General features: G+C 71.0%; 106 protein-coding genes (2 of these 106 running past the window's edge). 49 read left to right on the forward strand and 57 right to left on the reverse strand.

What is annotated here, in order from left to right:
• The 3 genes in view from BJ982_RS02070 to BJ982_RS02080 are tightly spaced (at most 33 nt apart) and all read right to left on the reverse strand, a layout consistent with a single transcriptional unit that may run on beyond the window.
• On the reverse strand, positions 1-63 hold the start of the coding sequence (locus BJ982_RS02070) for an NADH-quinone oxidoreductase subunit C (protein WP_184876014.1). 585 nt of this gene lie to the left of the window's left edge; 63 of the gene's 648 nt are visible here — the first part of the coding sequence; its start codon is at positions 61-63; the stop codon falls past the left edge of the window.
• Positions 60-611: an NADH-quinone oxidoreductase subunit B gene (locus tag BJ982_RS02075; RefSeq protein WP_184876016.1), complete on the reverse strand. Its 552-nt coding sequence runs from the start codon at positions 609-611 to the stop codon at positions 60-62. The genes BJ982_RS02070 and BJ982_RS02075 overlap by 4 nt, the downstream gene beginning before the upstream one ends.
• 33 nt (positions 612-644) lie before the next feature.
• Positions 645-1,016, reverse strand: a complete 372-nt coding sequence (locus BJ982_RS02080) for an NADH-quinone oxidoreductase subunit A (protein WP_184876017.1) — start codon at positions 1,014-1,016, stop codon at positions 645-647.
• Between the two features lie 496 nt (positions 1,017-1,512).
• Between BJ982_RS02080 and BJ982_RS40215 the strand changes: the two genes are divergently transcribed.
• From BJ982_RS40215 to BJ982_RS02100, 5 genes are all read left to right on the forward strand, one after another.
• Entirely contained in the window at positions 1,513-1,602 is a 90-nt protein-coding gene (locus BJ982_RS40215) for a putative leader peptide (protein WP_311745338.1), read from the forward strand.
• A gap of 343 nt (positions 1,603-1,945) precedes the next feature.
• On the forward strand, positions 1,946-3,799 hold the full coding sequence (locus tag BJ982_RS02085) for a 2-oxoacid:acceptor oxidoreductase subunit alpha (protein WP_184876019.1): 1,854 nt from the start codon (positions 1,946-1,948) through the stop codon (positions 3,797-3,799).
• Positions 3,792-4,865, forward strand: coding sequence for a 2-oxoacid:ferredoxin oxidoreductase subunit beta (locus BJ982_RS02090; RefSeq protein WP_184876021.1), 1,074 nt, complete (start codon positions 3,792-3,794; stop codon positions 4,863-4,865). Before BJ982_RS02085 ends, BJ982_RS02090 begins: the two co-directional genes overlap by 8 nt.
• A 109-nt stretch (positions 4,866-4,974) precedes the next feature.
• The gene (locus BJ982_RS02095) at positions 4,975-5,418 is read left to right on the forward strand and encodes an RrF2 family transcriptional regulator (protein WP_184876023.1); all 444 of its coding nucleotides are present in this window, start codon (positions 4,975-4,977) and stop codon (positions 5,416-5,418) included.
• Between the two features lie 75 nt (positions 5,419-5,493).
• Positions 5,494-6,711, forward strand: coding sequence for a globin domain-containing protein (locus BJ982_RS02100; protein WP_184876024.1), 1,218 nt, complete (start codon positions 5,494-5,496; stop codon positions 6,709-6,711).
• A 108-nt stretch (positions 6,712-6,819) separates the two neighbouring features.
• On the opposite strand, the gene BJ982_RS02105 is transcribed toward BJ982_RS02100, so the two are convergent.
• Positions 6,820-7,881 (reverse strand): substrate-binding domain-containing protein, encoded by a 1,062-nt coding sequence (locus tag BJ982_RS02105; protein WP_239123716.1) that lies wholly within the window; start codon positions 7,879-7,881, stop codon positions 6,820-6,822.
• Between the two features lie 90 nt (positions 7,882-7,971).
• On the opposite strand from BJ982_RS02105, the gene BJ982_RS02110 reads away from it, so the two are divergent.
• The 3 genes from BJ982_RS02110 to BJ982_RS02120 all read left to right on the forward strand — a co-directional run bounded on the left by BJ982_RS02110 (position 7,972) and on the right by BJ982_RS02120 (position 10,503).
• Positions 7,972-8,403, forward strand: coding sequence for a MarR family winged helix-turn-helix transcriptional regulator (locus BJ982_RS02110; RefSeq protein ID WP_184876028.1), 432 nt, complete (start codon positions 7,972-7,974; stop codon positions 8,401-8,403).
• A gap of 149 nt (positions 8,404-8,552) precedes the next feature.
• A complete protein-coding gene (locus BJ982_RS02115; protein ID WP_239123717.1) occupies positions 8,553-9,743 on the forward strand; it encodes an acetamidase/formamidase family protein in 1,191 nt (396 codons plus the stop codon).
• A 154-nt stretch (positions 9,744-9,897) separates the two neighbouring features.
• Complete coding sequence (locus BJ982_RS02120) at positions 9,898-10,503, forward strand: AmiS/UreI family transporter (RefSeq protein ID WP_184876032.1); 606 nt, start codon at positions 9,898-9,900, stop codon at positions 10,501-10,503.
• Positions 10,504-10,577: 74 nt separating this feature from the next.
• Here BJ982_RS02120 and BJ982_RS02125 read toward each other — a convergent pair whose 3' ends face one another.
• Positions 10,578-12,293: a DUF4082 domain-containing protein gene (locus BJ982_RS02125; protein ID WP_184876033.1), complete on the reverse strand. Its 1,716-nt coding sequence runs from the start codon at positions 12,291-12,293 to the stop codon at positions 10,578-10,580.
• A gap of 390 nt (positions 12,294-12,683) precedes the next feature.
• Positions 12,684-13,292, reverse strand: coding sequence for a dTDP-4-dehydrorhamnose 3,5-epimerase (gene rfbC, locus BJ982_RS02130; RefSeq protein WP_184876036.1), 609 nt, complete (start codon positions 13,290-13,292; stop codon positions 12,684-12,686).
• Between the two features lie 214 nt (positions 13,293-13,506).
• Here rfbC and BJ982_RS02135 point away from each other — a divergent pair, with 214 nt between their 5' ends.
• The 12 genes from BJ982_RS02135 (at position 13,507) to BJ982_RS02190 (ending at position 29,086) form a co-directional block, all read left to right on the forward strand.
• Complete coding sequence (locus tag BJ982_RS02135; RefSeq protein WP_184876038.1) at positions 13,507-14,166, forward strand: class I SAM-dependent methyltransferase; 660 nt, start codon at positions 13,507-13,509, stop codon at positions 14,164-14,166.
• Positions 14,167-14,381: 215 nt separating this feature from the next.
• On the forward strand, positions 14,382-18,365 hold the full coding sequence (locus tag BJ982_RS02140) for a DUF4082 domain-containing protein (RefSeq protein WP_184876041.1): 3,984 nt from the start codon (positions 14,382-14,384) through the stop codon (positions 18,363-18,365).
• A gap of 79 nt (positions 18,366-18,444) precedes the next feature.
• The gene (locus tag BJ982_RS02145; RefSeq protein ID WP_184876043.1) at positions 18,445-19,482 is read left to right on the forward strand and encodes a Gfo/Idh/MocA family protein; all 1,038 of its coding nucleotides are present in this window, start codon (positions 18,445-18,447) and stop codon (positions 19,480-19,482) included.
• Positions 19,479-20,447: an NAD-dependent epimerase/dehydratase family protein gene (locus BJ982_RS02150; RefSeq protein WP_184876045.1), complete on the forward strand. Its 969-nt coding sequence runs from the start codon at positions 19,479-19,481 to the stop codon at positions 20,445-20,447. The genes BJ982_RS02145 and BJ982_RS02150 overlap by 4 nt, the downstream gene beginning before the upstream one ends.
• A complete protein-coding gene (locus tag BJ982_RS40220) occupies positions 20,444-21,604 on the forward strand; it encodes a glycosyltransferase (RefSeq protein ID WP_184876047.1) in 1,161 nt (386 codons plus the stop codon). Before BJ982_RS02150 ends, BJ982_RS40220 begins: the two co-directional genes overlap by 4 nt.
• Positions 21,601-22,725: a DegT/DnrJ/EryC1/StrS family aminotransferase gene (locus tag BJ982_RS02160; protein ID WP_184876049.1), complete on the forward strand. Its 1,125-nt coding sequence runs from the start codon at positions 21,601-21,603 to the stop codon at positions 22,723-22,725. The genes BJ982_RS40220 and BJ982_RS02160 overlap by 4 nt, the downstream gene beginning before the upstream one ends.
• A gap of 2 nt (positions 22,726-22,727) precedes the next feature.
• Positions 22,728-23,939 (forward strand): glycosyltransferase, encoded by a 1,212-nt coding sequence (locus tag BJ982_RS02165; RefSeq protein ID WP_184876051.1) that lies wholly within the window; start codon positions 22,728-22,730, stop codon positions 23,937-23,939.
• Between the two features lie 43 nt (positions 23,940-23,982).
• A complete protein-coding gene (locus BJ982_RS02170; protein WP_184876053.1) occupies positions 23,983-25,455 on the forward strand; it encodes an oligosaccharide flippase family protein in 1,473 nt (490 codons plus the stop codon).
• A 79-nt stretch (positions 25,456-25,534) separates the two neighbouring features.
• On the forward strand, positions 25,535-26,200 hold the full coding sequence (locus BJ982_RS02175) for an acetyltransferase (protein ID WP_184876055.1): 666 nt from the start codon (positions 25,535-25,537) through the stop codon (positions 26,198-26,200).
• Position 26,201: 1 nt separating this feature from the next.
• Positions 26,202-27,299: a DegT/DnrJ/EryC1/StrS family aminotransferase gene (locus BJ982_RS02180; RefSeq protein ID WP_184876057.1), complete on the forward strand. Its 1,098-nt coding sequence runs from the start codon at positions 26,202-26,204 to the stop codon at positions 27,297-27,299.
• Between the two features lie 184 nt (positions 27,300-27,483).
• Positions 27,484-28,326 (forward strand): GNAT family N-acetyltransferase, encoded by an 843-nt coding sequence (locus tag BJ982_RS02185; protein ID WP_239123718.1) that lies wholly within the window; start codon positions 27,484-27,486, stop codon positions 28,324-28,326.
• Between the two features lie 238 nt (positions 28,327-28,564).
• Positions 28,565-29,086 carry a TrmH family RNA methyltransferase gene (locus BJ982_RS02190; RefSeq protein WP_184876062.1) on the forward strand — a complete coding sequence of 174 codons (522 nt, stop codon included), beginning with the start codon at positions 28,565-28,567 and terminating at the stop codon, positions 29,084-29,086.
• Positions 29,087-29,221: 135 nt separating this feature from the next.
• Here BJ982_RS02190 and BJ982_RS02195 read toward each other — a convergent pair whose 3' ends face one another.
• The 3 genes from BJ982_RS02195 to BJ982_RS02205 form a co-directional block, all read right to left on the reverse strand.
• On the reverse strand, positions 29,222-30,076 hold the full coding sequence (locus BJ982_RS02195; RefSeq protein ID WP_184876064.1) for an SAM-dependent methyltransferase: 855 nt from the start codon (positions 30,074-30,076) through the stop codon (positions 29,222-29,224).
• Between the two features lie 161 nt (positions 30,077-30,237).
• Complete coding sequence (locus BJ982_RS38400; protein ID WP_203959451.1) at positions 30,238-30,459, reverse strand: hypothetical protein; 222 nt, start codon at positions 30,457-30,459, stop codon at positions 30,238-30,240.
• Between the two features lie 122 nt (positions 30,460-30,581).
• Positions 30,582-31,046: a hypothetical protein gene (locus tag BJ982_RS02205; protein WP_184876068.1), complete on the reverse strand. Its 465-nt coding sequence runs from the start codon at positions 31,044-31,046 to the stop codon at positions 30,582-30,584.
• Positions 31,047-31,621: 575 nt separating this feature from the next.
• Here BJ982_RS02205 and BJ982_RS02210 point away from each other — a divergent pair.
• Positions 31,622-31,774, forward strand: coding sequence for a hypothetical protein (locus BJ982_RS02210; protein ID WP_184889961.1), 153 nt, complete (start codon positions 31,622-31,624; stop codon positions 31,772-31,774).
• A 23-nt stretch (positions 31,775-31,797) separates the two neighbouring features.
• Here BJ982_RS02210 and BJ982_RS40225 read toward each other — a convergent pair whose 3' ends face one another.
• The gene (locus tag BJ982_RS40225) at positions 31,798-33,144 is read right to left on the reverse strand and encodes an O-antigen ligase family protein (protein WP_184876070.1); all 1,347 of its coding nucleotides are present in this window, start codon (positions 33,142-33,144) and stop codon (positions 31,798-31,800) included.
• Positions 33,141-34,325 (reverse strand): YveK family protein, encoded by a 1,185-nt coding sequence (locus BJ982_RS02220; RefSeq protein ID WP_184876072.1) that lies wholly within the window; start codon positions 34,323-34,325, stop codon positions 33,141-33,143. The genes BJ982_RS40225 and BJ982_RS02220 overlap by 4 nt, the downstream gene beginning before the upstream one ends.
• A gap of 178 nt (positions 34,326-34,503) precedes the next feature.
• Between BJ982_RS02220 and BJ982_RS02225 the strand changes: the two genes are divergently transcribed.
• Both BJ982_RS02225 and BJ982_RS02230 read left to right on the forward strand, forming a co-directional pair.
• Positions 34,504-35,184 carry a hypothetical protein gene (locus BJ982_RS02225; RefSeq protein WP_184876074.1) on the forward strand — a complete coding sequence of 227 codons (681 nt, stop codon included), beginning with the start codon at positions 34,504-34,506 and terminating at the stop codon, positions 35,182-35,184.
• Between the two features lie 76 nt (positions 35,185-35,260).
• Positions 35,261-36,211, forward strand: coding sequence for a right-handed parallel beta-helix repeat-containing protein (locus BJ982_RS02230; RefSeq protein ID WP_184876076.1), 951 nt, complete (start codon positions 35,261-35,263; stop codon positions 36,209-36,211).
• A gap of 33 nt (positions 36,212-36,244) precedes the next feature.
• On the opposite strand, the gene BJ982_RS02235 is transcribed toward BJ982_RS02230, so the two are convergent.
• Positions 36,245-37,261, reverse strand: coding sequence for a TolB-like translocation protein (locus tag BJ982_RS02235; RefSeq protein WP_203959453.1), 1,017 nt, complete (start codon positions 37,259-37,261; stop codon positions 36,245-36,247).
• 76 nt (positions 37,262-37,337) lie between these two features.
• Complete coding sequence (locus BJ982_RS02240; protein ID WP_184876078.1) at positions 37,338-37,988, reverse strand: acyltransferase; 651 nt, start codon at positions 37,986-37,988, stop codon at positions 37,338-37,340.
• Positions 37,989-38,023: 35 nt separating this feature from the next.
• Between BJ982_RS02240 and BJ982_RS02245 the strand changes: the two genes are divergently transcribed.
• Positions 38,024-38,863, forward strand: coding sequence for a glycosyltransferase (locus tag BJ982_RS02245; RefSeq protein ID WP_184876080.1), 840 nt, complete (start codon positions 38,024-38,026; stop codon positions 38,861-38,863).
• A 16-nt stretch (positions 38,864-38,879) separates the two neighbouring features.
• On the opposite strand, the gene BJ982_RS02250 is transcribed toward BJ982_RS02245, so the two are convergent.
• From BJ982_RS02250 to BJ982_RS02285, 8 genes are all read right to left on the reverse strand, one after another.
• The gene (locus BJ982_RS02250; protein ID WP_203959454.1) at positions 38,880-39,650 is read right to left on the reverse strand and encodes a WecB/TagA/CpsF family glycosyltransferase; all 771 of its coding nucleotides are present in this window, start codon (positions 39,648-39,650) and stop codon (positions 38,880-38,882) included.
• On the reverse strand, positions 39,647-40,825 hold the full coding sequence (locus BJ982_RS02255; protein ID WP_184876082.1) for a hypothetical protein: 1,179 nt from the start codon (positions 40,823-40,825) through the stop codon (positions 39,647-39,649). The genes BJ982_RS02250 and BJ982_RS02255 overlap by 4 nt, the downstream gene beginning before the upstream one ends.
• 63 nt (positions 40,826-40,888) lie before the next feature.
• Positions 40,889-41,842 (reverse strand): glycosyltransferase family 2 protein, encoded by a 954-nt coding sequence (locus BJ982_RS02260; protein ID WP_184876084.1) that lies wholly within the window; start codon positions 41,840-41,842, stop codon positions 40,889-40,891.
• A complete protein-coding gene (locus BJ982_RS02265) occupies positions 41,839-43,080 on the reverse strand; it encodes an MFS transporter (protein WP_184876086.1) in 1,242 nt (413 codons plus the stop codon). Before BJ982_RS02265 ends, BJ982_RS02260 begins: the two co-directional genes overlap by 4 nt.
• Complete coding sequence (gene rfbD / locus BJ982_RS02270) at positions 43,080-43,970, reverse strand: dTDP-4-dehydrorhamnose reductase (RefSeq protein ID WP_184876088.1); 891 nt, start codon at positions 43,968-43,970, stop codon at positions 43,080-43,082. The genes BJ982_RS02265 and rfbD overlap by 1 nt, the downstream gene beginning before the upstream one ends.
• Positions 43,967-44,935, reverse strand: a complete 969-nt coding sequence (gene rfbB, locus BJ982_RS02275) for a dTDP-glucose 4,6-dehydratase (RefSeq protein ID WP_184876090.1) — start codon at positions 44,933-44,935, stop codon at positions 43,967-43,969. The genes rfbD and rfbB overlap by 4 nt, the downstream gene beginning before the upstream one ends.
• Complete coding sequence (locus tag BJ982_RS02280) at positions 44,932-45,999, reverse strand: glucose-1-phosphate thymidylyltransferase (RefSeq protein WP_184876092.1); 1,068 nt, start codon at positions 45,997-45,999, stop codon at positions 44,932-44,934. The genes rfbB and BJ982_RS02280 overlap by 4 nt, the downstream gene beginning before the upstream one ends.
• On the reverse strand, positions 45,999-47,462 hold the full coding sequence (locus tag BJ982_RS02285; protein ID WP_184876094.1) for a sugar transferase: 1,464 nt from the start codon (positions 47,460-47,462) through the stop codon (positions 45,999-46,001). Before BJ982_RS02285 ends, BJ982_RS02280 begins: the two co-directional genes overlap by 1 nt.
• Before the next feature lie 445 nt (positions 47,463-47,907).
• On the opposite strand from BJ982_RS02285, the gene BJ982_RS02290 reads away from it, so the two are divergent.
• Positions 47,908-48,807: an IS5 family transposase gene (locus BJ982_RS02290; RefSeq protein WP_311772216.1), complete on the forward strand. Its 900-nt coding sequence runs from the start codon at positions 47,908-47,910 to the stop codon at positions 48,805-48,807.
• Here the strand turns inward: BJ982_RS02290 and BJ982_RS02295 are convergent.
• From BJ982_RS02295 to BJ982_RS02305, 3 genes are read right to left on the reverse strand one after another with little or no spacing between them, the layout of a single operon-like run.
• Complete coding sequence (locus tag BJ982_RS02295; protein ID WP_184876098.1) at positions 48,804-49,172, reverse strand: hypothetical protein; 369 nt, start codon at positions 49,170-49,172, stop codon at positions 48,804-48,806. The genes BJ982_RS02290 and BJ982_RS02295 overlap by 4 nt on opposite strands.
• Before the next feature lie 46 nt (positions 49,173-49,218).
• Positions 49,219-49,836, reverse strand: a complete 618-nt coding sequence (locus tag BJ982_RS02300; RefSeq protein WP_239123600.1) for a GntR family transcriptional regulator — start codon at positions 49,834-49,836, stop codon at positions 49,219-49,221.
• Positions 49,833-50,747, reverse strand: coding sequence for a DMT family transporter (locus BJ982_RS02305; protein WP_184876100.1), 915 nt, complete (start codon positions 50,745-50,747; stop codon positions 49,833-49,835). The genes BJ982_RS02300 and BJ982_RS02305 overlap by 4 nt, the downstream gene beginning before the upstream one ends.
• Before the next feature lie 166 nt (positions 50,748-50,913).
• On the opposite strand from BJ982_RS02305, the gene BJ982_RS02310 reads away from it, so the two are divergent.
• From BJ982_RS02310 to BJ982_RS02330, 5 genes are all read left to right on the forward strand, one after another.
• Positions 50,914-53,187 (forward strand): nitrate- and nitrite sensing domain-containing protein, encoded by a 2,274-nt coding sequence (locus BJ982_RS02310; protein ID WP_184876102.1) that lies wholly within the window; start codon positions 50,914-50,916, stop codon positions 53,185-53,187.
• The gene (locus BJ982_RS02315) at positions 53,184-53,555 is read left to right on the forward strand and encodes a DUF742 domain-containing protein (protein WP_184876104.1); all 372 of its coding nucleotides are present in this window, start codon (positions 53,184-53,186) and stop codon (positions 53,553-53,555) included. Before BJ982_RS02310 ends, BJ982_RS02315 begins: the two co-directional genes overlap by 4 nt.
• A 329-nt stretch (positions 53,556-53,884) precedes the next feature.
• Positions 53,885-54,094 (forward strand): DUF5999 family protein, encoded by a 210-nt coding sequence (locus tag BJ982_RS02320; protein WP_184876106.1) that lies wholly within the window; start codon positions 53,885-53,887, stop codon positions 54,092-54,094.
• On the forward strand, positions 54,091-54,570 hold the full coding sequence (locus BJ982_RS02325) for an ATP-binding protein (protein ID WP_184876108.1): 480 nt from the start codon (positions 54,091-54,093) through the stop codon (positions 54,568-54,570). The genes BJ982_RS02320 and BJ982_RS02325 overlap by 4 nt, the downstream gene beginning before the upstream one ends.
• Positions 54,571-54,658: 88 nt before the next feature.
• Positions 54,659-54,817 (forward strand): hypothetical protein, encoded by a 159-nt coding sequence (locus tag BJ982_RS02330; protein WP_184889963.1) that lies wholly within the window; start codon positions 54,659-54,661, stop codon positions 54,815-54,817.
• Between the two features lie 212 nt (positions 54,818-55,029).
• On the opposite strand, the gene BJ982_RS02335 is transcribed toward BJ982_RS02330, so the two are convergent.
• Positions 55,030-57,348, reverse strand: a complete 2,319-nt coding sequence (locus BJ982_RS02335; protein ID WP_239123599.1) for an ATP-binding protein — start codon at positions 57,346-57,348, stop codon at positions 55,030-55,032.
• A gap of 258 nt (positions 57,349-57,606) precedes the next feature.
• On the opposite strand from BJ982_RS02335, the gene BJ982_RS41075 reads away from it, so the two are divergent.
• Positions 57,607-57,816, forward strand: coding sequence for a hypothetical protein (locus tag BJ982_RS41075; RefSeq protein WP_239123597.1), 210 nt, complete (start codon positions 57,607-57,609; stop codon positions 57,814-57,816).
• Here BJ982_RS41075 and BJ982_RS02350 read toward each other — a convergent pair.
• Positions 57,807-58,814, reverse strand: a complete 1,008-nt coding sequence (locus tag BJ982_RS02350; RefSeq protein ID WP_184876112.1) for a helix-turn-helix transcriptional regulator — start codon at positions 58,812-58,814, stop codon at positions 57,807-57,809. The two genes, BJ982_RS41075 and BJ982_RS02350, sit on opposite strands and share 10 nt — an antisense overlap.
• 774 nt (positions 58,815-59,588) lie before the next feature.
• Between BJ982_RS02350 and BJ982_RS02355 the strand changes: the two genes are divergently transcribed.
• Both BJ982_RS02355 and BJ982_RS02360 read left to right on the forward strand, forming a co-directional pair.
• A complete protein-coding gene (locus BJ982_RS02355) occupies positions 59,589-60,974 on the forward strand; it encodes an aspartate aminotransferase family protein (protein WP_184876114.1) in 1,386 nt (461 codons plus the stop codon).
• A 38-nt stretch (positions 60,975-61,012) separates the two neighbouring features.
• On the forward strand, positions 61,013-65,092 hold the full coding sequence (locus BJ982_RS02360; protein ID WP_203959409.1) for a Pls/PosA family non-ribosomal peptide synthetase: 4,080 nt from the start codon (positions 61,013-61,015) through the stop codon (positions 65,090-65,092).
• On the opposite strand, the gene BJ982_RS02365 is transcribed toward BJ982_RS02360, so the two are convergent.
• Positions 65,089-66,216: a TIGR03364 family FAD-dependent oxidoreductase gene (locus BJ982_RS02365; RefSeq protein WP_184876116.1), complete on the reverse strand. Its 1,128-nt coding sequence runs from the start codon at positions 66,214-66,216 to the stop codon at positions 65,089-65,091. The two genes, BJ982_RS02360 and BJ982_RS02365, sit on opposite strands and share 4 nt — an antisense overlap.
• A 133-nt stretch (positions 66,217-66,349) precedes the next feature.
• Here BJ982_RS02365 and BJ982_RS02370 point away from each other — a divergent pair, with 133 nt between their 5' ends.
• Both BJ982_RS02370 and BJ982_RS02375 read left to right on the forward strand, forming a co-directional pair.
• Positions 66,350-67,129: a GntR family transcriptional regulator gene (locus BJ982_RS02370; protein WP_184876118.1), complete on the forward strand. Its 780-nt coding sequence runs from the start codon at positions 66,350-66,352 to the stop codon at positions 67,127-67,129.
• Entirely contained in the window at positions 67,126-67,791 is a 666-nt protein-coding gene (locus tag BJ982_RS02375) for a phosphonatase-like hydrolase (protein ID WP_184876120.1), read from the forward strand. The genes BJ982_RS02370 and BJ982_RS02375 overlap by 4 nt, the downstream gene beginning before the upstream one ends.
• Positions 67,792-67,800: 9 nt before the next feature.
• Here BJ982_RS02375 and nhaA read toward each other — a convergent pair whose 3' ends face one another.
• From nhaA to BJ982_RS02390, 3 genes are all read right to left on the reverse strand, one after another.
• Positions 67,801-69,693 carry a Na+/H+ antiporter NhaA gene (nhaA, locus tag BJ982_RS02380; RefSeq protein WP_184876122.1) on the reverse strand — a complete coding sequence of 631 codons (1,893 nt, stop codon included), beginning with the start codon at positions 69,691-69,693 and terminating at the stop codon, positions 67,801-67,803.
• 141 nt (positions 69,694-69,834) lie between these two features.
• Entirely contained in the window at positions 69,835-70,113 is a 279-nt protein-coding gene (locus BJ982_RS02385; RefSeq protein WP_184876124.1) for a DUF6295 family protein, read from the reverse strand.
• A 12-nt stretch (positions 70,114-70,125) separates the two neighbouring features.
• On the reverse strand, positions 70,126-70,869 hold the full coding sequence (locus BJ982_RS02390; RefSeq protein ID WP_184876126.1) for a dienelactone hydrolase family protein: 744 nt from the start codon (positions 70,867-70,869) through the stop codon (positions 70,126-70,128).
• 146 nt (positions 70,870-71,015) lie between these two features.
• Between BJ982_RS02390 and BJ982_RS02395 the strand changes: the two genes are divergently transcribed.
• Entirely contained in the window at positions 71,016-71,402 is a 387-nt protein-coding gene (locus tag BJ982_RS02395) for a VOC family protein (protein ID WP_184876128.1), read from the forward strand.
• Positions 71,403-71,466: 64 nt separating this feature from the next.
• Here BJ982_RS02395 and BJ982_RS02400 read toward each other — a convergent pair whose 3' ends face one another.
• Complete coding sequence (locus tag BJ982_RS02400; protein WP_184876130.1) at positions 71,467-72,375, reverse strand: LysR family transcriptional regulator; 909 nt, start codon at positions 72,373-72,375, stop codon at positions 71,467-71,469.
• 130 nt (positions 72,376-72,505) lie between these two features.
• Here BJ982_RS02400 and BJ982_RS02405 point away from each other — a divergent pair, with 130 nt between their 5' ends.
• From BJ982_RS02405 to BJ982_RS02420, 4 genes are all read left to right on the forward strand, one after another.
• A complete protein-coding gene (locus BJ982_RS02405; RefSeq protein ID WP_275411767.1) occupies positions 72,506-73,357 on the forward strand; it encodes an aldo/keto reductase in 852 nt (283 codons plus the stop codon).
• Between the two features lie 147 nt (positions 73,358-73,504).
• Positions 73,505-73,984, forward strand: a complete 480-nt coding sequence (locus BJ982_RS02410) for a hypothetical protein (protein ID WP_184876134.1) — start codon at positions 73,505-73,507, stop codon at positions 73,982-73,984.
• 84 nt (positions 73,985-74,068) lie between these two features.
• The gene (locus BJ982_RS02415; RefSeq protein ID WP_184888355.1) at positions 74,069-74,446 is read left to right on the forward strand and encodes a TraR/DksA family transcriptional regulator; all 378 of its coding nucleotides are present in this window, start codon (positions 74,069-74,071) and stop codon (positions 74,444-74,446) included.
• A 251-nt stretch (positions 74,447-74,697) separates the two neighbouring features.
• The gene (locus BJ982_RS02420; protein WP_184876136.1) at positions 74,698-76,950 is read left to right on the forward strand and encodes a PxKF domain-containing protein; all 2,253 of its coding nucleotides are present in this window, start codon (positions 74,698-74,700) and stop codon (positions 76,948-76,950) included.
• A gap of 104 nt (positions 76,951-77,054) precedes the next feature.
• Here the strand turns inward: BJ982_RS02420 and BJ982_RS02425 are convergent, their stop codons facing one another.
• The 3 genes from BJ982_RS02425 to BJ982_RS02435 form a co-directional block, all read right to left on the reverse strand.
• The gene (locus tag BJ982_RS02425; protein WP_184876138.1) at positions 77,055-77,933 is read right to left on the reverse strand and encodes a hypothetical protein; all 879 of its coding nucleotides are present in this window, start codon (positions 77,931-77,933) and stop codon (positions 77,055-77,057) included.
• A 65-nt stretch (positions 77,934-77,998) separates the two neighbouring features.
• Positions 77,999-78,655 (reverse strand): response regulator, encoded by a 657-nt coding sequence (locus BJ982_RS02430; RefSeq protein ID WP_184876140.1) that lies wholly within the window; start codon positions 78,653-78,655, stop codon positions 77,999-78,001.
• On the reverse strand, positions 78,652-79,803 hold the full coding sequence (locus tag BJ982_RS02435) for a sensor histidine kinase (protein ID WP_184876142.1): 1,152 nt from the start codon (positions 79,801-79,803) through the stop codon (positions 78,652-78,654). Before BJ982_RS02435 ends, BJ982_RS02430 begins: the two co-directional genes overlap by 4 nt.
• Before the next feature lie 224 nt (positions 79,804-80,027).
• Between BJ982_RS02435 and BJ982_RS02440 the strand changes: the two genes are divergently transcribed.
• Both BJ982_RS02440 and BJ982_RS02445 read left to right on the forward strand, forming a co-directional pair.
• On the forward strand, positions 80,028-80,714 hold the full coding sequence (locus BJ982_RS02440) for a hypothetical protein (RefSeq protein ID WP_184876144.1): 687 nt from the start codon (positions 80,028-80,030) through the stop codon (positions 80,712-80,714).
• A 93-nt stretch (positions 80,715-80,807) separates the two neighbouring features.
• The gene (locus tag BJ982_RS02445) at positions 80,808-81,782 is read left to right on the forward strand and encodes a hypothetical protein (RefSeq protein WP_184876146.1); all 975 of its coding nucleotides are present in this window, start codon (positions 80,808-80,810) and stop codon (positions 81,780-81,782) included.
• A gap of 34 nt (positions 81,783-81,816) precedes the next feature.
• Here BJ982_RS02445 and BJ982_RS02450 read toward each other — a convergent pair whose 3' ends face one another.
• Together BJ982_RS02450 and BJ982_RS02455 are read right to left on the reverse strand one after the other, a co-directional pair.
• Entirely contained in the window at positions 81,817-82,431 is a 615-nt protein-coding gene (locus BJ982_RS02450; protein ID WP_184876148.1) for a histidine phosphatase family protein, read from the reverse strand.
• 117 nt (positions 82,432-82,548) lie between these two features.
• Positions 82,549-83,787, reverse strand: coding sequence for a PEP/pyruvate-binding domain-containing protein (locus BJ982_RS02455; RefSeq protein WP_184876150.1), 1,239 nt, complete (start codon positions 83,785-83,787; stop codon positions 82,549-82,551).
• Between the two features lie 89 nt (positions 83,788-83,876).
• On the opposite strand from BJ982_RS02455, the gene BJ982_RS02460 reads away from it, so the two are divergent.
• The 4 genes from BJ982_RS02460 (at position 83,877) to BJ982_RS02475 (ending at position 88,665) form a co-directional block, all read left to right on the forward strand.
• Positions 83,877-84,242: a DNA-binding protein gene (locus BJ982_RS02460; RefSeq protein ID WP_184876152.1), complete on the forward strand. Its 366-nt coding sequence runs from the start codon at positions 83,877-83,879 to the stop codon at positions 84,240-84,242.
• Positions 84,239-84,874: a helix-turn-helix domain-containing protein gene (locus tag BJ982_RS02465; RefSeq protein ID WP_184876154.1), complete on the forward strand. Its 636-nt coding sequence runs from the start codon at positions 84,239-84,241 to the stop codon at positions 84,872-84,874. The genes BJ982_RS02460 and BJ982_RS02465 overlap by 4 nt, the downstream gene beginning before the upstream one ends.
• Before the next feature lie 169 nt (positions 84,875-85,043).
• A complete protein-coding gene (locus BJ982_RS02470; RefSeq protein ID WP_184876156.1) occupies positions 85,044-87,380 on the forward strand; it encodes a hypothetical protein in 2,337 nt (778 codons plus the stop codon).
• A gap of 187 nt (positions 87,381-87,567) precedes the next feature.
• Positions 87,568-88,665, forward strand: a complete 1,098-nt coding sequence (locus tag BJ982_RS02475; RefSeq protein ID WP_184876158.1) for a serine hydrolase domain-containing protein — start codon at positions 87,568-87,570, stop codon at positions 88,663-88,665.
• A gap of 83 nt (positions 88,666-88,748) precedes the next feature.
• On the opposite strand, the gene BJ982_RS02480 is transcribed toward BJ982_RS02475, so the two are convergent.
• Positions 88,749-89,561 carry a DUF1206 domain-containing protein gene (locus BJ982_RS02480; RefSeq protein WP_184876160.1) on the reverse strand — a complete coding sequence of 271 codons (813 nt, stop codon included), beginning with the start codon at positions 89,559-89,561 and terminating at the stop codon, positions 88,749-88,751.
• A 744-nt stretch (positions 89,562-90,305) separates the two neighbouring features.
• On the opposite strand from BJ982_RS02480, the gene BJ982_RS38880 reads away from it, so the two are divergent.
• Positions 90,306-92,477 carry a carbohydrate-binding protein gene (locus tag BJ982_RS38880; protein WP_239123595.1) on the forward strand — a complete coding sequence of 724 codons (2,172 nt, stop codon included), beginning with the start codon at positions 90,306-90,308 and terminating at the stop codon, positions 92,475-92,477.
• Positions 92,478-93,378: 901 nt separating this feature from the next.
• Here BJ982_RS38880 and BJ982_RS02490 read toward each other — a convergent pair.
• The 5 genes from BJ982_RS02490 to msrA form a co-directional block, all read right to left on the reverse strand.
• Entirely contained in the window at positions 93,379-93,795 is a 417-nt protein-coding gene (locus tag BJ982_RS02490; RefSeq protein WP_184876162.1) for a type II toxin-antitoxin system VapC family toxin, read from the reverse strand.
• Positions 93,792-93,998 carry a hypothetical protein gene (locus BJ982_RS02495; RefSeq protein WP_184876164.1) on the reverse strand — a complete coding sequence of 69 codons (207 nt, stop codon included), beginning with the start codon at positions 93,996-93,998 and terminating at the stop codon, positions 93,792-93,794. Before BJ982_RS02495 ends, BJ982_RS02490 begins: the two co-directional genes overlap by 4 nt.
• Positions 93,999-94,280: 282 nt before the next feature.
• Positions 94,281-94,835 (reverse strand): PIN domain-containing protein, encoded by a 555-nt coding sequence (locus BJ982_RS02500; RefSeq protein ID WP_184876166.1) that lies wholly within the window; start codon positions 94,833-94,835, stop codon positions 94,281-94,283.
• Positions 94,836-94,837: 2 nt separating this feature from the next.
• The gene (locus BJ982_RS02505; RefSeq protein ID WP_184876168.1) at positions 94,838-95,293 is read right to left on the reverse strand and encodes a helix-turn-helix domain-containing protein; all 456 of its coding nucleotides are present in this window, start codon (positions 95,291-95,293) and stop codon (positions 94,838-94,840) included.
• A 115-nt stretch (positions 95,294-95,408) separates the two neighbouring features.
• On the reverse strand, positions 95,409-96,098 hold the full coding sequence (msrA, locus tag BJ982_RS02510; RefSeq protein WP_184876170.1) for a peptide-methionine (S)-S-oxide reductase MsrA: 690 nt from the start codon (positions 96,096-96,098) through the stop codon (positions 95,409-95,411).
• A 140-nt stretch (positions 96,099-96,238) separates the two neighbouring features.
• On the opposite strand from msrA, the gene rarD reads away from it, so the two are divergent.
• Positions 96,239-97,156 (forward strand): EamA family transporter RarD, encoded by a 918-nt coding sequence (gene rarD / locus BJ982_RS02515; protein WP_184876172.1) that lies wholly within the window; start codon positions 96,239-96,241, stop codon positions 97,154-97,156.
• Positions 97,157-97,299: 143 nt separating this feature from the next.
• Positions 97,300-98,127: an LLM class flavin-dependent oxidoreductase gene (locus BJ982_RS02520; protein ID WP_184876175.1), complete on the forward strand. Its 828-nt coding sequence runs from the start codon at positions 97,300-97,302 to the stop codon at positions 98,125-98,127.
• A gap of 3 nt (positions 98,128-98,130) precedes the next feature.
• Here BJ982_RS02520 and BJ982_RS02525 read toward each other — a convergent pair whose 3' ends face one another.
• From BJ982_RS02525 to BJ982_RS02595, 15 genes are all read right to left on the reverse strand, one after another.
• A complete protein-coding gene (locus BJ982_RS02525) occupies positions 98,131-99,126 on the reverse strand; it encodes a polyprenyl synthetase family protein (protein WP_184876177.1) in 996 nt (331 codons plus the stop codon).
• Positions 99,127-99,139: 13 nt separating this feature from the next.
• Positions 99,140-100,699, reverse strand: a complete 1,560-nt coding sequence (gene nuoN, locus BJ982_RS02530; protein WP_184876179.1) for an NADH-quinone oxidoreductase subunit NuoN — start codon at positions 100,697-100,699, stop codon at positions 99,140-99,142.
• Positions 100,696-102,225 (reverse strand): NADH-quinone oxidoreductase subunit M, encoded by a 1,530-nt coding sequence (locus BJ982_RS02535; RefSeq protein WP_184876181.1) that lies wholly within the window; start codon positions 102,223-102,225, stop codon positions 100,696-100,698. Before BJ982_RS02535 ends, nuoN begins: the two co-directional genes overlap by 4 nt.
• Positions 102,225-104,078, reverse strand: coding sequence for an NADH-quinone oxidoreductase subunit L (nuoL, locus tag BJ982_RS02540; protein ID WP_184888357.1), 1,854 nt, complete (start codon positions 104,076-104,078; stop codon positions 102,225-102,227). The genes BJ982_RS02535 and nuoL overlap by 1 nt, the downstream gene beginning before the upstream one ends.
• Positions 104,079-104,147: 69 nt before the next feature.
• Positions 104,148-104,444, reverse strand: coding sequence for an NADH-quinone oxidoreductase subunit NuoK (nuoK, locus tag BJ982_RS02545; protein ID WP_114029756.1), 297 nt, complete (start codon positions 104,442-104,444; stop codon positions 104,148-104,150).
• A complete protein-coding gene (locus BJ982_RS02550) occupies positions 104,441-105,274 on the reverse strand; it encodes an NADH-quinone oxidoreductase subunit J (protein ID WP_184876183.1) in 834 nt (277 codons plus the stop codon). Before BJ982_RS02550 ends, nuoK begins: the two co-directional genes overlap by 4 nt.
• On the reverse strand, positions 105,267-105,782 hold the full coding sequence (nuoI, locus tag BJ982_RS02555) for an NADH-quinone oxidoreductase subunit NuoI (protein WP_184608782.1): 516 nt from the start codon (positions 105,780-105,782) through the stop codon (positions 105,267-105,269). The genes BJ982_RS02550 and nuoI overlap by 8 nt, the downstream gene beginning before the upstream one ends.
• Positions 105,769-107,121, reverse strand: a complete 1,353-nt coding sequence (gene nuoH / locus BJ982_RS02560; RefSeq protein WP_184876185.1) for an NADH-quinone oxidoreductase subunit NuoH — start codon at positions 107,119-107,121, stop codon at positions 105,769-105,771. Before nuoH ends, nuoI begins: the two co-directional genes overlap by 14 nt.
• Positions 107,118-109,547, reverse strand: coding sequence for an NADH-quinone oxidoreductase subunit G (locus tag BJ982_RS02565; RefSeq protein WP_184876187.1), 2,430 nt, complete (start codon positions 109,545-109,547; stop codon positions 107,118-107,120). The genes nuoH and BJ982_RS02565 overlap by 4 nt, the downstream gene beginning before the upstream one ends.
• A complete protein-coding gene (gene nuoF / locus BJ982_RS02570; protein ID WP_184876189.1) occupies positions 109,544-110,833 on the reverse strand; it encodes an NADH-quinone oxidoreductase subunit NuoF in 1,290 nt (429 codons plus the stop codon). The genes BJ982_RS02565 and nuoF overlap by 4 nt, the downstream gene beginning before the upstream one ends.
• Entirely contained in the window at positions 110,830-111,507 is a 678-nt protein-coding gene (nuoE, locus tag BJ982_RS02575; RefSeq protein ID WP_203959408.1) for an NADH-quinone oxidoreductase subunit NuoE, read from the reverse strand. The genes nuoF and nuoE overlap by 4 nt, the downstream gene beginning before the upstream one ends.
• Positions 111,504-112,844: an NADH-quinone oxidoreductase subunit D gene (locus BJ982_RS02580; RefSeq protein ID WP_184876191.1), complete on the reverse strand. Its 1,341-nt coding sequence runs from the start codon at positions 112,842-112,844 to the stop codon at positions 111,504-111,506. Before BJ982_RS02580 ends, nuoE begins: the two co-directional genes overlap by 4 nt.
• Entirely contained in the window at positions 112,841-113,533 is a 693-nt protein-coding gene (locus BJ982_RS02585) for an NADH-quinone oxidoreductase subunit C (RefSeq protein WP_184876193.1), read from the reverse strand. The genes BJ982_RS02580 and BJ982_RS02585 overlap by 4 nt, the downstream gene beginning before the upstream one ends.
• The gene (locus BJ982_RS02590; RefSeq protein ID WP_114029748.1) at positions 113,530-114,081 is read right to left on the reverse strand and encodes a NuoB/complex I 20 kDa subunit family protein; all 552 of its coding nucleotides are present in this window, start codon (positions 114,079-114,081) and stop codon (positions 113,530-113,532) included. The genes BJ982_RS02585 and BJ982_RS02590 overlap by 4 nt, the downstream gene beginning before the upstream one ends.
• A 39-nt stretch (positions 114,082-114,120) precedes the next feature.
• Positions 114,121-114,425: the 3' portion of an NADH-quinone oxidoreductase subunit A gene (locus BJ982_RS02595; protein WP_036325316.1), read on the reverse strand. Its footprint extends 55 nt past the window's final position; 305 of the gene's 360 nt are visible here — the last part of the coding sequence; its start codon lies off the right edge, out of view — the gene reads right to left on this strand; it ends in the stop codon at positions 114,121-114,123.

Below are 114,425 nucleotides of genomic sequence, written 5' to 3' on the forward strand. Positions count from 1 at the left end.
CTCGCCGAAGGACTCCGAGACCTGCGCGCGGTCGCCGTACCGCTCCTCGACGGCGGCCCTCATGAGCGCACGTCCCCCTCGGCCGGAGCGCCGTGCGCCGCCTGGTCGCCGGCGTAACGCTCGCCGAGCGACTCGGCCGCGATGCGCTCCTGCAGCTTCATGATCCCGTACAGCAGGGCCTCGGGACGCGGCGGGCAGCCGGGGACGTAGACGTCGACCGGGATGATCTGGTCCACCCCCTTGGTGACGCAGTAGGAGTCCCAGTAGGGGCCGCCGCAGTTGGAGCAGGCGCCGAAGGAGATGACGTACTTGGGGTCGGGCATCTGCTCGTAGAGGCGCTTGACGGCGGGGGCCATCTTGTCGGTGACGGTGCCCGACACGATCATGAGGTCGGCCTGCCGGGGGCCGTTGGCGAACGGGATGACGCCGAAACGGATGAAGTCGTGGCGGCTCATCGAGGTGGCGATGAACTCGATGGCACAGCAGGCGAGCCCGAAGTTGAACACCCACAGCGAGTAGCGCCTGCCCCAGTTCAGGATGAAGCGCATGGGCTTGGGCGCGAGCCGGGACACCGGCCCGACCGTCGGCATCGGGAGATCTCGGGCGGCCATGTCAGGCATTCTCCCCTCTGTCTCGGGTGCGGGTCACGTCCAGGCGAGGACGCGCTTGCGCCAGGCGTACAGGATGCCGAGGGCGATGAACGCCAGGAAGACGAACATCTCGACCAGCGTGGTCATGCCGAAGCCGGGCGCGGCGAAGACGGTCGCCCAGGGGAACAGGAACACCGCGTCCACGGCGAAGACGACGTAGAGGTAGGTGAAGACGTAGTAGCGGATCTGCGACTGCGCCCACCCCTCGCCGACCGGGTCGACGCCGCACTCGTAGGTGAGCAGTTTCTCGGCGGTGGGGCGGCTCGGGCTCAGGAGGCGGTTGGCGAGCAGCGCCCCGGCGAAGACGGCGGCGCCGATCGCGAACAGGACCGCGACGAGCGCGTAGGAACCGAAATATCCGTCCACACGGCCTCCTACCTGGCGGCCTCGGCGGCACGTGCCTCGTGGCGTGGCCGGCGGCCTCGGGTTGATCGTAGCCCGGCGGCGGACGGCCGTCTGCGGGTGATCCCGCGCGGGCGCGAAGGCGGGGGCACGCGTCGCTTTCCGTCACCTCGACGTTACCCGTCGCGGTCAAAGGCCGATCCCCGTTCGGACAAAACGCCGGTAAATCCCTACTTCGCGTGATCCTCGGCGCGCTCGTGGCCCGTGGCCACACTTTCGTGACGGTCCCGGAGATGTACAGGCCGGGGGCGATCGTCCCGGGCCGGGTCCACGACGCCGGGCCGGAATCGCACGCCTCGCAGGGACGACGTGCGGCGCGACGATCGCACGAAGTGCCGGTGAACGACCGACGAAGTCCGCCCCGATTCCCCCTGGAGCGACCCCGCAAGGCCCCGGCGTGACCCAGCACACTCCGACCACTCTCGGAGCGACCATGGACGGGGACATATAGTTAGTGACCGTGACCCGAAACGCGCTCTACTCCCGGCTGCACGTCGACCTGTGCCGGCTCGCGGCAGGGCTGTGTACCGAGGGCGGTTTCCGGTCGTGACCGTGCTTTCCAGGCTTCCCGGGCTTTCCGGGGGATCCTTGCTCTCGTGGCCACCGGGGCTCTCCGGCTTTCCGGACCCCCCGGCGGTGGTCACCCGCCGCGTACCGACCTGAGCCGCTTCCGGTAAGGCGCGCGCCCCGCGCCACCGGCTCTACCACCGTTCCACCAGGGCGGGCCCCCCGGCCCGGCCTACACCGGCGCGTCGCAGGGACGGCACGGACACGGGCCGACCGCTGTCCGACGCGCATGCGTAAAGAAGCCCGCGCAGCCCCAAGGGATCTAGCATGGAAATGTATACGTGCCACGAGCGACGGCGCCCAGACGCGTCGAGGAGGACCGAGCTGTGACCAAGCAGGTTCAGCAACTCGACCGCGTGATCATCCGCTTCGCGGGCGACTCCGGCGACGGCATGCAGCTGACCGGTGATCGTTTCACGGCGGAGACCGCGCAGTTCGGGAACGACCTGTCCACCCTTCCCAACTTCCCCGCCGAGATCCGCGCCCCCGCCGGCACGCTCCCCGGGGTGTCGAGCTTCCAGCTCCACTTCGCCGACCACGACATCCTCACGCCCGGCGACGCCCCCAACGTCCTGGTCGCGATGAACCCGGCCGCGTTGAAGGCCAACCTCGGCGACCTGCCCCGGGGCGCCGACGTCATCGTCAACACCGACGAGTTCACCAAGCGCAACCTGCAGAAGGTCGGCTACGCCGCCAGCCCCGTCGAGGACGGGTCGCTCGGCGAGTGGCGCGTGCACGCCGTGCCGCTGACCTCGCTGACGGTCAAGGCCCTCGAAGGCTTCGACATCTCCAAGAAGGACGCCGAGCGGGCGAAGAACATGTTCGCGCTCGGCCTGTTGTCCTGGCTGTACCACCGGCCGACCGAGGCGACGGTCAAGTTCCTCGAAGCCAAGTTCGCCAAGAAGCCCGAGATCGCCAAGGCCAACATCGCCGCCTTCCAGGCCGGCTGGAACTACGGCGAGACCACCGAGTCGTTCTCGGTGTCCTACGAGGTCAAGCCCGCCCGCCTGACCCCGGGCCTGTACCGCAACATCTCGGGCAACCAGGCACTGGCGTACGGCCTCATCGCCGCCTCCGTGCAGGCCAAGCTGCCGCTGTTCCTCGGGTCCTACCCGATCACGCCGGCGTCGGACATCCTGCACGAGCTGTCCAAGCACAAGCGGTTCGGCATCCGCACCTTCCAGGCGGAGGACGAGATCGCGGGCGTGGGCGCCGCGCTCGGCGCGGCCTTCGGCGGCGCGCTCGGCGTGACCACCACCTCGGGGCCCGGCGTGGCCCTGAAGGCCGAGACGGTGGGCCTGGCCGTGGCCACCGAGCTGCCGCTCCTGGTGGTGGACGTCCAGCGCGCCGGCCCGTCCACGGGCATGCCGACCAAGACCGAGCAGACCGACCTGCTCATGGCCATGTTCGGCCGCAACGGCGAGTCGCCCCTGCCGATCGTCGCGCCGGCCACGCCCTCGGACTGCTTCCACGCGGCGGTCGAGGCGGCCCGCCTCGCGGTGAAGTACCGCACGCCGGTCATGCTGCTGTCCGACGGTTACCTGGCCAACGGCTCCGAGCCGTGGCGGCTGCCCGAGATCGACGAGCTGCCGGACATCTCGGTCGAGTTCACCACGACGCCGAACGGCGACGACGGCGAGACCTACCTGCCCTTCCGCCGCGACCCGGAGACCCTGGCCCGCCCGTGGGCGGTCCCGGGCACGCCCGGCCTCGAACACCGCATCGGCGGCATCGAGAAGGCCGACGGCACGGGCAACATCTCCTACGACCCCAACAACCACGACCGCATGGTCCGGCTCCGTCAGGCCAAGATCGAGGGCATCGCGCAGGACATCCCGCCGCTGGAGGTCGACGACCCCGACGGCGACGCCCGGGTGCTCGTCCTCGGCTGGGGCTCCACCTACGGGCCGATCGCCGCGGCGGTGCGGCGGGTGCGCAAGGCCGGCGGCAAGGTCGCCCAGACCCACATCCGCCACCTCAACCCGCTGCCGTCCAACACCGGCGAGGTGCTGCGCTCGTACGACAAGGTGCTGCTGCCCGAGATCAACCTCGGCCAGCTCGCGCTGCTGCTGCGGGCGAAATTCCTGGTGGACGTCATCAGTTACAACCGTGTACGTGGTCTTCCCTTCAAGGCCGAGGAGCTGGCCGGAGTGATCCAGGACGTGATCGACAGTGAGTGATATCGCGACCAACGGGCACATCAAGGTCCCCGAGGGGCGCACCGGGCTCGCGCTCATCCCGAGGACGACCGAGAAGCAGACGCTGAAGGACTTCAAGAGCGACCAGGAGGTCCGCTGGTGCCCGGGATGCGGTGACTACGCCATCCTGGCCGCCGTGCAGTCCTTCCTGCCGGAGCTCGGGCTGCGGCGCGAGAACATCGTCTTCATCTCCGGCATCGGCTGCTCCTCGCGCTTCCCGTACTACCTCAACACCTACGGCTTCCACTCGATCCACGGCAGGGCCCCGGCCATCGCCACCGGCCTGGCCGCCTCCCGCCCCGACCTGTCGGTCTGGGTGATCACCGGGGACGGCGACGCCCTGTCGATCGGCGGCAACCACCTGATCCACGCGCTGCGCCGCAATGTCAACCTGAACATCCTGCTGTTCAACAACAGGATCTACGGGCTGACCAAGGGCCAGTACTCCCCGACCTCCGAGGTCGGCAAGATCACCAAGTCGACGCCGATGGGGTCGCTGGACAAGCCGTTCAACCCGATCTCGCTGGCGCTCGGCGCGGAGGCGAGCTTCGTGGCCCGCACGATCGACTCCGACCGCAAGCACCTGCAGTCGGTGCTGCGCGAGGCGGCCTCCCACCGGGGCGCGAGCCTGGTCGAGATCTACCAGAACTGCAACATCTACAACGATGGCGCGTTCGACCAGCTCAAGGACCCGGGGCTGCGTGACGACATCACGCTGCGGCTGGAGCACGGGCAGCCGATCGTCTCGGCGTCCAAGGCCGTGCGCCGCGGGCCCGGCGGCGGCATCGAGGTCGTGGACCGCGCCTCGGTCCCCGAGGGCGAGATCCTGGTGCACGACGCGCACGCGCCCGACCCGTCGGTGGCGTTCGCGCTGTCCCGGCTGGACGAGCCGGCGTTCGAGCACGTGCCGATCGGCGTCTTCCGCTCGGTCGACCGCCCGGCGTACGACACGTTGATGTCCGAGCAGCTTGAGCACGCGACCGAGCAGCGCGGCCCTGGCGACCTGGCGGACCTGCTGCGCGGCGGCGACACCTGGCTCGTGAGCTGACGCGCGCCTGACAGGCGAGGACGCCCTCCACGGATCGCTCCGTGGAGGGCGTCGTGCTTTCCGCACCCCCAAATAAGCATCTGAGATTCGCATTTGATAGCGTCGTGGCATGCGGTTGACGAAGTTCACCGACCTGGCGCTGCGCGTGACGATGCGGCTGGCGGTCGTCGACACGACGGTCGCGCCCACGTCGCGCGAGGTCGCCGAGTCGGTGGCCGCCTCCTACACCCACGTCGCGAAGGTGGTGAGCAGGCTCCAGCATCTGGGGGTGGTGGAGGCGAGGCGCGGGCGAGGCGGCGGCCTCGAGATCACGGGCACCGGCCGGCGGGCCTCCGTCGGGTGGCTGGTCCGCGAGCTGGAAGGGTCCGGGGACGTGGTCGGGTGCGAGGACTCGCCGCCCTGCCCCCTGCGGGGGGCGTGCCGCCTGCGTGCGGCGCTGCGCGACGCGCAGGAGGCGTTCTACGCCAGCCTGGACCGGTTGACCGTGGAGGACCTCGTGGGCGTCCCCGCCCACCCGGGACTGGTGGAGCTGCTCATGCCGATCCGCAGATAACAGGACGCCGGACGACCCGTACGGGGGAGCTCCGGCCCGTAAATACGAATCTTAGATTCATATTGAGGAGTCGCGATGTTGTCAGAGAAGTCCGCCGCCGTCGTCCGCGCCACCCTGCCGGTCGTGGGCGGGAAGATCGAGGAGATCACGCCCGTCTTCTACCGGAAGATGTTCGCCGAGCACCCCGAGTTCCTGCGGAACCTGTTCAACCGCGGCAACCAGGCCAACACCGCCCAGAGCCGCGCGCTGGCGCGCTCCATCGCCACCTTCGCCTCGATGCTGGTCGAGCACCCCGACCAGCGCCCCGACGAGATGCTCGCCCGCATCGCCCACAAGCACGCCTCCCTGGGCATCACCCCCGACCAGTACCCGATCGTCCACCGGCACCTGTTCGCCGCCATCGCCGAGGTGCTCGGCGACGCCGTCACCCCGGAGGTCGCCGCCGCGTGGGACGAGGTGTACTGGCTGATGGCCGGCGCCCTGATCGCCCTCGAAGCGCGCCTTTACGCGCGGGCGGGAGTGGCGGAAGGGGACGTCTGGCGGCCCTGGCGGGTGGTCGGCCGGACCGAGGAGACCCCCGACGTGGCGACCTTCGCGCTGCGACCCGCCGACGACGGCCCGCTCCCGCCGTTCCGTCCGGGCCAGTACGTCTCGGTGCAGGTGGAACTGCCGGACGGGGCGCGTCAGATCCGGCAGTACAGCCTGTCGTGCGCGCCCGACGGCGCCGACCGGTGGATCTCGGTGAAGCGCGTGGCCGGCGACCCCGCCGGCGAGGTGTCGAACTGGCTGCACGCCAACGTCGGCGAGAACGACGTGCTCACGGTGAGCCTCCCGTTCGGGGACGTGGTGCTCGACGACTCCGACGGCCCCCTGCTGCTCGCCTCGGCGGGCATCGGCTGCACGCCGATGATCAGCATGCTCGCCCACCTGGCGTCCTCCGGCGCCACGCGCCCGGTCACGGTGGTGCACGCCGACCGCTCCGAGCGCACCCACCCGTTCCGCTCGGAGTTCGGCGAGCTGACCGAGAAGATCCCGCAGGCGGTCGCCCACGTGTGGTACGAGCACCCCGAGGGGCCGTGGCCCGCCGAGCGCATCGGCTTCGCCGACCTGTCGGACATCGAGATCCCGCGCGACACGCGGGCCTACCTCTGCGGGCCGGTGCCGTTCATGCGCTCGGTGCGGACGCAGCTGCTCCGGCGCGGCGTCCCCGCCTCCCGGGTGCACTACGAGGTCTTCGGCCCCGACCTGGGGCTCGAATCCGCCGTGCCGGGGACGGGAGCCAGGACGGAGTAGCCGCGACGGATCGGAACCCGGACGCGCGCCCCGATGGCGGCCTCGTCCGCCTCCGCGTCACCGTGGAGGTAGCGGACTCTCCGGTGCGCGTGGTCGGGCGGCGGGAGGTCAGACCATCGGTTCGAGCGCGCCGATGACGTCGAACTCGTAGCCGCCCGCCGCGGCCAGGTAGACCGTCTGGCGAGCGTGCCCGCCGGAGATGGTCATCGTGCCGCGCGGCCCCTCGTAGCCGACGCCCGCCGAGTGCCGGACGATGTCTCCGAGCTCCGCCGACCGGGCCCGCTCGCTCAGCGCGGCCAGGGTCATGACGCCCTCGTAACAGGACTCCGCCGCGTTGTTCAGCGGCGGGGCGCCGGATCCGAAGCGCCGCACGTAGGCCGACATGAGGTCGAGCGCGTCGGCGGTGGCGAGGGATTTGAAGTAGCCGGCCGCGACGAAAAGGTTGTCGGTAGCGGCCGCCCCGCTGGCGAGGAGCATGTTCTCCTCCATGAGGGGAGCGAAGCGCACCATGCGCTCGTGCAGGCCGCGCCGGGCGAAGGCCCGGTTGAACTTCACCGCGTCACTGCCGACCATGAGCATGAGGATGCCCTCGGCACCGCTGTTCTCCAGTCGCGGCAGCGTGGACGCGAAGCTCGGGGTGCCGTACGGAACGTAGATCTCCTCGACGAGGTCGAATCCCAGCGGCAGACAGTAGTCGCGCACCACGCGTGCCGTGCGCCTGGGCCAGACGTAGTCGGAGCCGATGATCGCCCAGCGCCTCAGCCCCAAGTTCTGTCGCAGCCAGCGCAGCGCCGGACCCACCTGAAGTCCGGGGGTCTCTCCGGAGCAGTAGATGCCGCGGCGTGATTCGCCCCCCTCGTACAGGGATGTGTAGACGTAGGGAACCCGGTCGGCGACGACGGAGGACAGGTGCTCCCGGACAGGCGAGATGTGCCACCCGGTGACCGCGTCGATGCGTCCCGCGTCGAGCAGCCGGGCGATGTTCCCGCAGAGCTCTTTCGGCGGTCCGCTCGCGTCGACGACCTCGATCGTGACCTCCCTGCCGAGGATGCCGCCGCCGTCGTTGAGGGAGGCCGCCGCGAGATCGGCCACCGCTTCACAGGACGGGCCGAAGATGCCGCCCGGCCCCCGCAGCGGAATGACCAGGCCGATCCGGTACCGCCTCGCCACGACACCACCTCCATGTGGCTGTCGAGACAATGAAATCTCCATCTGGAAGTATCACTATGAACGAATGAACCTTCAAGGAGGTGCCCGCACATGCGGACCGAGCACGACGAGGTCGCGTCCCGGGTCCTGCCCCTCGCCCTCAACCGCGTCGCCGCGCGGCTCAACACCGAAACCGGGCGAGCGCTCACCGGGACGGGACTCACGCTCGACCAGTGGCGGGTGCTGGATGTACTGGCGACGACGGAGGGACTGGCGATGAGCGATATCGCCGCCGCGGCCGTCATCACGGGTCCGACGCTCACCCGGACGGTGGACCGGCTGGTCGACCGGGCGTTCATCTATCGCAATCTCGACCACGCCGACCGGCGCCGTGTGCTCGTACGGCTGAGTGAGCGCGGCGCTGAGGTGCACCGCGAGCTCGCTCCCCGTGTCGCCGACGCCCTGGCCGCGTCCTTGCGAAGGTTGGACGCCGCGGAGACGGCGCAGTTGCGCATGCTCCTCGATCGGCTCGCCGGGGGCTAGGTCGTCTCCGACGGCTCAGGTTCTGCCATGCGCGGCCCTCCCCCGGTCGTCCGGGAGCACCGAAATAGAACCACTTGACATATTTTCATATGGAACTAATGTCGTCCGCACCACACACCCTTCGATCCCTGGAGGACACGTTGTCTGGTGTGGACTTCACCCGCTCGGGTGTCTCCCGCTTTCCCGATCGCGATCTCGGTGTTCCGCGCTACCGCTGCGAGGTCGGAGTACCGCTGGCGGAGCAGAAGGAGCTGGGGCACAACCGCTGGCATCCCGACATCCCGCCGCTCCACGAGCTCGGCCCCGGCGACGAGGTGATCCTCGAAGCCCCCGGCTACGACGACTACCAGCTCAAGGACGTCGACGACGAGCAGGACATCCGTGACTTCGACCTGACCCGCACCCACCCCATCGCCGGCCCGGTCAAGGTCGACGGCGCCGAGCCGGGCGACCTGCTGGTGGTGGACGTGCTCGACGTCCAGCCCCTCTCCGGCATCGGCTACTCCAACATCCTGCCGGGCATGGGCGGCCCACTCGCCTCCTGGTTCCCCCGAGGCTACAAGACCGTCTGGGACCTGCACGGCCTGTTCGCCACCAGCCGCCAGATCCCCGGTGTGGAGATCCCGGCCATCAGCCACCCCGGCGTCATCGGCGTGGCCCCGTCGCACGATCTGCTGCGCGTCTGGAACGAGCGCGAGGATCCCTTCATCGACCAGGGACTGGCCGCCCCCCGGAGCACGGCGACGTCCACCGCCGTCCTGCGCACGCTGGAGGGGGCGGAGTGGGAACGCGTCGCCGCCACCGCCGCGCGGACCGTGCCGCCCCGGGAGAACGGCGGCAACCTCGACATCAAGAACCTTTCTCGCGGGTCGCGGGTGTACTTCCCCGTGTTCGTGGAGGGTGCGCTGTTCTCCACGGGGGACTTCCACTTCTCCGAGGGCGACGGTGAGATCACCTGGAACGCCATCGAGATGGACGGCATCGGCTGGTTCCGCTTCAACGTCATCAAGGGCGGCATGGCACGGTACGGCATCCGCACGCCGATGCTCCGCCCCTCCCCTGTGGACCCGAACCTGGGCACCCGGTACCTGAGCTTCAGCGGCCTGAGCGCCCGCGGCGGTGATCAGAAGTACCTCGACGCGACCGCCGCCGCCGTGGACGCCGTCGAGCAGGCGATCGAGTATCTCGGCAAGTTCGGCTACACGCCGGAGCAGGCGTACACGATCATCTCCGTCGCGCCCTGCGAGATGCACGTGGGCGGCATCGTCGACATTCCGAACGCCGCGGTGACGCTGAAGGTGCCGCTGGACATCTTCGACAAGGACATCCTGCCGTCCTGAGTCGTCCCCGCCGGGGTGCCCGCACCACTCGGGGGCGGGCACCCCGGAACCGCCACGAAACCCCAGGCCCGGTACATCACCCGGGCCATCTCACGGTTCCGATCACCCCGGCTGAGGGCCGGATCCCCCCACGAAAGAAGGGAGCGCGTCTGGCATGAGCGACGTGGGACTGTTGTTCGTCGGCGCGGTGCTGATCATCAACGGCGTCATGCTTCTCGGCACGATCACGGACAAGGCGGCGGCTCCGCTCAACTTCTTCGTCGGCGTACTGCAGGTGGTGACGCCGACGTTTCTCATCATGACGGCCGACGGCGACCGGGCGATCATCGCCGGGGCCGCCGGGCTCTACCTGTTCGGCTTCACCTACCTGTGGGTGGGCATCAACGCCGCGACGGGGTGGCCAGGGGAAGGGCTCGGCTGGTTCTCGCTCTTCGTCGCGGCCGCCGCCGTGGGATACGCCATCTACACCTGGCAGACCGGCGGGCGGGTGTTCACGGTCATCTGGCTCGCCTGGGCGCTGCTGTGGTTCCTCTTCTTCCTGCTGCTGGCTCTCGGGCGGACGAGACTCAGCCGCTTCACCGGACTGGTCGCGATCGCCGAAGGCGTGCTCACGGCCGCTGTTCCGGCCGCGCTCGCACTCACCGGGCTGTGGCGCGACTCGACGGGGGCGGCCCTGATCGCCGCGGTGCTCGCCGTCGTCGCACTCGCCGTGCTGTGGTGGGCCGGGCGTGTGCCCGGCCGGCCTGCGAGTGCGGCCTGACGATGGCTTCGCGCGGGCGACGGCGACGGCCACCCCTTCCCGGCAGGTCGGGGTGGCCGTCGGCTCGCCGAGGCTCAGCTCGGGGCGTTCACCGGCTTGCCGTCCTCCCAGACGTTGCCGCTCCAGACGTTGCCGGAGCCGTTCTTGTCCCAGTAGGCGGCGTGACCGTTGTAGCCGCCCTTGGGCCAGACGTCCTTGCTGAAGACGTTGTCGATGACCTTGATGTTGGACGAGGTGCCCTTGGTCCCGGCGCCCGCGTAGAGCGAGTAGCCGCCGCCGGCCAGGAAGTTCCCCTCGACCGTGACGTTGCGGACGACGCCGAAGTCCTGGAAGAGGGCGACCGCGCCGGTCTGCTCAAGGGTGTTGACGACCGTGTTGTTGCGGATCACCAGCTTCTCCCCCGACGGCGGGCCCGACGTGCACATGATCATGTCGGTGTGGTCGCCGGAGAAGTACTTCGGGTCGTGCAGGTAGGAGTCCTCGATGAGGCCCTGCTCGGTCAGGATGCCGTTGCTGATCGTGTGGATGTCCACACGCCTGACCGTCAGGTCGCCGCCCTGGTTGAGGATGCCGAACTGCGTGCGCTGGCTGCCGTTGCCGTAGATCTCGCTGTCCTCGACGGTGAGACCGCTCCTGCCCTGGCGCTGGATGATGCCCCAGTCGCCGGGGGCCGCCGCGAGGCGGACGTTGCGGACCGTCACGTTGTCGGCCTCGATGTTGATCTCGCCCTTGATCTCGAGGTTCTCGACCACCGCGCCGTCCTTGGTGACCCGCACCGAACCGCTCTTCTCCAGCGTGACGCCGGAGGAGACGCCGGTGGTGGACGGGCCGGGGAAGTCGCCGGTCGGCGGCTTGCTCGTCGGCTCCTCGCTCGGCTTGGTCGGGGACGGCGTCGGCGTGGGCGTGCGGGTCTTGGTGGCGCTCGGGGACGGGGACGGCGTCCGGGTCCTCGTGGCGCTCGGCGACGGCGACGGGGTGCGGGTCCTGGTGGCGGTCGCCGTCGGCGAGCCGCTCGGGGAGCTCGACCCGGTCGGGGTCGGCTCGCCGCCGCCCGTCGACGTGGGCGTGGGGCTCGTGGTGAGCGTGGGCTCGGCCGAGCCGCTGGACGTCGGACTGGCCGACGGGCTGCCCGCGGTCGCCGAGGACGACGGCGAGGCGGTCGGGGACCCGTGCGGACGCGGGCGGTGCCGGCGCCACTCGCGGTGGCGGAACACCACGTCGACCCAGTAGCTCACCCTCTTGCGGTGGACCTGGGAGGGGTACCCGCCGGGGCCGATGCCGAACACGCCGGCCTGGCCGGTCAGCGGCCCCTCCGTGACCGGCTCGTCGAAGACGCCGGCCGAGGCCACGTACCGGCCGTCAGGGGTGTGGTACGAGACGGTATATGTGCGCCCGGCGGTCACCGGGACGGGCTTGTCGAACATCGCCTGCTGCCAGCCGCTGCGCGTCTCGTCGGTGAAGGTCACCTTCGCGAGGCGCTTCCCGTTGGAGTCCCACAGGCTGCCGCGGTGCGTGCCGCGCTCGGAGGCGGGCTTGTAGAACCGGATGCCCGCGACCTCGCCGTTGCGGCTCGCCTTGAAGCGGGTGCCCAGTTCGAGCGGGGTGTTCTCGGCCTTGGGCGCGCCCTTGACGACCTTGCGCGACTTCCAGAGGCTCGTCTCCAGCGTCACTTCCGTCGAGACGGGAGCGGCGTTGACGACGGACCCGGCGGGTTCCGCCGTGTCCTTCTTGTTGATGACCACCACGGTGACGGTCGCGCCGATGACCGCGGCGGCCGCCAGCAATGACACCTTGCCCAGCACGGGGAACCGAGCCCCGCCGGATCGAGGTTCAACGGAATCGGGCCCGCGTCGCTCGCGCGGCCCGTCCGCATGCCGGGGATTGCTCACTACCCGAGCCTCCACCTCCGGCGCTTTCTCGGGCGCCGGACTCCGATCATGTTCAGTGCGAGGCCATTGTTGCGGTTGGGAAACGACGTGACAACCGGAACAGTCATCTTTAACCGGTTAATCCGCTGAATTCAGTATGGAAAGCGTGATTCCGGCACCACAATTCCTGGATCGGAGCCATCCGAATGTGTGGTATGGAGGACAGTCGCCGGTCAATATCAACGACGCGCACGGTCAAACAGGGCGGCCAGAGAAATGATCTTTCTCAAGGCCGCCCCACCGAAAGGATCATCAGGGGGCCGGCCGGCCGCCTCTCAGCCGCGCGTAATAGGCCACGCAGTCGTCGTACACCGGCAGGAGTCCCTTGTCCCTGGCCTCCTCCAGGGTGGGCGCGACGGCGTCCTTGGGGGACAGCAGCGGCTCCACGTCCTGCGGCCAAACGATGCCGACGGCCGGGTCGAGGGGGTGGACCCCGTGCTCACGGGACGGCGCGTAGGGCTCGGAACAGACGTACACCACGCTCGCCTGGTCGGTCAGCGCCATGAACGCGTGGCCGAGCCCTTCGCTGACGTACACGCCCTGCCGTTCCCGATCGTTCAGCTCGACGGACTGCCACTGGCCGAAGGTGGGCGATCCCACGCGGATGTCGACGACGACGTCCATCACCCTGCCGGAGACGCAGGTGACGAACTTGGCCTGGCCGGGAGGCACGTCGGCGAAGTGGACGCCGCGGATGACGCCGCGCCGCGAGATGGACAGGTTGCCCTGCGAGAGGTTCAGGTCGTGCCCGACGGCCTCGCGCAACCGGTCGGCACGGAACCACTCCAGGAACGTTCCTCTTTCGTCTCCATGGAGGGCGGGGGTGTAGAGGTACGCGCCACTGATGCTGAGTTCCTTCACGTGCCCAAGAGTGACATCTCCGATCTCGGTGCGCTATCGAATGACCCGGGCGTGCGACAGTAGTGTGCGCCCTTCTGCGATAGTTGGGGCGGTCTGATTGGAACGTGCCGAAGCCTCTCCCCGGCGCCCCCGGCCCGTCCCAGGCAGACGGCTCTCCCGTAATCCGAAGTCTCCGCCTGGAGTCTCCGCCCGTACTCGCCGTCTAGGAGAGACCATGAGCCGGCTGAACGCTCTCCGGAGCCGCTTCGTCGACGCCCCCGACTCGCTCGGCGCCAAGGCGCGGACCCGCCGCTGGCACTGGTTCGCCCAGAACTTCCCCGACCTGTCGGACATGTCGGTGATCGACCTCGGTGGCACGGCGGGCGCGTGGATGCGCGCTCCGGTACGCCCGGCGCACGTCCACGTCGTCAACCTGGAGAAGCCCCCGGCCGACCTGCCGACGTGGCTGCGGGCGGACGTGGCCGACGCGTGCGAGCTGCCGCGCGACATCCTGGGCACCAAGTACGACCTCGTCTTCTCGAACGCGGTGATCGAGCACGTCGGCGGGCACCTGCGCCGCCAGATGTTCGCCGACTCCGTGCAGCGCCTCGCGGACCTGCACTGGGTGCAGACGCCGTACCGGTACTTCCCGGTCGAACCGCACTTCCTGTTCCCGTTCTTCCAGTACATGCCGATCGCGATGCGCACCTCCCTGCTGCGCCGCTGGCCGCTGGTGCACACCCCCACCTCCGACCGCGTGGCCGCCCGCAACATCGTCATGGAGGTCGAGCTGCTCAGCATCACCGAGATGCGGCACTACTTCCCCTCCTCCACCATCCGCTTCGAACGCCTCGGGGGGCTGGTGAAGTCGGTCATCGCGATGAAGACCCACTGAGGCGCCGAAGCCGAAGGGACACTCCTGTGACTCTTGGGACGGATGTTGGCAGAGCACGTAAACCGAGCTCGCCATCCGGACGTCGATTCGACGGGACCACGCTCCACAGCGTGAGCACCGCCGGGGATCACCACCCAGATCACGTGGGAGCTTCATTGAATTCGCGCCATGCCGCGCGCCGGTTCAGAGCGGCCATCTCAGCGACACTGCTGACCGTGGCCGCCCTGCTGTCGGCACCCGCAGCGCCCGCACAGGCCATGGGCCCGTGCGACGCGGGCGGCAACAAGATCACCTGTGAGAACACCAACACAGGCACCGACAAGAACGTCTGGGACACCAATCCTCACGGCACCGTCGAGGGTTACGGCGACCAGATGAGCGTCAACCTCGGCCAGACGATCAACTTCAAGGTCCGGTCCACGGCGCTCAACCTGCAGATCGACATCTACCGGATGGGCTACTACCAGGGGAAGGGCGCGCGGTTCATCACCTCGGTGCCCGCCACCACCTCGGTCTCCCGTAGCCAGCCGAGCTGCCCGGAGAACACCACCACGGGCGAGGTCGCCTGCAACTGGGGCAACGTCGCCCACTGGACCGTTCCGTCCACGGCCGTCTCCGGTATCTACTTCGCCCACGTGATCCGCACCGACACCAACGACGACACCCACATCGTCTTCGTCGTGCGCGATGACGCGAGCACCGCCGACCTGCTCTTCCGCACCTCCGACAGCACCTGGCAGGCGTACAACTCCTGGGGCGACATCCCGGCCACCGAGGACAACCCCTACAAGGTGCAGAACAGCCTGTACCGCGGCGACAGCGTCGCGGCGCCCGGCCGCGCGGTCAAGGTGAGCTACAACCGTCCCTTCAACACGCGGGAGAGCACCCCGTGGGGACGCGACTTCGTCTTCGCCAACGAGTACCCGATGGTGCGCTGGCTTGAGGCCAACGGGTACGACGTGACGTACCAGTCGTCGCTGGACGCGGCGCGCGCTCCCTCCGCGCTGCTGAACCACAAGACGCTGATGTCCGTCGGCCACGACGAGTACTGGTCCGGCGAGGAGCGCACGGCGTTCGAGAACGCCCGCGACCACGGCGTCAACCTGGCCTTCTTCAGCGGCAACGAGGTCTACTGGAAGACCCGCTGGGAGAACTCCTACCGCACGCTGGTCTCCTACAAGGAGACGCACGCCAACGCCAAGATCGACCCGACGCCGAACGTGTGGACGGGCACCTGGCGCGACCCGCGGTTCAGCGGGCCCGGCGCGGCCGACGGCGGAAAGCCGGAGAACAGCCTCACCGGCACGCTGTTCACCGTGAACTGCACGGTGAAGAACGACGGGTGCCCGGCGATCCCGCTGACGGTGCCCGCGGCCGACGGCAAGATGCGGTTCTGGCGCGGCACATCGGTCGCCGGCCAGGTCAGCGGCTCGCAGAGCATTCCGGGCGTGGTCGGGTACGAGTGGGACGAGGACATCGACAACGGGGCCCGGCCCAAGGGCCTGGTGCCGCTGTCCTCGACGACGGCCGTCGCCGACGAAGTGCTGATCGACTACGGCAGCAACGTCGCCCAGAAGAGCGCCACGCACCGCATGACCATGTACCGGGCGTCGAGCGGCGCGCTGGTGTTCGGGGCCGGGACGGTGCAGTGGACCTGGGGCCTGGACGACGAGCACGACAGCTACTCCGAGAACGGCTTCGCCGACGGCCGCATCAAGCAGGCCACCGTAAACCTGTTCGCCGACATGGGCGTGCAGCCGAAGTCGCTCCAGGAGGGCAGCCTCGCCACCAAGTCCACCGACACCACCGCCCCCACCGTGACGCTCGCCGCGCCCGCGGCGAACGCGACCGTGAACAACGGCGCGACCGTCACGGTCAGCGGCACCGCGGCGGACGTCGGCGGCCAGGTCGGCGGGGTCGAGGTCTCCACCGACGGCGGCACCACGTGGCACCCGGCCACCGGCCGCACGGCCTGGACCTACTCCTGGAAGGTCACCGGAGTGGGCGCGACCACGATCAAGGTGCGCGCCGGGGACGACAGCGGCAACGTCGGCGCCGAGGTGTCCAGGAACGTCACCGTCGAGTGCCCGTGCAGCCTGTTCGCCTCCTCCACGGTTCCGAAGAACCCGGCGGAGAACGACTCCGGCGCGCTGGAGGCCGGCGTCCGCTTCACCTCCTCGACCAACGGCTACCTGACCGGGATCAAGTTCTACAAGGGCACCGGCAACACCGGCACCCACACCGGAACGCTGTGGTCGGACACCGGCGACGTGCTGGCGACCGGGGAGTTCAAGAACGAGACGGCCACCGGCTGGCAGAAGATGACCTTCGACTCGCCGGTCTACATCACCGCGGGCACGCGGTACGTCGCCTCGTACTTCGCGCCGAACGGCCACTACGCCGCCGACTCGGACTTCTTCCGCTACGAGCCGCTGGTCAACGCGCCGCTCACCGCGCCGAAGACCATCGAGACCGCGCCCAACGGCGTCTACAGGTCCGGGGAGGGCTTCCCGACCCAGACCTTCAACGGCGGCAACTACTACGTCGACGTGGTGTTCACCGTCAAGGACGTCTACCCGCCGGCGGCCACCTCGGTGACCCCGGTCCCGGGCTCGTCCAGCGTGCCGGCGACGGTCCAGCCGAAGATCACCTTCGGTGAGCCGATCAAGACCGGCAGCGCGACCTTCACGCTGAAGGACCCGACGCAGGCCACCGTCGCGGGGAACGTCTCGCTGGACCCCACCCGCAAGACGCTGACCTTCGTCCCCACCGCGCCGCTCGCCGCGGGCGAGAAGTTCACCGTCACGGTCAGCGGCGCCGAGGACGACGCCGGCAACGTCATGGCCACCCCGTACACGTTCACGTTCACCACGGCCAGGGCGTTCGCGGCGGGCGTGTGCCCGTGCAGCGTGTGGCCGGACGTCACCGTCCCGGCGGAGCCGAGCGTCAACGACGGCGCCGGGGTCGAGGTCGGCGTGAAGTTCCAGACCACGTCCGACGGCTTCATCGAGGGCATCCGGTTCTACAAGGGGCCGGGCAACACCGGCACCCACACCGGAACCCTGTGGAGCGGCACGGGCCAGGAGCTGACCACGGCCACCTTCTCCGACGAGTCGACGCAGGGGTGGCAGGAGGTCTACTTCGGCACGCCGTGGCCGGTGACCAAGGACACCACCTACGTCGCCTCCTACCACGCGCCGAACGGCCACTACTCGGCCACGGGCAACGGGCTGGCCTCGCAGGTCAACGCCACCCCGCTGCGCGTGCTCGCGAGCTCGTCCAGCGGCGGCAACGGCGTCTACAAGTACGGCGCGCGCTCCTTCCCGACCAGCTCGTGGGGCGCGACCAACTACTGGGTCGACGTGATCTTCACGAAGCTGGCCGACACGACGGCGCCGTACGTCACCGGCAAGACGCCCGACCACGGCGGCACCGGCGTGGCGACCGGCACCGCGGTGACAGCGACGTTCAGCGAGGCGATCGCGGAGAACACCGCCCAGATCACGGTGAAGAACGCCGCGAACCAGACGGTCGCGGGCACCCGGGCGCTCAACGAGGCGCGCACGATGCTCACCTTCACCCCGGACGCCGCGCTGGCGCAGAGCACGACCTACACCGTGTCGGTCACCGGCGCGCAGGACGACGACGGGAACGCCATGACGGCGACGTCGTGGTCGTTCGCGACCGGCGGCCCGGCGAGCTGCCCGTGCTCGATCTTCGCCAGCAACGCCGTGCCGAACAACCCGGCCGACGGAGACACCTCCGCGGTCGAGCTCGGCGTGAAGTTCACGGCCGAGATGGACGGCAAGGTGACCGGCGTCCGGTTCTACAAGGGCGCGGGCAACACCGGCACGCACATCGGCAACCTGTGGAGCGCCACCGGCACCCCGCTGGCGAACGGCACCTTCCAGAACGAGACCGCCACCGGCTGGCAGACGCTGATCTTCGACCAGCCGGCGGACATCGTCGCCGGTCAGGTGTACGTGGCCTCCTACCTCGCGCCCAACGGGCACTACTCGGGCGACGGCGGCTTCTTCAACTCCGGGTCGTACGACAACTCGCCGCTGCACGCCGTGGCCAACGGCGGGCCGGCGGGCGGCAACGGCGTCTACAGGTACGGGTCGTCCTCGGGCTTCCCCGCCTCCAGTTACAACGGTGCGAACTACTGGGTGGACGTTCTGTTCACTCCGGCGAGCTAATCACGTCACCCGCGTGCGGTTCGCTCGTCCCCGGGCGGGCCGTACGTGGGCGGCCCACGCAGTACGAGAGGAGATCCGCGTGACATCGATCGGCCTTGCCGTCATCGGGGCGGGCTATTGGGGACCCAACCTGGTGCGCAACGCCATGGCCACCCCCGAACTGCGCCTTGAGTGGCTGTGCGACCTCGACGAGGACCGCGCGAAGGCGGTGCTCGGCCGCTACACCACGGTGAGGCCGACCACATCCGTGGAGCAGGTGCTCGCCGACCCGGCCGTGGACGCCGTGGCGATCGCCACCCCGGCGCGCACGCACTTCGACCTGGTGCGCGCCGCCCTGGACGCCGGCAAGCACGTGCTGGTCGAGAAGCCCCTCACCCCGACCCACGCGGAGGGCGCCAAGCTGGTGGCCCTGGCCGAGGAGCGGAACCGGGTGCTCATGCTCGACCACACCTTCTGCTACACGCCGGTGGTCCGCAAGATCCGCGACCTGATCGCCACGGGCGAGGTCGGGGACGTGCAGTTCATCGACTCGGTCCGCATCAACCTGGGCCTGGTCCAGCCGGACGTGGACGTCCTCTGGGACCTGGCGCCGCACGACCTGTCGATCCTCGACTTCGTGCTGCCGGAAGGGGTCTCCCCGGTGGCCGTCGCCGCGCAGAGCTCCGACCCGATCGGGGCGGGCAAGCCGTGCCTGGCCTACCTGACCGTGTGGCTGTCCTCGGGCGCCATCGCGCACGTGCACGTGAACTGGCTCAGCCCGACCAAGATCCGCACCGCCGTGATCGGCGGCTCGCGCCGCACGATCGTGTGGGACGACGTGAACCCGGCCCAGCGCCTCGCCGTGTACGACAGGGGGGTGGACCTTTCGGCCGTAGGGGAGGACGAGCGAAGGGCCGCCCTGATCTCCTATCGAACCGGTGACGTCGTCGTACCCGCCCTGCCCGAGCGCGAGGCGCTGCGTGGTGTGATGAGCGAGTTCGCGGCCTCGATCACCGAGGGCCGGGCTCCCCTGACCGACGGAAAGGCGGGGCTGCGCGTGCTCGCTCTGCTGGAAGCGGCGGGGCAAAGCATCCAAAATGACGGCAGACGAATCGACCTGGGGGGATCCACCCGATGATCAAGAACAGCCGCTGCCTGGTGACCGGGGGCGCGGGGACGATCGGCTCGACGATCGTCGACCAGCTCCTCGCCGCGGGCGCGGACGAGGTGGTCGTGCTCGACAACTTCGTCCGGGGCCGCCGGGCCAACCTCGCCGCCGCCGAGGCGGTGGCCGAGGGGCGCCTGCGCGTGGTCGAGGGCGACATCCGTGACACCACGCTGGTCCGCCAGGTCACCAAGGGCATGGACGTGGTCTTCCACCAGGCCGCCATCCGCATCACCCAGTGCGCCGAGGAGCCGCGCCTCGCCCTGCAGGTGCTGGTCGACGGCACCTACGAGGTCGTCGAGGCCGCCGCCGACGCGGGCGTGCGCAAGGTCGTCGCCGCCTCCTCCGCCTCGGTGTACGGCCTGGCCACCGAGTTCCCCACCCGCGAGGACCACCACCCGTACGACAACGACACCCTGTACGGGGCCGCCAAGACGTTCAACGAGGGCCTGCTGCGCAGCTTCAAGGCCATGCGCGGGCTCGACTACGTGGCGCTGCGGTACTTCAACGTGTACGGCCCGCGCATGGACATCCACGGCCTCTACACCGAGGTGCTGATCCGCTGGATGGAGCGCATCGAGAACGGCGAGGCCCCGCTGATCCTCGGCGACGGCCTGCAGACCATGGACTTCGTCTACACCGAGGACATCGCCCGCGCCAACCTCCTGGCCGCGGCGAGCGACGCCACCGACCAGGTGTTCAACATCGCCAGCTCCACCGAGACCAGCCTGCGTGAGCTGGCCGAGACGCTGATGTCGGTCATGGGACGCTCCGACCTCGGCCTGGAGTTCGGGCCCGCCCGCGCGGTGAACGGCGTCACCCGCCGCCTCGCCGACGTGGACGCCGCCGCCGAGCGGCTCGGCTGGAAGGCCGAGATCGGCCTGGAGGAGGGCCTGCGCCGCCTCGTGGCATGGTGGCGCGACGAGAAGTCGCGGTGAACGGCGCGATCGTCTACGCGGGAGGCACGCGCTACGACGGCGTGAGCGGCACGGACCGGCACATCGCCGACCGGCTCAGCGCGTACGCGGACGTCCTGTACGTCGATCCGCCCCGGCCGCTGCGCTCGGGCCTGCGCGACCCGGAGACCGGCAAGGCCGGCCACGTGCTGCGCCAGGCCGGGCCGCGGCTGTGGCGGCTGAGCCCGGTGGCCCCGCCCGCCGCCTACCGCCCGGGCGTGGACCGCGTCACCGCGGCCCTCGCCCGGCGCGCGGTCCGCGCGGCCGCCCGCGAGGCCGGCCTCGGCATCGGCGCCGTCGTCGTCGCGGGCACCACCGACCTGATGGACGTCCGGCGCGGCGCCCGCACCGTGCGCTTCGTCACCGACGACCTGGTGGCAGGGGCCTCGCTCATCCGCATGTCCGCCGCCCGGCTCGCCCAGGCCGAGCGCCGCATGACGCGGCGCGCGAGCGAGGTCGTCGTCGTCTCCCCGGGCCTGGCCGAGCGGGTGGCGCTCATGGGCCGCACGGCGACGCTCGTCCCCAACGGGTGCGACGTGTCGGCGTACGCCGCGGTCGACGACGCGCCGCACCCCGCCGACCTGCCCGCCGGCCTGGCCGCCACCCCGGTGGCGGGCTTCGTCGGCCACATCAACGCGCGCATCGACATCGCGCTGCTGGAGGCCGTCGCCGACACCGGGGTCCCGCTGGTGCTGGTCGGGCCGCGCGTCGGCGAGTACGAGCCCGAGCGCTGGCCCGCGCTCATCGGACGGGCCAACGTCCACTGGGTGGGGCGCAAGCCCTACGAGGAGCTGCCGTCGTACCTGCGGCTCATCGACGTCGGCCTCACCCCCTACGCCGACTCGGAGTTCAACCGGGCGAGCTTCCCGCTGAAGACGCTCGAATACCTGGCGGCCGGGCGCGGGGTCGTCTCCACCGACCTCCCCGCCACCGCGTGGCTGGAGGCCGGGCCGTTGATCCCGGTCGCCCGCACCCCGGCGGAGTTCGCCGCGACCGTCACCGCGCACCTGCGCGTCGCGCGCACGTCCGCGCTCGCCGAACGGCGGCGGGCGTTCGCGGCGCGGCACGACTGGAACGAAAGGGTCCGCCTGCTGGCGGACCTCCTCGGAATCGACATCAGGGAGGTGGCCGGGCGATGATCCCGGTGATGCGGCCGTGGTTCGGCCCGGAGGAGCAGGCGGCCGTCGGCGAGGTCATCGCCTCGGGCTGGGTCGCCCAGGGGCCGAGGGTCGCCGAGTTCGAGCGCAGGTTCGCTGCCAGCGTCCAGGCACGCCACGGCGTCGCCGCCTCCTCGTGCACGACCGCGCTCCACCTCGCCCTGGTGCTCGCCGGCATCGAGCCCGGCGACGAGGTCGTGGTGCCGTCGCTGTCGTTCATCGCGACCGCCAACGTCGTCAGGTACGTCGGCGCCACCCCGGTGTTCGCCGACATCGACCCGGCGACCGGCAACCTCACCGCCAAGACCGTCGAGGCGGCCCGCACCCCGCGCACCCGCGCGGTGATCGTCGTCCACCAGGGCGGCGTGCCCGCCGACGTCGAGGAGATCCGCGCCGCCCACGACGGCCTCCTGCTCATCGAGGACGCCGCCTGCGCGGCCGGGTCCACCTACCGCGACCGGCCGGTGGGCGCGGGCGCGCACCTGGCGGCCTGGTCCTTCCACCCGCGCAAGCTGCTCACCACCGGCGAGGGCGGCATGCTCACCACCGACGACCCCGAGGTCGCCGCGCGGGCGAAGCGGCTGCGTGAGCACGGCATGAGCGTCAGCGCCGCCGACCGGCACGCCTCCGGCTCCACGGCCCCCGAGCAGTACACCGAGGTCGGCTACAACTACCGGATGACCGACCTGCAGGCGGCCGTCGGACTCGTGCAACTCGACAGGCTGCCCGAGATGGTGGCCCGGCGCAGGGCCCTCGCCGCGCGCTACCTGAACTTCCTGGGCGGCATCCCCGGGCTGACCGTCGTGCGCGACCCCGAGTACGGCACCTGCAACTTCCAGTCCTTCTGGATCGCCCTGCCCGACGACTTCCCCATGAGCCGGAACGAGCTGCTGGACTTCCTCGCCGCCCGCGGCGTCTCCGCCCGGCGCGGCATCATGGCCGCCCACCTGGAGCCCGCCTACGCCGGCACCGGCGCCCGGGAGCTGCCGGCCACCGAGTGGCTGACCGCCAACTCGCTGATCCTGCCGCTGTTCCACAGCATGACCGACGCCGAGCACGACCAGGTCGTGGAAGCGATCCACGCCGCCGCCGCGGGCGGCTGACCGTGCGCGTCCTGGTGTACCCGCACGCCATGGAGGTCGGCGGCAGCCAGCTCAACGCCATCGAGCTCGGCGCCGCCGTCCAGGCGATGGGCCACGAGGTCGCCGTCATCGGCGAGCCGGGCCCGCTGGTCGAGTACGTCCACAAGGCGGGCCTCGAACACCTGCCGCTGGACCCGGGGCGGCGCCGTCCGTCCATGACCACGGTGCGCATGCTGCGCGAGCTGTCGGCGCGGCGCGGGCTCGACGTCATCCACGGGTACGAGTGGCCGCCGGGCGTGGAGGCGTTCTACGCGGGCCTGCGCGGCCCCGCCGCCGCGGTCTGCACGATCATGTCGATGGCGGTGGCGCCGTTCCTGCCGTCCTCGCTGCCGCTGGTCGTCGGCACCCGCGAGATCCAGGAGCAGGCGGCCCCGGGACGGCGGCACGTCCACCTCATCGAGCCGCCCGTCGACGTCGCCGCCAACGCCCCCGGCCACGACGCCGCCGGGTTCCGCCGCGAGTTCGGCCTGGAAGAAGGGCCCTTCGACCTCGTCGTGGTGAGCCGCCTCGCGCCGGAGCTGAAGCTCGAAGGCATCCTCACCGCCGTGGACGTCGTCGGCAGGCTCGCCGCCGAACTGGACATCCGGCTCGTCATCGTCGGCGACGGCGCGGCCCGCGCCCAGGTGGAGGAGCGCGCCGCCGCCGCCAACGCCGCCGCCGGCCGCCGCGTCGTCGTGCTCACCGGGCAGCTCCTCGACCCCCGGCCCGCGTACGCCGCCGCCACCGCGTGCCTGGCCATGGGAGGCTCGGCGCTGCGCTCGCTGGCGTTCGCCAAGCCGCTCATCGTGCAGGGCGAGGTGGGCTTCTTCGAGCTGCTCACCCCCGAGACCGAGAAGATCTTCCTCAGCCAGGGCTGGTACGGCATCGGCCGCGCCCCCGAGGAGGGCGCCCCCAAGCTGGAGAGCATGCTGCGCGGCCTCTACGCCGGCCCGGGGCTGCGGCGCGAGCTCGGCGAGTACGGCAGGCGGCTGGTCGTCGAACGCTTCAGCCTGGAGCGGGCCGCGCGCGTCCAGCTCTCCATCTACGAGCAGGCGGTCAGCGAGCGGCTCGCGACCCTGGACGCGGTCGGCACCGCGGCCGGGGTGCTGCGCTACAAGCTGCGCCGCAAGTACGAGCGGTGGCGCGGCACCCACGCCCAGGACGACTTCAACGCCGTGGCGCGGAGGCCCGGGTGACCGATCTGGTTCCCATGGCCGGCGCGGGCGGCGGGAGGGCCGCATGACCGACCTCGATCCCGGATCCGGCCCCCCGGCTCAGGCCCCGGCGGACACCTCTTCGCTGCGGGCCAAGGCGGGCAAGGCGCTCGGGCTCAGCTTCGTCAGCACCATCGCCGCGCGCCTCGGCACGCTCGCCATCGGGATCACGCTCGCGCGCGTGCTCGGCCCGCACGAGTTCGGCACGTTCGCGGTCGCGCTCGTCGCGCTGCTCGCCATGCTGAGCATCAACGAGCTCGGCGTCAGCCTGGCCATCGTCCGCTGGCCCGACGAGCCGCGCGCGATCATCCCGACCGTGGCCACGCTGTCGGCCGGGTTCAGCGTGCTCGTCTGCGGCGCGTTCATGCTCGCCGCGCCCGCGTTCGCCGAGGCCATGGGCAACCCCGCCGCCACCGGACCCGTCCGGGTGCTCTCCCTCAGCGTGCTCATCAACGGCCTGGTCGCGACGTCCGCCGCGGTGATCCAGCGGCGCTTCCTGCAGGGCCGCAAGATGATCGCCGACCAGGTGGACAACTGGCTCGGCGCGCTGGTGTCCCTGGGGCTGGCCCTGACCGGCTGGGGCGCGATGAGCCTGGCCGTCGGCCGGGTCGCCGGGTCCCTGGCCGGCGGGGCGCTGCTGATCCGTTTCTCGCCCGAACGGCTGCGGTTCGGCTTCGACCGGGACGTGGCCCGGCGGCTGCTGGCGTTCGGCGTGCCGCTCGCCGGGTCGTCCCTGCTGGTCTTCGCCGTCGGGTACGCCGACCAGCTCGTCATCGGCCACCTGCTCGGGTCCACGGCGCTCGGCTTCTACGTGCTGGCCGTGAACCTGTCGGGATGGCCGGTCGCGGTGTTCTCGCAGCCGGTGCGCGCGGTGGCGCCCGCCGCGTTCGCCCGCCTCCAGCACGACCGCCCGACGCTGAACCGGTCGTTCGTCGCGGTCGCCGGGCTGCTCGTCGGGCTCACCCTCCCGATCTGCCTGCTGCTCAGCGGCGCCGCGCCTTCCGTCATCCGCTTCGTGTACGGGCGGGAGTGGGAGCCGGCGGCCGTCGCCCTGGCCGGGCTCGGCGTGCTCGCCGGGCTGCGCATCTTCTTCGAGCTGATCTACGACTACCTGGTCGTCCTCGAACGCTCCCGCGCGGTGCTCGCCGTCCAGGCCCTGTGGCTGGTCGTGCTGGTCCCCGCCATGTGGATCGGCGTGAGCAGGGACGGGCTGCGCGGCGCGGCCATCGCGCTGGTCGCGGTCGCGGCGATCGTCGTGCTGCCCACCTACCTGGGGCAGTTGCGCGGCTCCGGGGTCGGCCTGGCGGACCTCGCCGCGAACCTCTGGCAGGCGGTGCTCGCCGCCCTCGCCGTCGGAGCCGCCGGGGTCCTCGCCGTGCGCACCCTCTCGCCCGACCTCGTGGTGCTCGCCGCCTCCGGGCTGTTCGCGGTGCTCGTCGTGGGGGCGTACGGGTACCGCAGGCGCGGCGTGCTGCGCGCCGTCAAGGAGACGTCATGACCGCCGCCCCGCGCGCACGGCCGCGCACCGGCCTGGGAGGATTCGTGCCGGGCCGCACCACGAGGTCGAAGGAGCTCCGATGACGCCGCTTCTCCTCATCGGAGCGGGCGGGCTGGCGCGGGAGGTCGCCCAGCTCGTCCACGCCATCAACGACGCCTCCCCCACCTGGGACCTGCTCGGCCACCTGGACGACGACCCGGCGAAGCAGGGCGCCGTCGTGGACGGCGTGCCCGTGCTCGCCGGGTCCTCCGAGGTGTTCAAGCGGGAGGACGCGCGGGTCGTCATCTGCACGGCCGGCCCGCGCGACACCGCGAGCCGCGCCCGCATCGCCGCCCGCCTCGCCCTGCCCGGCGAGCGGTACGCCACGCTCGTCCACCCGTCCGCCTCGGTGTCCCGGTCGTCCGCCATCGGACCGGGGTCCATCGTGCTGGCCCAGGTCGTGATGACCGCCGCCGTCTCCGTGGGCGCGCACGTGTGCGTGATGCCGCACGTCACCCTCACCCACGACGACGTGGTCGAGGACTACGCCACCATCGCCTCGGGCGCGCGGTTCGCCGGAGGCGTGCGCGTCGGGCGCGGCGCCTACGTCGGGGCCGGAGCCCTCGTCCGCGAGACCCTCACGATCGGCCCGCACGCCCTGGTCGGCATGGGCTCCGTCGTGACCAAGAACGTCCCCGCCCAGGAGGTCTGGGCGGGCGTGCCCGCGAAATTCATCCGTCCCGCCACAGTCATCACGGAGCACTGAAATGATCCCATTCGTCGATCTGCGCGCCGCCCACGCCGAGGTGGCCGACGAGGTGCAGCAGGGCTTCGACCGCGTGCTCCAGGACACCGCCTTCGTCCAGGGGCCGGACGTCGCCGCGTTCGAGCAGGAGTACGCGGAGTTCTCCGGCGTGCCGCACTGCGTCGGCGTCGGCAACGGCACCGACGCGATCGAGCTGTGCCTGCGCGCCGCCGGCCTTGAGCCCGGCTCGGGCGCCGTGCTGCCCGCCAACACCTTCGTCGCCACGGCCGAGGCCGTCGTGCGCGCGGGACTGCGCCCCGTGCTCGCCGACTGCGACGACGACCACCTGCTCATCGACCCGGCCGCCGCCGAAGCCGCCATCGGGCCGGACACGGCCGCCGTCCTGCCCGTCCACCTGTACGGCCAGCAGGCGCCGATGGCGGCCGTGCACGACCTCGCCGCCCGCCACGGCCTCACCGTCGTCGAGGACGCCGCCCAGTCGCAGGGGTCCCTGCAGGAGGGACGGCCCCCGGTCGGCCTCGCCTCCACGAGCTTCTACCCGGGCAAGAACCTCGGCGCCTACGGCGAGGCGGGCGCCGTCCTCACCTCCTCGCCCGAGCTGGCGACGGCCGTCCGGCTGCTCACCAACCACGGCAGCCGGCACAAGTACCAGCACGAGACGCTCGGCTTCAACTCCCGCCTCGACACCCTGCAGGCCGTGGTACTGCGCGCCAAGCTCAAGCGCCTCGCCCGCTGGAACGAGCTGCGTCGCGCCGCCGCCGAGCGCTACGACAAGCTGCTGTCCGGCGTGGAGGGCGTCCGCCTGCCCCGCGTCGCCCCCGGCAACCTGCACGTCTGGCACCTGTACGTCATCCGCGTCCCGCAGCGCGACAAGGTGATGGCCGGCCTCCACGCCGCCGGCGTCCAGGCCCAGATCCACTACCCCTACCCCGTCCACCTGACCCCGGCCTTCCGCGACCTCGGCTACGGCCCCGGCGACTTCCCCGTCGCGGAGAAGGCCGCCACCGAGATCCTCTCCCTCCCCATGCACCCGCACCTGACCCCGTCCCAGCAGGAACGGGTCACCGAAACCCTCGACAAGGTCCTCAGCAGCCTCTGACGGCCCGCCGGAGCCGGTGGGGCGGGCGCGTCCCACCGCCCGGAGCCGGTGGGACGGCGCGCACGGGACGTCCCACGGACCCCATCCCGGCGGGGGGACGGCACGGGCACACGGGTACGCCATCATGGCTGGTGTCCGGAATCGACCGAGACCGGGAGGGGTGCGCGTGTCGTCGACGGCTGCCGTGAGCGGATCGCGAACGGTCCGGGAACTCCAGGAGCGGGCGGCCCGCGCGCTGCCCGCCGAACACGTCACCGACCTCGACGGCTGGTGGCTGCGCCACGCCCCGCACTGCTCCTGGTGGATCGGCACGGTCCTCCCCCACGGCGACGCCGACCCCGGCGACATGGCCCGCCGGATCACCGCCGCCGAGCGCTTCTACACCGCCCGCGGCACCACCACCCGCTTCCAGATCACCCCGGAAGCCTGCCCCCCGGCCCTCGACCCCCTCCTCGCCGCCCGCGGCTACCACCGCGAAAGCCCCATCTCCCTCCAAACCGCCCGCACAACCGAAGTACTCACCCACACCTCCCGCAACCGACCAGGCCTACCGGAGAACCGGCCGGACCTACTGGGGAACCGACCGAGCCTGCCGGAGGACCGACCACCAGGTCTGCTGGAGGACCGGCTGCGCGTAGAGCTGGACGAGCGTCCGACCCGCGCGTGGTTCGACGTCTGGTGCGCCGTCCACGCCCACGACGACCCCCGCCCCGAATGGGACCTCCTCCACCGCGTGGACCAGCCGTCCGCCTACGCCCGCGCGCTGCTCGGCGACGAGGTGATCGCGGTCGGCCGCACCGTAGCGGACACCGGCTGGGCCGGCGTCTTCGGCATGGTCACCCTCCCCCACCACCGTGGCAAAGGCGCCGCCCACACCATCCTCAACGCCCTAGCCACCTGGTCCACCACCCAAAACGCCCCAAACATGTACCTCCAAGCAGAACAAACCAACCCCAAAGCCCTCCACCTCTACACCCACACCACCTTCACCGAACTGACCACCTTCCACTACCGCACAGCCAAGTGAAACGTGAAGGCCATCCCCACCTTGCCGGTGCTGGAACGTCTGGCACGCGCCCTCGACGCGGACGTCGAAGTCCGCCTGACGCCGAAGACTCCAGCCGCCTGAGACAGACTCTTGCGGCGGGCCGAGGCCTTGCCCGTATGCTGGGGACCCAGACGTTTCGTCGATGGTCCGGGCGCGCCGCTGAAAGCGTCCCTCTCATGTCGCACCTTCATCACGCGGAGGCCGTCCGCACGTTCTGGTGAGCCGGCCCGCCGTGCGCGTCCGCACACCCAAGGAACTGCGTGCCGAGCGGCGGCGGCGTCCGCCTCGCTGCCTCGGTCATCTGCTCGCCGCCCCGCTGTGGCCGTTGCACGGGGTCAACCTGGGCACGCTGCTGCGCACCTGTGACGCCGTCGGCGCGTGCCTGGCCGTACCCCGGCTTCCCTGGGTGCGGGAGGCACTCGACCGGGGGAACACGCTCCGGCACTCGTCGTGCGTCCACTGGGTCCGCGACCCGCTGGACTGGCTCGCCACGCGGCGGGAGGACGGGGCGTCCGTCCTCGGGGTCGAGCTGGCCGAGAACGCGATCCGGCTGGCCGACCTGCCCATGGCCCGCCGGCCGACCGTCGCCGTGCTCGGCCACGAGCGGGACGGCATCCCGCCCGAGGCGCTCGACCTTCTCGACGGCGTGGTGGAGATCCCCATGATCGGCGCGGGGGACAGCCTCAACGTGGCGGTCGCGGGCTCGCTGGTGCTCTACAAACTCGCAGGCTTCGCCTGAAGCCCGAAGACACACGAAGGCACCCATGGAACCGCCCCGGGATCCGCCATCGCGGGCAGTCCCTGCCCGGAAATGTCCCGCGACCGCGGTTCCGGCTTTCGCGTCAAGGGTTTCTGGTGCGGTTCCGGGTTCGTGTCAGGGCTTTCTGCCGACGCCGCCCGCGCAGGCGACCTCGGGTGGCTCGCTCAGCGCGGGATGGCTGGGCCGCCACTTCGTCACCGGGACGACGCCCGGCTCCAGCAGTGTCAGGCCGTCGAAGTAGCGTGCGATCGTCTCCGGGCTCCGCGCGGTGTAGGGGACCACGCCAGGCCGCGCGTTGTGGTTGCGCAGCGCCTGAACGTACGCGGGATCGGTGTCGACGCCGTCGTACAGGGCCAGGTAGCTGCCCGGCGGGAGGGCGTCCATGAGCCGGACCACGATCGACCGCGCCTCGTCGTCGTCGCCGACCAGCCCGAGGATGCCCATCAGCATGAGCGCGGTGGGCCGGCCGAAATCGAGGGTCTGGGCCGCGGCCTCCAGGATCACCTCCGGCTCGCGCACGTCCGCCTCGATGTAGTCGGTGACGCCCTCGGGGGTGCTGGTCAGCAGCGCGTGCGCGTGCACCAGCACCAGCGGGTCGTTGTCCACGTAGACGATCCGCGACTCCGGCGCGACCCGCTGGGCCACCTCGTGCGTGTTGTCGACGGTGGGCAGACCCGTGCCGATGTCCAGGAACTGGCGGATGCCCGCCTCCCCGGCCAGGTACCGCACGACCCGGGTGAGCATGTACCGCGAGTGCAGCGCGACGTCGGCCATGCCCGGGAACACCTCCCGGACCCGGTCCCCGGCCTGCCGGTCCACCGGGTAGTTGTCCTTGCCCCCCAGCAGGTAGTTCCAGACCCGCGCCGAGTGCGGCACGGAGGTGTCGATGCGCGCCCTGCTCAACGGCTGCTTCCGCGCGTCCCCGGGATCATCTGGACCGGATAAACGCCCGACCGGCTCGTCCACCATGGTGGTTCTCCCGCCCTGTACTGGCTCAACTTTTGCGATTATGCCTGCCCATATCCCCATTAGGAATGACTTGCGCCCCCCGGTCTACCCCAGACGGTCGCGACGGTCCCGGGCGCGACAGGAGCGGGTCGGGTGTACGAGTCCGTGCTTGTCAGGACGCGTTAGGACCTCCGGCGCTCCGTCGCCTTGGAATGTCCCGCACCGGCCCAGGTGATCCAGAGAGTGCGATGTTCCTCGTCGACGGCGTACCAGATCCGCCCACCGGCAGTGGCCTCGTACTGCCATTGCTCCAACGTTTCGCCGCCTATCTTGACCGCGCCGAGTGCTCCCTTCAGTGGGTGCTGGCGAGCGTCCACCTTGCGCGGATCGCTCGTGATCGCCACCCAGGCGCGGTCCGTGTTCTCTGGTGCTTGCGCCAGAAGGTGCCTCCATCCTTCAGACGCCCTACGGTCCGCGAAAAGGACTTTCCAGGGGTTCGGGCGTGGAACCTCCTGACCGCGAGAGGTCACTGCGGCTCGCTCAGAGGTCTGTCGACCTCTTCGCCGTTGCCGGGGAAGGGGCCCTGGAGGCGTCGGGCGAGGTTGGGGTCGCTCCACACGATGGCGGTGGAGCGCCAGGCGGTGAGGGCATGGCTGAAGGGGATCAACTCCCCTGTGTCGGCTCCGGCGACGAGGTGACCGAGCAGTTCACGTACGCAGAGGTGGCGTTCGTCCTCGGGCAGCCATGTGGTCCACGGGAGTTCCTCGCCCAGCACTTCCTCAGCGAGGTCGCTGTTGCGCCGGGCCAGGATCGCCAGGGCGCGGGCGGCGATGCGCAGGGTCGCGGCACCTGCCTCGAAGCGTTCCGCGCGCATCAGGACGAGGTTCTCGTCATCTCTGCGTTCGAGAATGACGTCGGCGTCGTCCAGCGACGGCAGCACCTGCGAAGGACCGCGAAGGAAGGCGCTGTACGGGAAATTCTTCGTCGCCATGATTTCCATGGTATCTGAACTACATCAGATGCCCCCGGGCCCGCCATCGATCCTGCGCCCTGGCGCTCCATCTGTTGGATCGTCCCGTACGAGAACACTGGCCGTGTCTTGCGTCGCTGATCGGTCGCAGCGCGACCACGATGGTGAACGAAGTGCGGAGGGGTGCCCGCGCCCCCCATAGGCGGGCACCCCCGGTTCGTGGGAGCGGCGTCGGCCCCGTCGAGGCGGGGGCGCCGGTCGGTGGTGGGCTTGCGTGATGGGCTGGTTGGAGCGGTGGGACGCGTTCTTGTGTCCGGGCGGCGGTGAAGGGGAACCGGGATGGGGGTCAAGGCGGAAGCGGTGAAGGTGAGGGCTGTCGCGGGGGGCAGGGCGGCAGGCCACGCCGTCCCGGGCCGGGGTCGGCCCGGTGGGAGGGGACCGCGGGGTGCGACTGTGACACGGGGGTCTCCCTGCTCAGTGGCGTGATGCCTGCTCAGTGCGTGTGGTGCGGTGCCATAAGCATGTCGGCGTGAGCTCTCACGATCGATCCTGCCTGCTGGAGTCATGAGGTACCGCCAGCCCTACCTCCGCACACGGTGCGCCGTGACGCGGCGATCGACAACGCGATCACCTCGGTATCCGGCCTCCAGACGGAGACCCGCGGTTTCGCGTCGGGCTACGCCGACCAGGTCACCAGCGACTGGCGGTCCTACGTCACCGCCAAGAACGACGGCGTCCCGCTCTTCTGACGTCCGCCGAGTTCACCCCGGACTCATCTCACCACTGAGTGGCTGGGTTGGGTCTGGAGGCGCCATAGGGCGCCGCAGCAGCCGAGGATCAGGAACATGACGTTGGTGATCATCGGGAAGCTGAAGGCGTCGAAGGTGCCGAAGCCGAAGATGGCGACCGCCGCGGAGGCGGCGAAGCACTGGGCGAGGTGGCGGGTCTCGGGGTCGGTGGAGGCGCGGCGGGCGCGGCGGGCCAGGACCCAGCCGGAGGCCAGGAACAGAAGCAGCGCCCCCAGGCCGAAGAGGCCGGTCTCCAGGGACGACATCAGGTACTGGTTGTCGATGACGCGGTACATGCTCGGCAGGTACGTGGCGAAGCCCTGCCCGAACAGGGGGCGTTGGGAGACGGCGGCGATGACGGCGTCGTAGTCGCCGGTGCGCGTGGTGGAGTTCTCGTCGGCGCCGATGACCGAGATGAGGTTGAGCACGGTGCCGATCAGACCGGGGATCATCAGGCGCATGACGATCGACGAGGCCCCGAAGATCAGGATCGCCCGCAGCCGCCACTCCGACGGCCAGGTCGGCAGGAGCACGACCATCACCACGAACAGGCCGAGGATGGCGGACCGGGACACGCTCATCGGCAGCGCCGCGGCGATCAGCACGACCATCGCCCATCGCTTGCGGCGCTGCTCGGGGATGCGGCAGAAGATCGCGCCGTGCAGGGCCAGGGGCAGCACGGCGGCGAGCACGACGCCGAGCTCGATGGGGTGGGTGGCGGTGCCGGAGGGGCGGAAGAAGCCCTCCCGCTCGAACAGGACGGCCGAGCCCTTCTCGACGAGGCCGGGCAGCGCCAGGTACTGGGTGACCTCGATGCCGGTGAAGAACTGGATCATGGCGACGAGCGCGGGGAAGCTCGCCCCCATGACGATGCGCTGCCGGAGGGTCTCCAGGCGGTCCATGCTGGTGATGCCGTCGGCGGTGACGAGCGCGATGCCGGCCCAGCCCGCGACGAGCACGAGCCCGAGGTCGGCGGCGTTGAGCTCGTCGCCCGACAGCGGGCGGGTGTTGGCCGCGACGTAGCTGGCCAGCACGGCGAGGGCGAAGACGACGATGACCACCCGGACCGGCTGGCGGCCGCGGATCGGCGTCCACCGGGGGGACAGGGTGGACATCAGGTACCAGACGAGCAGGAGCACGGCGACCATCGAGGACGGCGACCCGGCTCCGCCGAGCGGCCCCACGATGTACCGCGCGGGCATGACGAAAAGGACGACCAAGAAGAACGTCATGATCGTCACCGGGTCCACGCGCTTCTTGACCCGCCGGCCGCGGCGCTCGGGCCGCCGGACGGGGGGGTGAACCCTCTCGACCGAAGGTGTGCTCGTCACCGACCCGGCCTGGTGGGATCGAACACGACGTACGGCTCGTCGTCGGCGTCACCGTCGGCGCCCTGCCGATTGGCGGGCTTGGACCCGGCGGCCGGACGGGCGGCGCGGCGTCCCTGCACCGGGAACTGGTCGGTCGCCGCGGCGGGGCTCGTGCCAGGGGGCAGGCTCCTGCCCGGCGTCGCGGAGACGCCGCGGGAAGGCCGCGCGCCGTTGCCCTGCCGTCCGTCGCCGCGCGGGGCGTCGTTCTCGTCGGTCCAGACGTAGAGGTCCTCCACCTTGCCGGAGGCGCCGTTGGCCGATCCGAGGGTCTCGGGACGCTTCTGGTCGGCCCACGGGTCGCGGGGTTCGGCGCCGCCGGGCTGCCGTGCCGGAGGGGACGAGGAGCCGGGCCTGCGGTCGTAGCCGCGGGGCTCGGGCGGCTCGATGGGCCGCGGCGGACGCGCGGGCGGCCTGTTGCGCGGGACGGCCGGCCCGGCCGGGCGGGGGGCGGCGCCGGAGCGGGGCACGCGCTGCTGGTGGGCGGGGACGACGGGGATCGGGCCCGTCCGGCCCGTGACGTGGTCCCCTTGGGCGGCCCTGCGGCGCTTCTGGGCGAGGGATTCCAGGAACAGGGGGACCCCGATGGTGACGAGCGCGCCGCCGGCGAAGATGATGACGAGCATGCGGATCTTCTTCTCCGGGGTCATCTCCGCCTTGTCGGAGGACGTGACCAGCTCGGCCCGGATCGTGGCGTCGGGGAGGATCGACGACTTCTGCTGCACCTCGGTCAGCCGCTCCAGGCTCAGCTTCGCGAGGGCCTCCATGGTGGCCTGGGCGACCTTGGGGTCGGCGCCGGTGGCGGTGATGTCGAGGAGGGGGCCGCGGGAGTCCTGGGCGAGGCCCACGGTGAACTCGGCGGTGTTGCCCCCGTCGTTGAGCTGCTTCAGCGTCCGTTCGTCGCTCATGCCGCGCGCGATCACCTCGGCCGTGATCGTGAGCGAGCCGTCGAAGGCCAGCCACGGGTTCCCCCCCACCGGCTGTGAACCCTTCCTCGACGACAGGAAGACCACCGTGGCCTTCGATTCGTATTGCCACGGGATCGCGAAGTACGCCCCGATCGTCGCCGCGAGCGTGACGGCCAGCAACGTCACTGTCACCGGCCACCGCCTGAGCAGTGCACGCAGCGAATCAAGCAGGTCCATAGTGTCCCTTCACCCCCGCCCGGCGGGCCACGTCCGTCATTCCCACCCCTGCCGAGCCGTCGGGATAGGACGCCCGAGCACCCTGCAACGTTGTCATATCGCCCTCAAGTGTTTCCTCTGAGTGCTTTCTTTACCAGGCCCCACCCAAAAGTGCTGGCGCCTGTGCCACGATGTTGCGGTGCGAAGGCGAGTGGTCGTCAGGTGTGGCTGCCTGGCGTTGGTCTTCCTGCTCGCCGGTTTCGCGGTGTGGTGGGTGAGGAACAGGTCACCTCTCTACCAGAGTGTGGCGACCGTGGCGTTCGTCACCAAGACGAGTCACTTCGCGGGCGAGGTGTACGACCACTTCACCGACAATCACATTTTCACCGCTCTGGCCACCGAACGTTTCTTCGACAACCCCGGCACGCGCGACCGTCTGCGCGCCCTGGGGGGCACGGCCAAGTTCTCCTACGAGGTCGCGCACTGGGGTAACCAGGAACTTCCGGTGTACGGCCAGCCGTATGCCACCCTGCAGTCGCTCTCCGGCGACCCGAAGGAATCGATCGACACGCTGAACCTCGCGCTCAAGCTTCTCACCCAGAAGCTGGAAGGCCTGCAGACCTCGTCGGGCGCGAACGGCCGCGTGATGATCAAGTGGGAGATGATCGGCTCCATCCTGGGGCCGCAGCGGCAGCCTCTGCAGAAGAGCCGCGCCATCGCCGGCATCGGGCTGAGCGCGATGCTGGCGTCCGTCGTGGTCATGAGGCTGACCCGCGACCGCAGCCGCGACACTCCCGGCCGCCCCTCGGAGTCGCTGCTGATGACGCCCGGCACGCCGCGGCGGCCGAGACCGTCCCGCCTGGCCGGGACGAACACCTAGATGCCCGTTCCCGCGGGTGACCCACGCTCCGGCGAGCCCGCTGTGGAGCGTTCCCAGACCAGCCCTGGAGCCCTTCGTGACTTCCTCGCTGCGCCGCCTGTCCTTTCTCGCCGCGCTCGCCGTGCTGCCGGCCGCGGCCCTCGCCGGCTGCGCCGCGCGTGATCCGGGGTCACACACCCGCGACCCCCTTCCCAGCCGCACGCCCGCCACCTCGGCGTCCCCGACCCTCGCCGCGTCGCCGACGAGCACGGAGGCGCCGATCGGCGGCGGTTTCCCGGACGCCCGGACCACCGGGCTGCGTCCGGGCGTCCCGCTGAAGAAGGTGGGCGAGGTGACGGTCATGAAGGAGGGGGCCGTGGTGGAGAACCTGGAGGTCCACGGCAAGCTCAACATCAAGGCCGACAACGTCACCGTGCGCAACGTGCGGGTGATCGGCGAGGGCGACTGGTCGATCATCCAGGCGGAGGGGGCGTCGGGCGCGGTGATCGAGGACTGCGAGATCTCCGGGGACGGCACGGTGAAGGCGCAGTGGGGCGTGCTCAACCAGGGCGGGCAGATCACGGTGCGCCGGGCGAACATCCACACCGTGTCCAACTCGTTCGGCAGCGACCACGGCCTCATCGAGGACTCCTACATGCACGACTTCAAGGAGTTCCCCGGCGACCACGTGACGGGCCCGCAGGCCAACGGCTCCCCGCGGAAGGGGCTGTCGCTGACGATCCGGCACAACACGATCCTGAACCAGCTCTCCCAGACGTCGGCGATCTCGCTCTACCAGGACTTCAGCCGGGCGTACGACGTGCTGATCGAGAACAACCTGCTCGGCGGCGGCGGGTACGCGATCTACGGCGGGGCCGGGAAGTTCGGGACGCCGACGAACATCAAGATCGTCAACAACGTCTTCACCCGGCGCCTCTTCCCCAAGGGAGGCTTCTGGGGGCCGCTCACGTACTTCGAGCCCAAGGGGAAGGGAAACCGCTTCGAGGGCAACGTGTGGGAGGACACGCGCGAGGCCATCGAACCCTGAGGTCCGCGGCGCGTCCTCCCGGAGGACGGCGTCTCAGGTCGAGGCGGGCGAGAATGCGTCGCGCATGAGGACCTGCGGCCGGCCGGACCCGTCGGCGGGCACCGTCCACACGTCGGAGCTGTCGCCGCGCAGCTTGCTGTACATCACCGTGCGGTCGTCCAGCCAGGCCGCCTGGTCGTCGACGTTGGCGTCCTCGGCGAGCTTCGTCTCCCGCCCGCTCGCGAGGTCGAGCCGGTAGAGGCGCCAGGGGTCGCTCTCGCCGCCGACGCGCTTCTTGTAGACGACGCGGGTGCCGTCCGGGGACAGCGAGGGGCATTCGGCGTTCTCGCGCAGCACGCGCATCCTGCGCTTGGCGAAGTCGCCCTGGACGAGGTAGGTCCGGCCCGACGTGGAGACGGTCGCGTAGAACCGGTTGTCGTCGGAGGCGAAGGTCACGCCCCAGTAGTTGAGGTCGATCGGCGAATGGATGCGGCCGTCCTTCTCCAGCGTGAAGTCCTCCAGGCTCTTGACCAGCGTGCCGGTGCGGGTGTCCAGGATGCCCGCGCGGGTGGAGAAGCCGACGCTGAGATAGGAGTCGCCGGAGACGAAGAACGTCCAGGCCACCATGCGCCCGCTGGCCGACACCCGGGCCCGGCTGGGGATGCCCGCCAGCGCCACGCGGCGGACCTCGCGCAGCCGCTCGTCGAGGACGATGGCCTCGGAGCCGACGGTGAGGGTGGCGCCGACGCGCAGGCACACCCCGGTGCCCGCCGCGGCGTAGAACCGCTTGCAGCGCAGCCCGGTGCTCACCGGCCGTCCCTCGCCGCCCGGGGGCACGGCGACCACCATGCCGCTGTCGGCGGACGCGCCGGCGCCGACCATCACCAGCTCGCCGCGCGGCAGCGTGGTCTGGCGCGGGACCGCCTGGGCGCCGTTCCGCGGGACGGCGGCGGGGGACGGCGCGACGGCGCGGGCGCGCAGGATGTACACGGTGCCCGCGGCGGCGAGCAGCGCGACCGCGGCGACCAGCACGATGACGCGGCCCCGGGTGGACAGGCCGGACGCGTTCACGCCGCACCGCCCGTTGGGACGTTCCAACGGGGAGCCGGAGCCGTCAGACGGGCGCCGCGCGCCATGTACGCGCCTCTCATGGGGTGATGTCCTTGTCCGTGGGTGATTGTCCGTCCTGTCCGTCCAGCGCCGCGTACGGCCCGCTGAGGGCGCCGTCGTGCTCGGTGTACAACTCCCCCTTCGCCGGGCAGCGCCACCGGCCGGGCGAGACCTGCTCCAGCGGCACGCCCGCGCGCCCCACCCAGCCCATGCGCCGCGCGGGCACGCCGGCCACGAGCGCGAAGTCGGGGACGTCCTTGGTGACGACCGCGCCCGCGGCCACCAGGGCGTGGCGGCCGATCGTGCGCCCGGCGACGACGACGGCCCGCGCGCCGACCGAGGCGCCCTCGCGGACGACCACCCCGGCGGCGGTCCAGTCGCCGTCGCGTTTCAGCGCGCCGTCGACGTCGGTGGAGCGGGGATAGACGTCGTTGGTCAGGACGGCGGCCGGGCCGATGAAGACGCCGTCCTCCAGCACGGCCGGCTCGTACACCAGCGCGTAGTTCTGCAGCTTGACCCGGTCGCCGATCCGGACGCCCGGCCCGACGTAGGAACCGCGGCCGAGGATGCAGCCCTCGCCGAGCACCGCGCCCTCGCGGACCTGCGCCAAGTGCCAGACCGCGCTGTCCTCGCCGATCTTCGCGCTGGGGTCCACGTCGGCGGTGGGCGCGATTCGCGGTTCTGTCATCACACATTCCCTTTCAGGGTGGATACTTCGGAACTATGCCAAGCGCGAGCGTAATCATCCCGGCACACAATGAAGCCCGGGTAATCGGCCGACTCCTGGCGGACCTGCTCGCGGAGGCGAGGGACGGCGAGTTCGACATCGTGGTCGTGGCCAACGGCTGCGACGACGACACCGCGGGCGTCGCCCGGGGGTACGGCGTCCGCGTGGTCGAGACGGAGATCCCCTCCAAGCGGGAGGCGCTGCGCCTCGGCGACGAGGCGGCCACCGGCCACCCGCGCGTCTACCTGGACGCCGACGTGCAGATGGGCACCGCGGACCTGCGCCTGCTGCGCGACGCGCTGGCCGTGCCCGGCGGCCCGCTCGCCGCCGCTCCGGAACGTTCCCTGGTGCTGGGCGACCGGCCGTGGCCGGTCCGCGCGTACTACGCGGTGTGGACCCGGCTGCCCGCCGTGCGGGAAGGCTTGTTCGGACGCGGCGTGATCGCCGTCTCGGAGGAGGGCAACCGCCGCATCATGGACCTGCCGCCCGTCATGGGCGACGACCTGGCCGCGTCGCTGGCGTTCGCGCCCGCCGAGCGGCGGGTGGTGCGCACGGCGCACGCCGTCATCCATCCGCCCCGCACCCTCGGCGACCTGGTGCGCCGCCGCGTGCGGGCGGTGACGGTGGTCGCCGAGATCGAACAGGGCCCGATCGCGGGCCAGGAGGCCCGCACGGGCCTGCGCGACCTCGCGGGGATCGCGGGCCGCGCGCCGTGGCTGGTGCCGCATCTCGTGGTGTTTCTCGCGGTGACGCTCGTCGCGCGGGCGCGGGCCCGCCGCGCGGTGAAGGCCGGGGACTACACCACGTGGCTGCGCGACGAGAGCAGCAGGACCTGAACGTGCCGCGGGAAGGTCAGCCCTTCCCGCCGCGCCTTCCCAGGCCCTGGACGTACTCTTTCACCACCATCCACGCGAACCTGGTGTTGGTGGAGAGGTAGCGGGGGCCGAGGCGCAGCGGCTCCTGCAGGAACCGGTACATCCACTCCAGGCCGAGCTTCTGCCACACGGCGGGGGCCCGGCGCACCTTCCCGGCGAACACGTCGAACGACCCGCCCACGCCGTGGATCACCCCGGCCTTGACGTCGTCGGCGTACCGCGCGCAGAAGATCTCCTTCTTGGGCGAGGTCATGCCGAGGAACAGCAGGTCAGGGCGGGACGCGCCGATCTCGGCGGCCACGAACGGCGCCTCGTCGTCGGTGAAGTACCCGTTGCGCGCGCCGGCGACGACCAGGCCGGGGTAGGCGGCCGTGACCCGCTCGACCACGCGGTCCAGGACCTCCTGCCGTGCGCCGAGGAAGTACGCGCGGTGGCCGCGCCGCGCGCCCTCCTCCATGAGCGAGGTGAACAGGTCGATGCCGGCGACCCGCTCGGGCAGCGGCCTGCCGAGGATCCGCGACGCCCACACGACGGCCTGGCCGTCGGCCACGACCAGGTCGCAGGAGACCACGGATTCGCGCAGCGCCGGGTCCTGGCGCATGCGCACGGCCTTGGCCGCGTTGACCACGCCGATCGTCAGGTTCTCGCGGTTCTCGACCGCGGTGACGCACCGGGCGACGGTCTGCTCCATGGTCAGCGCGTCCAGCGACATGCCGAGGATCGCCGAACGGGGCGCGGGGCCGGTCACCGCCCGCTCCCCGGCACGTCCCGCGGCAGCGAGAACACCCAGGCGTACAGCAGCCAGCCCAGCTCGTACGGACGGCACTCGCGGTCCACGGCGAGCGGCGGGTAGATGCGGTCGAGCACGCCGAGCCGGGACCCCTGGTTGAGCGCGGACGCCAGGGCGCGCGCGCCCCTGACGATCTTCTTGGGGTCGTCCCTGGCGGCCTTGCGCCAGGTCAGGTCGAGCTCCTCGACGATCAGCTCGTCGTCGACCTCGGGCCGGGAGGTCATCCAGTGCAGGCCGAGGGCGATCTCCTTCATGTACGAGGTGCCGCCCGCGTCGGCGAGGTCGAGCAGGGCCATCGGCGCCATGGAGAGCTGGTGGACGCTGTAGACGGGGTAGCCCTCGACGACGCCGCCGGTGCGGGCGTCGTAGTGCCACCACCACTGGCCGTGCTCCCCCTGGGCCGTGCAGATGCCCGAGGCGATCCGCTCGGCGGCGTTCAGCGCCGCCTGGTCGCCGGTGTGGGCGTACAGGCGGGCCAGGGCCTGCAACGGGTACACCTGGTCGGCGAAGCAGCCGACGTGCGCCCGGTACCAGGAGGCGGGGCCGATGATGTGCCGGTACAGCCGGTCGTCGCCGAGCCCGGCGAGCAGGCGCTCGCGGGCGCGGGCCATGCGCTTCTCCAGCTCGCCGCCGGGGCGCAGGCGGTGCGCGGCGACGAGCGCGGCGAGCGCCCACGCGGCCTCGACGGTGTGGACGGCCTCGCCCTCGCGCAGCCCGGCCTCCAGCTCGGCCAGCCGCGCCAGGCCCTGGTCGAGCCCGGGGTGCGCGGTCTCGGCGGCGGCCCAGGTGATCAGGGCGACGTCGCCGAGGTTGGTGACCTGCGGCAGCCCGCGGACGAGGTTGCCGACCAGGTCGCCGACGAGGTCCCCCGCCAGGGCGGCGCGCTGGCCGTCCTCGGGCAGCGGGGCGACGCCGAGCGCGACGATGGCGCTGTAGCGCACGCTGCGCCCCTCGGGGACGGCGGTCCAGCGGCCGTCGGCGCCGAGCTTTCCCCGCCTGGTGAAGACGAACTCACCATTGACGTACCCGGGAGGAAGCCCGCGGATCGAAAGGTCGACCATGTGGTCGACCAGCTCCGCCGCGGACGCGTCGATCTCGGCGAGCGCACCGAGACGACCCTCATGGCGAGTCATCGCTCACCCCCCCAACCTTTCATGGTCGTTTTCGTGTTCCGCGCCATCGTGACGCGGTCGAATTCAGGCTTTCCGGGCATCCCAGCCCCCGGACCAGGTGGCGCGGCGCGCCCACAGCTCGGCCCAGTCGCCGCCCCGCGCCGTCGGACGGCCCTGCCGCCCGGCGTCCGGGGAGGAGACGCGGCGGCTCAGCGTGCCGCGCAGCCAGACCCCGAACAGCAGCAGGAACGCGCCGAGGCCGCGCAGGCCGCGCGGGAAGTGGCGGCGCACGACGGTGATCTTGCCGGTGAACAGCAGGACGAGCTTGTTGAGGCTGGAGGACGACAGGCCGCCGGGGTGGACGAACACGGCCCGGTCGGTGACCATCGGCCGGTAGCCGGCGGCCCGCGCCCGCAGGCACAGGTCGGCGTCCTCGCCGTACATGAAGATGCGGGTGTCGAAGCCGCCCACCCGGTCCCACAGCGCGCGGTCGACGAGCATCAGCGCGCCGGTGACGATCGGCACCCGCCGCTCGCCGGTCCACATGACGGGGGACTCCGGGTCGAGGAGGCGGCTGCCGGGGAAGGCCGTGGACAGGCCGGTGGCGAAGCACAGCACCGACCACAGGGTGGGCCGTCCCCACCACGAGCGGGGGTCGTTGTCCCCTTCCCCGGTGACGCAGCGCCCGCCGACGATGCCCGCGCGCGGGTGGCGCGCCGCGCAGGCGAGCAGCTCGGTGAACGCCTCCGGCCGCACCTCGGCGTCGGGGTTGACGAAGACGAGGTGGCGTCCGGTGGCCACCTCGGCGCCCGCCACGCATCCTTCGGCGAAGCCGCCGTTCTCGTTCCTGGCCACCACGCGGGCCCAGGGGGCCGCCGCCCTGACGACCTCGACGGTGTCGTCGGGCGAGTTGTTGTCGACGACGACGACCTCGGCGTCCAGCGTCTTGGTCGCCAGCTCCACCGCGGCCAGGCAGCGCGCGATGTAGCCGGCGCTGCGGTAGGTCACGATGATCACGGATAACACGGACTGGTTCACGCCTGCGCCTTCCTGAGCAGGGGGACGGCGACGGCCAGGGCCAGGCAGAGCGCTCCGGTCATCACCATGACGGCGGCCCGCGACCCCTGGGCGCTCCACAGCACGCCGAACGCCCACGAGGCGACCATCAGCCCGAGGGCCTGGCCGGTCTGGACGACGGCGAGGCCGGTGGCCCGGCGCTCCTCCGGCAGCAGCGGCCCGGCCAGCGCGCTCACCACGCCGTCGGTGGCCGCGTACGACAGGCCGCGCAGCAGCAGGACCACGACGAGGATCACCGGGCTCGCGGGCACCAGCAGCAGCACGTAGCAGGCCAGCAGGGCGGCGTACCCGCCGATCACGACCATGGAGCGGCCGACCCGGTCGGCCAGCCGGCCGAACGGCACCGCGGCGGCCAGGTAGGCCGCGGAGACCGCGACGGGCAGCAGAGGCAGCCAGCCCGCGTCCAGGCCGGCGCTCCGCTGCAACACCAGATAGAGGAACGAGTCGCTCACGGTGGCGACCGCGAGCGGGAGCATGGCGATCAGCACGCGGCGGTACGGCCGGTCGCGCAGCAGGGCCACGCTGTCCTTGAGGGACACCTTGGGACGCTCGCGGGCGGCGCCGCCGGGCTCGCGGACGAACAGCATGAGCACCAGCACGCCGAGCACGGCGACGCAGAAGCTGACCACGAACACCGCGTCGTAGGCCGCGCCGACCAGCGCGACCACGCCGAACGCCGCGAGCGGCCCCATCAGGGCGCCCGCGGTGTCCATGGCCCGGTGCACGCCGAACGCGCGCCCCTGGGCCTCCGGCGGGGCGCTCAGCGAGATCATCGCGTCGCGGGGCGCGGTGCGCAGGCCCTTGCCCGTGCGGTCCAGGCCGATCATGAAGCCGAGGAGGGGCACCGACCGTCCGGCCACGAGGTAGCCGAGCTTGACCACCGCCGACAGGCCGTACCCGGCGGCGGCGACGAGCTTGCGGCTGCGGAACCGGTCGGCGACGTGCCCGCCGACCAGGCGCAGCACCGCGGTCGCGCCGGTGTAGAGGCCGTCGAGCAGGCCGAACTGCGCCGGGTTCAGGCTGAGCTGGTAGAAGAGGTACAGCGGAAGGATCGCCGTCACCATCTCCGAGGAGATGTCGGTGAGCAGGCTCACCACGCCGAGCGCGAGCACGTTCCCGGAGAGCGCGCGCATGGTCGCGCCGCGCCCGGACACGCCGCCCTTGGCGGCGTCCGCGCCGCGCGTCTCGGAGATGTACATCAGGCCCGGCCCCCGACCAGGGACGGCCAGGCCGCGTGCAGCGCGTCGCGCCAGTCGCGCAGTGGCGCCATGCCCGCGCGGGCCCAGCCGTCGTGGCCGAGCACGCTGTAGGCGGGCCGCGCCGCCGGGCGGGCGAACGTGACCGCGCCGGTGGGCAGCACACGCCCGGGGTCGGCGCCGAGCAGGACGAACACCTCGCGCGCCAGGTCGTACCAGGTGGCGCGGCCCGCGCTCGTGCCGTGGTAGACGCCGGGAGGGGCGTCGGAGCGGGCCAGCTCCAGCAGCCGCGCGGCCAGGTCGCCGGTCCAGGTGGGCTGGCCCATCTGGTCGTCCACCGCCTTCACGGTGGGGTGCGCGGCCTCCAGGCCGATCATCGTGTCGACGAAGTTGCGCCCGCCCGCGCCGTACAGCCAGGCGGTGCGCACCACGTAGCCGGCGCCGGGAAGCACGCGCAGGACGGCGTGCTCCCCGGCGAGCTTGGTGCGGCCGTAGGCGTTGATCGGCGCGGTCGGGGCATCCTCGCGGTACGGCTCGGCGGCCGTGCCGTCGAAGACGTAGTCGGTGGAGACGTGGATCAGGCGTGCGCCGACGTCGGCGCACGCCTCGGCCAGGGCGCGCACGCCGCTGCCGTTGACGGCGAGCGCGTCGATCTCGTGGGTCTCGGCGTCGTCCACGGCGGTCCAGGCCGCGCAGTTGACGACGACGTCGGGCTTCTCGCGGCGCACGGTCTCGCGCACGCCGTCGGGGTAGCGCAGGTCGAGCCGGTCGCGGCCGAACGCCAGGACCTCGACGTTCTCGAAGCCCTGGTCACCGGCCGCGCCAACCGCGGTGCCGGCCAGCACGGCCTTTCCGAGCATGCCGCCCGCGCCCGTGACGAGCAGACGGTTCACCGAGCGCCCTTCAGCGGCTTCCACCAGGAGGGGTTGTCGGCGTACCAGCGGACGGTGGCGGCGATGCCGTCGTCGAAGCCCGTGCCGGGCGCGTAGCCCATGGCGCGGAGTTTGGTGTCGTCCAGGGAGTAGCGGCGGTCGTGCCCCTTGCGGTCGGGCACGCGCTCCACCACGCCCCAGTCGGCGCCGAGCTCGTCGAGGATGCGCTGGACGAGCTGCAGGTTGCTCAGCTCGGCCGTGCCGGCGATGTTGTAGACCTCGCCCGGCTCGCCGCGCTCGGCGACGAGCTGGATGCCCCGGCAGTGGTCGTCCACGTGGACCCAGTCGCGGACGTTGCCGCCGTCCCCGTAGAGAGGGATCGTGCCCTGCTCCAGGAGGTTGGTGACGAACAGCGGGATCGCCTTCTCCGGGTACTGGTACGGCCCGTAGTTGTTGCCGCACCGCGTGATCGACACCGGCAGCCCGTACGTCACGGCGTAGGCGCGCGCGAGCATGTCGCCGCCCGCCTTGGCCGCGGAGTACGGCGAACGCGGCTGCAGCGGGGACTCCTCGGTCCAGGAGCCGACGTCCACCGACCCGTAGACCTCGTCGGTGGACACCTGGACGACCTTCTGCACGCCCGCGTCCAGGCAGGCCTGGAGCACCGCCTGGGTGCCGAGCACGTTGGTGCGCACGAACGCCGACGGCCCGTCGATGGACCGGTCGACGTGCGACTCGGCCGCGAAGTTGACGACCAGGTCGTGGCCGGGGACGACGTCGGCGAGCAGCCCGGCGTCGCAGACGTCGCCGTGGACGAACTCGTAGGCGCCGGCGACGGGCTCCAGGTTCGCGAGGTTCCCCGCGTACGTGAGCGCGTCGAGCACCGTGACCTTCGCCCCTGCCAGCGACGGGAAGCCTCCCGTGACCACTGTGCGGACATAGTGCGACCCGATGAAACCGGCGCCGCCGGTTACCAGAACCCTCATGAGCTAATCTGCACCTTGCTGTGATCGCCCAGCACCAGCCGATGGGCTCTGGGAGTGTTGGGAGCGGGCGTGACCTCGACGTCGCGCCCGATGAGGGACGCCTCGATGCGGCGGACTCCATGGATGGACGCGCGGCTCAGCAAGATGGAGTACTCGACCTCGCTGTCCACGACCTGGCACCCCTCCGCGATGGAGGTGAACGGGCCGATGTAGGAGTCCCGCACCACCGCGCCCGCCCCGACGACCACCGGGCCGACGATGCGCGAGCGGTCGACGCGGGCGCCGTCCTCGACCACGACGCGCCCGATGATCTCGGAGGCGTCGTCGACCTCGCCGTCCAGGCGCTGGTCCAGGTCCTCCAGCAGCAGCCGGTTGACCTCCAGCATGTCGGCGACGTTGCCGGTGTCCTTCCAGTAGCCGGAGATGATCGTCGACTCGACCCGGTGCCCCTCGTCGAGGAGCCACTGGATCGCGTCGGTGATCTCCAGCTCACCGCGCCACGAGGGCTTGAGCGAGGCGACGGCCTCGTGCACCGCCGCGCTGAACAGGTAGACCCCGACCAGGGCGAAGTCGCTCTTGGGCTCGGCCGGCTTCTCCTCCAGGCCGACGACCCGGCCGGAGGTGTCCAGCTCGGCCACGCCGAACTGCCGTGGGTCCGCGACGCGGGTCAGCATGATCTGCGCCGCCGGGCGCTCCTCGTGGAAGCGCCGCACCAGAGGCTCGATGCCGCCGACGATGAAGTTGTCGCCGAGGTACATGACGAAGTCATCGCCGCCGAGGAACTCCCGCGCGATCAGCACCGCGTGGGCCAGGCCGAGCGGCGCCTCCTGGCGCAGGTAGGTCACCTCCAGCCCGAACGCCGAGCCGTCGCCGACCGCGGCCTCGATCTCCTCGTGGGTGTCGCCGACGATCATGCCGACCTCGCGGACGCCGGTGGCGGCGATGGCCTCCAGCCCGTAGAACAGCACGGGCTTGTTCGCGACGGGCACGAGCTGCTTGGCGGAGGTGTGGGTGATCGGCCGGAGCCGTGTGCCGGACCCTCCGGCGAGCACGAGCGCCTTCACTAGTAAGCCCCTCCACCACGGGTGACGGCAGACCATGTCTTCCAGAGGATCTGCAGATCGAGGATCAGCGACCAATTCTCCACGTAGCGGAGATCCAGCCGGACGGATTCGTCCCAAGAAAGGTCGGAACGACCGCTCACCTGCCAGAGGCCGGTCATGCCCGGCTTGACCACGAGCCTGCGCCGGACGTCCGTGCCGTACTGCGCCACCTCTTCCGGCAGCGGCGGACGGGGCCCGACCAGCGACATCTCGCCGCGCAGCACGTTCAGGAGCTGCGGCAGCTCGTCCAGGGAGTACCGGCGCAGGAAGCCTCCCACGCGGGTGATCCTTGGATCGTTCCTGATCTTGAACAGCACTCCGTCGAACTCGTTGTCGTCAACGAGTTCGCGCTTGAGCTTCTCGGCGTCCCGCACCATCGTGCGGAACTTGAAGACCTGGAACTCGCGGCCGTCGCGGCCCACCCGGATCTGCTTGAACAGCGCCGGGCCCGGGCTGGTGACCCGGATCAGCGTCGCGATCACGAGCATGGGCAGCGCCAGCACGGTGAGCGCGGCCGTCGCCACGAGCCGGTCGAACAGGCTCTTGACGATCTGGCGCCCCCCGTCGAACTCCGGGTGCTCCACGTGCAGCAGAGGCATCCCGGCGACCGGGCGGATGCTCGTGCGCGGGCCCGCGACGTCCATGAGCGCCGGGGCGACGAACAGCTCGGTTCCCTTGGTCTCGATGCTCCAGGCCAGGCGGCGCAGCGCGGCGCCGTCCAGCTCGGGGCACGCGAGGACCGCCACCGCGTCGGCCGACACCTTGTCGGCGACGGTGGCCACGTCGGCGAAGTCCCCGAGGACGGGGATGCCGTCGATGTCCAGCCCGTTCCCGGGGAACTGCCCGGGGGGCAGGCACGCCGCGACGACCCGCATGCCGTGGTACGGCTGACGCCGGAACTGCATGACCAGGTCGAGCACGGCGGTGCGGTGGCCCACGGCCACCACGCGCCGGAGATACTCTCCTTCCGATCTGCGCCGGTGCAGCCGCTTGCGCATGCGGAAGCGGAACACCAGCGTGAGGGCCGTCGCGAGCGGCAACATGGCCATCACGTAACTGCGCGCGAGGTCCACCTGGGTGGCGTAGGCGCCGATCGCCACGGCGGCGATCAGCCCAACCCCCCCGTCGAAGACCCCGCGGAACTCCTCACTGCCCTCGCCGTGGCTCTTCTCGCGGTAGACGCCGGCCAGTGCCAAGGCACCGGGCCAGGCCAGCGCGAGTCCGAACCCGAACAACAACTCCGACCATGGGATGAAGGCCCCCACCCAAAGCCTGAACCCCATCACGACCTCGCACGCGATCATGGCGCATGCCATGTCACCGGCGAGGAGAGCCCGCATATAGGAGCGCGTCCATATGCTCGACGCCGTCAGCGGGCCCGTGTCGAGAAGCGCGACGGAACGCTCCTGCAACCCCACCCTCATGCTTACCCCTGCTCTGCTCCTGTCAGACCTAAGTACCAGACGGCCATCGCGTCCCTTTGGTTGACACATGGCTCCGAAACATCAGGAGCGTGGGTACCCGTACAAATACTAAAGATCGTCAGTAACAAACGAAATAGGGGGGCATTGGCCACAATCGGCCTCACGCGGGTCTCGGCGACTCCCTTGACGGAACGGTCCAAACACATGTAGGCGGCCCCCCTGGCCGCGTTCCGTACATGTCCGACGGCACGCCGACGGCGTCCGGCCTGGTCACGGCCCTGATCGGCGCCGCCCGCGCCGATCCGCGACCGGGCCGGCGCTAGGGCCTGTTTCGAAGTCCGCTGTGTGACGGCGTGTCATGTCCGGACATGCAGTGAGGTCTCCGATAGAAGGTTGATCGACCAAGAAGAACCTTCACACCGGAGACCTCGTGGCCACCTTAGCGGTGACGAGGCGGTTTGACCTGACCGATGCGCAATGGGCACGCCTGGAGCCGCTGCTGCCCGCGCCAAGGAGATCAGGACGGCCGTCGAAGTGGAGCAAGCGGCAGCTCATCGATGGGATCCGCTGGCGGGCACGGGTGGGAGCGCCCTGGCGGGATGTGCCGGAGTGTTACGGCTCCTGGCAGGCGGTGTACGGGTTGTTTCGCCGCTGGCAGCGTTCCGGCGCCTGGTACGGCATCGTGACCGGCCTGCAGGCGATGGCCGATGCCGCACAGCTGATCGGCTGGCAGGTCGGGGTGGACTCCACGATCGTGCGTGCGCACCAGCACGCGGCCGGTGCTCGCAAGGATGCGACGTTGCAGGCCGAACCGCCTGGCGGGGTGCGGACCGAGCCGGCCGATCACGCTCTGGGGCGCTCGCGGGGCGGGTTGTCGACCAAGCTGCACCTGGCGTGTGAGCGGGGCCGAAGGTTGCTGTCGCTGGTGGTGACGGCCGGGCAACGCGGGGATGCACCGCAGTTCGACGCGGTCATGGCCGGGATCGGCGTGTCCCGGCCGGGACCGGGGCGGCCTCGTACCCGGCCCGATGTGGTGCTGGCCGACAAGGCGTACTCATCGCGGGCGATCCGTGCTCACTTGCGCCGGCGCCGGATCGGGTGCGTCATCCCTGAGCCTGCCGACCGGATCGCCGCCCGGCTGCGGCGCGGCAGCCGCGGCGGCCGTCCTCCACAGTTCGACCCGGCGCTCTACCGCGCCCGCCACGCCGTGGAATGCGGCATCAACCTGCTCAAACGCAACCGTGCCATCGCAACCAGGTACGACAAACTCGCCGTCCGCTACGAGGCCACCGCCCACATCGCCGCCATCAACGACTGGCTCACCTGTCTTCGAAACACGCCCTAGTCGTACTCCAGGTCGGGGAGCGGGGACGGCGGGTCGGGGCTGCGCCAGACGACCACGTAGCCGGCGCTCGCCGGCCGGGAGGCGTGCGCGGCCGTGAACGCGTCGCTCAGCCGTTCGAGGTCGAACTCCGGCAGGTAGCGCAGCCGGGCCAGGAACGTCGCGTCGGTCGCGGAGCGCGGCACCACGCAGCCCTCCCCGTCGCGGTCGAGCAGGACGATCAGGATGTCGGATTCGGTGACGCCGCCGACGCGGACCTCGACCACGTCCTCCCACGCGAGGGCCTCGACGCTGCCGTCGGCGTAGTGACGGGTGACGCCCTCTTCGGTGACGTACACGTAGGAGTCCGGCACTGAGTTGCCGTGCATGGGCGCGATTGTGACGACTGACGAGCCGTCCCCGCAAGAGAAGCGGCTAAGGAGCACCCCAGGAGTGATCGAGATGGGCCGCCATGGCCCGGCGTGCGGCCTCGGCGGGACCTGCGGCGATGGCGTCGAGCAGCGCCTGGTGCTCGGCGACCAGTTTCGCCCGCTCGTGGTAGACGCCGCGCAGTCGCACGAGGCCGAGGCGGATCTCGGCCGCCAGCGCGCCGTACAGCCGCTCCAGGCGCGGGCTGCCCACGGCGAGGATCAGCTCCTCGTGCAGCGCCACGTGCTCGGCGACGGCGTCCGCCCACGGCGCCTCGCCGGGCAGGGCCGCCATGCGCGCCAGGGCGGCGTAGGCGGGCTCCACCCGGCGGCCGGCCAGGCGGGTGGCCGCCAGGTCCTCCAGGGGGCGCCGGACGTCCATGAGGTCGGCCAGATCGGCCACGGTGACCTCGGGGACGTAGGCGCTGCGGTTGCGCTCGCGCCGCAGCAGCCCCTCGTGGACGAGGACGGCCAGCGCCTCGCGGACGGTCGGCCGCGCCACCCCGTACAGACCGGACAGTTCCTGCTCGGGCAGCGGCGTGCCGGGGGCGATCTCGCCGGAGAGCACGCGCCGGCGCAACGCGTCCGCGAGGGCGTCGACCGTCGAGACGGGGCGCAGTTTCACGCCGACGATTGTGCCGTGACGGCGGACCCGGCGGGAGCGGGCCTGGCGGGTTCGGGCAGCGCCACGACGACCAGGGCGACGCCGAGCAGGGCCAGGCCCGCCCACGAGACGGCGCCGAGCCGCTCGTGCAGGATCAGCAGGCCGAGCAGGGCCGCCACGGCGGGCTCGGCGAGCGTCAGGGTCGCGGCCCTGGCGACCGGCGTGGCGCGCAGTCCCCTGCCGTACAGGACGGCGGCGAGCGCGGTCGTGGCGCAGCCGAGGTAGACGACGGTGAGCAGGGCGTGCGGGTCGCCGAGCCACGCCGTGCCCCGCCAGAGCAGGATCGGCGCCAGGAGCAGCCCCGCGCCGCCGAACAGCACGGCCATCACCCCGCCGGACGGCGCGCCGGCGCGGATCGCGCGCGAGGCGGCGACCGCGTAGAAGGCGTAGAGGAAGCCTCCGGTCAGGGCGAGCAGCACGCCGAGCGGGTCGGCGCCCACGGCGCGGCCCCCGAGGACGAGGGCGGCGCAGCCGGCGACCGCGGCGGCGGTGGCGAGGCTCCAGCGACGGCCGGGACGGGCGCGGTCGTACGCCCACGCCAGCAGGCCGGTGAAGACGGGAGCGCTGGCGATCGCCACCACGGTGCCGACGGCGACCCCGGTGCGGGAGACGGCGCCGAAGAAGCAGAGCTGGTAGGCCGCCGCGGCGACGGCGGAGACGGCCAGCGGCAGCCTGTGCCCGCCCGCGAACGCGCGGCGGACGGCGGGGGCGGTGGCCGTCGCGAGGACCAGGCCGCCGATGACGAGCCGGGCCGCCGCCAGCGCGACGGGGTCGCCGACGCCGGCCAGCGCGCCCGCCGTGCCGGCCGTGCCCCACAGGACGGCGGCGGCGACGACCGCGACCGGACCGGCGGCGCCAGGGAGGGATGGCATGGCCAAGATTGTCTGACAATCAGACAGTATGCGCAACCAACCCCCGTACCATCTCGGAAATAAGCCCTGATTCGTTAATAAATGGATCTGTCTACACCGGACTCACGTTGGTACTGTTTCGCCACCGATTACCCCTGCGTAACGATGCGGTCCCCAGTGAGGTCTCATGGGTGGGCGTAAGAGATCCATCAAGTTCAAGATCCTGGCCCTGGTTCTGGTTCCACTGATCTCCTTGATCGGGATCTGGGCGTTCGCGGCGACCCTCACGGTCCAGAGCGGTCTCGACCTCCTGCGCGTGCGGTCCGTCTACGACAACGTGATCACACCGGCCGGGCAGCTCTCGTCGCAGCTCCACCACGAGCGCTACGAGTCCCTGGCCTACCTCGGCTCGCGTGCCGGCGATCGCACCGCCCTGGACGCCCAGCGCGCCAGGACCGACCAGGCCCGCGCCCTGCTGGAGCGGCGGGCGCTGGCCGAGGGCGTCCAGCGGGCCCAGGACATGCCGGTCTACCGGCGGGCGATCGAGCTGATCACCGTCACGCGGCGACTGCCCGACATCCGGGCCCGCGTCGACGCCCGGACGTTCACGCCCCTGCTCACGCTCGACTCCTACGACCTGATCTCCGACGCCATCGGCCGGGTCTACGACAGCGTGCGCCTGGCGGGCGACCCGGAGCTCGGCCCGCCGACCCGGGCCGTCACGCTCATCGACCGCAGCCGCGACCTGATGTGGCAGCAGGCCGCCCTGATCGCGAGCGCCACCGGGACCGGCACGATGACCAGCGAGGAACGCGCCGCGTTCACGGCCATGGTCACCAAGCGGCGCCTGCTCTACGACATGGGCTTCCAGCTCCTGGACGACGAGCTGCGCCAGCCGTACCTCGTCCTGCAGAACTCCCCCGCGTACACCAAGTTCGTCTCGATCGAGGACCAGGTCGCGCAGGACGTCACGCCCGGCCGGCCGCTGCCCGCGGCCTCGGCGAACTGGGGGTCGAGCGTCAAGGCCATCACCGCCGTCTTCGACCGGCAGAACGGCGTGGCCGCCCGGCAGATCACCGACCGCGCCCGACCCCTGGCCGTGGCCATCCTGTGGCGGATCGGCGTCGCCGCGGCGCTCGGCCTGCTCGGCATCGGCGTCTCGCTGTGGGTCTGCTTCCGCTTCGGCCGGCGCCTCACCGCCGAGCTGGTGGACCTGCAGGGCGCGGCGCTCGAACTGGCCCACCGCAGGCTCCCGGGAATCGTGGGGCGGCTGCGCCAGGGCGAGGACGTGGACGTCCCGGCGGAGACCCCGCCGATCCCCTCGGGCACCACCGAGGAGATCGTCAGCCTCGGGCACGCGTTCACGTCCGTCCGGACGACCGCCGTGGAGGCCGCCGTCGGCCAGGCCGAGATACGCAAGGGCGTCTCCAAGGTGTTCCTCAACCTGGCCCGGCGCAACCAGTCGCTGCTGCACCGCCAGCTCTCGATGCTCGACGCCATCGAGCGCAAGGTCACCGACCCGGAGCTGCTGGAGAGCCTGTACGGCATCGACCACCTCACCACGCGCATGCGCCGGCACGCCGAGGGCCTGATCATCCTGTCCGGGGCCGTCCCCGGGCGCGGGTGGCGCACCCCGGTGCCGATGTTCGACGTCGTGCGCGCCGCGGTGGAGGAGGTCGAGGACTACCTGCGCGTCCACGTCGCCATGCCCGAGGAGACGGCGCTGAGCGGCAACGCCGCCACCGACGTCATCCACCTGCTCGCCGAGCTCGTGGAGAACGCCACGATCTTCTCGCCGCCGCACACGTACATCGAGGTGCGCGGCGAGCGGGTGGCCCGCGGGTTCGCGATCGAGGTCGAGGACCGGGGGCTCGGCATGACCGTCGACGAGATGGAGCAGATCAACGAGCGGCTGGCCCACCCGCCGGAGTTCGACCTCGCCGACAGCGACCGGCTCGGCCTGTTCGTCGTCGGCCGGCTGGCCGCCCGGCGCGGCCTCAAGGTGTCCCTGCGCGTCTCCCCGTACGGCGGCACGACGGCGATCGTCCTCATCCCCGAGGAGCTGGTCACCTCGGCCGGCGCCGCGCCGCGCGGCCGGTACCCGATGGAGCGGTTCCCATCGCTGGAGCCCGCGGACGGCCGGGCGGGCGGCGCGCCCGAGACCGGCATGGCGGTGGCGCGCGCCGGGGAAGGACGGGCGAGCGGGCCGGCCCCGGCGATGGGCGGCGGCGCTTCCGAGGGCCCGGCGCCCACGGCGGCCCCGCGCAAGGGCGGCGCGGGCCTCCCGCACCGCGTGCGGCAGGCGAACCTGGCCCCGCAGCTCCGCCAGGCCCCTGAACCGCCGGTCGACCTCGGCGGAGGCGCCCGCGAGGACGAAGGCGCCGGGCCTTCCCCTGACATGTTCTCCTCGTTCCGGGCAGGATGGCAGCGTGCGCGTGACGGAGAGGAGGACGGGACGTGAACGACGCCGGTGACCGGTGGCTCGACCAGGACGCCGGTCCCATCATCCGCCCCTACACCGTCGCCCGCGGCCGCACCCGTCCCAGCGGGCCCGCCTTCGACATGGTGGCGATCGTCAGGGTCGTCCCCGGAGCGCCGCCGGTTCCCGGGCTGAGCCCCGAGCACCTGAACATCCTGCGCATGTGCGCCGAGCCCATGTCGGTGGTGGACCTGGCCTCCGAGAGCGGGCTCTCGCTCGGCGTGGTCCGCGTCCTGCTGGGCGACCTGCGCGACCAGAAGCTCGTCACCGTACGGCCCCCGGCCAGCGTGTCCCAGCTTCCCGAGGAACGCATCCTGCGCGAGGTGATCCAGGGCCTGCAGGCCCTCTGACCCTCCCCGCGCGGCTCGGTCGATCACGGTCCCGCTCCGGCGACCGGAGCGGGCACCTCCCCGGGTTCACCGTGGTGCCGCCATCGTGCCGTCATGTGGTCGTCACGGCCTCGTCATCACGTCCTGTGCGGGAAACGCTTTCCCACAGGGGTTCCCGGGTCATGGGCTCCCCTAGCGCGACGACCCCAGGGTAAAGAATCGGTACCCATTTGGGAGGAATGGGTACCTATGGGGGTAGTTATCCCGTTACTAGGTATGGGCGCGTCGGGAGATGCTCGACGTGTTGGCAAAGAAAGCCACGCAGAGACCAACCGGATCAGGTACAAGCCATGTGTCAACACCAACCTAAGTGCCCGTCCGCGGACGCCATCGATCGCGAGGCCGCCGCGCTGGTCGCGTTCCACCCCGAGCAGGGGTGGGGGCTGCTGTGCAACGGCGTGGTGGTCTTCGACGACACCGGCGACCTGCTGCCCGACGGCCGCATCGTCCCCGTCCACCGATGTGTCTACGGACACGCGTCCGCCGGGCGGGCGGCATGACGGCGGCGCTCACCGAGAACACGGCGAACACGGCGAACACGGCGAACGTCAAGGTGCGCACCGGCGTGGTGCTCCATGCCTGCCCGCCGGGGCGGTCCGGCAGGCAGGCGACGTGGGTGCTGGTCCCGGACGCGGCCATCGTGCCGATGACGCGCAGGAGGCTGCGCCGCCGGCTGGCCTCCTGGGGCGTCGGCGACGCCGACGTCGCCGAGCTGCTCGTCAGCGAGGTGGTCACGAACGCGATGCGCCACTCGTGGGGCGCGGTCATGACCCTGTCGCTGGAGCACGACACGATCCGCTGCGAGGTGCAGGACACCAATCCCACGCTGCCGCGCGTCTGCGAGGCGCACGACGGCGACGAGGGCGGTCGTGGCATGTACCTCATGGAAGCGCTTTCCACGGCGTGGGGAAGCTACCGCATGTCCACGGGCAAGGTCGTCTGGTTCGAGCTGCCCGCCGCGGAGACGGGCGCGTGAAGGCGCCCGCAACCGCCGCACGGGCGGCGTGACGCCTCACCGATCATCATCGACGGCCGTGAGCGCGGGAGAGGAGGGGAGACGAGCGATGAGCGAGACCCACGAGCCCGGTGACCGGGGCGCGGTCCCGAGGACCACGGGCGCGAAGCCGCAGGCGCGGCGTGTGCGGGTGCGACGGCAACGGGTCCGCGCCGCCGATCACCCCCTGGACCTGCGGACGCCGTCCGGCCGCACGCTGCCGTACTGATCGTTCTCGCGGCCTGACGGGCAAGCGCTCTCCGGCCCCGCTTCCCTTGGCCTCCCTTTGGCTTCCCCTGCTCCCCCTGCTCCCCCTGCTCCCCCGCTTCCCCCGGCGGTGACGCCGGGGCTGACGGACCGCCCACACCGTTCAGCCCCGGCGTCCCGCACCTTCCAGACGAGGCCCGGCAGCGGTCGAGATCGCTCGTGCCGGAATCGGCGTCAGGACCCGGAGCCGTCCTCGCGGCCCTCGTAGGCGCGCCGCTGCTCGGCGACCCACACCGCGATCTGCGCCCGCGAGTGGAAGCCCAGCTTGCTCAGGATGTGCTCGATATGCCCCTCCGCCGTGCGCTGGGCGATCACCAGCCGCGCGGCGATCTCCTTGTTGCTCAGCCCTTCGGCGACGAGCCCCGAGATCTCGGTCTCCCTGCGGGTCAGCGGGGACGGCGCCCGCTCCGGCTCGCGCTCGGGCGCGGCGGGGCACGCCGGCTCCTCGACGGCGTAGGTCAGCGCCTCCTCCAGGGACATGCGGACCCCCTGCGTGAACGCGGCGCGGTAGGCGGGCTCGCCGAGCGCGGCGCGGGCCCGTGCCTCCGTCTCCTCGTGGTAGCGGCCCAGATGCCCGAACCCCGGAAGCGGCGTTCCCACGGCCCGCCAGATGGCGGCCAGCGCCCCGAACAGCCGGACGGTCCGCTCGTGGGCGCCGGCGCCGGTGGCGATCCAGGCCAGCACCTCCAGGCAGAGTCCGACGCCGAGCCAGTCGTCCAGCGGGCCGGCGACGCGCAGGCCCTGCTTCACGCTCTCGGCGGCGCGGGGGCAGTCCCCCTGCCGCCAGGCCTCGACGCCGAGCACCATCATGGCGTACGCCCGTTGCCAGGTCTCGTCCCTGGCGTCGCAGATCTGCAGGGCCTCCTCGCCGTAGGCCACGGCGCGTTCGGAGTCGCCCTCGAAGGAGCAGGTCAGGCACAGCCGGTTCAGCGCCATCACCTGGCCGACCTCCTCGCGGGCGGCGCGGTGCCCGGCGAGCGACTCCTCGAACATCTTGGCGGCGACTCCCGTGTCGCCCTGGTGGAGCGCCACCATGCCCGACTGCAGCGTGACGTAGGCGAGCACCCCGTCCAGGCCGAGCTCCTCGGCGATGTGGCGGCTCTCCTCCAGCATCGCGACGGCCGCCGCGAAGTCGCCCTGGATGATCGCGAGCCAGGCGGCGTTCCACAGCGCGCGGGCGCGCGGCTCGCCCGGCTCGGCGACGAACGTCAGCCCGCGGTCGAGCCAGCGGCGTCCCTCGCGGACGTGGTGGCCGGTCCTCCAGTGGAAGAGCAGGTCGGCGGCCATGGTGAGGCCGTCGCGCGCTTCCTCCGGCCCTGCGTCCTCGGCGTAGGAGGCGAGCGCGGCCCGCAGGTTGGCGTGGTCCAGCCGCAGCCGGGTCAGCCACTCCATCTGGGCGCCGCCGAACCGGTGGTCGTACGCCTGGCGCGCCAGGTCGCGGTAGTAGTCGCGGTGACGGCGGCGCAGCTCCTCCTCGGCCCCCGACTCCGCGAGCCGGTCCCTGCCGTACTGCCGGATCGTCTCCAGCAGGCGGTACCTGACCTCGCCGGGATGCTCCTCGCGCAGCAGCACGGACTTCTCCACCAGCCCGCTGACCAGGTCCATGACGTCCTCGCGGGCGATGCCGTCGCCGGAGCAGACCGCCTCGGCCGCCTCCAGGTCGAGGCCGCCGGCGAACACCGAGGCGCGGGCCCAGAGCAGCCGTTCCGGCTCGGTGCAGAGCTCGTGACTCCAGTCGACCATGGCGCGCAGCGTCTGGTGCCGGGGCGGCACCGCCCTGGACCCCGAGGCGAGCAGCCGGAACCTGTCGTCCAGCCCTTCGAGCAGTCGCCGGAGCGACAGGGCGCGCAGCCGTACGGCCGCGAGCTCGATGGCCAGCGGGATCCCGTCCAGGCGGCGGCAGATCCGTTCCACGGCGTCCCGGTTTGCCTCGGTGACCGCGAACTCGGGAAGCACGGCCTCGGCCCGCTCGACGAACAACCGCACGGCGTCCACCTGAGCGAGCGCGTCGACGGACAGCGGCCGGCCGCCGGCCTCGGGGAGGGGAAGCGGGAGCACCGCCATCGTCCGCTCGCCGCCGATGTGCAGCGGCTGCCTGCTGGTGGCGATCACCCGCAGCTCGGGCGCGCAGGCGAGCAGTTCCTCGGTCAGCACGGCGCACTCGTGGAGGATGTGCTCGCAGTTGTCGAGGATCAGCAGCGCCTTCTTGTCGGCCAGGTGGTCGGCGAGCCGGTCGAGGTTGGAGCCGCCGGAGCCCTCGCGCAGCCGCAGCACGTCGGTCAGGGTCTGCGCGAGCAGGTCCGGATGGTCGAGCGTGGCCAGCTCCGCGAGCCAGACGCCGTCGGGGAAGGCGCGGCCCACCTCGGCCGCGACGCGGGCGGCCAGCCTCGTCTTGCCGACGCCTCCGACCCCGGTCAGGGTGACCAGGCGGGACTTCGCCAGCAGTGACCTGATCTCGGCCACCTCCCGCCGGCGCCCCACGAAACTCGTCACCTCGGCGGGGATCCCGCGTGTCCGCCGGGTTCTGGAGGTGCTCACTGTCATGTGCCGCTCACCCGTGCCTCACGCCGACCTGAGCGCGCCCAGCACGCAGGTCGGCATAAGACAGGCTATGCCTGCTAACGATCGCTCCGCCCCCCGCTGAGCACCGATACCCCCAGGGGAGCGCAAAGCTTTGATGTACCCGGGTAGCCCCAGGTCGCCCGGAAAAGAGGACAGAGGATGTCGTGTATCGGTGCCAGCATCGGTCCCATGACGACGACACGACCGCTGACGGGAAAGGTGGCGCTGGTCGCGGGGGGCACGCGCGGCGCCGGACGGGGCATCGCGCGCGAACTCGGCGCGGCGGGCGCCACGGTGTACGTGACGGTGTACGGCTTCACCGACGTGGACGGCAGCCGTCCCGACGCGTGGAGGTACATCGACGACGGCAGCCCGGCGGACGTCGCCGCCTACCGCTGACCGCCGGCCTCGCCGTACAGCGCCGCCATGCGCCGTGCGGCCTCGCCCATGCGGGCGCGCAGCTCAGGAGGGTCCAGGACCTCGGCCTCCGGGCCGAGCCGCAGCAGTACGGTGTAGGCCACCTCGACCGACTCGACGGGCAGGCGGACGACCACCCGGCCCCGCGCGTCGGGCTCGCCCGCCGAGGCCAGGGCGTCCCCGGCCGCGGGCGGCTCGACGGCGTACCGCAGCGCGCGCACGCCCGTGGCGGTGAGCCGCACGGTGATCCGCTCGCCGAGCAGCGCGGCGCGGAACCCTGCCACCCCGGCGTCCCAGAACCGCGCCAGGTCGAACGTGTCGTCCCTGGTGAACCGCTCGCCGGTGGGGGTGACCCGCAGGACCCGGTCCACGCGGTAGGTCCTGCACTCCTCGGCCGTCGCCCGCTCGCCGGGGCCGGGGACGTGCGCCACCAGGTACCAGACGCCGCTCTTCAGCACGAGCCCGTACGGCCGGGCCACGCGGGTCACCTCGCGGTCGCCGCGCCGGTACCCGAGCTCGACGGTCCGGTCCTCCCAGACCGCGCGGGCCAGCTCCGCGAGCAGCGGCGGCGGCTCGGCGTCGGCGAACCACCCGGGGATGTCGAGGTGGAAACGCTGCCCGGCCCGCGCGGAGGCGTCCCGCAGGCCGGGCGGGAGCGCGGCGAGGACCTTCAGGCGGGCGGAGGACACCGCGTCGGCGAGCCCCATGTCGTGGATCGGACCGGTGAGCCCGGACAGGAACAGCGCCTCGGCCTCCGGGCGGCTGAGGCCGGTGAGCCGGGTGCGGTACCCGCCGACGAGGCGGTAGCCGCCGTGGCGGCCCCGGTCGGCGTAGACGGGCACGCCCGCGGCGGACAGCGCCGTCATGTCGCGGACGATCGTGCGCGGCGAGACCTCCAGCTCGCGCGCCAGTTCGGTGGCCGTCATCGTCTCGCGCGACTGCAGCAGCAACACCGCCGAGATCAACCGGGACGCCCGCATGTCCCCATCTTCGCCTCTCGGGCGGCCGGGGCGGTCCGCGGGCGCGGGTCACGCACGAATCTACGAAGACCACACCAAAGATCAGCGGATCCGGCCACACGATCAAGGGTTGCCCTGGAGACCGGCCACCCGGCCCCCGCCCGCCCGCGTGCCGGCAAGGAATGGCGCCGGGCCCGGTCATCGGCGCGGAAAGGCGGTTTCCCGGCGAGCCCGCGTGGAGAAAGGCCCGTGAGCGCCGCGGGCCTTTCTGGAAAACCCTGGAACGGGGCCGCCGCCGTCCCATGACCGGGCTTTGATGGAGCCCTTCCGCGCCGCCACACACACCCCTTTTACGTCACCGTTTTGCCGCCCGGGTTTTGTTTTACCCGCCGACCCCGCTGCTGGCGTCCACGGCATTGTCCCGATTGCCGAAGATGGGCGTTCGCCGCGTTACCCCGAAGATCGACCACCGGCGAGCACGCGTGGCTTATGCCGGGCGTATGGCCGCTGAGCTGGACGGACCATCGCCCGTGACCGCCTGCCTTGGGCATCGGTTTACCGGCGGCGAGCTTTATCGCGGCGAATTCCGCGCGACTTCCCGGCTCGCGCCTGCCATGCCGTCCTGGCGCGAACGCCGTCGCGTCGCCGGGCACCGCGGCGTCGCTTCCCTGACCGGTCCCCGGGGCAGGACTTCCGAAATGCCTGGTTAATCTGTAATGGTGAGCATGACCCGCGGCACGCCGCTACGCCTTTGAAAGGAACGAGCACGTCCGCACCCTTGGGAGGAGAGTCTCGATGAGTCTCGCCGAGCGCAGCGCCAAAGACGACATATTCGTGCGCCCGAGCGTTGGCGGCGACCTGCCCGGCCCGCGCTCGGCGGAACTGCTCGCCCGGCAGGACCGGCGCGAGTCCAACGCCCGCACGTACCCGCGGCGGCTGCCCATCGCCGTCGCCGACGCCTCCGGCAGCTTCCTGCGCGACGTCGACGGCAACGTCTTCATCGACTTCCTGACCGGCGCGGGCGTGCTCTCGCTCGGGCACAACCACCCCGAGCTGGTGCGGACCGTGACGGCGCAGCTCACCCGGCTCACCCACGGCCTCGACTTCCCCACCCCCGCCAAGGACGCGTTCACCGAGGCCCAGCTGTCCATGCTGCCCGAGCCGCTGCGCGACCGCATGAAGCTGCACTTCTGCGGCCCCACCGGGGGCGACGCCGTCGACGCCGCGCTCAAGCTGTGCAAGACCGCGACCGGGCGCGGCGGCGTCGTCGCCTTCCAGGGCGCCTTCCACGGCAGCGGCCACGCGGCGATGGCGGTCAGCGGCCTCGTGCGGCAGAAGGCGCCGGTCGCCGACGGCGTGCCGGGCGTCCACTTCTTCCCCTACTCCTACTGCGCCCGCTGCCCGCTGGACCTGGCCCCGGAGACGTGCGACACCAACTGCGCCTCCTACCTCGAACGCTCGCTCAGGGACGGCAACGGCGGCGTCGGCCGCCCCGCCGCGGTGATCATGGAGATGGTGCAGGGCGAGGGCGGCGCGGTCCCGGCCCGGCCCGAGTTCGTCCGGCGCGTCCGGGAGCTGACCCGCGAGCTGGACATCCCGCTGATCGTGGACGAGGTGCAGACCGGCGGCGGGCGCACCGGCACGTGGTTCGCCTTCGAGCGCTACGGCGTCGAGCCGGACGTGATCGTCGCCTCCAAGGCGCTGAGCGGCATCGGCGTCCCCGTCGCGGTCATCCTGTACGACCGTCGGCTCGACGTCTGGGAGCCCGGCGCGCACATCGGCACCTTCCGCGGCAACCAACTCGCGTTCGCGGCCGGGGCCGAGGCCGTGCGGATCATCCGCCGCGACGACGTGCTCGGCAACGTGCGCAGGCGCGGGGACCAGGTCGCCGGGCTGCTGGCCCCGCTGGCCGAGAAGAACCCGTGGGTACGCGAGGTGCGCGGCGCCGGCCTGATGTGGGGCGTCGAGCTGGCCGGCCCGCGGGACGGCACCCCCGCCACCGACGCGGCCCGCCGCGTGCAGGCCGCCGCGCTGCGCCGGGGCCTGGTCATCGAGGTCGGCGGGCGCGACGACTGCGTGATCCGGATCCTTCCCCCGCTCAACGTGACCGCCGACGTGGTGGACACCGCCTGCTCCATCCTGATCGACGCCATCGAGGAGTGCTGCCCGGTGGCGGCCTGAGGACCGCGACAAGGCGCACCTGGGGTGACGGAGGCAGCATGACCAGACAGGCCGATGTCGAGGACGCCCGGCGGCCGTGGTGGCCCGCCGGGCGCGGCAGGGACGTCCGGAGCTCGACCGTGTCCGCCCCGGCGGGCATGGGGCGGCCCGGACGGCCCGGACGCGGGCGGGACCGGCTGGAGGTCCTCTTCGAGGAGATGTGCGACCGGCTGCGGGCCGAGCGCCGCGGCGGCGTCGCCGTGGACGCGGACGGCGTCCCGCTCACCTACGACGAGCTGGACGCCCGGGCCAACCGGCTCGCCCGCCACCTCGCCCGGCGCGGCGCGCGTCCCGGCGACAGGATCGCGCTGCTCTTCGACCACGGCGCCCCGGCCTACGAGGGCATGCTCGCCGTGCTCAAGATCGGCGCGACGTACGTGCCGCTCGACCCCGGCTACCCCGCCGACCGGCTCGCCCACATCCTCGGCGACGCCGCGGTGCGGTTGGTGCTCACCCTCTCCCACCTGCGCGACCGCGTCCCCGGAGCCGTCGCGCTGTGCCTGGACGAGGCCGAGGACGCCGTCGCCGCCGAGGACGGCCGGCGCCTGACCCGCGAGGAGCGCGGCGAGCGTCCCGACGACCTGTGCTACATCGTCTACACCTCCGGCTCCACCGGCCGCCCCAAGGGGGTGGCGGTCGAGCACGCCTCCATCTGCAACTTCGTGCGCGTCGCCGCCGAGGCGTACGGGCTGCGGCGCGACGACCGCGTGTACCAGGGCATGACGATCGCCTTCGACTTCTCGGTCGAGGAGATCTGGGTGCCGCTGATGTCCGGGGCCACGCTGGTGCCCAAGCCGCCGGGCACGAGCCTGGTCGGCCGTGAGCTGCGCGAGTTCCTCCAGGACCGCGGCGTGACCGCGCTGTGCTGCGTGCCGACGCTGCTGGCCACGCTGGACCAGGACGTGCCCGGCCTGCGCTTCCTGCTGGTGTCCGGCGAGGCGTGCCCGCCCGACCTCGTGCGGCGCTGGCACCGCCCCGGCCGCAGGTTCCTCAACGTGTACGGGCCGACCGAGGCCACGGTCACCGCGACCTGGACCACGCTGCACCCCGGCAGGCCGGTGACCCTGGGCGTGCCCCTGCCCACCTACTCCGTGGTGATCCTCGACCCGGACCGGCCCCGCGTGCTGCCGCCGGGCGAGCTCGGCGAGATCGGCATCGCGGGCGTCGGACTCGCCCGGGGGTACCTGAACCGGGACGACCTGACCGCGCGGGCGTTCGTCCCCGACTTCGCGGGCCTTCCGGACAACCCGTCGGGCCGCATCTACCGGACCGGGGACCTCGGCAGGGTCACCGAGGACGGCGAGATCGAGTACCACGGCCGCATCGACGGCCAGGTGCAGATCCACGGGTACCGGGTGGAGCTGGCGGAGATCGAGGCGGTGCTGCTGGAGGTGCCCGGCGTCGCCCAGGCGGTCGCCGGCACCCACGAGCCGGAGCCCGGCGTGTCCGAACTGGTCGCCTACTACAGCGCGGGCGGCGACGCCCCCGGCCCGGACCGGGAGGAGATCTACGCGCACCTGCGCCGCCGCCTTCCCCGCTACATGATCCCCGCGTACCTGGAACGGCTGGCGGCCGTCCCCATGCTGCCCAGCGACAAGGCCGACCGCGCGGGCCTCCCCGCCCCCACCGGGCCCCGGGGCACGTCCTCGGGGACCCCGTACGCGGCGCCGGGCACGGTCGCGGAGAAGATCCTCGCCGACACGCTGGCGCGGGTCGTCCACCAGAACCAGGTCTCGGTCGACGACCACTTCTTCGACGGGCTCGGCGCGAACTCGATGCTCATGGCACGCTTCTGCGCCCGGGTGCGCGAGGAGGGCACGCTGCCGCCGGTGTCGATGAAGGACGTCTACCTGCACCCGACCGTGCGGAGCCTGGCCAGGGCCCTCACCGAGACCGCCCCGGCTCTCGCGCCGGCCGAGCCCGGCGCGCCCGAGCTCGCGGCGCCGCGCGGCGGCACGGCCCGGTACCTGCTGTGCGGGGTGCTGCAACTGCTGCTGTTCCTCGGCTACGCCTACGCCGGCGCGCTGGCGGTGACCGCCTGCTACACGTGGCTCGACGGCACCGACGACCCGGCCGAGCTCTACCTGCGGGCGCTGGCGTGCGGCTGCGCACTGTTCGCCGGGCTGTCGCTGCTGCCGGTCGCGGCGAAGTGGACCTTGGTCGGCCGGTGGAAACCCGGGCGCGTCCGCGTCTGGACCCTCGCCTACCTGCGGTTCTGGACGGTCAAGACGCTCGTGCGCCACAGCCCGATGGTGCTGTTCGCCGGGTCCCCGCTCTACCTGATGTACCTCAGGGCGCTCGGCGCGCGGATCGGCCCGGGTGCGGTGATCCTCTCGCGCCGGGTCCCGGTGTGCACCGACCTGCTCACCGTGGGCGCGGGGACGGTGATCCGCAAGGACGCGTACCTCTCCTGCTACCGGGCCCGGGCGGGCATGATCGAGACCGGGCCGGTGACGCTCGGCCGGGACGTGCTCGTCGGCGAGTTCACCGTCCTGGACATCGGCACGCGGATGGGGGACGGGGCGCAGCTCGGCCACTCCTCCTCGCTGCACGAGGGCCAGACCGTGCCGGCCGGGGAACGCTGGCACGGCTCCCCCGCCCAGCCCGGCGGCGCCGACTACCGCGCGGCGCCCCCGGCCCCCTGCGGCGTGGCGCGCCGGTTCCGGTTCTGCCTGCTGGAACTGCTCGGCACGCTGCTGCTGGCCATGCCGCTGACCGTGGCCGGCTCCTACCTGCTCGGTGTGCTCGTCCTCGAACCCGCCGGGCTCGACGGCCGCGGCACGACCGGGTGGGGCCTGGTCAACGCGGCGCTCGCCGCGTCGCTGCTGCTGTTCCTCGGCGGTGTGGCCGCGGTGTTCCTCCTGGTCATGACCGTTCCACGGCTGCTGAACCTCGTGCTCACGCCCGGCCGGGTCTACCCGCTCTACGGCTTCCACTACTGGGCGCACCGGACCGTCGGCCGCCTCACCAACACGACGTTCCTCATGCGGATGTTCGGCGACAGCTCGTTCATCGTCCACTTCCTGCGCGGCCTCGGCTACGACCTGTCCCGGGCGAGCCAGACGGGGTCGAACTTCGGTCTTGAGCTCAAGCACGAGTCGCCGTACCTGGCCGCCGTCGGGACGGGCACGATGGTCTCCGACGGGCTGTCACTGATCAACGCGGACTACTCCGGCACCTCGTTCCGGCTGTCCCCGGCGACCATCGGCGAGCAGACGTTCCTCGGCAACGACGTCGCCTACCCGTCGCAGAGCAGGGCGGGCGACAACTGCCTGCTCGCGACCAAGGTCATGGTCCCGGTGGACGGGCCCGTGCGGCGCGACGTCGGGCTGCTCGGCTCGCCGTGCTTCGAGATCCCGCGCTCGGTGCAGCGCGACAGCCGCTTCGACCACATGAAGACCGGGGAGGAGCTCCGCCGCCGCCTGGCGGCCAAGAACCGGCACAACGCGATCACCATCGGCCTGTACCTGCTGGTCCGGTGGGGTTACATCTTCGGCGCGACGCTGCTCGCCATGATCGCGGCGAGCCTGTACGGGCGGTTCGGCCCCGCCGTCGTCGCCGTCGACGTGGTGTGCACGCTGGTCTTCTCCGCGCTCCTGCTGGCGCTGGTGGAGCACACCGCGACCGGCTTCCGCGCGCTGCGCCCGCGGTTCTGTTCGATCTACCAGCCGTACTACTGGTGGCACGAGCGGTTCTGGAAGCTGAGCGGCACGTCCCTGCTGGACGTCTACAACGGCACCCCGTTCAAGAACCTGCTCTGGCGGCTGCTGGGGGTGCGCCTCGGGCCGCGGGTGTTCGACGACGGCTGCCACATCCCCGAGCGGAGCCTGGTGTCCGTCGGCGGCGACTGCACGCTGTCGGAGGGGGCGCTGATCCAGGCCCACTCCCTGGAGGACGGCACGTTCAAGTCCGACCGCATCGTGATCGGCGGTGGATGCACGATCGGCGCCAAGGCCCTCGTCCACTACGGCGTGACCATGGGCGAGGGCGCGGTTCTCGACGCCGACTCCTTCCTGATGAAGGGCGAGGAGGTCGCGCCGCGGGCCCGCTGGCGCGGCAACCCGGCCGTGCAGACCTAGGCGAGCAGTCCGTCCAGGACCGCCGGGGCCAGCCCGAACGCCGTGGTCATGCCGACCCCGGAGGTCACCGAGACCACCCGGACGCCCGGGGCCGGGGTCGCGACCAGGAAGTCGCGGCCGGGCGCGGAGGCGTACACGCCCCGCCAGCGCTCCCGCACGGTGAGCGGAGTGCCGAGCAGGTTCGCGACCTGGGCGAGGATGCCCTCGTCCAGGTGCTCGTGGCCGAACGGGTCGAGCGTGCGGGCGTAGGTGTGGGTGTCGCCGACGGTGAGGTCGCCGTCGGGGCGCTGGGTGAGCATGAGGTTCAGCCCGGCGGCCACCAGTTCGGCGTGCCCGCCGGTCAGGCGGTCCCGGAGGGCGGAGAGCGACGGGCAGGAGGCGAAGCCGGGGTACTTCATCAGCGAGAACCCGCTGAGGACGGCCGCGTCCACGGCGCCCGCCGCCGGGCCGCGCACCCGCATCATCTGCAGGCCGCAGCGGACCAGCCCCGCCTCGTCGGCGATCTCGGGGAAGTGCCGGTCCACGTCGTGCCCGACGGCGACCACGACGTGGCCGGCCGCCAGGTCTCCCCTGCTCGTGCGGACCAGGCCCGGCTCGACGGCGAGGGCCGCCGTGCCCCACAGGAAGCGCACGCCCCGCGCGGCGAGCCAGGCCGCGGTCGCGGGGACGGCCTCGCGCGGGTCCACGCGGACGTCCATGGGCAGCCACGCGCCCCCGACGACGTCCGGCCCCGCGGGCACGCGGGCTTCGACGCCCGCGCGGTCCAGGGGCACGGCCTCGTCGCCGCGCAGCGCGTGGAACTCCTCCAGCACGGCCATCTCGTCCTCGGCCCGGGCGAGGACCACCGTGCCGCTCTCGCGCAGCCAGAACCCGGCCGACCTCGCCAGGCGCACCCAGGTTTCCCTGGCCGTCCTGGCGTAGGCGAGCGCGGTGCCGTCCTGGGCGGTGACGCAGCCGTGCCCGAAGTTGCGCACCGACGCGCCGACCGCGCGCTCGTCGCGTTCCACGACCACGACCGACCTGCCCCGGGCGAGGGCCTCGCAGGCGTGGGCGAGGCCGACGATGCCGGCGCCCACCACGACCACGTCGGCCCGCTCCGGCCGCCGGAGGAGTCCATTTGTCATGACAAGTAGGCTCTCTGAGCCGACGACCGTCCGTCAACCCACGCCGGCGATGTTGGCCTGCCGTTCATTTGCCCTGTTGAACCCGCCTATCGCCACCTTGCGTGGACATCGCTGACCTGTATAGTCAACTGCCGTGGACGACCCCCTGCACCAGCGCATCGCCGACGACCTGCGCCGCCGCATCGCCGCCGGCCTGCTCGCCCCCGGCGACCCGCTGCCCTCGGAGTCGCGGCTCTGCGCCCAGTGGTCGGCCTCCCGCGGCCCGGTGCGCCAGGCCCTCGCCGCGCTGCGCGCCGAGGGGCTGATCGGCGGCGGCCGGGGCCGTCCCCCCGTCGTGCGCGGCGGCCCGGTGCCGCAGCCGTTCGAGACGCTGCTGTCGTTCACCCGCTGGGCCGAGAGCCTCGGCCGCGTGCCCGGCCAGCGGCTGCTGGAGATCGCGCGCAGGCCCGCCCGCGCCGAGGTCGCCGACGCCCTGGAGATCGACGAGGGCGAGCCCGTGGTCGAGCTGCTGCGGCTGCGCCTGCTGGACGGCAGGCCCGCCATGATCGAGCGCACCGCGTTCGCCGAGCCGGTCGGCCGGCTGCTGTTCGACTTCGACCCCGGCTCCGGATCCGTCTACGCCTACCTGGCGGCCCGGGGCGTGGCCCTCGCCGTCGCCCGGCACGTCTTCGACGCCGTCGCCGCCGATCCCCTCGACTCCTCGCTGCTCGGCGTCCCCGAGGGCGCGCCGCTACTGCGCGAGCTGCGGCGCGCGTCCGGCGAGTCCGGCGAGCCGTGCGAGTACTCCGACGACCGCTACCGGCCCGACCTGGTGACCTTCACCATCGAGAACGCCCAGCGGGCGCACCCGTCCTTCAGCCGTTCCCGGCGGCCCGACCCCGCGGCCGCGCACCCCGACCGAGGTGGCACATGACGATCGAACTCATGGTCCTGGACATCGCCGGCACGACCGTCGAGGAGTACGGGGCCGTCTACGACGCGCTCGCCGACGCCGTCACCGCGGCGGGCGGGCGGCCGTCCACCACGGACATCCAGCGGTGGATGGGGGCCGGCAAGCGCGAGGCCGTCGCCCACCTGCTGGCCGATCACCTCGGCCCGGTGGGCGACGCCACCGTGGACGCCGCCTTCGCCGACTTCCGCGCCCGCCTGGACAAGGCGTACCGCGACCGGCCGCCGGTCGCCCTGCCCGGCGTGCCCGAGGCGCTGGCCCGCGTCCGCGCCGCCGGGGTCAAGGTCGCGCTCACCACCGGCTTCGACCGCGAGGTCACCACCGGCCTGCTCGGCACGCTCGGCTGGGACGCCACGGTGGTGGACGCCGTGGTGTGCGTGGACGACGTCCCCGCCGGGCGGCCCGCGCCCTACATGATCTTCCGGGCGATGGAGGCGACCGGCGTCCACGACGTCTCGCGCGTGCTGGTGGCGGGCGACACCGTCCGCGACCTCCAGGCGGGCACGAACGCCGGCGCCGGGTTCGTCGTCGGCGTGCTGACCGGCAAGCTGGACGCGGTCACGCTGGGCGCCGAGCGCCACACCCACATCCTGCCGGGCGTGACCGGCCTTCCCGCCCTGCTCTGACCCGGGCGCTCACGACCGGCTCGCGTACGCCCGCGCCTTCGCCGTGCGGACGGCCGCCGACAGGGTCGCCACGTCGTAGGCGCCCTCGTGGCGCCGCCCGTTGACGAAGAACGTCGGCGTCCCCGACACCCCGCTGAGGTCGGCGGAGTCGACGTCCTCGGCGATCCGCTCCGCGCCCGCGTGGCCCTCCAGGTCCTCGTGGAACCGCTGCACGTCCAGCCCGATCCGCTCGGCGTACGCGAGAAGGTCGGTGACGAGCAAGGCACCCTGGTGGTCGAGCAGGATGTCGTGCATCTCCCAGAACGCCCCCTGTTCCGCCGCCGCCTCGGCCGCCTCCGCGGCGAGCTGCGCGGACGGGTGGACGTCCTGCAAGGGCAGGTGGCGCCAGACGTACCGCAGGTCGCCGAACCCGGCCAGCAGCTCGCGGACGATCGGCTCGGCCTGGCCGCAGTAGGGGCACTCGAAGTCGCCGTACTCGACGAGGGTGACCGGCGCGTCCTCCGGGCCCCGCATGTGGTCGCGGTACGGGTCCACGGGCGCGGCCAGGTCCACGATCGGCTCGGCGGTGCCGAGCAGCGCACGGATCTTCACCGGGCGCGGCAGCAGGGAGGTCAGCCGCGAGACCAGCCAGGTCAGGAGGGAGGCGGCCAGCGCGGCGGCGAGCACGCCGAACTTGGCCTCCTCCAGCCGCGGCCCCTCGAAGGCCAGCGTGGCGATCAGCAGCGACACCGTGAAGCCGATCCCGGCGATCGTGCCCCCGCTCACCAGGGCCGCCCAGCCGACCGGTGCCCGCACCCGCCCCCCGCTCAGCCGCGTGACCAGCCACGTCGCCCCGGCGATGCCGACCGGCTTGCCGAGGACGTAGGCGAAGAAGATGCCGAGCGTGATCGGCGAGCGCAGGGCGCGCTCCACGAAGGCGCCGCTGATCGGAATGCCCGCGTTGGCCAGCGCGAACAGCGGCACGATCACGTAGCCGGTCCAGGGGTGGTAGAGCTGCAGCAGCCGGTGGTTCGGCGAGATCGCCTTGGCGACGCCGAGGCTGGCCGAGCGGGCCAGCTCGGCGGTCGGCTGCTCGCGGAACAGCCGGAACAGGTCCGAGGCCCGCTCCAGGTCGGAGCGGGCGGCGGGCGAGGCGTAGGTCAGCAGGCCCATGGCCAGGCCGATGACGACCGGCTCGACGCCGGACTTCAGCAGCGCCACCCAGGCGGCGGCCCCGAGCAGCACGTAGATCAGCCCGCTGCGCAGGCGGGCGGCCTTGACCAGCAGCGTCAGCCCGAAGATGGCGATGGCGACGACGAGCCCCGGCCAGGAGACGTCGCGGCTGTAGAACAGCGTGATCGCGGCCAGCGCCACCAGGTCGTCCACGACGGTGACGGTGAGCATGTACGTGCGGGCGCGGGTGGGCAGGCGGGAGGCGACCAGGGCGAGCATCCCCAGGGCGAAGGCCGTGTCCGTGGACATCGCCGCGCCCCAGCCGTACGCCGACGGCCGGCCCCCGTTGAACAGCAGGTAGACCGCGATCGGGACCAGCATGCCGCCGACGCCGGCCACCACGGGGAGCAGGAGCCTGCGCCGGTCGCGCAGCTCGCCCATGTCGAACTCGCGGCGGGCCTCCAGGCCCACGACGAAGAAGAAGAGCGTCATCAGGCCCGCGTTGACCCAGTGCCGCAGGTCCAGCGCGACTCCGGCGCCGCCGACGCTCACCGAGAGGTGCGTGCCCCAGATCGCCTCGTACGAGCGAGGGGCGAGGTTCGCCCACACGAGCGCGGCCAGCGTGGCGGCGAGCAGGATCGCGGCGCTGCCCGTCTCCGTGCGGAGGAACTCGCGCAGCGGGGTGTCGAACCGCCACCCCCATGTGGTCCGTCCGGAGTGCGGTCCGTCCCCTTGCCGAAATTCCGTCACGTGTCTTTCGACATCGCGCGGCGGCGAGGCATTCCCGCGGCCACCCGCCCGGTCACGCCCATGATCCGTCCCGCCGCGCGGAACCGCCGACGGCCACGCCGTTCCAGTACGGAACGAGCGCGGCGGATTCGTCCGGGCCGCCTAGCCGCCGCGGCGCCCGGAGGCGATCCCGGGAGGCGCGGCGGCCAGCGCCTTCTGGATGGCCTCCACCAGGGCCAGGGCCGACTCCTCCGTCAGCTCGACGGCCACCCGCGCGGAGGGTCCCTCCGACGGGTTGGTGAAGTCGATGTTCACCGTGTGCTCGTGGCAGGCGTGGTAGGGGTGGTCGACGTAGACCATGCCCTGCTTCACCGTGAACCAGCCGGAGCCGCCCTTGCCGGCGCCGTCGAGCTCGAACGTCTCGGTCAGGTACGTGCACATGCCGGACTCCCCTCAGGCCCCGAGGTGGCGGCCGAAGAACGCGAAGACCTTCTTCCAGCCCTCGGCCGCGGCGGCCGGGCGGTAGCCGGGGCGGTCGACGCCGAAGAACCCGTGGCCGGCGTCCGGGAAGACGTGGAACTCGTGTTCCTTGCCCAGCCTGTCCAGCTCGGCGGACAGCCTGGCCACCTCCTCGGGCGACGGATGGGCGTCCTCGGCGCCGAACAGCCCGAGCAGCGGGCAGGACAGATCGGGCGCCTTGGACAGCAGCGACGTCGCCTGCAGCGGGTACCCTGCGGGCGAGTCGCTCGCCACGAACGCGCCGTAGCAGTCCACGGCCGCGTCCAGCGGCAGCGAGCAGGCGGCCAGGAAGGTCTGCCGGCCGCCCGAGCAGTACCCGATCACCCCGATCTTGCCGTTCGCGTGGTCGAGGGAGTTGAGGTGCGCCACGGCCCCGGCGACGTCTCCGACGAGCTGCTCGTCCGGAATGCCGCCCTTGGCCCGCGCGGCGGCGGCCTGGTCGTCGTGGGCGACGCCCGCGCCCTCCCGGGAGTACAGGTTGGGGCAGATCGCCGCGTACCCGCGCGCCGCGAACCGGCGGACGATCTCCCTGGTGGCCTCGTCGTACCCCGGCATGTGGTGGATCACCACGACGCCGCCGCGGGGGCCGTCGTGCAGCGGATACGCCAGGTAAGCCTCAAGCTCGGCCTTCTCGTGACCGGTGATGGTGACCGTCCCGGCCCGCATCGCGTCGTTCATTCGCGCCTCCTCGTGCTCCGCGGAGATCCCATTCTGCTCACCGGCCCCCGCCGTCTCCCACCGCCCCCGCCGGAGGAGGGTGCGCGGGGCCGGTACGACAGGCCATGATCGTGGTCGATCCGAGGCGTACGCGTGGAAGGAACCCCATGCCGCACTACAGCAGGATTTACAAGGCCGTGGTGGACGTCCCCGAGGAGGTCCACGACGCGGAGCTCGCGTTCTGGCAGGGCGCCAGCGGCCAGGCGCTGCACCACATCGAGCGCTATCCCGAATACCACGGCGCCCGGCTGCCCGGCGAGGCGTTCGGGCTGCTCGTCCAGAAGCTCGGCGAGGGGCCGAGCGGGGTGCACCTCGACATCCACACCGACGACCTGGACGCGGAGGTCGCGCGACTCGAAAGGCTCGGCGCCACGCGGGTGAGCCACGTGAACGGCCACTGGTGGGTCATGCGCGACCCGGCCGGCCTCCTGTTCTGCGTGATCCCCGACAAGCCGGGCACCTTGAACGACTCCAACGCCCAGCGCTGGGACTAGCCCCGCCCATGCGCGCTCCGAACGACACGACCGCGCCGTAGAGCGGTCCGGACGGGCGCGCCGCTCACGCGGACGGTACGGCGGCGGCCTGGCGGCGGAGGGCGGCGACGGCCGCGCCGATGGCCGGGCGGCCGGCCGCGCTCTCCCGCCAGAGCGCGAAGACGCGGCGGATCGGCGGCGGGTCGATCCGGACGTACCGCACCGACGGGGGCGCCTGCTCGCGGCCCAGCCTGGGGATCACCGCGACGCCGAGCCCGGCGGCCACCAGCGCGAGCTGCGTCGAGTGCTCGGAGGCGGTGTGCACGACCCTGGGTTCGCCGCCCTCCGCGCGCAGGGTGCGCACGAGCCAGTCGTGGCATATCTGGCCGGTGCTCCAGCCGATCCAGTCGTCGCCGGCCAGTTCCCCGACCGCGACGCGATCGCGGCCCGCGAGAGGGTGGGCGTCCGGCAGCGCCACGTCGAACGTGTCGTCCAGCAGGTCGCGCCGCGTCAGGCCGTCCGGCGCGGGCGTGACGTCCTCGGCCCAGTCCTGCACGACGGCGACGTCCAGCCTGCCCCGGCGCAGGTCGGGGATCGCCTCGTGCGGCTCGCGCTCCGCCAGGGCCACCGACAGCTCCGGGTGCCGTGCGCGCAGGTCGCGCAGCGCGCCGGGCAGCAGGCCGCGCGCGGCGGTGGCGAAGGCGGCGATCGTGAGGGACCCGGCGACCACGCCGCGGTGCTCGGCCATGCCGGACTCGACCCGTTCCGCGTGGGCCAGCAGCTCGCCCGCGTGCCTGGCGAGCAGCTCGCCCGCCTCCGTGAGCCGTACGCCCCTGCCCCGCCGTTCGACCAGCAGCTGCCCCATCTCACGCTCCAGCCGGCCGACCTGCTGAGATATGGCGGAGGTGGTGACGTGCAACGTGCGCGCCGCACCGACGACCGACCCGGTGGTCGCCACGGCGTGCAGCACCCGCAACCGATCGAGATTCAACATCGTAGGAATGCTACGCGTTCGACTCCACAAAGACTCGCTTGTCCTTACGGATCGGCCGCCCGCAGAGTTGACCCGTCACGCCTACCCGGTGACCGGCCCACGGCCCCACCGGCACATCCCGAGGAGAACCGTGCTCACTTCCAACGCCGCCGGCACCATCACCATCGGCGGCGACCTGACCGTCAACCGGCTCGGGTTCGGCGCCATGCGCCTGCGCGGCGGCCCCACCCCGCACGACCGGGCGACCTCGGCCGCGATCGCCCGGCGGGCCGTCGAACTGGGCGTCACGTTCATCGACACCGCCGACTCCTACGACCTCGGCGACAACGAGACGCTGCTCGCCGAGGCCCTGCACCCCTACCCGGACGGCCTGGTGATCGCCACCAAGGCCGGCCAGTGCCACCCCGGCGACGACTGGATCCCGCTCGGCCGCCCCGAGTACCTGCGCCAGCAGGCCGAGCTGAGCCTGCGGCGGCTGCGTGTCGAGCGCATCGACCTCTTCCAGTTGCACCGGATCGACCCGACCGTGCCGCTCGCCGACCAGATCGGCGCGCTGCGCCGCCTCCAGGACGAGGGCAAGGTGCGTCACGTCGGGCTGTCCGAGGTGACCGTCGCCCAGATCACCGAGGCCGGGAAGATCACGCCGATCGTGAGCGTGCAGAATCGCTACAACCTGGCCGACCGCGCCTCCGAGGCCGTCCTCGACCACTGCGAACGGGAGGGAATCGCCTTCATCCCGTGGCTCCCCGTCGCCCGCACCCGTACCGGCGCCGCCGACCCGATCGGCACGGTGGCCGGCCGTCTGGGCGCCACGCGCACCCAGGTGGCGCTGGCCTGGCTGCTGCACCGCTCCCCCGTGATGCTGCCGATCCCCGGTACGTCGTCCCGCGCCCACCTGGAAGAGAACATGGCCGCCGCCGCCCTCTCCCTCACCCCGGACGACGTCGCCCACCTCGGCACCCTCGCCCCACCCGCCCCCTGAGCCCGCCCCGTTCCCGCGCACGGCGAGGCTCGATCGGAACGCCATGAAAGGGGAGATCCATCCGGAGACGGGCGTGCTAGCGTGATGGTCCAATGACTTAGTGATGATGGTTCGTCGCCATCAGCGACAAGTGCAGGCGGGACCCCCTTGAAGATCACTCGCTGGGGCGCGAGCGGCGTGACGCTGACCGCCGTGGCCGCCCTCACCCTCGTGTCCTCCACGCCCGCGCAGGCCCTTCCCCAGGGCTCGTGCGGCGCCTCCTACCGCAAGGTCGCCACATACTCCATCTCGCACGGGGCCAAGGACGGAAAGGCGTACGGCACGGTCACGCTGTACCAGAGCCCCACCGCGCACCGGAAGTGCGCCATCGCCCGGGTGGCCACCTCCTACATCGGCAAGACCAGCTACATGTACGTCTCCCTCCTCGTGGACAGGAACCGCAACAAGAAGTACGACGCCCCCGACATCGGCGTCGCCGACGGCAGCCCGAAGTACAAGTGGTTCGCGGGCCCGGTCTTCGCCCCCGCCGACCGCCTCTGCGTCCAGGTAACCGGCACCCTCAGAATCGGCTCCCAGCCCACCGTCGAGGGCGGCACCCCGACCGGCAAGTGGAAGCACTGCGGCTAGCCCGCCTGAGCACCGGAACCTCCAGGCCGGCGGGCATCGTCGGCGATTGTTCCCGCGCCGCCGGGGCGTAGCCTGGTGGGCGTGATGGCCGAGCGGCCGCCCCGTGCCCTCTCCACCGAGGAGGAGACGGCGTTGCGCGACCTCCTCACCGCGGAGCGCGTGAGCACGGTGACGCGCATCGAGGTGCTGACACGCGCCTGGGACGACATCGTCACGTCCGCCGCGCTCGTCGCCACCGACGACGAACACGACCCCGAGGGCGCCACCATCGCCTTCGAACGCGCCCACGTCCAGGCCCTCCTCGACCAGGCCAGAAGCCACCTGGACACCTTGGACCACGCCGTGGAACGCCTCCGCCGCGGCGCCTACGGCCTCTGCGACCGCTGCGGAAACCCCATCCCCCTCCCCCGCCTCCAGGCCCGCCCGACGGCCACGACCTGCGTCCAGTGCGCCGGCCGCTGAGACCGACACCCGGCCACGCCCCACCCGCCCCCGTCGCCATCCATCGCTGACGCTCTTCACGGCAAGGAGCCCGCGCTCTCTCACGGAAGGCGAGATCGCCGCCAGCGGTCACCTATGTCAGGGGTAATGCGGCTATTGACGCCTGTTTTACCAGCCTGGTACTAATCGCGCACCTTGTCCCCTCCCTTGCGCCCCAAAGGGCGAGGACGCCACGCGGACCTCCACGTCCGCCAGTATCAGGGAGTTCCTCTGTGAGGAGTTCATTCCACCACCCCCCTCGGCTCAGGCGGCTCACCGTCGTCGGCGGCCTGGCGGCGGCGCTGGTCCTCGGGACCGTGTCCACCGCCACCGGCGGTGTCCAGGACCAGGGGTCGTCAGGCGCGGACCTGACGGCCACCGCGACCAGCGCACCGCTGAAGGACTACGACCACGAGATCGTCGACCGGTTCGACTCGGCCAACTCCGTCGGCCATGTCCGGCAGCTCGCCGTGAACATCGGCCCGCGGCTGAACGGCACCCCGCAGGAGCGGCAGGGCGCGGAGTACATCGGCGGCGTCCTGAAGTCCTACGGCTTCGACGTGACCCTCCAGTCATGGGGCCCGGTCTCGACCAAGAACGTCGCGAAGGTCACGTCCCCGAACGCCGACCTGCCGGGAGGACCGAACTGGCAGATGAGCGCGTCGACCAGCGCGAAGTTCACCGGCGATGACGCCGCCGTGGAGGGACAGGTCGTCTACGCCAAGACCGGCCAGTCCGCCGCGGACTTCCCCGCCGACACCGCCGGCAAGATCGTGCTGATGGACTACAGCACCACCGCGGCGGTCCGCAACACCGCCGTGGTCAACGCCGTGAGCCAGGGCGCGGCCGCGGTCATCCTGGCCTACGCGACCGGCAACAGCGCGCCGCCGTCGTTCACGCTCACCACGGCCCAGCCGAACATCCCGGTGATGGGCGGCGGCAGCGCGCACTCCACCTGGATCAAGGACCTGCTGGACAAGGGCCCGCTGACGCTCCGGGTCGCGACCAACCAGTACGCGAACCCGATGGGCACCAACGTCATCGGCATCCGGCACGCGGTCGGCGACCCGGACGGCACCAAGGCTCCGATCGTCATGGTCGGCGCGCACATCGACTCGGTGCTGGGCGCGCCCGGCGCCCACGACGACGCCTCGGGCAACGGCGTCTCGCTGGAGATCGCCCGGGTCCTCAGCCAGTACCCGCTGGACAAGGAGCTGCGGATCGGCGGCTTCGGCGGTGAGGAGGGCGGCCTCCTCGGCGCGCGGGCGTACGTCAACACGCTGACCGCGGCGGAGAAGGCGCGCTTCGTCGGCGAGTGGCAGATGGACATGGTCGGCACGCCGTACGAGCCGGCCCGGCTGTGGGCGCTGACCCCGAACGGCCAGTCGAACCACGTGGTCCAGGAGGCGTACAACGGGGCCGCCCGCGCCGGTTTCGACGGACTGCGCAACTGCAGGCTCGGACAGAGCGACCACCAGGCGTTCTTCGACGTGGGCATCCCGTCCTCGCTGTTCATCTGGCTCGACTACCGGCCGCCGACCCCGCCGGCCGTCTGCGGTCCGACCGGTGGCACGTACGTCACCGAGCCGCAGTACCACCGGCCGACGGACACGATGGACAACATCAGTCCCGAGCGGCTGCAGATCACCCTTGACGTCGTGGGTGGCGCGGTGGCGCACAACGCGTTGAACGCGGTGACGGTGTCCGCGGTCTCCGACGGCGGCCGGCCGCTGGCCGGAGCGCCGGTACGGGCGGACTGCGGAAACGGTCCGCGTGACCTGGGCGCCACCGGCGCCGACGGCCGGCTGCGGGCCGTGTTCCCGCACGCCACCTGTGACTTCACCACGACCGTCGACGGCCGGGCGGCGAACGAGCGCGGCGTGTCGATCGCCGGCGACAAGGCGGTGACGATGACCGTCGACCTCACGAAGCCGACGATCTCCCTCACCACACCCGCCGACGGCGCGGTCTTCACGCTCGGGACGGCCGCGACCGCGTCCTACCGGTGCGACGACAACCTGGCCGGGGTCGCGACCTGTCTCGGCACGGTGCCCGACGGCGGCGCGCTCGACACCTCCACCGTGGGCTTCCACGAGTTCACCGTGAACGCCACCGACAAGGCCGGCAACGCGGCCGGCACGAAGGTGACCTACCAGGTCGTCTATCCCTGGCAGGCCTACTTCCCTGAGACGATGAACGGCAAGGCCGGCAGCGCCGTACCGATCAAGTTCGGCCTCGGCGGCGACCGCGGCCTGGGCGTCATCGCCGCCGGCTACCCGGCCTCCCAGCCGGTGGCCTGCGACACCGGGAAGGCGACCGGCGCGTCCGAGCCGACCACCGGCCCCGGCAACTCGAAGCTGAGCTACGGAGACGGCCGGTACAACTACGTGTGGAAGACCGAGAAGACCTGGTCCGGCACCTGCCGCACGTTCCAGCTGAAGCTCAATGACGGCAGCACCCACATCAGCACCATCACCTTGAAGTAACCGCGCTACACCCCGGCCGGGGAAACGGAGCCGCCATCGCGCCCCGCTCCCCGGCCGGGTCTTGGTGATCGGCGCCGGGTTCGGCGCCGGCCGTCCCGAGCGTCTCAGGTGTTCTTGTCGTCCGGCGGGATGGGCTCGTTCTGCCTCTGGATGTACTCCAGCAGATCATCTTCGTCGATGACCTCATCGGCGGGCGGCGCGGTGACGACGAGAGGGAATCCCCAGCCGGTGTAGCGCGTGTCGCTCCGCTTCACCAGCGAATCTTTCCCCGCGGGCACGCTATCGGCGGTGACCAGTCGCTTGAGCAGGTTGTCACGGTCGGTCCAGAGCCGCCACGAGACCTTCCCCTTGCTCTTCTCACCGATGCGCCGTCCCGAGGTCCAGCTGATCACGGCGTCCTTGGAGATCCTGCTCAGCGTCCTGTAGCTCATGGTGCCCCGGTAGAGGTACCCGCCGGAGACGGGCGTCCTCGCCGAGCATTTCAGCAGGGCCTTCATCAAGGACGTGTCGTACACGTTGATCGGTTGCAGGCTGGCGTCCTGCGCCATGTCCCGGGCCATGCCTCCCCTGTGGGCGTTCGGGAACCGGATCCACTTCTTGCCGTCCGGAACCGGGCCGGGATACCGGGTGGCGTCGTCGTAGACGTTCTTGCCGACGCGGATCACACGGTAGGGAGCCGGCTTCTTGGACGGGCCCCCTGTGACGTCCGGCCGAGGAAGGTCCCACCAGGTGAAGTCCGCGCCCACAGGGCCCGACCGGGAGAGTTGGAGTTCACCTTTGATCCGGGTCCCGCTCCCGGAGACCTTCGACTTCCCGCCGAAGTCATAGCGGCTGATCTCGGAGATCCGGACGCCGTGCTCGTTCCGGAGCTGCCGCTTGAGCGCGCGCACCGGATCGGGGACCGCCTGCGCGACGGCGGAACTCGTGGGAACGACCACGGACCCGATCAGCACCGAGACCGCCAGGGCAACCAACCGTCTCATGGGCATTCGTCCTTATTCGAGGCTGTTGCTATACCACCGCTTATGAGATGGTAACGGGCGCACTATCAGTCGTCGCCGGGACGGATCAGTCCGCTCTCGTACGCGAAGGCGATGGCCTGGGAGCGGTCGCGCAGGCCGAGCTTGTCCAGCACCCTGCCCAGGTGCGTCTTCACGGTGGTCTCACCGAGGTAGAGCCGGGCGGCGATCTCCGAGTTCGACAACCCCCGGCCGACGAGGGCGAACACCTCGGCCTCCCGGCTAGTGAGCCGGTCCAGCGCCGAGTGCCGGGGCTGCGGCATCGGCGCCTGCGTGTACCTGCCGATCACCGACGGGACCACCGCCGGATCGAGCAGACCGCGCCCGGCGGCCACCTCACGCAGCGCCTCCAGCAACTGCTCGGGGGGTGACACCTTGAGCAGGAAGCCCGCGACCCCGGCGCGGAGCGCCCCGTCCACGATGGCCTCCTCGTCGAACGTGGTCAGCACCAGCACCTTGACCTCGGGATGCGCCTCGCTGATCGCGCGGGCGGCCGCGATGCCGTCAAGGCCCGGCATGCGGGCGTCCATGAGCACCACGTCGGGCCCGATCGCGGCGGCCAGCCGCACCGCCTCGTTGCCGTCGGCCGCCTCCCCGACGACGTCCATGTCCGGCTCGTCGGAGATCAGCATGCGCAGCCCGGCCCGCATGATCGCCTCGTCGTCGGCCAGCAGCACCCGGATCATCGTGCCCCCTCCGCGAGCGGGAAGCGCGCGTACACCTCGAAGCCGCCCTCGGCACGCGGCCCGGCCCGCAACTCCCCGCCGAACATGCCCACCCGTTCGCGCATCCCCACCAGGCCGTGCCCGCCGCCCGGCCCCGGTCTGGGCGCGGTGGCGCCCCGCCCGTCGTCCACCACCCGGACGCTGACTCCGGCCGGCTCGTACGTCACGTCCACCGTCGCGACCGACGCGTCCGCGTGGCGCAACACGTTCGTCAACGCCTCCTGGACGATCCGGTACGCGGACATGTCGACACCCAGCGGCAGCGAGGCCGGCGTACCGGACACCGTGGGCGTGACATGGAGCCCGGCCGAACGCACCTCCTTCACGAGGTCGTCGATCCTCCGCAGAGACGGAGGCGGAGCCAGCCGGTCGGCCTCGTCGGGACGCAGGAGGCCGACCACCTGGCGCAACTCGGTGACGGAACGCCGGCCGAGCTCCTCCACCTGCGACAGCGCGTCGTGCTCGACCGGCCGGTCGGTCAACCGGCGCCGTACCACCCCTGCCTGCATGGTCATCACGCTGACCGTGTGCGCCACCGCGTCGTGCAGCTCACGGGAGATGCGGGCACGCTCCTCGGCCACCGCCGCCCGCGCCCGCGCCTCCCGCTCGGCGGCCAGCTCCGCGGCGAGCGCGGCCAACTGGCGGGAGCGCGACTGCTCCCGCCGCAGCAACGTGCCGAGACCCCACGCGGCCCCCACCAACGCGCCGAAGAAGACGAACTCCCACGGCCCCTCACCACCCCAGACGAGCGCGACCGCCGGAACCACGGCGGCGCACACCGACGCGGCGAGGGAGCGACGAGGTTCGGCCCGGTAAGCCGCGTGGACCACGAGCACCAGTTCGGCGATGAGCTGGGCCCCGCCCACTCCTTCCGCGCCGGTCAGCATCGCGTACGGGAACGACAACATCGCCACGGACATCGCGGTGATCGGATAACGCGCCGCGAGCGGAAAGCAGATCACCAGCACCAGAGTGAGCCCGAGGGCGGCGAACCGGTCATCGGCGCCGCGCGGGTCGCCGTACACCTCGACCAACGCGAGGACGGCGAACAACACACCCGCCACAACGCCCGCAAGCAGCCATCTCCGGCGGCTCCATGGTGCGCCCACGCCCGCTCCTCTCATCGTCGGCACACCGACGGTAACCGTCGGGACCGACCCGCGGATCAGACGTGAGAAGGACGGCAGAGGGTCGCGGGTCGTCTCCGGAGAGGACCCGGCGGCCGACGGGGTGACTCGGAATCGCATGTCGGACGGCCCGCTAAGCCGATCTCGCCGGCTGGTGCGCGCTCGTAGCGTTACGGCAGCTCAAGGCACAACCGAAAGGACACCCCATGGACGCCACGTCCGCCGCCTCCGCTCCGCTGCGCCGCCTCGCCGGCCTCGCGCTCGTACTCGCCCCCGTCCTGATGTTCGGCGGCATGCTCACCTCGCCGCCGCAGGCGGACGACTCATCCGCAGGGTATCTGTCCTCGTTGGCCGCCGACCACGGGCTGTCGCTGCTGTCGGCGAACCTGCTCCACTACGCCTGGGTGCTCATCGCGCTCGGCGTGCCGGCGACCCTGACGCTGCTCCGCGGCCGGAGGGGCCGGACCCTGACGGCGACCGGCGTGGCACTGTCCGTGTTCGGCGCCATCCAGATGTCCGGCATGCTGCTGTCCGACTGGTTCACCACCGTCATGCCGAACACGGTGCCGCTCGCCGACGCGGTGAAGGTGTTCGACACCGTCACCGCCGACCCGACCCTCGCCGTGTGGCGCCTCACCGGAATCCTGTGCGGCGTCGCCATGCTCCCGCTGCTCCTGGCCGGCCTCGCCCGAGCGGGAGTGGTCGGCTGGTGGACGGTGCCGGTGATCCTGCTGCCGTTCGTGGCAGCCGCCATGCTGCCCGCGATCGTGGGCGCCGCGGTGGCCCTGGCCTGCTACGCACCGCTGGTGCTCGTGGGCGTGCGACTCCTGCGCCGCTCATCCGCGGACGTCGTCCGCGCGGAGGCACTGGCCACACCGGCCCCGGCCGCTTGACCGAAACGAGGAGCCGACGCCGCTCGGGCGTCGGCTCCTCAGGTGAGGAAGCAGCGACAACCTGGGAGCTCGGTCGCACTAAGATCGCGTTTCGTGTCTGCGGATGATGTCTGGCGGATTATCAGGATTGGATTAGTAAGTCTGGTTCTTGCGGCGGCGGTCGCGGGCCTGGCGCTCGGCGACGTCTGGCTCTGGGTGGCCGTCGAATGGTCACCGCCGGCTTATCTGAGTTTCTACGCCCCCGGCGGGTTCGACACCCCGACGACCGTGGCGCTGCTCGTGGCCGCCGTGGTGAAGGCCGCACTCCTGTGGCTGATCCTGCGCGCCCCCGCGCCGGGACCGCTGGACCGCCGGGCGCAGGCGCTGCGCCGGCTGCTGTATCTGGCGGTGGCATACGCCCTCGTGCTCTGCTATCCGATCGCGCTGCTCCCCGACGCGGTCGATGCCGCATTCCTGCTCGCGCTGTGGACCGCGATCGACGTCCTCTACCTGCTCGTCATCCGCTGGCGGTCCCGCATGCTGCGCGCGGCGGCCGGAGCGATGTTCGCGGTCGAGCTGGCCGGGATGGCCAACGAACTACTCGACGAACTCGACCTCCCCGAGCTTGGATCGGGCGACATCCTCGAACTGGGGATGATGCTGGGCGGAGTGGCGGCCACCGTCATCACGGTCGTCGGGCAGCGGCGCGACGGCCGCTGGAGCCGCGGCACGGAGGCCGCCGGGTGGTCGTCGGCGGGCGTCTCCGCGCTGATGATCGCCGTCTACGTCTTCTTCTTCCCAGCGATCTTCAGCGGCAGTCCGGCGATACCGGTCCTGATGGACGCGGTGGGGCTCGTCAGCACGGTGTGGATCGCGGCGACCGCCCGTGAACTGCCCGCTGCGGGCCGCCCGGCGGAGCTTCCTCCCGCGCGGCGGGGCAGCAGGGCGCACACTCTCCAGGATGCGCGCCTCAAGCGTTTCGTGATCGTGGGTGGTTACGCGACACGGGCACAACTGACCGAGATCGCACAGGAAGCCGCAGGCATCACGGCAAGGGAGAACTTCGCCTGCTGCCGTACCTGCTCGTGAGCCACGCCGACCTGTACGAACAAAAGGAGCTGCCTCACGGCCTGATGCCTTCGGGGAATCCGGTCCAGCGGAGGTCGGGTGGCAGGTGGCTCATGTCGTTGAACATCACGATCGTGGGCGACAGGCCGTCGCGGTACTCGATGACCGTCAGGGCGGTGTTGGCGCTGTTCAACCCCAGCCAGCGGGATGGCGGCGCGTCCAGGGCGTGCCGTACCAGCCACGCGATCGGGTGGGCGTGCGTCACCAGGACCTCGTGGGTGTGAAGCCGAGCCCCTCGCGCGGTTGTGCCGGGGACCTTCGCGAACCGGGCGACCAGGGCCTCGGCGAGCCTCTGGCCCGAGGCTGCCTCGGCGTCGTCGTAGCCGTCGAAGAAGCCGGCCCAGGACGGGGGCGTTTCAGCCGCGCCGGGAACGTAGGGCACGTGGTCGACGAGTTCGGCGGCCTCGGTCACGGGCACGTTCGGTAGATGGCGGGCGAGTTCGTGCGCGCTTGCCGCGGCACGGGGTAGCGGGGAGTGCCACACGGCGTCGACCGGTACGCCGGCGAGCCGTTCGCCCAGCAGACCCGCCTGCTGGCGCCCGATATCGGTGAGTTCCCCGAACGCGTCGGCCGCACCGTGGCGTGCAAGGTAGAGACGTCGAGTTGTCATGTGCAGGTAGGGGCGGGAGTCCGCGCAGGCCCGTCCCCCGTCTCCTTTCGGTTGGTACGTGCGCGTTCGATGGCGGGATCGTCGGCGAACGAGGCGGGTCCGTGCCGTTGCGGCCGATCAAGTGTTCGTCGCCGTGACGGTGCCGGTCGTGCCGTCGACGGTGATGACGGTGCCGTCGCGGAGCCTGCCGGTCGCGTCCGGGATGCCGAGGACGGCGGGGATGCCGTGCTCTCGAGCGACGATCGCGGCGTGGGAGAGCACGCCTCCGGTTTCGGTGACGACGCCGGCGGCGACGCGGAGCAGCGGCGTCCAGGCAGGGTCGGTGAAGGGGCAGACGAGGATGTCGCCCGGGCGGACGCGCGCGAAGTCGCGGAAACCACGAACGATCCTCGCGGTGCCGGTCACGGTGCCGTGGCTGCCTGGCATTCCGGTGAGTCCGGCGGCCGGGATGCCCGAGGCGCCGGAAGGAGGCGGGGGTGCGGCGGTGACCGGCCGGGCTTGCAGAACCCAGGTGCGGCCGTCGGCGATCGCCCACTCGATGTCCTGCGGGCCACCGAGTACGGCAGCGATCTGTTCCCCCAGCTCGGCCAGCCGCGTGGCGGTCTCGTCGTCGAGCGTCGGCTGGTTCCGGGTAGCGATGGGCACGTCGCGGACGACGAGCCGCGTGCCGTGCCGGTCGAGGCGCTTCTGTTTGTCCGCGACGGCGCGGGTGACCGACCCGTCCTCGGAGACGCGGTAGGCGTCAGGGGTGACCTTGCCCTCGACGACGCTGGGGCCGAGCCCCCAGGACGCCTCGATCCGGGTCGCGTCGTTCGGGCCCGCGGGTGTGAACATGACCCCGGACACCTCGGCGTCCAGGTGGCGCTGGACGATGACGGCCATCAGAAGATCGTCCGACGGTTGGTCATCGCGGCCAGAGGCAGCCCGGTAGGCGACGGCACGCGGGGAGGACAGCGAGGCCCAGCAGGCACGTACGGCTTCGGCGACCTCAGTGGGTCCGTGCACGGCGAGGAAGCTCTCGTGCTGACCGGCGGCCGATGCCTGACCGGTGTCTTCCTTCGCCGCCGATGATCTCACTGCCACGGGCGGATCGCCGAGCTCGTCCAGCACGCGTCCCAGGGCATCGACCACGGCGGCGTCGAGCGGGCGGGTCCCGATCGTCTGCCGCGCCGCGCCGCCATCGTCCGGCTCGCCGGCGAACCGCCCGAGGTCCAGGTCGCGGACGGCGGCGAGGTAGGCGGCGAACGAGACCACGAAGCCGTCGGGAACCGGCAGTCCCGCACGGAGCAACGCGCCGAGTGCACTGGCCTTGCCCCCGCAGGTGTCGGGGACGGCCTCCCTAAGGGGTATGACCACCGCTCCGCCCTTCAATAGAACGTTGACAACAATTTGTTGATTGTGCATTCTGGGACGCATGAACCGCAAGGACGACATCGCTCCCAGCGATGCACGCTGACCGCGACCAGGCCCAGTCCGAGCGGGACGCGCGTGAGCGTCTTCTGGACCTGGGCGCGGATGAGCTTCACGCCCGTCCGTGGCGACCCCCGCCCGTCCCGCCGTCGGCGGTCGACCTCGTGCAGTTCGCCGTCTGGCGCAACGCCGACCTGGACCCGGAGGACATCCTGAGCGCGCTCGCCCTCCTGCCCGCCGCACGAGCCGAGGTCGAAGGGCTCGAATCCGCCCTGCTGTTCATCGCCCGGAGCGCGGGTCTGACCTGGGCGCAGATCGCGCACGTGATGGGGTTCAACTCCCCGCAGGCATGCCAGCAGCACTACACCCGCCTGGCCGCACGACAGGACGCCGGCTCGTGACGCGCGACTCCTCGCCCGACCTCCTGGTCCTGCACGCCGTGCGCGTCACCGGGTTCGCGGACACCGCGGCGATCGCTCGTCGGTACGGGCTCGACGCGGCCACGACGAAAGAGCTGCTACGCGACGCCGAGACACGCGGCTGGGTCGAGCACACCGCCTTCGCCGGCACCGGAGGCTGGTCGTTGACCGAACCGGGCCGGGCCGAGAACGAACGCCGGCTCGCGGCCGAGCTCACCCTCGCCGGCGCCGCCGACGAGGTCCGGGACGTCCACCGCAGGTTCCTCCCGCTGAACGCTCTCCTGCTACAAGCCTGCACCGACTGGCAACTCCGGCCCACCGACGGCGATCGGCTCGCCGTCAACGACCACTCCGATCCCGCCTGGGACGCCGGAGTGCTCCATGAGCTCGCCTGCGTCGACCGGGCGCTCACGCCACTCGCGGACCGGCTCGGTCGCGTCCTCACGCGGTTCCGCGGATACGACACACGATTCACCACAGCCCTGGCGCGCGCACGAGCCGGGGAAGGCGGCTGGGTCGACCGCACCGACGTGGACTCCTGCCATCGTGTCTGGTTCGAACTCCACGAAGACCTCATCGCCACCCTCGGCCTCGACCGGCACGCGGAACCCTGACCCGCCATCCCGGCGAACAAGGCGAATAAGGCGAATATCAGTCGACCAAGGCGACTCCACGAAATCTGGGGACATCACGCCGAAGGCCCGTGTTTGCCACGGTTTGATCAACTTCCCAGCGATTCTCTAGGGTTGAACGCCGCGACCACTTCACCCCAAAGAGATGGCCATGCGTCGCTACCGTTTCGGGATAATCGCCGCCCTGATCGCGCTCGGCTACCTCGCCGTCGTCGCTGTGCTGGGCGTCTTCGCGCTGACCACCGCCCAGGGTGACCTCCTCTGGACGATCGTCACCCGCGACGCCGGCATGGACTGGTTTCTCGGCCTCGACGAAGAAGCCGCCATCACCGTCCCGTGGGGGCTGGCGGTCGTCCTGATCCTCATCGGGGCGCTTCAGGCCTGGGCCCTGTGGCAGGTGCTGCGCGGGCGCGCCAGAGGCGAGCTGACGCACCGGGGCAGGAGGGTCGGGCTGCTGCGGCTCGCCCTGTATCTCAGCATCGGCCACAGCCTGATCACCATCGCCGGTGTCCCGCTGGTTTACGCATGGAAGATCTACTGGATCTGGTCGGTGACGAGCATCGCCTCCGGTTGCGTGCAGCTGGCCCTCGTCTGGCTGTTCTTCCTGGTGCTCCGCGGCACCGTCTCCCGCAGGCTACGGCTGTTCTCCGTCGTCGTCGGAACCATCGCCGTCGCGACCGACCTCGGCGAGGACGTCGCCGACCTCTTGGACCTGAACTCCGCCGCGCAGATCCTGACCCTGGCCGGAGGGTACGGCTATGTCTGGATGGTGTGGTGGGTGTCGATCCTCATCGCCCAGGCCAAGGATCCCCGGTGGAGCAGGGCGACCGTCTGGACAGGCGTCATCGCGCATGTGCTCTCGGTCCTCCAGCCCACCGGGATGGTCACGTTCGGCGGCGGCGGGTACCCCGGCATCTTCACCGTCTACACGCTCCTCGGTGCCGTCAATGTCTTCGGGCTCGTGTGGCATGCCAGGAGTGCCCACGAGCTGACGGCCCCCCTTCCCCAGCCGGACACGGGACACGTGCCGGTACGGCCGCCGGCCAGGTGGTGGCCGGCGGCCGCCGTGGCCATCGCACTGCCGCTGGTCCCCGCCGCCGTCAACGTGGCGCACGGCAGGTACCTCTGGATCGGCCCCAGAGGCGTGATCGAGCAGTTCGTCCGCGTGGACGGAGGCAGCGGGCAGGCTCTGGCCTGGTTCGTCATGGACGTCTTCGTCGGCGTCGGCGGCCCCGCGCTGCTGACGCTGGCCGCTGTCCTGCGCCGGACCCGCCGCACCCTGCGGTTCACGACGCTGACGCTGATCATCGCCGCGACCGTTGGCTTCGCCAGCGCGCTCACGGCAACGCCTGTGTCGGAGGACTTCGACGGCCTCTACGAAGGCACGCAAATCTACCCGGAGAGCCTGTTCACGGAGAAGCACGCCGGTGAGATCTTCCTCGGTATCTCCCCGGCGTGGTACAGCGCGGCCTTGCTCGCTTCCGCCCTGCTCTTACCGTTCCTGTACCCGACGCCGCTGGCCCAGCGCACACGCCGCCGTGGGCTCCTCCTGGCCCAAGCCGCCACGCTGGTCGCGCTCGCGTTCGTGCCCGTGGCGGACTTCGCCCGCGGCCCGGTCACCGCGGCCGAAGACTGCACCGTACGCGAGACATGGAGGGGTGAGCCCGAGGGGCCCCAGCTCACCCGGGACCAGCGACTCGTGTGCTCCCTCCGGCAGAGCAATGTGATCAAACTCGCCGCCACCACCTCTGACGCCATGATCCTCACCCACGCCCGCTGGCTGTGCGGCATCTACACCCGCAACGATCCCCGGGAAGTCGCCCACCTTCAGACGACGCAGGGACTGACGCGCGACGCTCTGACCTACCCGCTCGCGGAGATCTGCCCCAGCGCCGGCGCCGTGGTCAAGGCCGCGGCCGCTGAAGAGGACCGGGAGACGCAGGAGTGGGAGGCCAGCGCGCAGCGCATGTGCGACTCAAGGCCCTCCCACCGCCCGCTCATCGAACCCGCCAAGGTGATCCGTATGAAGGAACCCCAGTGGACGGACTACGGGGTCGTGGAGACGTACGAGCCGACCGGGGACGACGGTGACCCGTACGAGGACGGCCTGCTCGAAAAGGTGCAGGACAACGGCCTGGTAGCCGCCCTCCCCGGCCACCTGATGATCCGGACCCACTCCGACCATGACCTCTGTGTCACCCTGGAGACCTACACCCGCCGCCCGCCGGTGGAGACCAAGGGCTGGGACCACGTCGCCGAGGTCGGCTACGAAAGCCCCACCGGCGAGATCGTGCTCAGGGACGATCTGATCGGAACGGAGTTCCCCGACCTGTCACTCAACGGCCGGGCGGGTCACTACCGAATCCGCGTGCACTACGACTGGTTCACGTGGAAGGGACCACAACAGGCCGGCCAACGCCTCCTGATCATGGCCTTCCCCGGCAAGGGCGACAAGCCGATCACGTACCGCAAACCACCTAAGCGGTGACTCACCTCAGACGGCACGACACCCACCGGCCAGACGACCCCTGCCACCCAACGTGCAGTAAGCGTCTCGATGCCTTGTGCCATGCGAGAGCCCTTCACCGAGGACCCTCGGCCGCGAACCGACGCCGAGTAGTCGAACGTGACGAGGACGACGCGACAGGCGTTCCGCCGGCACCTACGGTCGAGGCATGATCCCCGAGACCCATGCCGACGAGGTCGACCCCTTAGTCTCCAACGCCCATCGAAGCCCCGCCCGCGCCCAGACCGCCCCTGAACGCACCGCCCTGCAGGCGGCGCTGGACGCCATCACCGCCGGGGGAGTCCCCGGCGCCCTCGCCGAGGCGCGCGACGAGAACGGCCGCTGGACCGGCACCAGCGGCAGCAACGACCTCCACGGCACCCCGGTACCACCGAGCGGCCGCTGGCGCGTCGCCAGCATCACCAAGACCTTCGTCGCCGCCCTCATCCTGCAACTGACCGGCGAGGGCAAGCTCCGCCTGGACGACCCCATCGCCCGGCACCTGCCCGGCCTGCTGCCCCGCGGCGGCCAGATCACCGTCCGCATGCTGCTCAACCACACCAGCGGCCTGGCCGACTACGCCGCCACCTGGGAAGACAGCCCACGCGGCTTCCGGGAGCTGGCCACCACCACCTACACACCCCAACAGCTCATCGACCGCGGCACCGCCCTGCCCCCCGTCTCCGCTCCAGGCGGCCAGTGGTCCTACTCCAACACCGGCTACATCGCCCTCGGCCGTCTCGCCGAGAAGATCACCGGCCAGAGCCTGTCCCACGCCCTGCGCAACCGGATCTTCCTTCGTCACGGCCTGAGCGACACGTTCCTGCCCACCGCTGAGCGCACCATCCCAGGCGCCCACCTGAACGGCCACACCACCGACGAGAACGGCCATCTGGAGGACATCACCCGCTCTGACACCTCCCACGCCTGGGCCGCCGGCGCCATCATCTCCACCGCCGCCGACCTCAACCGCTTCTACTCCCTACTCATGCGGGGCGAGATCGTCCCCTCCGCCCTGGTGACCCAGATGAAGCGCACCGTCCCCGGCCCAGACCTCGCCTACGGCCTGGGTCTCATGCGGCTCACCCTCCCCTGCGGCAAGCACGTGTGGGGACACACAGGCCACATCCCCGGCTACACCACCTACAGCTTCCACGACGACCACCGCGGCCTCACCATCGCCGCCAACGCGATGCGCTCCCACAACGACACCACCACCGCCCAAGCCATCACCCAACTCCTCGCCACCGAATTCCACACCACCTGACCACCACAGGCCCACGGGGCAAGCCACGCCCGTACCTCCAGGCTGCGACTACGTGACCCAGGCGACGAGCCGCTCGATCCGGCTCACACCCGGTGCCAGCGGGCCTCCGCGAAGCAGTACACGGCGAACAGCACCAAGCCGATCGCGACCACGACGAGCAGCCACGGACCGACCGGGGTGCCGGCGAGCGACTTGAGCGCGCCGTCGATGCCGACCGCCTTGTCGGGGTCGTACGTGAGGGCGGCCTCGCCGATCAACGCGCCGGCGGCGAGGGCGATGACGCCGCGGGCGACATATCCTGCCTTGCCGATGCCGACCACAAGGCCGCGGGCGCGCGACTCGGTCACGCGCATGTCCCGCATGAACTTCCCGGTCCACCCCTCGTGAATCCAGTACGCGCCGAAGCCGATCAGGACGAGCGCTATCAGGGCGACCAAGATCTGGCCGCCGGGCAGGTCGAAAAGCGCCTCGGTGGCGTCCTGCGACTGACTGTCGGTCGAGGAGGCGGCCTTGTTCTTGGTGAGCAGGGCCACCATCGAGAACACCAGGGCGCCGTAGACGGCCGCCTTGGCGACGGACTCGACGCGGTGATGGACCTCGGGCCGGCCCCAGACGGCCTCGATCACCTGCCAGATCGTCAGCGCGGCGAGACCGACGGCCATGACCCACAGCAGCGTGTCGCCGAGGGGCGCGTCGCGCACGATGTGGATCGCGCTGCTCTTGTCCGCCTCGCCACCGCTACCGAAGGCGATCTGCAGTGCGACCAGCCCGATGATCGCGTACAGGACGCCACGCGCGGCGAACCCGACTTTGGCGAGCTTCTCCAGGGCGGGGTGGTCGGCCACTCGCCGCGCCGCACCCTCCAACCGCCGGCCGGCCTGATTCGCGGTCGTCATCGCGGTTCCTCTCCTAGGGGGATCCGCCTGCCTGCTGACCTGAACCGAGACGGTCAAACGTGCGGGTTTTGTACCCACTTTTCGCTATATGAACAACCCCGGTTAATTGCCATTACCCATTTTTCCAACACAACGAAGACCCGCGATCGCTGCGGTGCGGTGGGTGGCCCTGCCTACCTGCCGACCGTGGTCGCCCTGCCGGCCAGTGGGGGGCGTCTTGCCGATGTCGCGGGCCGCAAGCTGGTCCATCTGCTGAGGTTCGTCGTGTTCACCACGGTGCCGGCGGCGTGCGGGCTCGCCCTTCACTGTCGGAGCCGGTCACGTGGCTGGGCCTCAGGCCGGCCAAGGCGCGCGACCTGTCCACGACGCTCGCCACCACCGCCGCCACGGGCCGGCCTGAGCCTGGCACGGCAAGAGCCTGCCGCTCTCTGAGGCCGCCGGGCGCGAGTCGACTTGGGCCCTTGTAGCACCTGACAGCGAGGGTTACAATCCGAAAATATTAGTAAAGTTTCCTAACGATAAACTTTTCCCCTTCGCTCTCTGTGAGGCCGCTCCACCACGCGTACCCGCTCCCAGGCGGCCTTGCCGTTCGACCGGCGGGCCATGCGATGCCGACCACGATCTCGGCATGGCGGCCCGGTGGCGCATACGACCTGGCCCGTGACCGCCCCGCCTGCGCGCGGGGGGACGCCGCGCGGGCGAGCCATCGGCACACTCCACCCCCCACCCCCCAGGGAGTGCCACGTGAGATTCCGTGTACTCAACCTCGCGGTCCTGGCCGTCTTCGGGACGGGCCTGGGCCTCCCGGCGCCGGCCGAGGCCGACGCGGCACGGCAGGCGAGCGTCCGAGCCACCGCGCCCGACTGGGCGCCCTTGACCGCCTACACCGCCGGCACGGTCGTCACCTACAACGGCGTCGAATACCGGTGCCTGCAGAGCCACACTTCTATGCCGGGCTGGGAGCCCGCCACCACCCCGGTGCTGTGGGAGCCCGTCCCCCCGCCCGCGGGTCCGGCGAACCTGTGCGTCACCGGCGTCACCTCCAGCAGCGTCTCGCTGGCCTGGGACGCCTCCAGCGGCACCGTCACCGGATACCGGGTCTACGAGGGCGGCACACAGCGCGCGCAGGTCACCACCACCACCGCCACCATCTCCGGCCTCGGCAAGTGCGGGACCCACAACTACACGATCAAGTCCTACAACGGCGACGGGGAGTCGGCGGGCCGTGACGTGAGGGCCACCACGATGGACTGCACCTTGGTGTCCTGGGTCGTCTACGCCGCCTACACCGCCGGCACGGTCGTCACCTACAACGGCGTCGCCTACCAGTGCCTGCAGAACCACACCTCCCTGTCCGGCCAGGAGCCCCCCAACGTCCCGGCGCTGTGGGAGCGCGTCCGCGCCTGGGAGCCCTCGACCGCCTACACCGCCGGCACGGTCGTCACCTACAACGGCGTCATCTACCAGGGCCTGCAAAACCACACCTCTGCCCCCGGCCGGGAGCCCGCCGGCGACCCGGCGCTGTGGCAGCGCGTCACCCGTAGCGACGACGTCGCACCCTCGTTCCCGGCGAACCTGCGCGTCACCGGCACCACCTCCGGCAGCGTCTCGCTGGCCTGGGACGCCTCCACCGACAACGTCCGCCTCGCCGGATACGAGGTCTACCGCGGTAGCACACCGATGGCCGTCGTGCCCGGCACCAGCTACACCGACTCGGGACTGGCCGCCTCCACCACCTACACCTACATGCTGCGCGCCCGTGACGCCGCCGGCAACCGCTCGGACGCCTCCTGGGTCACCGCCACCACCGCGCCAGCGGTGCCCGGCCAGCCCGGATTCGCCTGGGCGACCGCGAACGACACCAGCGTCACGCTGAACTGGGGCACCTCCAGTAGCACCGTCACCGGGTACCGGGTCTACGAGGGCGGCACGCAGCGCGGGCAGGTCATCTCCGCCACCGCCACCGTCTCCGGCCTCGGCAAGTGCGAGACCCACAAGTACACGATCAAGGCCTACAACGTCAGCGGGGAGTCGGCGGGCCGTGAGGTGAGCGCCACCACGACCGGCTGCACCACCCCCAGCCCCAACCCCTCCAGGCTGCCCGGCGCCCCGTACCTGTACATGGGCTCCGGGATCCCGCCCAGCCCGGGCACGGTCATGGCCAACACCGGCGTCAAGTCCTTCACGATGGCCTACATCCAGTCCTCGGGCCCCTGTAGCCCGGCGTGGGACGGCATGCGCCCGCTGACCGGCGGCGTCGACGCCGCGGCGATCAACACGATCAGGTCCAGGGGCGGCATCGTGGCGATCTCCTTCGGCGGCTGGAGCGGCAACAAGCTCGGCCCGTCCTGCCCAACCCCGCAGGCCTTCGCCCAGGCGGTCCAGCAGGTCATCAACGCCTTCGGCCCGGCCGTGCTCGACTTCGACATCGAGAACTTCGACGAGCTCGGGAACCCCATCGTCCAGGACCGCATCCTCAACGGCCTGAAGGTCGTCCGGCAGAACAACCCGAACGTCAAAATCACCGTCACCATCCCGACGCTCAAGACCGGCCTGGACGTCCCGGGCGTCCGCCTGGTCAACCAGGCCAAGGCTCTGGGCGCGCCGATCGACACCTACACGATCATGGCGTTCGACTTCAGCGCGACCGACATGTACCAGGACACCGTCAACGCCTCCGAGGGGCTCAAGAGCTCCCTGAAGAGCGCGTTCGGCTGGAGCGACGCCGAGGCCTACGCCCACATGGGCATCTCGGGCATGAACGGCGTGTCCGACCAGGGGGAGACCACGACCCCGGCCCAGTGGACCCAGATCCGTGACTGGGCCAAGGCCAAGGGCCTCACCCGGCTCACCTTCTGGGCCACCAACCGCGACCAGCCCGGGTGGCAGTTCACCCAGATCACCGCCGGCTTCTGACAGCACGACACGACGAAGGGGGCGGGTACTCACCCGCCCCCACCAGGCCCGCGCGGCGGACAGGACCATCCGCACGCCGTCCGCATGATGAGATCCGCGATACGGGGCAAAGGGAGGTTGGAGCTACCGCGGGTCTGACCGATACTCAGCCCAGAGATCAACCGCCTGTCGTAGACCAAGAGTGGCGATGTCTCGCGAGACATCCCCACCGTGCGTATGAGGCGGTCTGCGAGCCAGTCCGGCACCGGTTCCCGGGCAGGGGGTTGGCCGACGCGGATATGATCGGCCATCGCACCCAGGCGTTCGATGATCTCCGCGAGTCGCAGCACTTCGGGACGGCCCTTTCCAGCGGCACGGACCCTGGCCGTGGCCTCCGCGTACACCTCGGCGTCGGCATTCGCCGGAGGTCATCGACCGCCGGGGCGGTGAAGACGACATCGGACACGTCTACTCGTCATTCGGCATCGCAGCCGACGACTCCCGCGTCTGCCCGAAGGCAGCAAGTACGTCATCAAGCGCGATCCGCTCACCCGTGTCCGCGACCGAACGCGCCAGGCTGGGCGGCCTCAGTGACGCTCAGCTCAGCGGCATCACGCTGAACCGTCATGCACCTAACTCTAAATGTGACTACACAGATACAGAATGTGACGACAGAAGATGATGCCTGCCTGGCTCTGTCATCTGAAGTGGAGCCCCCGCCGTAGAGTTCGGGGGCGAGAGCCCCAATAGGCACAGTCCGAGCGAAGCGAGGGCCTTTTTCGGGCGGAGCCCGCCCTTCGCAGCGCGCTCACAGGTCAGCCTTCGCCGGTGGTGAGGCCTATGGGGCAGCTCACGCCGGTTCCGCCGAGGGCGCAGTAGCCACCACGTGTGCATGACACGAGACGTGTTCTCGATCTCGTGTTCAGAGTCGTTCGGGCAGAAGGGTGAGCGCGTCCACATGCCGGGGGCGCACGACGGTGAAATGACGGCGATCGAGTGTGGCAACCTCGGTCAGGCCAAGCCGCTCAGCCAACGCGATCACGGAGGCGTCGACAGCCCCCAGCGGAAGATCGCTGTAGATCTCCACAAGCTCGCTCATCCGGTCCAGATCTTCGGCGGTGACATCGGCCAGAGCCAGCCCAGCGCGAAAGGAGCTGAGAAACGCCGCCTCCGCCTTGCTTCCCTGCCGTCTCTCTATGAGCTGGCAGACTTCTGTGACGACCGTCGCAGGAACGAGAAGCGGACCGGGGTGGCTCCGCAGGAGCCTGGCGCAGGGTTCGTGGTACCGGTCCCGGATGTTGACCGCTGCAACCAAAGGCCCCGAATCGATGACGATCACGAAGAGTGATTGTCCTCCGAGTGCAAGATCTCTTCAGAGCGTTCCGCGAAATCCGGCTCGGCCTCGAGCATCCCGATGAACGGCAGGTCACGGACGACGGGCCGCTCGTCGAGCTGGTCACGAACAAGGCGAAGCAGAGGGGCCACCTTCTCCTCGGGCAGGCAGTCCACCAAGTGGTGCAGTTCCTCGCGCATCACGCTCATGCATCGAGTGTAACCAGGCGGTGCCAGCGTACGTCATCCCACCGCGACGCGGGGCGAAGAACAGAACGACCCGCATCCGAAGACCGGTACTCCTTGGAGAGCTACTTCTCGGTCGGGATCAGGCCGTCTGGCAGGCGGCCCACTCGGAGGGGTCACCTGACTTGACGTTGGTGCCTCCGGTGCCGCGGTAGCCGTTCGACACCTGAACAAGTGTTGCCGCGTGCTAGCGGTTCGCTTCAGCCGGCAAATCACGCTCACCGCCGTCCCCGCCTCAGTAGTCCGCTAACCGGCCCGGAGGGCGGCGACTGATTCGACCAGACCTGCTTTCTCCAAAGTGTCGAGCACATCGTCTACGGCCTCCGGCGGGTTCACTCGCGAGTCCGCGATCTGCTGAACACAGGCCCAGACCACTCGTCCATCGAGATCGATCTGGTCCAGCACGAAGTCGTCGGGAGACTTGGCCTCGATCTCCCAGGGCGCCAAGTGTTCCGAAGGAAAGTCCCTGAGATTTGACGTAACGATGACCTGTGCTCCTACTTTGATCGCCGCAGCAAGCACATGCCGGTCATCCGGGTCGGGTAGCTTCAGTCCCTCGATAAGAGGTTCGTACCCCTCGACCAGGCAGTCTCGGACTGCGGAGTTCATAAGCAGGCGAAGCTTGCCCAGCTTCTCCTCCGGAATGTCTGGACGATTGACGGCAAGGTTACGCTGCATTTCGTCGAGAATCCTGCTGGTCCACTTGGCCTGGAGCCGCCCCGTCATGGCCAGACGGATGAGCAGATCGCGAAGTGTGTTGCCATAGAGCACATTCGCGTCGTAGATCACCACAAAGCTCATGCTCAGATGCCCAACTCCTGGCCTAGTGCAGCTAGTTGATCGGCAGCCGTACGGCGCTTGGCGTCATCGCGACGTTTGTACTCTTGAAGGTCCTCGTATGTAACACGCCTGTGCTTGCCAACCAAGCGGAAGGGGATCTCTCCTTCCGCTAGAAGCTTGATCAGGTGGGGGCGCGAGACGTTCAGCATGTCTGCCGCCTGCTGGGTCGTCAGCTCGGCATGAGAGGGGATGACCGTCACTCCTCGCCCTTCAGCTGCCTGGGCAAGGATAAAGGCCAAGAGGCTCACAGCTTCCCGAGGCAAGATCAATGGGTCCTCGGCACCGTGTTCCCCGACAACACGGATGGTCGACTGTTCTTGAGACCGCATGAGGTGGTCCTTGATGCGGCGCACAGCACGACCGGCCATCTCAGCATCGATGCTTCCGGGCTGTACTCGCTTGGCCTGCACATCTGTCATCGCCGTACCTCCTACTCGCAGTATCCGCAATAAACGAAATAAACGCAAGCGAGGACGGTAGGCATACGGCTCGCGCCCAGGGGTGAGCGCGAGCCGTACGGCGAGAGCCGCGGAGCTACTCCTCGGTCGGAACCAGCCCCGTCTGACAGGCGCCCCACTCGGACGGGTCACCCAGCTTGACGTTGGTGCCGCCGATGCCGCAGTAGCCGTTGGGGACCTTGTACAAATACTGCTGGTGATAGTCCTCGGCCATGTACAGGGGCGGGGCGGGGGTTATTTCGGTGGTGATGTTGGCGTAGCCGGCCTTGGTCAGGACCTGCTGGTAGGCGTCGCGGGAGGTTTCGGCGGACTTTTGCTGGGCGGGGGTGTGGGTGTAGATGGCGGAGCGGTACTGGGTGCCGGTGTCGTTGCCCTGGCGCATGCCCTGGGTGGGGTCGTGGGACTCCCAGAAGACCTTCAAGAGTTCTTCGTAGGAGACGCGGGTGGGGTCGTAGACGACGCGGACCACCTCGGTGTGGCCGGTGAGGCCGGTGCAGACCTCTTCGTAGGTCGGGTTGGGGGTGTAGCCGCCCTGGTAGCCGACGGCGGTGGTGACGACGCCGGGGGTCTGCCAGAATTTGCGCTCGGCGCCCCAGAAGCACCCCAGGCCGAAGTCGGCGATCTCGGTGCCCTCGGGGTAGGGCGGGGCGAGGGGTGCGTCGAGGACGGCGTGGCGGGCGGGGACGGGCATCGTCTCGGCGCGGCCGGGGAGCGCGTCCTCGGGGGTGACCATCGAAGTCTTGTTGTTGCCGAAGAGCCAGCCCATCGTGCACCTCCGTCAGAGTGTTCGTGCAGTCAAGCCAACCACGGGGGCGGCCGCCTTGTTCCCTGGTGTTAGCAACGCTTAAGCCACCATGAAGCCCTACTTATTTGTGATAAAGACAGTAAGTAGCGAAAATAGGGTACATGCCTGAATCGCGTCGTGGTGTGCTGTACGGCATCGCCGCCTACACCATGTGGGGCCTCTTCCCCCTCTACTGGCCGCTGCTCAAGCCCGCCGGGGCGGTGGAGATCCTCGCCCACCGGATGGTCTGGTCGCTGGTCGTGGTGATCGCCGTGCTGCTCGTACGACGCCACTGGTCGTGGTTCCGTGAGCTCGTGCGCCAGCCGAGGAAGATGGCCCTGCTGACGCTGGCCGCCGTGATCGTCTCGGTGAACTGGGGCGTCTACATCTACGCCGTGAACGCCGGGCACGTGGTCGAGAGCGCGCTGGGGTACTTCATCAACCCCCTGGTCAGCGTGCTGTTCGGCGTGATGGTGTTCCGCGAGCGCCTCCGCCCGTGGCAGTGGGCGGCCGTGGGGCTCGGCGCGCTGGCCGTCGTGGTCCTGACCACCGACTACGGACGGCCGCCGTGGATCGCGCTCGTGCTCGCGGTGTCCTTCGGCACGTACGGCGTGGTGAAGAAGGTCGCGAACGTGGGCGCGGCCGAGAGCCTGACCGTCGAGACGCTGGTGCTGCTGCTGCCGGCGCTCGGCTACCTGACGTTCCTGCAGGCCCAGGGCACCGCGACGTTCGGCGGCCACGGGTTCGCCCACGCCGCGCTGCTCGCCGGCGGCGGTGTGATCACGGCGGTGCCGCTCATGGCGTTCACGGCGGCCGCGATCCGCGTGCCGCTCACCGTGATCGGACTGCTGCAGTACATCGCGCCGATCCTGCAGTTCCTGTGCGGCGTGCTGGTCGCCCACGAGACCATGCCGCCCAGCCGCTGGGCCGGGTTCGTCATCATCTGGCTGGCCCTGGCGGTCTTCAGCTGGGAGGGGCTGCGCCACGCCCACCAGACCCGCCGCGCCGCCGCCGCGACGCCGGCCCTGGAGACCGTCTGAGACCGGGCTCCCCGATCTACCGCGCCGGACGTACCCGGCGGGCCGTCGCTACCCCACGGGCGGTAGGAGCGGCGTCCACGGCGGGGTGACGACCTCCGTCCCCGCCGCGCGAGAGCATCGACGGGAACCGAGGGGGTACCGTCATGGCTGATCGTCTGTTTCGTTTCGGGGTGGTGGCGGCGTCGGCGGCCGACGCCGGCGAGTGGGCGGGGCTGGCCCGCCGCGCCGAGGACCTGGGCTACGCCACGTTCCTGACGCCGGACACGCTGAACACCCTTCCCCCGCTGCTCGCGCTGAGCGCCGCCGCGTCGGCGACGACCACGATCGGGCTGGGCACGTTCGTGCTGGCCGTTCCGTACCGGCGTCCGGAGCAGGTCGCCTGGGAGGTCGCCGGGATGAACTTCCTGTCCGGCGGACGCTTCGAGCTGGGCCTCGGCGCGGGGCGTCCGGACGCCCGGGAGGACACGGCCAGGCTCGGCGTGCCGTTCGGCAGCTACGACGAGCGGATCCGGCGGCTGGAAGAGGTGATCCGCCAGGTCAGGAAGTGGCCGGCGGTCGGCTCCGCCGCGCCGGGGCCGACGCCGCGCGTGCTGATCGCCGCGGCGGGGGCCCGCATGCTGGGGTTCGCCGCGCGCAACGCCGACACCGTCGCGGTTGCCCTGGACGCCGGCACGCCCGAGGACGGCCTGGCCGAGCCCGTCCGGCTGCTGCGGCTGGCCAGTGACGACTTCGACCGCCTGGAGATCAGCACCGGCCTGCACGTGGTGGGCGACGAGGTGCCGCCGTGGCTGGCCCGGCAGCTCGGGCCCGACGTGCCGGAGGACTCGATCGCCGTGCTGCGGGGCACGCCGCGCGAGATGGCCGACCGGCTGCTGCGCCGCAGGGACGCCTACCAGGCGTCGTACATCACGGTGAACGCGATGTTCGCCGAGCGCCTGGCCCCCGTGGTGGAGCTGCTCGCCGGCACGTAAGGGTCAGCCCGAGCGGTCGGCCACGTAGGAGCACAGGGCCAGCAGGGCCTCGCGGGCCGGGATGTCCGGCAGGGCGTCCAGGTCCGCGCGGGCCCGCTCCACCCATGCCATCAGGTCGGCGCGGGCGCGGGCCATCGCCGTGTTCGCGCGCAGCAGCGTGACGGCCTCGTCGATGTCCTGCTCGCCGACCGGTCCGGCCAGCAGCTCGCGCAGCCGCGCGTCCTCGGGCCCTGTCGATTCGAGGGCGTAGAGGACGGGCAGCGTGCGGATGCCCTCGCGCAGGTCCGTCCCGGGGGTCTTGCCGCTCTCGCCGGCGGAGGAGGCGACGTCGAGCAGGTCGTCGCCGAGCTGCCAGGCGACGCCGATGGCCTCGCAGGCGCTGGTGAGGCGGCTCACGACCTCGGCGGGCGCCCCGGACAGCAGCGCGCCGAACCGCCCGGAGGTGGCGATCAGCGAGCCCGTCTTGTCGGCGAGCACCTCGATGTAGTGGGTGATCGCGTCGACCCCGGGACGTGGCCCGATCGTCTCGCGGATCTGCCCGCGCACCAGCCGCGAGAACGTCCGCGCCTGGATGCGGACCAGTTCGGGCCCGAGGTCGGCGAGGATCTCCGACGCCTGGGCGAAGAGGTAGTCCCCGGTGAGGATCGCCACGGTGTTGTCCCACCGCGCGTTCGCGGACGGCGACCCCCTGCGCACCCGCGCCTCGTCCATCACGTCGTCGTGGTAGAGCGTCGCCAGGTGGGTGAGCTCGATGACGACGGCCCCCGGCACGACGCCGGGGGCGGTCGCGTCACCGAAATGGGACGCCAGGAGCACGATCATCGCGCGGAAACGCTTGCCTCCGGCCAGAATCAGATGCCTGGACGCCTCCGCGACGAAGGCGTCCTCGCTGTCTGCGGCCGAACGGAGCAGTTTCTCGACGGCGTCGAGGCCGCTCGCGATATCCGCGGCCAGTCCTTCGTCGATGAATGGCAGGTCGACTACGGGCGGCGCGGCCATGAAGCATGTACTCCTAACGAACGAACAACGACTGCGCGGCCGAATGCGCGAGGTCGAGCACCGGCTGCGGGAAGACCCCGAGGACTACGGTAGCCGCAGCCGCGAGCGTGACCACAGCCGCGGTGCCCATGCTCGGCAGGGCGATCGTCGGGCCGTCGGCGGAGGGCTCGCTGAAGAACATCAGGACGATGACGCGGACGTAGAAGAACGCCGCCATCGCCGATGTCACCACGCCGACGATGACCAGCGCCACGTTGCCGCTCGCGACGGCCGGGGCGAACACGGCGTACTTGCCGAAGAACCCGGACGTCAGCGGGATGCCGGCGAAGGCGAGCAGGAAGAGGGCGAAGATGCCCGCCAGCACGGGCGACCTCTTGCCGAGCCCGGCCCAGCGCGACAGGTGCCCGGCCTCGCCGCCGGCCTCGCGGATCATCGTGACGACCGCGAACGCGCCCACCGTGGCGAACCCGTAGGTCACCAGGTAGAACAGGATGCCCGACAGGGACGCCGCGTTCTGGGCCTCCTTGCCGGTGGAGACCACGGCGATCAGCAGGAAGCCGGTGTGCGCGATCGACGAGTAGGCCAGCATGCGCTTGATGTCGGTCTGGGTGATCGCGAGCACGGCGCCGACGATCATCGTGAGGATCGCCACGCCCCACAGCACCGGGGTCCACTCGGTGTCGAGGTTGCCGAGCGCCACCCAGAAGACGCGCAGCAGCGCGCCGAAGGCGGCGATCAGCGTGCCGGACGCCATGAGCGCGGTGATGGGCGTGGGCGAGCCCTGGTACACGTCGGGCTTCCACGCCTGGAACGGGGCCGCGCCGATCTTGAAGAGCAGGCCGACGCCGATGGTCGCGACGCCCAGGAACAGCAGGGTGTCCTTGCCGCCGACGGTGGTCAGGGCCTTGTCGATCGCGGCGAGGTCCACCGACCCGGCGAAGCCGTACAGCAGCGCGGTGCCGTACAGGAAGAACGCCGACGAGAAGGCGCCGAGCAGGAAGTACTTCATCGCCGCCTCCTGCGAGAGCAGGCGGCGACGGCGGGCGAGGCCGCACAGCAGGTACAGCGGCAGCGACATGACCTCAAGGGCCACGAACATGATCAGCAGGTCGTTCGAGGCCGGGAAGAGCATCATGCCGCCGACGGCGAACAACACCAGCGGGTAGATCTCGGTGTGCGCGCCGCCTTCGGCGATCGCCTGGTCCTCCTCGGCGCTGCCGGGGACGGCGGCGGCCTGGGCGACGAACTGGTCGTCGTCGTTGATCAGGAGGACCGAGACGATCGCGAGCAGCAGGATGGCGCCCCAGATGAACAGCGAGGGGCCGTCCACGGCGACCGCGCCCATGGCGGCGGCGTGGCGCACGCCCTTCGTGCCCTGCCAGACGGTCAGCACGAACGCGCCGACCATCGACAGGATCGTGATGGGCATCTGGATGGACTTGCGCAGGTAGCGCGGCGCGAGGGCCTCGACGAGCACGCCGACGATCGCCGCCCCGAAGACGAGGAGCATCGGCGAGAGCTCCCCGTATTCGATCTTCGGCGCCTCGGCGGCGGCAGCGGCGAGCGTGCTCACTGGCCTGCCCCCTTCTTTTCAGCGGTGACGGGTATGTCGGGGGTGAACTGCGGCGCGTGCACGGTGGTCAGGGTCTGGTGCACCGCGGGATTGACGATGTCCAGCAGCGGCTTGGGGAAGAACCCGAAGACGATCAGCAGGGCGATGAGCGGGGCCACGACGACCTTCTCGCGCAGGTTCAGGTCGGGCAGCGCCTTGACGCTCTCCGCGGTCGGCCCGCCCATCATGCGCTGGTACATCCACAGGATGTAGACGGCGGCCAGCACCATGCCCACGAGGGCGATGACGCCCGGGATCACCCAGTTCTCGAACGTGCCGATCAGGACGAGGAATTCGCTGACGAACGTGGACAGGCCGGGCAGCGACAGCGAGGACAGGCCCGCGATCAGGAAGGTGCCCGCCAGCACGGGGGCGACCTTCTGCACGCCTCCGTAGTCCGCGATGTACTGCGAACCCCTGCGGTGGATCAGGAACCCGGCGAGCAGGAACAGCGCGCCGGTCGAGAAGCCGTGGTTCACCATGTACAGCGTGGCGCCCGCGCCGGCGTCGGCCGACATGGCGAACACGCCCATCGTGATGAAGCCGAAGTGCGAGATCGAGGTGTAGGCGATGAGCCGCTTCATGTCGGTCTGCCCGATGGCGACGATCGCGCCGTACACGATGCCGATGACGCTGAGCGTGATCACCAGCGGCGTGAAGAACTTCGCGGCGTCCGGGAACAGCTCCAGGCAGAAGCGCAGCATGCCGTAGGTGCCGACCTTGTCGAGCACGCCGACCAGCAGGACGGCGGCTCCGGCGGGCGCCTGGGCGGCGGCGTCGGGCAGCCAGGTGTGGAACGGCCAGACCGGGGCCTTGACGGCGAAGGCGATGAAGAAGCCGAGGAACAGCCACTTCTGCGTGGCCGGGTCCTTGATGGCGCCGATCAGCTCGGGCTGCAGGAAGGTGCCCTTGTCGGCGATGGCGTAGAGCGCGATCACCGCGACCAGCATGAGCAGGCCGCCGAACAGCGAGTACAGCAGGAACTTGACGGCCGCGTAGGACCGCTGGGCGCCGCCGTAGGACCCGATCATGAAGTACATCGGGATCAGCATCGCCTCGAAGAAGACGTAGAAGAGGAAGACGTCGGTCGCCGCGAAGACGCCGATCATCATCGCTTCCAGCACCAGGATCAGCGCGAAGTACGTCTTCACCGACCGCTTGGCCTCGGGCCGGTCGGCGTCGTGCCAGGAGGCGAGCACCACGATCGGCACCAGCACCGCCGCGAGCGCGATCAGCAGCAGCGCGATGCCGTCGACGGCGACCGCGTAGCGGACGCCGAAGGCCGGGATCCACTGGTGGACCTCGCTGAACTGGTCACGCGGCCCGGAGGGGTCGAACTGGGACGCCATGGCCAGCGTGAGCGCCAGCACGACGAGCGACACCACGAGCGTGAGCTGCTTGGCGAGTTTGTCGTTGCCCTTGGGCACCGCCGCGACCGCCAGCGCGCCCACCACGGGCACGCCCATCAATATCGAGAGCCAGGGCATCACAGGTTCCCTACGACGAACCATGCGCCGACCAGGAGGGCGGCGCCGAAGAATATCGACAAGGCGTACGACCGCACGAAGCCGGTCTGGACCCGGCGCAGCCGGCCGGAGGTGCCTCCCACCAGCGCCGCGAGCCCGTTGACCAGGCCGTCGATGCCGCGGTTGTCGAAGTACACCGCGAGGCGGGTCAGCCACTGGCCCGGGCGCATGAACAGCGCCTCGTTCAGCGCGTCGCCGTACAGGTCACGCCGGGCGAAGGTGGTGAGGAACGAGCCGCGCGGGGCGACGACCGGGACCTCGCCCTTGCCGTACTTGAGCCAGGCGTAGACGACGCCGACCGCGACCAGCGCCAGCGTCGCCAGGCCGGGGACGCTGAACGGGTGGAAGCTGGGCATCTCTTCGGGCCGCCCGACGGCGGGGGCCAGGAACTCCATGAACCGGTTGCCCACGATGAGGAACGCGCCGGCGAAGACCGAGCCGATCGACAGCAGGATCAGCGGCCAGGTCATGACGGCGGGCGACTCGTGCGGGTGGGCGTCCTTCTCCCAGCGGGGCTTGCCGTGGAAGGTCATGAAGAACACGCGCGACATGTAGAAGCCCGTGATGCCCGCGCCGATCACGGCCAGCCAGCCGAAGATCGGGTTGGTGTGCTCCATCACGGTCTCGATGATGCCGTCCTTGGTCCAGTAGCCGGACAGCAGCGGGAAGCCGATGATCGCGAGGTAGCCGAGCCCGAAGGTCGCCCAGGTGATGCGCATCTTCGACGCGAGACCGCCGTACCGGCGCATGTCGACCTCGTCGTTCATGGCGTGCATGACCGACCCGGCGCCGAGGAACATCGACGCCTTGAAGAAGCCGTGCGCGATGAGGTGGGCGATGGCGAAGGCGTAGCCCACCGGGCCGAGGCCGGCGGCGAGCATCATGTAGCCGATCTGCGACATGGTCGAACCGGCCAGGGCCTTCTTGATGTCGTCCTTGGCGGTACCGATGATCGCACCGGCGAGCAACGTGGCGACGCCGACGATCGTGACGACCAGGGCCGCGGTGGGCGCCGCCTCGAAGATCGGGCCGGAGCGCACGACCAGGTAGACGCCGGCGGTGACCATGGTGGCCGCGTGGATGAGCGCGGAGACCGGGGTCGGGCCCTCCATGGCGTCCAGGAGCCAGGACTGCAGCGGGAGCTGGGCGGACTTGCCGCACGCGCCGAGCAGCAGCGCCAGGCCGATGAGGGTGAGCGTGCCCTCCTGGGCCTTGGAGGCGTTCTCCAGCACCGGGCCGAAGGCGATGGTGCCGAACGTCGTGAAGATGACGAAGATGCCGAGCGCGAGGCCCATGTCGCCGACGCGGTTGACGATGAACGCCTTCTTGGCGGCGGCGGCCGCGGTGGGCTTGTGCTGCCAGAAGCCGATCAGCAGGTACGACGCCAGGCCGACGCCCTCCCAGCCGATGTAGAGGCCGAGGTAGTTGTCGGCCAGCACCAGCAGCAGCATCGCCGCGACGAAGAGGTTCAGGTAGGCGAAGAACCGCCGCCGGTTCGGGTCGTGCGCCATGTAGCCGATCGAGTAGATGTGGATCAGCGACCCGACACCGGTGATCAGCAGGGCGAACGAGATCGACAACGGGTCCAGCAGCAGGCCCATGTCCACGTGCAGCGAGCCCGAGGGGAGGAACTGGTACAGCTCGACCGCGCGGCGGCGCTCGCCTTCGGCGAACCCGAGGATCTGGAAGAAGGCCAGCACGGCGACCACGAACGACGCCAGTGACATGACGACGCCCAGAAGGTGGCCCCAGCGGTCGGTGCGCCGGCCTCCCAGCAGCAGGATCGCCGCGCCCAGCAGGGGCAGCGCGATCATGAGCCAGGAGGCGCCGATCACTCCGCCCGAGTGCTGGACGATCTTGGCAGCGGTTTCCACGGCGACCTCTTAGTACTTCAGCAGGTTGGCGTCGTCCACCGACGCGGACCTGCGGGTTCGGAAGATCGTCACGATGATCGCCAGACCCACGACGACCTCCGCGGCGGCCACGATCATCACGAAGAACGCGATGATCTGGCCCTGGAGGTTGCCGTGCTGGCGGGCGAAGGTGACGAAAGCCAGGTTGCAGGCGTTGAGCATGAGCTCGACGCACATGAACACCACGATGGCGTTGCGGCGCACCAGCACGCCGACCGCCCCGATGGCGAACAGCAGCGCGGAGAGCACGAGGTAGTGGGTGGTCACTTGCCTTCCTCCTCGGCCGGGGCACGGCCCTCCGGCTCCTCGGCGACGGCCTGGACGACCTTGGGCTGCTCGGTGCCGGGGCCCTTGGCGACGTTCTTGAGCGCCTGGGCGAGCCGGGGGTTCTCCGGCAGCCGGCCGCGCTCGACGTCGTAGCGGGCGATGTAACGGTTGACCGACAGCTCCGAGACCGACCCGTCGGGCAGCAGCGCCGGCATGTCGATGGCGTTGTGCCGGGCGTAGGTGCCGGGGCCGGGCAGCGGGGTCGGGTGGTCGCCGAGGAAGCGGGCGCGGGCCAGGTCCTTCTGGGTGGGCTTGGGCGCGGTGCGCTCGCGGTGCGCCAGCACCATCGCGCCGAGCGCGGCGGTGATGAGCAGCGCGGAGGTGACCTCGAACGCGAAGACGTACCGCGTGAAGATCAGCGTCGCCAGGGTGGGGACGTTGCCGCCCTCGGCCTGGACGGCCCCGGACAGGCCCGCGGGCTCGCCGATCACCGCGTTGCCGATGCCCGCCGCGAGCAGGACGGCGAAGCCGAGGCCCGCGACGATGGCCCAGAACCGCTGGCCCTTGATCGTCTCCACCAGTGAGTCGGAGGAGTCGACGCCGACCAGCATGAGCACGAACAGGAAGAGCATCATGACCGCGCCGGTGTAGACGATGATCTGCACCACGGCGAGGAACGGGGCGTCCTGCACGGCGTAGAGAACCGCCAGCGAGAGCATCACCACGCCCAGCATGAGCGCGGAGTACACCGCCTTGCGGCTGAAGACGAGTCCGAACGCCGCGGCCACCGAGACGACCGCCAGCACCCAGAACGTGATGGTCTCACCCATTGCTTCGGCCCAACCGGTAGTAGTCCTCTTCGGTGTCGCCGAGCCGCATCGGGTGCGGCGGCACCTCCATGCCGGGGCCGAGCGGCGCGAGCAGCATCTCCTTGGTGTAGATGAGGCTCTCGCGGCTCGCGTCCGCGAGCTCGTACTCGTTCGTCATCGTGAGCGCCCGCGTGGGGCACGCCTCGATGCACAGGCCGCACAGGATGCACCGCAGGTAGTTGATCTGGTACGTCCTGCCGTACCGCTCACCCGGGGAGTAGCGCTCCTCCTCGGTGTTGTCGGCGCCTTCCACGTAGATGGCGTCCGCCGGGCACGCCCAGGCGCACAGCTCGCACCCGACGCACTTCTCCAGACCGTCCGGCCAGCGGTTCAGCTGGTGACGCCCGTGGAAGCGCGGCGCGGTCGGCCGCTTCTCCTCGGGGTAGTTCGTCGTCACCGGCTTCTTGAACATGTGGTGGAAGGTGACGCCGAACCCCTTCACGGGGTTCAGGAAATCAGTTAGTCCCACTGGGGACCTCCTTGCGTCCGTTGACGCCGTGGTAGTGCGGCAGGTCCAGCGCCGGGACGGGGAACCCGCCGGCCGTGGGCTCGTCGCGGAGCCGCTCGAACTCGGCCTCGGCCTCGGCGGCCCTGGCCTCTCTGCGACGCTGGGCGACCGTGTCGAAGCGGAAGTAGATCGCGAGGCAGCCGACGACGACGAGCGCCGCGATCACCATCACGAGCGTCTTGTTCGCGCCCTCGATCTGGGTGGCCCGCACGGTGGCGACCACGAGGATCCATCCCAGGTTGAGCGGGATGAGGATCTTCCAGCCGAACGCCATGAGCTGGTCGTAGCGGATACGCGGCAGCGAGGCGCGCACCCAGACGAAGAACCCGAACACCAGCACGAGCTTGAGGAAGAACCACAGCATCGGCCACCAGCCGGCGTTGGCGCCGTCCCACAGGGAGATCGGCCACGGCGCCCGCCAGCCGCCGAGGAACAACGTGATGCACAGGCCCGAGACGGTGAAGATGTTGACGTACTCGGCGAGCATGAACATCGCGAACTTCAGCGACGAGGAGTACTCGGTGTGGAAGCCGCCGACCAGCTCGCCCTCGCCCTCGGGGAGGTCGAACGGCACGCGGTTGGTCTCGCCGAGCATCGTGATCACGTAGATCAGGAACGACGGGATCAGCAGGATCGCGTACCAGGACGGCAGCGGGATGTCGAGCGAGCCGAGGTGCCACGTCGCGCCGGAGGCCTGCTTGGCGACGATCTCGGACGTGGACAGCGTGCCCGCGAACAGGAACACCGCCACGAACGACAGGCCCATGGCGATCTCGTAGGAGATCACCTGGGCCGTGGAGCGCAGGCCGCCCAGCACCGCGTACGGCGAGCGCGAGCCCCAGCCGGCGAGCACGATGCCGTACACGCCGATCGAGGCCATCGCGAGCACCACCAGCACCGCGACCGGGAGGTCGGTGAGCTGGAGAGGCGTGCGGTGGCCGAACATCGACACGACCGGCCCGAACGGGATGATCGAGTACGACAGGAAGGCCGGCACCGCGATGATGACCGGGGCGAGGATGTAGACGACCTTGTCGACCGTGCGCGGGAGGATGTCCTCCTTGAGCCCCATCTTCAGGCCGTCGGCCACCGACTGCAGCAGGCCGAACTTGCCCGCGCGGTTGGGGCCGTAGCGGTGCTGCATGCGCGAGATGAGCTTGCGCTCGGTCCACACGCCGAACAGCACGCCGAGCATCAGGAAGACGAAGATGAACACGGCCTTGATGATGGAGATCCACAAGGGATCCTTGCCGAAGTCGGCGAGGGTCGGCCCCGCCGGGTCGGCGAGAAGAGCTCTCATGACTCGCTCCCGATCTTGACGACGTCGCCGGCCACGGCCCGCAGGTCGCGGGTGACCGAGCAGCCCGCCGAGTGCGCCGGCACCCAGACCACGCGGTCGGGAAGGTCGGCCACCCGGACGGGCAGCGTGACCGAGCCGCCCTCCGTGGTGATGGTGACCTTACCGCCGTCGAGGGCTCCGATCTCGGCCGCCGTGGACTCCGACACCAGTGCTTCCACCGGGCGTGCCGTCCCGGCGAGGAACGGCTCGCCGTCCTGCATGCGGCCGGAGTCGAGCAGCAGCCGCCAGGTCGCCAGCAGGGCCTCCCCGGCGCGCGGGGCGCGCGGCGTGCCGCCGGTGACGGCGGGACCGTTCGGCCGGGCCCCGCGCCAGGCGCCGAGGGCGGCGAGCTCGCGCCGGGCGGCGGCGGGGTCGGGCAGGCCGAGGTGCACGTCCATGTGGTCGGCGATGGCGGCGATCGCGCGCAGGTCGCTCAGCACGCCCGGGACCTCGATGGCCCGCTCGAACGAGCGGCCGCGGCCCTCCCAGTCGACGAACGTGCCGCCCTTCTCCGACGTGGCGGCGATGGGGAGCACGACGTCGGCGCGGTCGGTGACGGCGCCGGCCCGCATCTCCAGCGAGACGATGAACGGGGTGTTCTCCAGGGCCGCGAGCGCGGCCTCGGGGTCGGGCAGGTCGTAGGGGTCGACGCCGCCGACGACCAGGGCCTCCAGCTCGCCGTCCAGGGCGGCGGCCAGGATGCCGGAGGTGTCGCGCCCGGCGGCCTCTGGCAGAGTCGAGACGTTCCAGACGCGGGCGACCTCGGCGCGGGCCGTGGCGTCCCCGGCGGGGCGTCCGATCGGCAGCAGGTTCGGCAGGGCGCCGGCCTCGACCGCGCCGCGCTCGCCGGCCCTGCGGGGCACCCAGGCGAGCCGGGCGCCGGAGCCGGCGGCCAGCCGGAGGACGGCGGACAGGGCGCCGCGCGAGGTGGCGAGGCGCTCGCCCACCAGGATGACCGCGCCGGGCAGCCGCAGCGCCTCGGCCGCGGGGGTCGCGCCGGAGACCAGGTCGCCGAGGGCCTCGGCCTCCGCGCCGGGCAGCGTGCGCAGCAGCGTGCCGCCCATCTTGGCGAGGCTCGGCGTGGCGAACGGGGCCAGTGAGAAGACCCGCAGACCGTGCTTGCGCCACGCCTTGCGCAGGCGCAGGAAGACGATCGGCGACTCCTCCTCGGGCTCGAACCCGGCCAGGAGCACGGCGGGAGCCTTCTCCAGGTCGGCGTAGGAGACCTCGATGCCCTTGCCGGCGACGGCGTGGGCCAGGAAGGCGGCCTCCTCGTCCGAGGCGCCGCGGGCGCGGAAGTCGATGTCGTTGGTGGCCAGGGCGATGCGGGCGAACTTGGAGTAGGCGTAGGCGTCCTCCACGGTCACCCGGCCGCCGACCAGCACGCCGGCCCTGCCGCGCGCCCGGGCGAGCCCCTCGGCGGCGGCGGTGAGGGCCTCGGGCCAGGACGCCGGGCGCAGGTAGCCCTCTTCGTCGCGGACCAGCGGGGTGCGCAGACGGTCGGGCTGGGCGGCGTAGGCGAAGGCCCAGCGGCCCTTGTCGCAGTTCCACTCCTCGTTGACCTGCGGGTCGTCGCCGGCGAGGCGGCGGGTGACCTTGCCGCGCCGGTGGTCGGTGCGCAGGGCGCAGCCGCTGGCGCAGTGCTCGCAGGCGCTCGGGGTGGAGACCAGGTCGAACGGCCGGGCGCGGAAGCGGTAGGCGGCGCCGGTGAGCGCGCCGACCGGGCAGATCTGGACGGTGTTGCCCGAGTAGTACGACTGCAGCGGCTCGCCGTCGGCGACGCCGACCTGCTCGGCGGCGCCGCGCTCGAAGAAGTCGATCAGCGGGTCGCCGGCGATCTCATCGGAGAAGCGGATGCAGCGGGCGCACTGGACGCAGCGCTCGCGGTCGAGCAGCACCTCGCTGGACAGCGGGATCGGCTTCTCGAAGGTGCGCTTGGCCTCCTCGAACCGGGACTCGCCCTGGCCGTTGGACATGGCCTGGTTCTGCAGGGGGCACTCGCCGCCCTTGTCGCAGACCGGGCAGTCCAGCGGGTGGTTCAGCAGCAGCATCTCCATGACACCGCGCTGGGCCTTCTCGGCGACCGGCGAGGTGAGCTGGGTCTGCACGACCATGCCGTCGGCGACCTCGATGGCGCAGGACGGCTGCGGCTTCGGGAAGCCCCTGCCGTTGCCGGCGTCGGTGATCTCCACCAGGCACTGGCGGCAGTTGGCGGCCGGCGCGAGCAGCGGGTGGTCGCAGAACCTCGGGATCTGGACGCCCAGCATCTCGGCGGCCCGGATGATCAGCGTTCCCTTCGGGACGCTGATCTGGAAGCCGTCGATGGTGAGGGTCACCATGTCGACCGGCTGATCGACCGATCCCGCCGAGGGTGTCTGTACTGTCATGCCTTACCCCACACAGTTGACGCGGCGTGATCGAACGGGCAGCCGCCGATCTCGAAGTGCTTGAGGTACTCGTCGCGGAAGTGCTTCACCGACGAATGGATGGGGCTGGTGGCGCCGTCGCCGAGCGCGCAGAACGACCGGCCGAGGATGTTGTCCGCGATGTCGGTGATCGTGGCGAGGTCGTCCTCGGTGCCCTGCCCCTTCTCCAGCCGCCTGAGCACCTGCTTGAGCCAGTAGGTGCCCTCACGGCAGGGGGTGCACTTGCCGCAGGACTCGTGGGCGTAGAACTCGGTCCAGCGCAGGACGGCCCGGACGACGCAGGTGGTCTCGTCGAAGATCTGCAGCGCTCGGGTGCCGAGCATGGAGCCCTTGGCGCCGACCGACTCGAAGTCCAGCGGGACGTCCAGGTGCTCGTCGGTGAAGATCGGCGTCGAGGAGCCGCCGGGCGTCCAGAACTTCAGGCGGTGCCCGGCGCGGATGCCGCCCGCCATGTCGAGCAGCTCGCGCAGGGTGATGCCGAGGGGCGCCTCGTACTGCCCGGGACGGGTGACGTGGCCGCTCAGCGAGAAGATGCCGAAGCCCTTGGACTTCTCGGTGCCCATCGCGGCGAACCAGTCGGCGCCGTTGGCGATGATGCTGGGAACGCTGGCGATCGATTCGACGTTGTTCACGACGGTGGGACACGCGTACAGGCCCGCCACGGCGGGGAAGGGAGGCTTGAGGCGAGGTTGACCTCTGTAGCCTTCCAGCGAGTCCAGCAGCGCCGTCTCCTCGCCGCAGATGTAGGCGCCGGCGCCGGTGTGCACGACCACGTCGAGGTCGTAGCCGGAGCCGAAGATGTCGGTGCCCAGGTAGCCCTTCTCGTAGGCCTCCCGGACGGCCGCCTGCACCCGCCGGATGACGTGCAGCACCTCGCCGCGCACGTAGATGAAGGCGTGGTTGGCGCGGATCGCGTAGGACGTGATGATGACGCCTTCCACCAGCGCGTGGGGGTTGGCCATCATGAGCGGGATGTCCTTGCACGTCCCGGGCTCGGACTCGTCGGCGTTGACGACCAGGTAGTGCGCCTTGCCGTCGCCCTGGGGAATGAAGCCCCACTTCATGCCGGTCGGGAAGCCGGCGCCGCCGCGCCCGCGCAGGCCCGAGTCCTTGACGGCCTTGATGATGGCGTCGGGGTCCTGGGCGAGGGCCTTCTTGGCCGACTCGTACGGGCCGTAGCCGTCGAGGGTGAAGGCGTCGGCGCGGTCCCAGTTGGCCGTGAGGACCGGCGTCAGGGTGGTGCTCATTCGGTGGCCCCCTTCGAGGGCGCGGGGGCGGTCCAGCCGTTCGCCTTGGCGACCTTGAGGCCCTCAAGGGAGGCGCCCGCGGCCGTGGGGCCGTCGCCCGCCTGGCCGTCGGGCAGGCCGGCGAGCACGCGCGAGGCCTCCTTGAAGGTGCACAGGCGGCCGGGGCCGCGCGTGGGGGCGACCTCCTTGCCGGCGCGCAGGTCGTCGACGAGCTGCTTGGCGGTCTCGGGGGTCTGGTTGTCGAAGAACTCCCAGTTGACCATCATGACCGGCGCGAAGTCGCAGGCCGCGTTGCACTCCAGGCGCTCCAGCGAGATCTTGCCGTCGGCGGTGGTCTCGCCGTTGCCGGCGCCGACGTGCTCGCTGAGCTCCTCCCAGATCTGGTCGCCGCCCATGATCGCGCACAGCGAGTTGATGCACACGCCGACGTGATACTCGCCCGCGGGCCTGCGCTTGTACATCGTGTAGAACGTCGACACGCCCACGACCTCGGCCTTGCTGAGGCCGAGCATCTCGGCGCAGAACTCGTGCCCGGCGTCGGAGACGTAGCCCTCCTCCGACTGCACCAGGTGGAGCAGCGGCAGCAGCGCCGAGCGGCTCTTCGGGTAACGGCCGATGATCTCTTTGGCGTCGCGTTCGAGACGCTCGCGGACTTCCGGCGAGAATGTCGTCACCGGTCCACACCTCCCATGACCGGGTCGATCGATGCGACCGCGGCGATCACGTCGGCGACCATGCCGCCTTCGCAGGTGGCGGGCACCGCCTGCAGGTTCGTGAAGGACGGGTCGCGGAAGTGCACGCGGTAGGGGCGCGTGCCGCCGTCGCTCACCACGTGCGCGCCGAGCTCGCCGCGCGGCGACTCCACCGCGACGTACGCCTGCCCGGCGGGGACCCGGAAGCCCTCGGTCACCAGCTTGAAGTGGTGGATGAGCGCTTCCATGGAGGTGCTCATGATGTGGGCGATGTGGTCGGGCGAGTTGCCGAGCCCGTCGGGGCCGAGCGCGAGCTGCGACGGCCAGCCGATCTTCTTGTCCTCGATCATGACGGGCTTGCCCTTGAGCTCGGATCCGGAGAGCCGGTCCAGGCACTGCCCGATGATCTTGAGGGACTCCTCCATCTCGGCCACGCGCACGAGGTAGCGGCCGTAGACGTCGCAGGTGGTCTCGACCGGCACGTCGAAGTCGTAGGTCTCGTAGCCGCAGTAGGGCTGCGACTTGCGCAGGTCCCACGGCAGGCCGGCGGCGCGCAGCATGGGGCCGGTGATGCCGAGGGCCATGCAGCCGGTGAGGTCGAGGTAGGCGACGTCCTTGGTGCGCCGGGTGTAGGCCGGGTTCTCGTCCAGCAGCTTGCGCATCTCCTTGATGCGCACCGGCATGATCTTGAGGAACTCGCCGATCTTGTCGACCGCCCCGGCGGGCAGGTCGACGGAGACGCCGCCCGGCCGGACGTAGGCCATGTTCATGCGCAGGCCGGTGATGTACTCGAACAGGTCGAGCACCAACTCGCGCTCGCGGAAGCCGAACAGCATCGGCGTGGTGGCGCCGAGCTCCATGCCGAAGGTCGCGATGGCCACCAGGTGGGAGGAGATGCGGTTGAGCTCCATCATCATGACCCGGATGGCCTGCGCGCGGGCGGGCACCCGGTCGGTGATGCCGAGGAGCTTCTCGACCGCCAGGCAGTACGCCGCCTCGTTGAAGATCGGCGAGAGATAGTCCATGCGGGTGACGAACGTGACCCCCTGGGTCCACGTCCGGAACTCCATGTTCTTCTCGATGCCGGTGTGCAGGTAACCGATGCCCACCCGGGCCTCGGTGACCGACTCGCCGTCGAGGGTGAGCACGAGCCGGAGCACGCCGTGCGTGGACGGGTGCTGCGGGCCCATGTTGACGACCAGGCGCTCCTCCGCCGACTCGGCGACCGCGCCGACGACGTCGTCCCAGTCCTGGCCGTTGACGTTGTAGACCCGGCCCTCGGCCGCGTCGCCCGAGGTCTCGTCGTGGATGGCGGTCATGCGTACGACCTCCTCTGGTCCGGCGCGGGGATGGTGGCGCCGCGGTACTCCACCGGGATGCCGCCGAGCGGGTAGTCCTTGCGCTGCGGGTGGCCCTCCCAGTCGTCCGGCATCTCGATGCGGGTCAGGGCGGGGTGGCCGTCGAAGACGATCCCGAAGAAGTCGTAGGTCTCGCGTTCGTGCCAGTCGTGCGTCGGGTAGACCGAAACCGTGGATGGAATGTGCGGATCGGAGTCGGGACAGGTGACTTCGACACGTACACGCCGGTTGTAGGTGATCGAGCACAGGTGGTAGACCGCGTGCAGTTCCGCGCCCTCGTCCTCGGGGTAGTGCACGCCCGAGACGCCGAGCGAGAGCTCGAAGCGCAGGGCGGGGTCGTCCCGGAGGTGGCTCATGACCGCGGAGAGGTGCTCGCGCGACACGTGCAGGGTGAGCTCGCCGCGGTCGGCGACGACGCGCTCGACCATGCCGGCGAAGGACTCGCCCGCGGCGGCCTCCAGGGCGTCGGCGACCTCGTCGAAGTAGCCGCCGTACGGCCTGGCGCTGGACGGCTTCGGCGCGCGGCGCACGACCAGGCGGCCGTAGCCCGAGGTGTCGCCGGAGCCGCTGACGCCGAACATGCCGCGGCGCGCGACGGGTTCCTCCGGCACCCCGGGAAGGTTGTCGGGGTTGGTGGGTCCAGTGCTCATTTCGGGGTCCCCTGATCGATGAGCGGCAGCGACCGCAGAGCCTGGAGCTCCAGCTCGTCGATCTGCTTGGCGCGGTGGGCGCCGAACTTCATGTTCTGGATCTTGTCGTGCAGCTTGACGATCGCGTCGATGAGCATCTCGGGGCGCGGCGGGCAGCCGGGCAGGTAGATGTCCACGGGCACGACGTGGTCCACGCCCTGCACGATCGCGTAGTTGTTGAACATGCCACCGCTGGAGGCGCACACGCCCATGGCGATGACCCACTTGGGCTCGGCCATCTGGTCGTAGATCTGGCGCAGCACGGGCGCCATCTTCTGCGAGAGCCTGCCGGCCACGATCATCAGGTCGGCCTGGCGGGGGGAGGCCGACGCGCGTTCCATGCCGAACCTGGCCAGGTCGTGGTTCGGACCGCCCGTGGCCATCAGCTCGATGGCGCAGCAGGCCAGGCCGAACGTCGCCGGCCACACCGAGTTCTTACGCGCCCACCCGGCCGCCTGTTCCACGGTCGACAGGATGAACCCGCTCGGCAATTTCTCTTCGAGACCCATGTCAGTGCTTCCTCTCGCGCGCCTCCGGCACGCTGCCTCTCAGTCCCAGTCCAGGCCGCGGCGGCGCCACACGTAGGCGTAGGCGACCAGGACGGTGACGATGAACAGCACCATCTCGACCAGTCCGAAGACCCCGAGCTTGTCGAACGCGACCGCCCACGGATAAAGGAAGATGATCTCGATGTCGAACACGATGAAGAGCATCGCGGTGATCATGTACTTCAGCGGGAACCGGCCGCCGCCGACGGGCTGCGGGGTGGGCTCGATGCCGCATTCGTAGGCGTCGAGCTTCGCCCGGTTCCACCGCTTGGGGCCGGTGAACGGGGCGATGCCCACGGAGAAGA

Origin of the sequence: Sphaerisporangium siamense (assembly GCF_014205275.1) — a bacterium.
GTDB lineage: Bacteria > Actinomycetota > Actinomycetes > Streptosporangiales > Streptosporangiaceae > Sphaerisporangium > Sphaerisporangium siamense.

Coding starts and splice junctions, on each gene's coding strand:
- BJ982_RS02075 (WP_184876016.1), bottom strand. CDS start 611: ATGGCCGCCCGAGATCTCCCGATGCCGACGGTCGGGCCGGTGTCCCGG.
- BJ982_RS02095 (WP_184876023.1), top strand. CDS start 4,975: ATGCGGTTGACGAAGTTCACCGACCTGGCGCTGCGCGTGACGATGCGG.
- BJ982_RS02100 (WP_184876024.1), top strand. CDS start 5,494: ATGTTGTCAGAGAAGTCCGCCGCCGTCGTCCGCGCCACCCTGCCGGTC.
- BJ982_RS02110 (WP_184876028.1), top strand. CDS start 7,972: ATGCGGACCGAGCACGACGAGGTCGCGTCCCGGGTCCTGCCCCTCGCC.
- BJ982_RS02120 (WP_184876032.1), top strand. CDS start 9,898: ATGAGCGACGTGGGACTGTTGTTCGTCGGCGCGGTGCTGATCATCAAC.
- BJ982_RS02135 (WP_184876038.1), top strand. CDS start 13,507: ATGAGCCGGCTGAACGCTCTCCGGAGCCGCTTCGTCGACGCCCCCGAC.
- BJ982_RS02150 (WP_184876045.1), top strand. CDS start 19,479: ATGATCAAGAACAGCCGCTGCCTGGTGACCGGGGGCGCGGGGACGATC.
- BJ982_RS02160 (WP_184876049.1), top strand. CDS start 21,601: ATGATCCCGGTGATGCGGCCGTGGTTCGGCCCGGAGGAGCAGGCGGCC.
- BJ982_RS02170 (WP_184876053.1), top strand. CDS start 23,983: ATGACCGACCTCGATCCCGGATCCGGCCCCCCGGCTCAGGCCCCGGCG.
- BJ982_RS02175 (WP_184876055.1), top strand. CDS start 25,535: ATGACGCCGCTTCTCCTCATCGGAGCGGGCGGGCTGGCGCGGGAGGTC.
- BJ982_RS02180 (WP_184876057.1), top strand. CDS start 26,202: ATGATCCCATTCGTCGATCTGCGCGCCGCCCACGCCGAGGTGGCCGAC.
- BJ982_RS02195 (WP_184876064.1), bottom strand. CDS start 30,076: ATGGTGGACGAGCCGGTCGGGCGTTTATCCGGTCCAGATGATCCCGGG.
- BJ982_RS02205 (WP_184876068.1), bottom strand. CDS start 31,046: ATGGCGACGAAGAATTTCCCGTACAGCGCCTTCCTTCGCGGTCCTTCG.
- BJ982_RS02220 (WP_184876072.1), bottom strand. CDS start 34,325: ATGGACCTGCTTGATTCGCTGCGTGCACTGCTCAGGCGGTGGCCGGTG.
- BJ982_RS02240 (WP_184876078.1), bottom strand. CDS start 37,988: ATGACAGAACCGCGAATCGCGCCCACCGCCGACGTGGACCCCAGCGCG.
- BJ982_RS02245 (WP_184876080.1), top strand. CDS start 38,024: ATGCCAAGCGCGAGCGTAATCATCCCGGCACACAATGAAGCCCGGGTA.
- BJ982_RS02255 (WP_184876082.1), bottom strand. CDS start 40,825: ATGACTCGCCATGAGGGTCGTCTCGGTGCGCTCGCCGAGATCGACGCG.
- BJ982_RS02265 (WP_184876086.1), bottom strand. CDS start 43,080: ATGTACATCTCCGAGACGCGCGGCGCGGACGCCGCCAAGGGCGGCGTG.
- rfbB (WP_184876090.1), bottom strand. CDS start 44,935: ATGAGGGTTCTGGTAACCGGCGGCGCCGGTTTCATCGGGTCGCACTAT.
- BJ982_RS02285 (WP_184876094.1), bottom strand. CDS start 47,462: ATGAGGGTGGGGTTGCAGGAGCGTTCCGTCGCGCTTCTCGACACGGGC.
- BJ982_RS02295 (WP_184876098.1), bottom strand. CDS start 49,172: ATGCACGGCAACTCAGTGCCGGACTCCTACGTGTACGTCACCGAAGAG.
- BJ982_RS02305 (WP_184876100.1), bottom strand. CDS start 50,747: ATGCCATCCCTCCCTGGCGCCGCCGGTCCGGTCGCGGTCGTCGCCGCC.
- BJ982_RS02310 (WP_184876102.1), top strand. CDS start 50,914: ATGGGTGGGCGTAAGAGATCCATCAAGTTCAAGATCCTGGCCCTGGTT.
- BJ982_RS02320 (WP_184876106.1), top strand. CDS start 53,885: ATGTGTCAACACCAACCTAAGTGCCCGTCCGCGGACGCCATCGATCGC.
- BJ982_RS02325 (WP_184876108.1), top strand. CDS start 54,091: ATGACGGCGGCGCTCACCGAGAACACGGCGAACACGGCGAACACGGCG.
- BJ982_RS02330 (WP_184889963.1), top strand. CDS start 54,659: ATGAGCGAGACCCACGAGCCCGGTGACCGGGGCGCGGTCCCGAGGACC.
- BJ982_RS41075 (WP_239123597.1), top strand. CDS start 57,607: ATGACGACGACACGACCGCTGACGGGAAAGGTGGCGCTGGTCGCGGGG.
- BJ982_RS02350 (WP_184876112.1), bottom strand. CDS start 58,814: ATGCGGGCGTCCCGGTTGATCTCGGCGGTGTTGCTGCTGCAGTCGCGC.
- BJ982_RS02355 (WP_184876114.1), top strand. CDS start 59,589: ATGAGTCTCGCCGAGCGCAGCGCCAAAGACGACATATTCGTGCGCCCG.
- BJ982_RS02360 (WP_203959409.1), top strand. CDS start 61,013: ATGACCAGACAGGCCGATGTCGAGGACGCCCGGCGGCCGTGGTGGCCC.
- BJ982_RS02365 (WP_184876116.1), bottom strand. CDS start 66,216: ATGACAAATGGACTCCTCCGGCGGCCGGAGCGGGCCGACGTGGTCGTG.
- BJ982_RS02375 (WP_184876120.1), top strand. CDS start 67,126: ATGACGATCGAACTCATGGTCCTGGACATCGCCGGCACGACCGTCGAG.
- BJ982_RS02385 (WP_184876124.1), bottom strand. CDS start 70,113: ATGTGCACGTACCTGACCGAGACGTTCGAGCTCGACGGCGCCGGCAAG.
- BJ982_RS02390 (WP_184876126.1), bottom strand. CDS start 70,869: ATGAACGACGCGATGCGGGCCGGGACGGTCACCATCACCGGTCACGAG.
- BJ982_RS02395 (WP_184876128.1), top strand. CDS start 71,016: ATGCCGCACTACAGCAGGATTTACAAGGCCGTGGTGGACGTCCCCGAG.
- BJ982_RS02400 (WP_184876130.1), bottom strand. CDS start 72,375: ATGTTGAATCTCGATCGGTTGCGGGTGCTGCACGCCGTGGCGACCACC.
- BJ982_RS02415 (WP_184888355.1), top strand. CDS start 74,069: ATGGCCGAGCGGCCGCCCCGTGCCCTCTCCACCGAGGAGGAGACGGCG.
- BJ982_RS02425 (WP_184876138.1), bottom strand. CDS start 77,933: ATGAGACGGTTGGTTGCCCTGGCGGTCTCGGTGCTGATCGGGTCCGTG.
- BJ982_RS02430 (WP_184876140.1), bottom strand. CDS start 78,655: ATGATCCGGGTGCTGCTGGCCGACGACGAGGCGATCATGCGGGCCGGG.
- BJ982_RS02440 (WP_184876144.1), top strand. CDS start 80,028: ATGGACGCCACGTCCGCCGCCTCCGCTCCGCTGCGCCGCCTCGCCGGC.
- BJ982_RS02450 (WP_184876148.1), bottom strand. CDS start 82,431: ATGACAACTCGACGTCTCTACCTTGCACGCCACGGTGCGGCCGACGCG.
- BJ982_RS02460 (WP_184876152.1), top strand. CDS start 83,877: ATGCACGCTGACCGCGACCAGGCCCAGTCCGAGCGGGACGCGCGTGAG.
- BJ982_RS02470 (WP_184876156.1), top strand. CDS start 85,044: ATGCGTCGCTACCGTTTCGGGATAATCGCCGCCCTGATCGCGCTCGGC.
- BJ982_RS02475 (WP_184876158.1), top strand. CDS start 87,568: ATGATCCCCGAGACCCATGCCGACGAGGTCGACCCCTTAGTCTCCAAC.
- BJ982_RS02480 (WP_184876160.1), bottom strand. CDS start 89,561: ATGACGACCGCGAATCAGGCCGGCCGGCGGTTGGAGGGTGCGGCGCGG.
- BJ982_RS02495 (WP_184876164.1), bottom strand. CDS start 93,998: ATGAGCGTGATGCGCGAGGAACTGCACCACTTGGTGGACTGCCTGCCC.
- BJ982_RS02500 (WP_184876166.1), bottom strand. CDS start 94,835: ATGAGCTTTGTGGTGATCTACGACGCGAATGTGCTCTATGGCAACACA.
- BJ982_RS02505 (WP_184876168.1), bottom strand. CDS start 95,293: ATGACAGATGTGCAGGCCAAGCGAGTACAGCCCGGAAGCATCGATGCT.
- msrA (WP_184876170.1), bottom strand. CDS start 96,098: ATGGGCTGGCTCTTCGGCAACAACAAGACTTCGATGGTCACCCCCGAG.
- rarD (WP_184876172.1), top strand. CDS start 96,239: ATGCCTGAATCGCGTCGTGGTGTGCTGTACGGCATCGCCGCCTACACC.
- BJ982_RS02520 (WP_184876175.1), top strand. CDS start 97,300: ATGGCTGATCGTCTGTTTCGTTTCGGGGTGGTGGCGGCGTCGGCGGCC.
- BJ982_RS02525 (WP_184876177.1), bottom strand. CDS start 99,126: ATGGCCGCGCCGCCCGTAGTCGACCTGCCATTCATCGACGAAGGACTG.
- BJ982_RS02535 (WP_184876181.1), bottom strand. CDS start 102,225: ATGCCCTGGCTCTCGATATTGATGGGCGTGCCCGTGGTGGGCGCGCTG.
- nuoL (WP_184888357.1), bottom strand. CDS start 104,078: ATGATCGCGCTGCCCCTGCTGGGCGCGGCGATCCTGCTGCTGGGAGGC.
- BJ982_RS02550 (WP_184876183.1), bottom strand. CDS start 105,274: ATGGGTGAGACCATCACGTTCTGGGTGCTGGCGGTCGTCTCGGTGGCC.
- nuoH (WP_184876185.1), bottom strand. CDS start 107,121: ATGAGAGCTCTTCTCGCCGACCCGGCGGGGCCGACCCTCGCCGACTTC.
- BJ982_RS02565 (WP_184876187.1), bottom strand. CDS start 109,547: ATGACAGTACAGACACCCTCGGCGGGATCGGTCGATCAGCCGGTCGAC.
- nuoF (WP_184876189.1), bottom strand. CDS start 110,833: ATGAGCACCACCCTGACGCCGGTCCTCACGGCCAACTGGGACCGCGCC.
- BJ982_RS02580 (WP_184876191.1), bottom strand. CDS start 112,844: ATGACCGCCATCCACGACGAGACCTCGGGCGACGCGGCCGAGGGCCGG.
- BJ982_RS02585 (WP_184876193.1), bottom strand. CDS start 113,533: ATGAGCACTGGACCCACCAACCCCGACAACCTTCCCGGGGTGCCGGAG.
- BJ982_RS02590 (WP_114029748.1), bottom strand. CDS start 114,081: ATGGGTCTCGAAGAGAAATTGCCGAGCGGGTTCATCCTGTCGACCGTG.